Origin of the sequence: Puia sp. P3, from assembly GCF_050632245.1 — a bacterium.
In the GTDB taxonomy this organism is placed as follows: domain Bacteria; phylum Bacteroidota; class Bacteroidia; order Chitinophagales; family Chitinophagaceae; genus Puia.
On record NZ_CP192583.1, the window covers coordinates 7,169,051 to 7,280,686 of the forward strand.

A 111,636-nucleotide genomic window follows, 5' to 3' on the forward strand; every position below is an offset into this window, starting at 1 on the left:
CACCAGTTGACCCCGCCCCGGCCAGCGGTCCGCCTCGTAAACCGTCGCCCGGCCAGCAACCCCACACGTGAACCACTCTCTGGTCCCGGCGTGAACCATTAATTCACCAGCAACTTGTGAAACTCCGCGGAATCCCCGTTGAACACATCAAAATCCACCCGCGTCAGGATACCGTTGACCCGCCCCGCCTCGCTGTGCTGCCAGAACGCCCACTCGCGGTAGATGCCGGGCCGCTCCTTCTGCAGGTAGTGCGCTATCCACAACGGATAGCCGTCAAAATCGTCTTTAAGGTATGACTTATAGAAATCGACGCTCGTATAAATGATCGGCGTCACGTGATAGTGGTCTTCGATCGTCTGCAGCCACTCCTTCGCGCGGTCCCGCAGCTTCTGCGCCGGCACGCCATAGGTCTGCTCGATATCCAGCACCGGAGGCATATCTCCCGGCATCAGGTCGACGGAATTGATGAAGTTCTCGGCCTGCGCCTTACCGCTCTTGGTGGAGAGAAAAAATGATAGGCGCCCCGGGCCAGACCCGCATTCCTCGCTTTCTTCCAGTTGCGCTGGAAATACGCGTCCTCGTTCGACAGGCCCTCCGTCGCCTTGATGAAGGCGAAACTCATCTGCACGTCCCCGACCTTCATGTCCTTTACCGAACCCCAGTCAATAATATCCTGATATTTTGAAACATCGATGCCATGAATGGTGTAATTGGTGGGTATATCTATTCCGAATTCCTGATATCGTACAAAATGAGCCGTCCTTTCCTGCCACCAGTCATAGGCGACAAAACCGAACATCACCAGTACCGCAGCTGTTATTGTTATAAGTACGATCTTCCAGGCCGTATATTTCCTCGAACGATTAGCCATCACTTGCAAACATAATTTACTATTTTTATATTTTATAGCTTCGATGCCCGATTTTAACTGGAACGATACGATTAATTTATTGTCCAAGCTCACACGAAAACGTCTGCTCAACGGGATGAAAGTTTTGTCCAGCTATTATTGGAGCAAGTGGACCAAAAAAGCCGTGCAGTGGGGTTATCCGATCTCGATCTCTTTCGAACCAACTACTTCCTGCAATCTGCGATGTCCCGAATGTCCCAGCGGGCTCAGGGCATTTACCCGGCCGACGGGCATGCTGCAGAATAGTTTTTCCAACAGACGATCGACCAGCTTTCCGAACACCTGCTCTACCTGATCTTTTATTTTCAGGGCGAGCCCTATCTGAACCCTTCGTTCCTCGACATGGTCGCCTATGCATCTTCCAAAGGGATCTACACAGCCACCTCGACGAATGCCCACTATCTCAACGATCGCAATGCGCGGCGGACGGTGGAGAGCGGCCTCGACCGGCTCATCATCTCGATCGACGGCACCACCCAGGACGTCTACGAACAATATAGGGTAGGGGGCAGGCTGGAAAAAGTGCTCGAGGGCGCGCGTAATATCGTCAGGTGGAAGAAAGAGCTGAAGAGCAAGACCCCGTTTGTTTTCTTTCAGTTTCTGGTCGTAAAGCCCAACGAGCACCAGCTGGAAGACATCCGGCGGCTGGCAAAGGAAATTGGCGTCGACGAGGTCCGCTTCAAAACAGCACAGGTCTATGACTATGAAAAAGATCCCAACGGCCTGATCCCTGCGAATACAAGATATAGCCGGTATAAAAAAGGCGGCAACGGCGAATACGTATCCAAAAATACCCTCGAAAATCATTGCTGGCGACTCTGGCACGCCACCGTCATCACCTGGGACGGGCTGGTCGTACCCTGCTGCTTCGACAAGGACGCACAGCATCCCCTGGGAGACCTGAAAGGAAAGTCCTTCAAAGAAATATGGCGCAACGAAGAATACGTGACATTCCGCCGGCAGGTGCTTCATAGCCGGAAGAATATCGACATCTGCGCCAATTGCAGCGAAGGCGCCGCCGTTTGGAAAGACTGATCACTGATCAACACAACACATATGCCACTATCTCCGTCCGCACTCAGCAGGCTGGAATTTCAACACCAGACCATTCACGATCTCATCGGCGACCTGCCGGAGGAAGCCCTTCGCCGCACCCCCATTCCCAATAAATGGAGCGCCTTCGAAAATATCGCGCACCTGGTCGCCTATCAGCCCGTATTCATCTATCGCCTCGGAATGATGCAGGAACAGCCTTCTCCCAGGTTCGACCGCTACGTCGCGGATCAGGACCCGATGTTCGCGCCCACGGTGAAAAAACCGCTCGGTCAGCTGCTGTCCCAAATGGATATGCAACGGTCACAGATCATCGCCATTCTGCGATCGATGGACGACGCGACCCTCGCCAGAACCGGCGTACACCCGAAGTACGGCGAGTTCAGCATACGGGAATGGGCGGAATTTTTCCTGCTTCACGAGTCGCACCACCTATATACCATTTTTATGCTCGTTCAGGAAACACGTAAGACACTGTAGCATAATTCCATAACTTTACGAAAAGGTCCGTGAACCATGGCACTTGAAAACGAAATAAATCAGCGGAAGTTCTATAGCGAATATCAAAAGGCGAGGATCAACATCATCTATACGTCCAACTGGCTTTTGAAAAGGTGAATGCCCTTTTCAACGAGTCCGACATAACGCCGCAGCAGTTCAATATCCTGCGTATACTGCGCGGCGAAAGCAAGGCCCTGTCCACGATGCAGATCAGACAGCGCATGCTCGACAAGATGAGCGACACCAGCCGTATCGTCGACCGTCTGGTAAAAAAAGGCCTGGTAAAGAAAACGCCGAATGCCGAAGACCGCCGGCTCGTCGACGTGGTGATCACCACCAAAGGCCGCAAGCTGCTCGAGAAGATAGACCCCTTCGAACAGGATATCGACAAGTATATGAACAATCTCTCCGAGGAAGAGACAAGAACGCTCAACTTACTCCTGGACAAGCTGCGCAATATCGTTCCCGTCCTTCTCGTGTTTCTGGCCGGTCTCCTCCCGGCGCCGGGCATCGCCCAGACCGTGACCCAGGACAGCGCCGCGCAGGATACCATTAAAGCCCCGATCCCACTGATCCCGAAGGCCGCCATCCCGCTGATCCCATCTGTGTCAAAACCCAAATATGAATTGCGTGCGGCCTGGATCGCGTCGGTCGAGAACATCGACTGGCCTTCCAAAAAAGGCCTGCCCGCCGACAGCCAGAAAGCCGAGTTTATCCGCCAGCTGGATATGCACAAACGGAATGGCCTGAACGCCGTCGTCGTACAGATACGACCAGCCGCCGACGCTTTCTATCCGTCGACCTACGAGCCGTGGAGCGAATGGCTGACCGGAGTCCAGGGAAAGGCTCCCTCACCATGGTATGACCCCCTGCAGTTCATGATCGAGGAGACCCACCGCCGCGGCATGGAATTCCATGCCTGGTGCAATCCCTACCGCGCCGTGAAAACCATCGGCCGGTCGTCCATCGCCCCTGACCACGTCACCCGCCGTCATCCGGACTGGTTCGTGCGCTTCGAAAATACCCTCTATTTCGACCCGGGCAACAAGGAAGTACAGCAGTATGTCGTCACGGTAATACGGGATATCGTTCGCCGTTATGACATCGACGCCCTCCACTTCGACGACTATTTCTATCCCTACGATATACGGGAAGGCAACCCCAAATGGGATTTCCCCGACAAGGCCAGCTACGCCAAATACGGCAACGGCATGACGATCGGCGACTGGCGCCGCAGCAGCGTGGACTCCGTCATCGTTCATCTCAGCCGGGCCATCAAGGAGGAAAAGCCCTACTGCAAATTCGGCGTCAGCCCCTTCGGCGTCTGGCGCAATAAAAACAAGGATCCCGAAGGCAGCGATACGTACGCCGGACAAACGAACTACGACAACCTCTACGCCGACATCCTCCTCTGGCTTCGCAACGGCTGGATCGACTATGTCGCCCCGCAGTTGTACTGGGAGTTCAGCTTTGCACACGCGCCCTACGGCGTCCTCGTGGAATGGTGGAGCCGCCATACCTATGGCCGCCATTGCTATATCGGCCTGGGCATCTTCAAAGCCGGTACCAACAACGCCTGGAGGAATCCCAATGAGCTGCCGCACCAGATACAGGCCCAGCGCAGCTACGGAGCCAATATACAGGGAGCGATCTATTTCAGCAGCACCTCCTTTGTCAGCAACCCCAATGGCTGGTGCGACAGCCTGAAGAATACTTATTATAATTATCCCGCGCTCATCGAGCCCATGCCCTGGATCGACTCGACCCGGCCCCATGAGCCCTCGTTCCGGACGGAATACAACCAGAAAGACCTATCGGGCACCGCCTGGCTGACAAGGGGCGATCCCCAGGACAGACTGAGAGGCTACGCCATCTACCGCACCGACTCTGCCAATGCCAGTACGGATTCCCTGCCCGCCTTCGAATTCATCCCATACGATTCGGTGGCGGGGTTTACTATCCGAAGCGCGTCTTCGGAAGGGAAAGGGAAGGTCTGGTACTACTATGTCACGGCGGTAAGCCGCAATAACGTGGAAAGCAGGGCCGTTCCGTTGCTTTTTCTAATTTTACGGCTTCAAACACAAACTAAAATCTTTTAAATATGCCAGGATTTGAATTATTCGGCCCGGAAGAACGCAAAGAGGTCAATGACGTGCTCGAGACCGGCATCATGATGCGCTATGGTTTTGACGGTCCGCGTAAGGGCGTGTGGAAGGCTAAAGAACTCGAAGCGGCCATCTCGGAAAAGATCGGCTGCAAATATACCCAGCTCGTATCCAGCGGTACCGCTGCACTGACGACCGCGCTGGCCTCCCTTGGCATCGGCGCGGGTGACGAAGTCATCATGCCGACCTTTACGTTCGTTGCCAGTTTTGAGGTCATCCTCAGCGTGGGCGCGGTACCGGTGCTGGTCGACGTTGACGAAACGCTTACGCTGGACCCTCAGGCCGTCCGCCGTGCCATCACTCCGCGTACGAAATGTATCATGCCCGTCCATATGTGCGGCGCCATGTCCGATATCGACGCGCTGATGGCGATCTGTAAAGAGCATAACCTCATTTTGCTGGAAGACGCCTGCCAAAGTTTTGGCGGCAAATACAAGGGCAGATACCTGGGGACGATCGGCCATGCCGGAGCCTTCTCCTTTGATTTTGTAAAGACCATCACACTGGCAGAAGGCGGCGCTGTAGTCACCAACAGCGAAGATATCTATACCAGATGCGACGGCTATTCCGACCACGGCCACGACCATAAAGGCGTAGACCGCGGCGCCGACCTCCATCCCTTTATAGGCTATAATTTCCGCATCTCCGAACTGCACGCGGCAGTGGGGCTGGCGCAGATCCGCAAGCTCGACAAGTTCCTCGCGATACAGCAGAAGAATCACAGCCAGCTGAAGGCGATCCTGTCAGCCGCACCCGAAGTCAGTTTCCGTACGATCCCCGATCCCTCGGGAGATACCCATACCTTCCTCAGCTGGTTCCTGCCGACAGAAGAGATGGCCCGCGGCGTCGTTGCCGAGCTGAAGCAGCAGGGCGTTCTCGCCGGCAATTTCTACTGGTTCGACAACAACTGGCACTATTTCCGCAAATGGGACCATCTTCGGCAGGTGGCGACGCTCAATAACCTCAACGACGCGCAGAGAAAGGCCACTGGCCTCGCTCGACCCCGGCGGCTATCCCGCCAGCGACAAGGTGATGAGCAGGTGTATCTCGACGGCGATAAGTCTGTTGTGGACAGAAGAGCAGACAAAGGAAAAAGCGGAGAAGATCGTGGCAGCCATAAAGAAGGTGGCCTCGGCGCAGAAGTCGATGGCGTAGGTGACGGAACCCATCCGGCGCGGGCCACCCGCGGGGTCGTGGCCGGCCCCTACTTCCCCTCCAGCCGGTTCACATAGTCCAGCGATCCCAGCCGGAACCGAACGGGGACATGGGTGGTCTTTTCAAGGAACAGCTCCTGCTTGCAAAAGAACCCCAGATGGTTGACATAATAGGTTCCTCCGCCGTTGATCCTCAGCGGTGGAGGCGCAACAGGTTCTGCCGGAAGCCCCGCGAGCGGCGTCAAAAGCAGCAAATTCCCCTTTGCCCTGCTGTCTGTCATCCATATCCATCCCGCCCAGGGCGCGCCCGGCGACAGGCCCGGCGCCCGGTGTAGCTCCAGTTTCGGCGGTACCTTTTTATCCACAGCGACACTCTTCCGGGTCTGGGCAAAGACCCCCAGCGTAGCCATTGAAAGACATACAACAAGAAAAGTTTTTTTCGTTGCACGTATCGTCCCTCCTTTTTATGTAAATTTACGGCCTGATTTTTGTGGTTCGCGCGCTTTTTCTTTAATTTAACAGAGAAATCGCAGAGCAAAACCCCTGATAAACATGTCGTTAAGTCAATCATTACAGCAAAAATTACTCCAAAAGCTCTCTCCTCAGCAGATTCAGCTGATGAAACTGCTTCAGGTGCCTACGGCTAACCTTGAGGAAAGGATCAAGGAGGAGTTGGAGGAAAACCCCGCGCTCGAAGAAACAGCGGACCACGATGATGGACTTGAAGAAATGAAGGACGAGTTCGAGTCGGGCGAAGAATATGAAGAAGCCGACGGCAGTGAGGACGAATACGAGAACATCGATATCAGTGAGTACGTCAATGAACACGACGACGACGTCGCCGACTACAAACTTCGCGATGACAACTACCCCGATGCCGACGAAGACAGGGTCATGCCTCATAAAGTGGAGACGTCCTTCCACGAGCTCCTCCTCGATCAACTGGGCATGCTCGTTGTAGACGACAGAACCCGCCGCATAGCCGAACAGATCGTGGGAAGCATCGACGACGATGGCTATCTGCGCCGCGAGACGGCATCCATCGCCGACGACCTTGCCTTCCGGCAAAATATCGAGACCACCGAAGAAGAGATAGAAGGATTGATAAAAAGATCCAGCAGTTCGATCCGCCCGGTGTCGCAGCCCGCGACCTGCAGGAATGTCTGCTGATCCAGCTGTACCGCAAGAAGAACAGCAGCAATAGTGTAGATACGGCCATCGAGGTCCTCACCCACTATTTTGACGAGTTCACGAAGAAACACTACGACAAGATACAGCGGGGACTCAACCTGAGCGACGAGCAGCTGAAAGAGGTCATCAACCAGATAATCAAACTGAACCCCAAGCCCGGCGGCGACGTCACCGAAAGCAACAGGGCAGAAAGCTATGTCATCCCCGACTTCTTTATCGCCAACAACGCCGGCAAGCTGGAACTCTCGCTCAACTCGAAGAACGCTCCCGACCTGCGCATCAGCGAAGGCTATAGGGAAATGCTGAGGGAGTATGACCGCGGCAGCAAAAAGACAAACGCCAGAAAGAAGCCGTGCTCTTCATCAAGCAGAAGATCGACGCGGCCAAATGGTTTATCGACGCCATCAAGCAGCGGCAGCAGACCCTCTACAACACCATGCATACCATCATGGACTATCAGCACGACTTCTTCCTCACCGGGGACGAGACGACGCTGCGACCCATGATCCTGAAAGACATTGCGGAGCGCACCGGCCTCGACATCTCTACAGTCAGCCGCGTCGCCAACAGCAAGTTCGTACAAACCGAATTTGGCACCTACAGATTGAAATTCTTCTTCAGTGAATCGCTCAGTACGGACAGCGGCGAAGAAGTATCGACCCGGGAAGTAAAGAAGATCCTCAGCGACCTTATCGAAGGCGAGAGCAAGAAAAAACCCCTCAGCGATGAAAAGCTGACGGAACTGCTCCAGGAAAAAGGCTACAACATCGCCCGGAGGACCGTGGCTAAATATCGCGAACAGCTAAATATACCGGTAGCAAGACTCAGAAAGGAACTATGACACACTCAAATACAGCAGTGGCAAGCCGAAACTTAGGGAGCAGTTCCCCCGTGCTGCGCTTCTTCGCGCACCTGTTCTCCTATATTTTTCATCCCCTGTTCGTCAGCACCTATGTAATGGGTTTTCTCATTTTCTTCCACCCCTTCGCTTTCGCCGGATTTGAGCACAAGACAAAAGTGCTGCGTTTCCTTCATATCTTCCTCTTCAACGCGCTCTTCCCGCTCTTCTCCGTTTTCCTGCTCTGGCGGCTGAACTTCGTGCCGTCCATGCAGCTGCGCGGCGTAAAGGACCGGATCATTCCCTACCTCATCACCATGATCTTTTACTGGTGGAGCTGGAACGTTTTCAAAAACCTGCGCGACACCCCACCCGCCGCCGTCCAGCTTCCTCCTCGGCGCTTTCCTCGCCATCTGTGGCGGCTGGCTCGCCAACATCTATTTCAAGATCAGCATGCACGCGATCGCCATGGGCGGCGCGCTGATGTTCTTCTTCCTTTTCTCTTTCAGCGACGCCTATGCTTCGGGCCTCTATCCTTCCGTCGCCCTCCTCGCAACGGGCCTTGTCTGCACCTCCCGCCTGGCGCTCGGCTCCCACTCCAATTTTGAGATCTGGAGCGGCCTGTTCGTAGGGTTGCTGGCGCAGTATATTGCGTGGCAGTTCTAACGGCTCCGCGCGGTCCCCGGCACCGCCATACAGGCCTGCGGGCATATGAACAGGTTAGCCAAATGTATTATAAAAAAGAAAAGCCCAACCATAGGGTACGAACCTATATTGAGCTTTTTCACCTTCAAACCATCTAGAAGTGTGCGTCCATGCTAGTTATTAAGTATCTTCGATCGGGCTATGTATTTTTTCGTTGGATGATAGATGAAAAGACACGAACCTTCTTTTATCAAATCGATAATATTTTCAGACTCGTCCGCCGGGACGGCAGGACAGCCATAGCTTCTTCCGCAAAACTTGTTCATCTGAAGAAAATCGGGACCCACATATTCCGAACCATGCACCACGATATTGCGGCCACCCGCCTTATCGTTGAAGCCCCGCTCCATACCCCTCATTTTTAAAGAGAGGCCGTTGTTTCCGAAATAAGTCCCCTGGGTCACATAGAAACCAAGACTGGTCTTGTGAGAGGAAGGATTATTCGAAAAAGAGCTGGCATATTCCATTCCCGAATTGTGGCCATGCGCCACATAGGTATTCACCAATACTTTCCTCTGCTCAAGGTCCACGACATACAACCGCTTGTTACGGGATGACTGACTCAGGTCACAGATCGAAAGGATATTCGTCTTGCTCAGCCAGTGATGTTCGAGCAGATAGTTATAACCTTTCAGAGCATATTCAAAAGCCTTTTTGGTCAGGCCCACCTCTTTCAGATCGAGCTGATCATAGAGGGTTGTGACTTCTTCCGCAAAGGCCGCAGCTCTGCTTGCCCTGCTTGTTTTTGTGGTCACGGGATTACCGGCTTTCAGCACATTCACCGGTAAAACAAATGCGACCAGGACACACAATAATCCACGAGTTAAGATACGACGCATGTTTCAAAGGTTTTTATCAGATACCTCCACGACCAGCGGCCGAAGAACCCTTCCGTTCATAATAGCCCCTTTGGGGCCTCATGAGGTCGGTAGCTGCGTGCCGCCGGCCGCCTGTTATAAACGGAAGGGAAACCAAAATATTATCTATTTTCTGATTGTGCAAGAATCTTTTAGGAAAAACCTTAGACCTTAACTTCTTTCCACTTACCCCTCCTAAATAGGACAAAACTTACCAGGGTAATGCAGGTTTCTGTGATCAGGATCGCCATAAACACCCCCGACGGCCCCAGATCCAGCCCAAGGGCCAGAAACCAGAGCCGGGGGATCTGAAAAGCCCAAAAACCGAATATGTTTATAATAGTAGGCGTAAGGGTGTCCCCGGCGCCGTTGAAGGCATTGGTCAGGACCATTCCCACCCCATAGAAGACATAGCCCAGGCTGATGATCCGCAGCGCCTGTACGGCGACGGCCTCCACGGCCGGGTCACGGTTGATAAATCCCACAATGGGACTGGCTCCGAAAAGGAACAGCAGGGACACGAACAGCATAAAGACCGCATTATATTTCGCGGCCGTCCGCACGGACTGCTCGGCGCGCTCAGGCTGCCGGGCGCCCAGGTTCTGCCCGACAAGCGTAGCCGCCGCATTGCTCATCCCCAGGCCGGCAGCAGGAAGAACAGCAGGATCCGGATCGAGACCTGATAACCCGCGATCGCCGTATCCTTGAACCTCGCGACCAGCCATGCCATCACGATCCAGCTCGCGGAGTTGATAAAGAACTGGAAGAAACCCGACCAGGCGATCTTTACCAGTCCGAGTATGACCGTACCATCGGGACGGAAATGCTTCCAGAGGATCCGGAGCGTTCCGCTGCCCCTCGCCAGATGATACAGCTGAAAACAGACGCCGACTCCCCTGCCGATAGTCGTGGCGATCGCCGCCCCTTTCAGCCCGTAGAAATGGATCATCAGCGGACACAACAGGATATTACACCCGTTGGCGATCCAGAGGGACCACATGGCCATCGAGGCGTTGCCCGCGCCCCGGAAGATACCGTTGATCAGGAACAGCAGCATGATGACGATGCTCCCGCCAAAAACTATCCTCGTATAGGAGACGCCCGACTCTACCGTTGCCGGCGAAGCGCCCATCAGCCGCAGGATATCCGCGGCAAAGTATGCCCCCACTGTACTTACCACTATAGTCATGACCAGCGCCAGATTGATTGACTGGGCCGCAGCGCGCGAAGCCCCTTCGGGATTCTTCTCGCCGATGCGCCGCGCGACCATCGCTGTCGCCGCCATAGCCAGACCCATCGCCGCGGAGTACACGAGGGTCAGTACCGACTCGGTAAGGCCGACCGTGGCCACGGCTCTCTCGCCGATGCGGCCCACAAAGAATATGTCTACGATGGCAAATACGGATTCCATGCACATCTCGAGTATCATAGGTACGGACAACAGGATGACCGCGCGACGGATGCTGCCCGTGGTATAGTCCTGATGTTCTCCGGACAGCGCCTGCCGGATGAGTGAAATAGCTGCGGAAAAACTGCTTCGCTTTTGGTTGGATTGTGGCAAAGACATAAAACCAGTTTAATTGACTGAACAAAGAATTGCGATAACGGAAATGACCCGGTCGTAGCGACCGTTTAATTGGGAGAGTAGATTTGCTCGTCGGCGACCTGCCAACAGCAGGTCTGATCTAGAATTTCATATGCGGAGACTTGTACAGATGCTAAAAATAGGAAGATTTTTTTATTTTCCCCTAAATTGCCTGAGCTAAAATTTATGAGCACCGCCGAAACCGAACAATATCATCAGTTTCAAGCCGTCTTCCGTACCTGGTACAGCCCTCTTTGTAACTACGCCGTCACGTTCACCAAAGACCCGGACATCAGCGAGGACATCGTGCAGGACCTGTTCGTCAAGATCTGGGAACAGCGTCGAGGTCTGCTCACGGAAACCTCTATCCGATATTACCTTTTTACCGCCGTTCGGAATAATTGCATCACCTGGCTGCGCCGGGAGAAACAGCAGGCTACTATACCGTTCGCAGACGATCAGGCAAATGACCTGACGGAAGATGCGGGATATGCTGGGGACGCGGTGGAACCAAACTCAGGAAATACAGACGGCCTGCGCGGCACAGGCGGCGCAAGGGACGAAATGGTCATTTTGCAGGAAGGCATCGGTCTGCTGCCGCCGAAATGCCGGGAAGTCTTCCTTCTCAGCCGCTTTAGCCAGCTGAGTTACAAGGAGATAGCCGAGTCGCTGGGCATCTCTCCCAAGACTGTCGAGAACCAGCTGGGCAAGGCTTTGCGGATGTTGAGAGCATATTTGAAGGCGAACGGAGTGGGCCCGGCCTTCTTCCTTTCCCTGATTTTCCCCTGAAGCATAGGGGTAAACCAATTTTTGGCGTATTAAAGATATAACCGTTAAACATGTCAGAAGCGGACTACATACAACTCGTGCTGAAACACCTTGACTCGCAGGCCAGCCCCGCCGAACGGGACGCCCTGCAAATCTGGCTGGAAGCCGACCCGCAGAACCGTCTGGAATACCAGGCGCTGGAAAAGATATGGAGCGACAGCGGACGGACGCTGACCGGCCGCACTTTCGACGTCGAAGCGGCACTGGACAAAGTGCGCCTCCGTCTGACATTCCGGCTCCGCCGGGACCACTGGCTCCCGCCGAAACAGGAAATCCGGCGACAATGGCTCCCGCGGCGGCCCGTATCTTTCCGTGGAAAAGGGCACTGGCCGCAGCCTCCGTCCTCCTGATCGCCGGCTCCGCAGGCTGGTGGTACCTGAACCATACCGGGGCCTCCGGGATCTCCGTCCATGCCGAAACGGCCAATCAGTCCATAACCTTGCCCGACGGCTCCCTTATACACCTCAGAAAAGGCTCGACGCTTTCTTACAACACGGACGACAGAACAGCGGAACTCTCCGGCGAAGCTTATTTTGAACCCAAACCCGACGCAGCCAAACCGTTTCGCCTCCGCACTGAGCGGGCGCTATACCAGGATATCGGAACCTCATTCCTCGTCAACGACCAGCAGAAATCCGACGAGCTGACCGTCATCACCGGCAAGGTAAGATTCTCGGAGAAGACCAATCCGTCCAATAGCCTGATCCTCATAGCCGGCCAGAAGGCCCTGCTGTCAGGCAGCAGCTTTACGACCGTAATGCCGGCCAGCGACCCCAATGTCACTGGCCTGGAAGACCGACGTCCTGGATTTTAAGAACCAGCCTCTCAGCGACGTCGCCGCGGATATCGCCGACTACTACCAGACTGCCATAGTCATCGACCCGGCACTCGCCGAAAAAGCGATGACAACCCGCGTCACCGCCCGTTTTGAACACCAGCCCCTGAAAGAAGTATTGGAGGAGGTACGGTTGATGACAGGGCTTTCTACACGGAAAGAAAAGGATACATTTGTCTTTTACATTCCATGACGCATCTGGTTCGATACTTCCTTTTACTGGGTTTGAATTGTCTGATCATCGCCGAAGGGTATGCGCAAAAAAAGAGCATCCTCTACAGGCCTTTTCATTCCAGTCTGCAAAAAGGGACCATCAGCCAGTTTCTCGACGAGATCAACCGGAAGAGCGGTATAACAGTAGAGTTCGCCTCCATTTCCTTTGAAGAAGACAGGATCATTACCCTCCGCGACGAACCCGTCACGCTGGGCGCCCTGCTCCAGCAAATACTCGAAGGCGAAAAGGTAAAGGCGATCGAGAAGAACGACAAAGTGCTCCTGGTCCCGTCCGCCGCGCCCCTCTCCGGCGAGGCCCTGCTGCCGCAGTATTTTTCTTCGGCATCGTCCGCGAAGAAGGCAGCCTCGAACCGCTGGCGGACGCAACCATCCGCGAACCGTCTTCCCGCAAAGTGACGCTCTCTAACGTACACGGCTATTTCAGCCTTTCACTCCCCGAGGGACACCATGTCCTTGAGATCTCCTATGCCGGCTACCGCACGGAAGTACTCACGCTGGACATCCACTGGGACCAGCGGAAGGACTTTTCGCTTATCGGACGGGAAGACATACCCGAAGTCGTCGTATCCGGCAACCCGCTGCGGGGCGAGCAGCGGATCCTGCCGACCCAGTACGAGGCATATAATAATTTCCTCGGGGAGAACGACGCCCTCCGTTCGCTATACCTGCTGCCCGGCGTCGTCAACGTCACGGATGCCTACAGCGGCCTCCTCGTCCGCGGCGGCGAGCAGGACGGAAATCTCTTTCTCCTCGACGGCAACCCCGTTTTCAATCCCACCCATATGCTGGGCGCGCTCTCGATCGTCAACAAGACGTCCATGCGCAGCATGCAGCTGTTCAAGAGCGATTTCCCTTCCAAATACGGCGGCCGCCTGTCTTCGGTCATCGACGTAACGACAAAGGACGGCAATATGAAGAAATGGGGTGGGGAAGCCAACGTCAATTTTCTCGCGGGCTCATTTACCGTAGAAGGCCCCCTGAAAAAAGACCGTACGGCGATGATGCTTTCCTTCCGGCACAGCATGTTCAACGCGCTCCTGAACATATTCCGCAAAGACTTCTACAACGATTTTTACGACGTCCACCTCCGGGTGACCCATCTGCTGGACAGGAACAACAAGATCATGGCCAACGTCTATGCGGGCGAAGACCGGCTGGACCTGCAGGTCAACGACAACAACCTCAACAACCGCCAGCGCTGGGGCAACAAGATCGCTTCCGTCGGCTGGACCCACCTGCTGGGCAGCAATTCATTTGTCAATACTTCGCTGAACGTCAGCAACTATTATAACCTCGCAGGATATATCTATACGATCTATGACGACTCGACGGGAGTGCCGATCATGAGGCGGAACTTCAGCACCTATTCGTCGATCGCGCAATACAACGCCAAGACCCAGTTCGAAGTAAGGGCTTCCAACGCGATACGGCTGAACTTTGGCGGCGAGGCGGCCTTTACGCGGATCAAGCCCTTCGAAAGCAAGCTGGACTCTTCCATCTCGATCGACCCCGGGGCCTTTCAGTCCTATAATCCGCTGCCATTCCGGGAGTTCACCCTCTATGGCGAAGGCGAATTCAGCATCGGCAGGCGCCTGCTCCTCCGGCCAGGGCTGCACTTCTCCGGCTACGGATTCCGCAACTTCCACTTTAACTCCTATCAGCCACGGCTATTCACTGCATTTAAATTGAAGGAAGGACAGCAGCTCTATTTCTCCTATAACCGGATGATCCAGTACCTGCACCTGCTGACCAACCCTTCGCTGGGTATCAATAGCGACACACTGGGTTCCTTCCACCGGTCACCTGAGCCCCGAAGACAGCTATACCCTCGACCTGGGCTATGCGCTGAAATCCATGAGGAAGTTCTCCTTCACCGCGGGCGCCTACTGGAAGAAGATGAACAATGTTACCAACTACGCCGAAGGGAAGAGCTTTTTCATCAATACGGACTCTTCGTGGGAGCAGAACGTGGAAACGGGCAAGGGCTGGAGCTATGGGCTCGAACTGATGGCGGAAAAATCCACTAAGCGCGTGAACCTGCACGTCGCCTATACACTGTCATGGAACTGGCGGCAGTTCGACCTGATCAACCAGGGCAAGAAATTTCCCTTTAAATACGACCGCCGTCACAACCTCAATATTGCCGTTACCTATAAGGCCGACAAGACAAAAGATATCTCTCTTCTGTGGATGATCGCCTCGGGGGACGTGTTCACGCTGCCGGAAAGGATCTACCCCGACTACGACAACGCGCAGCAGACCTACAGCCCGGACGACGCCCTCCGCGAGTACCGGTTCATCTACCATTTCTCCGGGGTCAACGACTACCGAACCAATCCGTATCATCGTCTCGACCTGGCCGGCACCTGGCATCCCGTCCGAAAGGGCAGACTCGGGCTTGTGCTGTCCGCCGGAGTCTACAACGTTTATGGGGCGCCGGGCCAGTACAGCTATGGGCTGGAAGGAACGCTTCACGAAAAATCTCTGGTCATCGTTATGAAGAATAAATTATTTAATATTACCCCGTATGTCTCGACTACGGTTGACTTTTAGGTGTGGCCGCGCGGCGGGGTTCGACCGGGCCGGCGGCCTCGCGGGTGCGGGGCTGTTGCTTGCCGTGATCCTCTTCTTCACGGCTTGCCGGAAGAGTCCCTATCCCGGCGACCCGGTCAACAACCAGCTGGTGATCCTGACTGAGATATCGGCCGGCGACTCGCTGAAGGTTCCTGTCAGCAAGAGTATTCAGGTGGGCAGCGGCGGCATCATCAGTTTTGAAAAGGTCAGCTCCGCCCATGTCCAGATCTTCCGGGCAGACGGCCGGTCGTGGCTGCTCAAACTGAACACGTCACCGGACTTCGCCAACGACCCTGCATCCATCTATACCGCCCCCCAGCGTCCCCATTCCGGCACCACCTACAGCCTGCAGGTACAGGACCCGCTGTCCGGTACCGTCACCGCACAGACCACCATCCCACCACTGGTCCACCTGACGGGTTTCGACACCAGCAGCGATATGCACGCCGGGACTCCGGTCCTGAACTGCAAATTTACCCTGCTAGACACCCCCGGGGTCGACCATTACTATATTTTCGAAGCCGTAAAACAGCTGGTGAGGATGGGGCATTCATTCGTCTGGAAGGGGATGCGCTACGACTACGCTAAAACCGACGCCCAAAAACTATATCAAACAGTAAAGGACTCGCCCGGGGTTGTGCTCCGGCTGGACACCATTCCCCGGAACACCTTTTTGAGGCTCAATCTCTTCACCGACGACCCCAACGTTGCCAACAGTCAGGTCACCAGCCTCGACAGCCCGTTCCGGCGGATCTTCCTGCCGTCGCGGGTGTTCGGTGCAAGCTATACCACCAGTTTCTCCGTCGATAAAAAGTTCTTTCAGGACCCCACGAATTCCTCCCCCGGGATCGTCCTGGTCATGGTCAAATCCGTCAGCCCCGAGCTGTATAACTACCTGTTCTACTACGAAAAATACAAGCTGGATATAGGATCCGTCCCGACCGGTCAGCTCTACTCCCCGCCCGGCAATATTGTCAATGGCCTTGGCATCTTCGGCAGCAGCAGCAAAAGGCAGTGGTTTTATTATTTTGACCAGCTGAAATAAAACCGCTGACCCAGACGATCCTCCGCCGGCGGGGGCCGAAGTTTCGGCCGCTGACCCCACACGGACCCGCGTCCCCCCAAAAATATTTTTGTCATCCGCCGTAGGGGTAGATACCTGATCGGTGTTTTATCTTTTTAGGCCAGCTAACCTTAAAAACACCCCAACTCAGCGAATGAGTGCAATAGTAAAGGAGATGCCCTCAAGGCATCTCCCTTTTTCAACCCCTACGCCTAAACCGGCGTTTCCGGCCACCGCGCCCAGCATGGCGTCCGATATTGCCGCGCTGAAGCCACCGGCCCTCCGACGCGGCTCCACCCCGCGCCTCAAGCCCGGTGCGACGACAACGCCGGTAAGCGCGGTCATTATCACCCGCAACGAAAGCAGGAACATCCGGCGCACGCTTTCCCGCCTGTACTGGTGTGACGAGATCGTCATACTCGACAGCCACAGCACGGACGAGACGGTCGAGATCTGCCGGGAATTTGGCTGCCGCATCTTTTTCAGGGCTTTTGACGGCTATGGCGCCCAGAAAAGACACGCCGTAGCCCTCGCCAAGAACGACTGGATCCTCTGCGTCGATGCCGACGAGGTCCTGTCCGAGGAGCTGGTGGGGGAGATCATCCAGGAAATGAGGTACGGCCCCCGCTGCGACGCCTACAAACTGCCCATGAACCTAGTATTCCCTGGGCCGGGAATTTCGCTTCGGAAAGGAGAGCCAGCGCCATTTCCTAAGGCTTTTCAACCGGAATATCGGCAATTTCAACGCCGACGCGCTCCATGAAAAGATCGAAGTCGCCGGGAGTATCGGTAAAATGAACCACCGGATCCTGCACTACAGCTATCATAGCCTCCAGCAGTATCTGGAAAAGAGCAACCGGTATACGACGATGGGCGCCGAAGGCGCGGCGAAAAAGGGAAGAAAAAGTCGCTGCTTACCATAATGGTCTGCCTGCCCTTCCATTTTACCCGTTATTTCTTCCTGGAAAGGAATATTCTCAACGGCGCCCAGGGCTTTTATTGGTCGGTGCTGTGTACCATTTCGCATTTTGTAAAATATGTAAAGACCAGGGAAATCCATCTGCAACAATGAGCAAACTACGCATCCTGATGTATCATGGAGTGTCGGCGGACGGCAAACGGGATGGACTCACCGTCGATACGGACCAGCTGGAACAGCATTTCCACTACCTCTGGTCCAACGGCTATACGCCCCTGCTGTTCAGCGAACTCATCGCCTGCCACGCACAAAAAAAGGCCTCCCCGACAAGGCGGTGCTGATCACCTTTGACGACGGATTCCTCAATAATTACGAGCATGCCTACCCACTGGCACTAAAATATCGGCTAAAGCTGAATTTCTTCCTGGTCCCCTCCTTCATCAGACGGGGCTCCTATCGAGAAGAACCCTGTCTCTCAGCGGCAGACCTCCGCAAGATGGACCCTGCCGTTGCAGAGTACGGCCTGCATTCTATGGACCACGAAGGATATGACGTATTACAACCCGCGGAAATAGCAGCGGATATCGATAACTGTATGACCGCCCTCGAAGAGATGGGCGTTCCTTTCCAGCCCGTTCTCGCATACCCCTACGGCGCCTGGCCACGGAAAGTTCTCCAGGAGTCCCGGTTCTTCGAGATCCTTGAGGAACAGGGCATCAGACTCGCTTTCCGCATCGGCAACCGCATCAACCGGTTCCCGCTGTCCAACCGGTTCCTGCTGCAGCGGATAGACGTGAGAGGGGACGAGCCCTTCAATAGTTTTCGTCTGGCGCTGGCCTACGGCAAGAAATCGACCTCCTGGCTTTCGCCGCTGCTGCGCGCCCTTCCGTAGCGAAGGCGCGGCGCCGAAACGCCCCGCTCCCCCGGACGCCCCGCTCCCCCGGACGCCCGCGGCCCCGGCCGGTTTGCATCCCCAAAATATAGTAGTACTTTTGAGGTAAATATTTCCTCTTAAAGGCAATTATGAAGCGGAGCAACTCGCGGAGCGCGTCACGGATTATATGGAAGATTCTGAAGATCACTGGTATAACCGCCGGAAGTCTCGTCCTTTTGCTCTTTTTGCTGCCCTATATCTTCCCCCGCTTCGTCTCCAACAAGATCCGCCAGTGGGCGCGTCACAGCGTCAAAACGGAACTTCACTTCTCTGCCGCCCGCCTATCTTTCTTCCGCCACTTCCCGGCCCTGACCCTCACGCTCTATAACGTTCGCCTCGGCGGCTCGGCTCCCTTCGAAAAGGAACAGCTGATCAAAGCCAACGAGATCTCGCTCGGGGTCGACCTCCGCAGCGTCTTCTCAGAAGTGACGATCGACAAGATCTACCTGACCGACGCCGCCATCAATATCCGCGTAGACTCCACCGGGCGGCCCAACTATAATATATATGCGTCGAAGCCGAAAAATAAACCCGTCAGCGAGGCCGACTCCGGCAGCGCATCGCTCAAAATTCAGGAGATCATCTTCGAAAGGAGCAGTCTTGTATACGACGACCAGTCCCTCGCCCTCCTGATCAGGGCCCGCGGCCTCGACTATACCGGCAACGGCGACCTTTCCAAAGACGTGTTCGACCTGCACACGCATATGCAGATCGACTCGATGGACCTCGCCTATGAGAAAGTCGCCTACTTCGCCAACAAAAAGATCAACGCAGACCTCATCACCAAGATCAACACCAGCTCGCTGGCCTTCCTTTTCGAAAGAAACGAACTGCTGATCAATCAGCTGCCTGTCACCGTCACCGGCCAGTTCTCCTTCCTCAGGGAGGGCTACGACATGAACTTCGCGCTGAAGAGTACGAACTCCAACCTTCACGACATCTTTACGGCCCTGCCTCCCGACATGGTGACCTGGCTGAGCAAGACCGAACTCGAAGGCACCGGGGATATCGACGCCTCCCTCAACGGTAAATATATCGCGTCGACCAATACCATGCCCGACCTCAACCTGAATATGAAGGTCCGCAACGGGTATGTCTCTTACGACAGGGCTCCCATAGCGATAAGCAATCTCTACGTCAATTTCGGGACCCGTATCCCGGGCCTCAACCCGGATAGCCTGAGGCTGACCGTCGACTCCATCTTCTTCAACGTCGGGAAGGACTTCTTCACCGCCACCCTGCGTGTCAACGGCCTGAAGTCGCCGGTCGTGGATATTCGCGCCCGCTCGGAAATGGACCTCGAAAAATGGCACCGCGCAATGGGGCTCCAGTCACTGGATCTCAAGGGGCGCTACCGGCTGGACCTGTCGGCTAAAGGTCAGTACGCTACGCGGGTGGTCAGAACGGAGACCCTTCGGAAAGTCAAACTCGATACGGTGATCTCGAGCGTTCCCGTGTTCTCGTTGACGTCCTCCCTGCGCAACGGTTACCTGAAATACGCTTCCCGGCCGGAGGCCATCACCAATATCAGTTTTGACCTCGACGCCTTCTGCCCGAGCTCCGACTATCACGATGCCTTCGTAAACCTGCAGAACCTCAACGCCAATGTGCTGAGCAGCTCGATAAAAGGCTTCTTCCGTCTGGGCAACGCCCGCGATTTCCCCGTCGAAGCCAGCCTGGAAACGGTGTTTCACCTCCCGGATATCAAAAAGTAGTGCCGCTCGACAGCCTGGACCTGGCCGGCGATCTGTCAGTACATATAAAGACGAAGGGCAATTTCCTGCCCTCCAAACAAAAATTCCCCGTTACGGAGGCCGACCTCAGACTGGACAACGGCAGCATACAAACGAAATATTACCCCCATCCCCTGGAGAAGATCCAGGTCGCGGCCCGCATCACCAGCCGCAACGGTTCGATGAAGGACCTGGGCATAGCCCTGACACCCGTTTCTTTCATGTTTGAAGGACAGCCTTTTACCATGAAGGCGGACCTGCAGAACTTCTCCAACCTGCGCTATAGCATCGTCTCCCGCGGGACCCTCGATCTGGGCAGGATCGTAAAGGTATTCGCCCTGACCGACTATACGATCAGCGGCCTGGTGGATACCCGTCTCTCGCTGCGCGGTCTGCAAAGCGACGCAACCCAGGGTCACTACGACCGGCTTTTTAACGAGGGGAGTCTGAAAGTAAAGGACCTGCAGGTCAGCTCTGAACTTTTCCCGCTGCCTTTCATGATACATACGGGCTTATTCCGGTTCAATCAGGATAAGATGTGGTTTGATGCTTTCGACGCCAGCTATGGCAGGAGCCGGTTTGCGCTGAACGGCTGGCTCTCGGACGTCATCGGCTATATGTCGGATAAAAAGCAGCCGCTGAAAGGAAGTTTCGACCTCACCAGTGACTATATTCTCGCAGACCAGCTGATGGCTTTTGCCGGGACGTCGACTCCCGCGAAACCCGCGGCCACCGGGGGAGCCGTGACCAGCGGGCCCACCGCCGGACCTACCACGACCTCCACCAAAACTCCGGCCCAAAAGGCGTCATCATCGTCCCTTCCGATCTCGACATCGCCTTCCACGCAAGAGTCAAAAGGATCGAATACAACGGCCTCAACATCGATAGCTTCGCGGGCGGCGTCAGCATCGATACGGGCGTCGTTCGCCTCGACACCACCAGCTTTAGGCTCGCCGGCGCGCCGGTCCAGATGAACGCGTCCTATGCGAGTATCACTCCCCGGAGCGCGCGCTTCGACTATCATATCCAGGCGAAGGACTTCGACGTCCAGCGCGCTTATAAAGAGGTGAAGATCTTCCACGACCTCGCGAGCTCCGCGTCAAAGGCTCAGGGCATCATCTCCCTCGACTATAATCTCGGAGGCAGGCTCGACGGGAATATGTTCCCCTTGTACCCCTCTCTGAAAGGAGGTGGCACCATCTCGGTCAGTAAGGTAAAAGTAAAAGGCCTTCGGCTATTCAGCGAGGTGAGCAAGGAGACCAATAAGGACGTCTCCGACCCCGACCTGTCCAAAGTCGATATCAAGTCCACGATCAACAACAATATCATTACGATCGAGCGCACCCGCATGAAGGTGTCGGGCTTCCGTCTGCGTATCGAGGGGCAGTCCAGCTTTAGCGGCCAGCTCAACCTCCATTTCAGGGTCGGCCTGCCTCCCTTCGGTATCATCGGCATTCCGGTTACCGTCATCGGGACACAGGATAAGCCCGTCATAAAAGTTCGGCGGGCCCGCGGCTCGGACGCGCTGGAAGAGGACAAGGACGACGACGAGGGGAAGGACGCTCAGCCGACGGCACCCGGCCAAACGGCGGACTCCAGCAGGAACGCGAAACCCGCGGGCGGCAACCCGTGAACCGAAGGGGGGCCGCGATCAACCCGTGAACCCCGTGAACCGGAGGGGGGGCCCCGATCAACCCGTGAACCCCGTGAACCGGAGGGGGGCCCCGATCAACCCGTGAACCCCGTGAACCGGAGGGGGGCCGCGATCAACCCGTGAACCCCGTGAACCACGGAATCCCCTAATAATACCTCCCGATCACCGGGTCATCCACGATCAGCTTCTTCAGCGCGGCGGCATCCACCGGCCCTTCCTTCGCATACACCACTTTCCCGCCGGGCTCGACCAGCAGCGTATAAGGCAGCGCCCCCTGCCATTTCGGGTCGATCGCCTCGATCAGCTTGTACTTGTCGTCGATATTGAAGATATAATTGATATTCGAGGCTTGTGATTTTTGAAGGAACTGCAGGGCCTTTGCCCGCTTGGCAGGCTCGTCGGCACTGATGCTGATAAATTCAAAATCCCTTCTGCGGTACATCCGGTTGATGTCGACCAGGTCGGGGAACTCGGCGACACAGGGGCCGCACCAGGTAGCCCAAACGTTGATCAGCCGCAACTTGTCCGAGCCGTTTTTGACCAGGTCCCTGATCCCATCGGCCGTAATGGTGTCCATCTTCACCGGCTCCTTCGCCCATTCCTGTTTCGCCTTTTCGATCCAGTCGCTTTTCTCCGCCCATTTGATCGAACACCCGAAGACCTTGGTGGTCTTTACAGGAGGCTCCTTGCCGGCCAGCAGCGCCTCGATGGCATTGCGCGTATCCAGCGTCGAAGGCGTCTTGCCCGGTTTTTCCACGTCGTCGACCCTGCCGGAATAACGCAGCTTCCGATCTTTGTCGAAAATGAAAACGTGCGGCGTGGCAATAGGGCCATACTTCTTCGCCACCTCCTCGGTCTTGCCGTCATAGAGATACGGGAAGTTGTAGTGCTTCTCCGCGGCCCGGCGCTTCATCTCTTCGAAACTGTCGCCCATGTCGGTATACCCCAGCTCGTCCAGCCGGATCGACGTGGGATCATTGGGCATGATGGCCACGACGGCCACGCCCTTGCTCCGATAGTCCGAGGTCAGCCGGATCAGCCGGTCCTCATAGGCCTGCGCCGTAGGGCAAGTGGTTACAGGTAAAAACGATCACCAGGACGCGGGCGTTCTTTGAAGGAAGAAAGAGTGTATTCTTTCCCGTCTGTGGCGGGAAGAGTAAAACCCGGCGCGGCAGACCCGATCGGCAGGGTCGGATGGTCTTCTCCCGCGCGGGCAATGAGCGAAGCGATCACCAGTAAGAGAAAGGCGCAATACTTCATATGGCGGCGTATTTATCGAAAGTTACAAATTTTAACGGCGTCATTTCCCGCCGAATCGCTAAATTGAAGGTCCTGATGTAGCGGTGTTGAGGTGGACGAACACACAAGGGCAACATGAAGTAGTAATGATGTAGTCCGCAAACCGAAGCTAACTGTCAGGAAGACGTAAATTACGCGCGTAACGAATTGTTCCATATGGGTCGCCCCGGCGGGCCCGCTAAAAAAACACACTCACATGCACACAAGAAGGTCTTTTCTAAAAACCACAGCAGTCTACTCCGCCGGCATCCTTGCCGCACCCTCGGTGCTCGCCGCCGGCAGGCCGGCAAAGCCAACTATCGGCCTCCAGCTCTATACCGTCCGGGACGCGATGGCCAAAGACCCAAAGGGCACTCTGGCGAAGGTCGCCGAAATAGGCTTTAACTCCCCGGAAGGCGCCACCTACACCGGCACGGAAACTTTCTACGGAATGGACCCAAAGACCTTCGGCGCAGTCCTCAAAAGCAATAGCCTCGTCATGCGCAGCTGCCACTACCGCCTCGGCGAAGACGGCTCGGGCCTGACCGACCCCAACAAGGGAACCGTACTCCACGACTGGGACAAGGCCGTTGCCGACGCACACGCCCTTTGGCATCCAGTACATGGTCTGCGCCTGGCTCTCCCCAAAAGAACGCCTCGGCCTCGACCACTATAAGAAAATGGCCGCAGACTTCAACACCGCCGGCGAGAAATGCAAAAAGGCAGGTATCCAGTTCTGCTACCACAACCACGATTTCGAATTTGACAAACAGGATGATAAATATCCCTACGACGTCCTGCTGGATAACACCGACCACAACCTGGTAAAAATGGAGATGGACCTCTACTGGGTGACCAAGGCCGGCCAGGACCCGATCAAACTGTTCAACCAGCACCCCGGCCGCTTCCCGCTGTGGCACCTGAAGGATATGGACAACACCCCGGCCCACGCCTTTACCGAGGTAGGCAACGGAACCATCGACTTCAAAAAGATCTTCGCCAACAGGGAAAAATCCGGCATGAAGTATTTCTTCGTCGAACAGGACAAATGCCCGGGCTCCCCCTTCGACAGCATCACGAAGAGTATCACGTATATTAAGAAAAATCTGGTGTAGACATCGGCGGAACAGCCGCGGTCCCATTCGTGGCTGAGCCTTTCGCGTGCAGCTCCAGCAGGAAATCAAAGAGGTTGGTCTCGGTCGCTATCTTCAGCTTTTTACGCAGACGGTAGCGACTGATCTCCACCCCCGCGTGGAGATATTCTCCAGCTGTGCGATCTCCTTGCTCGAAAGGTTCATCCGCAAGTACGCGCAGAGCTTCATTTCGTGCGCGCTCAGTGACGGGTAAGCACTCTTCAGGATCCGTAGGAAATCGCTGTGCACCTTGTCGAAATGCACGGCGAACTGCTCCCAGTCCTTGTCCATCTTGTTCTCCTCCTCGAGGATGCGCAGCATTTTTTTGAACTCATCCGTCGTCGAGCCTTCGCCATTGCCATTCCCCGCCTTCTTCAGCCGCACCAGCTCATCCCGGATATTGCTCAGTAACTCGCCCTTCTGCACCAGATGCATTGCCGCGGACGCCAGCTCGGTATTCTTGTGCTCGATCTCCGACTCGAGATTCTCGTTCTTTAACTTGACGATCTCCTTCTCGGATTTCTCCAGCTCCAGCTGGTGAAGATACTGCAGCCGTTTCTGCTCTTCCTCGTGCCGCCGCTGCTGCCGGCGGAAGATCCGGCGCTGCCAGCGATAGAGCAGATAGACCAGCGCCGCGAACAATAATACGTACAGCCCATAGGCCCATCCCGTCTGATACCAGGGCGGCAGTATGCTGAAACTATAGCTGCACACCGCCGACTCATTCCCCAGATTGCTCTTCGACCTGACCTGGAAGACATAGTTGCCCGCGGGGAGGTTGGTGTATTCTTTCTCCGTCTTCTTCTGTCCAGGCCGACCAGTCTTTGTCAAATCCCTTCAGGCAATAGCTGTAGGTGATGCTGTTCTGCGCGGAGTATAAAGGCGAGGTATATTCGAACTGAATTCCGCTGAACCTGCTGGGAACGCTGCGCACCGCCCAGGACGGCTGCTCCAGCGTGTCACTCACGTCGCCGTAATAACCGGCAAACAGCAGGCTGTCATTCTTGCCGAGGGCATGGACGCTCCTCATCTGAACCTGCAGCTGGTAGCGGTTCTTCTTGTATTCTTCGTAGTTGATATGGTAAAACCCTTTCTCCGCCCCGACAAAGACATTCGATTTATTATAGGGATAGATATGCTCATAGTCCGCCACCATCTTCCCGCTGAGTTCGGGGAAATAGATGGTCTCCGGCCTGGCGCCCGAAAAATCCAGAACCCCCAGTCCGTCGTCTTCGATAAACCAGATATTGCCAGCCCCGTCTTCCTTCATGTGCCGGATATTCCTTTCCCCGAAAAGACTCTTAAAATAGGGAGAAAGCTCAAATCCGTCCGTCTTCGGATTGTACTCATAGACCCCCTTCTCGGTTGTAACGACGATATGGTTCTTGATCCGGAAAAGATGGTTCCTCAGATTGGAGGGAAGGCCGTTGCGGTCGTTATAGTATCGGATCTTCGGATGCGCGGTGTCGTTCATGTCGATCCGGTAGACGCCCCGGTAGGGGTGCGCTACCCAGACGGTATTGTTATTGTCGATGGCCATGAACTGCGACCAGTGCCGAATAGCCCGGCAGCGTCTTCTCGAGCGTGAAACGGCCGTCCGCATACCGGATCAGGTCGAGCCCCACCGCACTTCCTCCGATGACCAGCGACGAAGGCAGGACATTTGAAAAAGGCAGAAAGGTCCAGTGCGAGGAATGCTCGTTTATCGGTATCAGCTGGTCATTCCTGATCTGATAGGCCCCGTCGTGGTGACCCAGCAGCAGGTCCCCGTTGATCTCCGACAGCTCGAAGGTCGAGCCCTTGGTATTCGGGACGGACCTGAACTCCCCCCGCAGCATGCTGAGGTCGCCGACATCCTCCACCGGCAGGCTATAAAGCCCGTTGGAGGTCCCCACGAACAACTCCTTATTATATATTATAGAGGTATAGCCGTAGCCCTCGTTCATCTTCTCCGGGTAGATATGCTTTATGGAATTGTTATAGGCGATAAGATCGATCCCGTTGTCCAGCCCCATCCAGAGATTCTTGCTCTTGTCCACGAACAGCATCAGGATATTGTTATTCTGCAGCCCCTCCTTCCGGGAAAGGTTCTGGATGACCTCTCCTTTTTGTTGACGATATAGGTACCCTCGAGATTGGTCCCGATCGCCAGCCAGTCCTTGTTGACGGGTATCGCGGTGAGGACCCGCTGGTTCAAAAAGGGTTGGGTCCGGCAAAATGGAAAGGACTGACCGTATTCCCGGTCAAAACATAAAAGCCCGTATTCACCGTCCCCAGGAAACTGCTGTCCTTGCCGATGGAGAACAGACAGGTCGCCAGGTAATTAGCCGGCAGCGTTCCCGAGCTGATAAAGGGCGCTCCAGAGACCATTTCGGAATTCCAGCAGGCCGTTCTTTCCGTCCTGCGCCACCAGCTGGCTATTGCTTTCTCCCAGGAACAGCCATTCCGAGGCCGCGGGATAGACGGTGATCGTCTTATTACTGAGCTGGAAGATCTTCTCCCGGCAGAGAAAGAAGACGTCTCCGCCATAGGGCACGACGAACCAGATGTCTGAAAAGGCATAGTCTTTCTCGGCGAGCAGGCTCTTGAGGGAGGTAAAGACCAGTTTGCCCGTCCTGTCCGGGGAAAAATAGCCAAAATCGTCCTGGGCCCCGACATAAATGCGGTTGTCCTTCCCGATCGCCACAGACCTGACCACCGTCCGGGAAGGAACGGGATAACACCTCCAGTAATTCCCGTCAAAACTCAGGAGCCCCTCATAGTTGGCGAAATACATGACTCCGTTACAGTCCTGGGCAACTCCTCGGTTCTGGGTGCCCGCATTGTATACGTCACGCGGATAGTTGATGATATCGGGGATCCCAATGGTATTCTGAGCGGCGCATTTCGCGGTCAGGATCACCCCCAAAAAGGTCCATATAAGCGGTCTGTTTAAAAACATGTGGCGGTCACAATCGGATTCACTTAAAGATAGATTATTTTTGAACTTCAGTTTGGAGAAAGAAGTAGCTCAATTATGCCTTAGTGGTATTTGATGTAGCGTTGTTGAGGCGAAAATCCCCATCTTAAAGCGACTCTGGCCGGCGTGATGTAGTGTTGATGTAGTCAAAAACTGGCGATTTGAGCAACCGGCCTATAAATTTGTCGTGGTAAATGCAAACCAAATGATACTCAAAAAAACTAACGTTTTGCTACTGCTTTTCACGCTCCTTAGTTTCTCTTTTTCCCTGTCCGCCCAAAACCTCGGCATCTTCGAGGGACACGGGGACGTAGGCACCAATGTAAAGCCCGGATCGGCCACTTTTATTCCCGGGACCGGCCAGTACGTCATCACCGGAGCCGGCTATAATGTCTGGGCCGATCACGACGAGTTTCAGTACGTCTGGAAAAAGATGAAGGGAGATTTTATCCTCTACACCCGGGCGGAGTTCCCGGGCACCTGGGTCAACTACCACAGAAAAGTGGGTTGGATGATCCGCAAGAGCCTCGACGGCAATTCGGCCCATGTCAATGCCGTTGAACACGGAGACGGCCTGACCTCCCTGCAGTTCCGCCGCACAGCAGGAGCTCAGACCGAGGAGCACAAGCTCAAAATGACCAAAGCCAATATCCTCCAGCTCGAGCGGAAAGGGAATCAATATATTATGCGTGCGGCCATTTATGGTGACACCTTTATCACCGACACCATCGCCGGCGTCGACCTGGGCGACAGAAGTTTATGTAGGCCTGTTCGTCGGGTCGCACAACTCCGACGTCCTCGAGACAGGGGTATTCAGCAATGTCTCCATCACCGTCCCCTTCAAAGGTGAGGCCGACCAGCGGACCCCAATGACCCTCGGCAGCAACCTCGAACTGCTGGAGGTCGCCTCCGGACAGCGCGAGACCATTTACAAGGTCCCCTATTCCATACAGGCCCCCAACTGGACGCCCGACGGCAAAAGCCTGATCTATAACGATTCCAAAGGCACCATCTTCCGGATGGACCTCGCCAGCCGCACGCCTTCGCCGGTCAATACGGGCAGCGTCACCAGCAATAACAACGACCACGTCATTTCCTTCGACGGCAAGATGCTTGGCCTGAGCAATTTTGTCCGCGACCTGGGGGGCTCGATCATCTATACCGTCCCCATCGGCGGCGGAACACCCAAACAGATCACGCCAAAAGGACCTTCCTATCTGCACGGCTGGTCGCCCGACGGGAAGGACCTCGTCTTCTGTGGCGAACGCAACGGCGAATTCGACGTCTACAAAGTTCCGGCCACGGGCGGAAAAGAGATCCGGCTCACCACGACACAGGGGCTGGATGACGGTCCCGAGTATTCGCCCGACGGACAGTATATCTATTTCAATTCCGTTCGTTCCGGTCTGATGCAGATCTGGCGGATGAAACCCGACGGCAGCGGACAGGAGCAGGTGACCAGCGACGACTACAACAACTGGTTCGCCCATATCTCCCCCGACGGGAAATGGTTTGTCTACCTGTCCTTCCTGAAAGAAGAGACCCCGGCCGGCATCCACCCGCCCTATAAGCACGTCTATATCCGGCTGCTGCCGATCGACGGCAAGGGCACGCCAAAAGTGCTGGCCTATGTATATGGCGGACAGGGATCGATAAATACTCCGTCCTGGTCACCCGATGGGAAGAGGATCGCGTTCATCAGCAACAGCGACATGAGCGCTAACCAGTAACTAACGAACTGCATATGAAAAGAAAAGAATTTCTCAGGGCGACAGCCCTTGCTACCGCGGGCATGGCACTCACGCCGGGTCTGGTCCGTGCATATAAGAACTACCGGAAAGTAAAGAACATCGGTATACAACTATATACCGTCAGGGCCGAAATGCTCGCGGACCCAAAAGCAACGCTCGTGCAACTGGCACAGATCGGGTTTAAGAACCTCGAGTCGGCCCGCAGCGAGAAAGGCAATTATTATGGCCTCAGCCCAAAAGAGATCCGGACGATCTGCAGCGACAACGGCATGCGCCTCCTCAGCGGCCATATCCACGTCGACAAGGACTGGCAGCGGTCGATAGAACAGGCCGTCGAATCGGGTCAGGAATACATCATCTCCGCCGTCCTGCCTTCGCCGGGACAGACGGTCGAACACTATCAGGCGTCAGCCGAGGCCTTCAACAAGCTCGGCGAAGAGTGCAAAAAGGCCGGCCTTCATTTCGGCTATCACAACCACGACTCGGAGTTTGAGACCGTCAGCGGGCAGATCCTTTATGACGTATTGCTCAGGCACACCGATCCCAAACTCGTCACGATGGAGATGGACCTGGGCTGGGTAGTGGCAGCCGGCCATGATCCGCTGGACTATTTCAGGCAGCACCCGGGACGTTTCCCGCTGTGGCACCTCAAGGATATGGACAAGACCCGCAGGAAAAGCACGGAATTCGGAAAAGGAGAGGTCAATATCAGGGGATTGCTGGAGCACGCCGGGCAGGCCGGCATGAAGCATTTTTCCTCGAACAGGAAGAGTATGCCCATTCGGCTTTTGAAAGCATCCGCACTGACTATGAATACTTAACAAAGCTCGATTATTAAGATCTTTGCTGCTTATAATCGTAAGCCATGAAGAAATCCGCAGCATATTGCTTAGTAGCCTGCCTGATCATTTTTACCGGCGTTCAGGCACAGGTCCGTCAGGTAAAATTATCCCGTTTTACCCTGCAGTCTTCCGCCGTCATAACGACCAGCGGCGACAGTCTTTCGTCCGTGCACTATCACCCGGCCAACTACTGGTTTCCGGTGACGGTACCGTCCACTGTCCTCACCGGGCTCGTGGCCAACAAGGTCTATCCCGATCCCTATATCGGGATGAACAATATGCTCATCCCGGATGCCTCTGATACCTTCAACCAGAAATATCATCTGGAACAGTACAGCTATCTGCCCGGAGAACCCAACCCCTGGAAAAAGCCGTACTGGTACCGGACTACATTCAACGTTCCCGGCGCCGATAAAGGACGGCATTTTGAACTGATCTTTAAGGGGATCAACTATCGCGCGGAAGTCTGGCTCAACGGCCGCCTCATCGCGGACTCCGCAAAGATGGTGGGGATGTTCGAGGAATTCGACCTCGACGTCAGCGGCGCCGTCCATCCGGGGGAAGAAAACGCACTGGCGGTAAAGATCTATCCGCTCGACACGCCTGGCGAGCCGGCGACGCCCCAGCTGGAGGCGCTCGACGAGTTCTATGACAATGGAGGTCCTACCGGCGATATCGGAAAGAACGTGACTATGCTCAGCTCGGTCGGCTGGGACTGGATACCCGAGGTCCGCGACAGAAATATAGGTATCTGGCAGCCGGTGTATCTCCGAACCACAGGTCTGGTGACCATCAGCCATCCGAGGATCATCACCGAACTGCCGGCCCTGCCAGACACCAGCCTGGCCAGACTCACTCTCGACCTTGGGCTCGCTAATCATGGCGGTACGCCCAGCCGGGGCAGCCTGGATATAACGATCAGCCCGGAAAATTTCACAGGGCCGGCTCCTGTACATATTACAAAGGCCGTCGCCGCGGGCACGAACCTGCACCTGACGGCTATAGAGATGCCGGCGCTGACCATCCGCCGGCCCCATCTCTGGTGGCCAAACGGATATGGGCAACCGAATCTCTACCGTATCCGCCTCCAGTACCGCGACGCAGCAGGCATCTCCGAAGACACCTCCTTTGTATTCGGTATCCGCACGGTCGCCTCGGCCGCGGTCGACGTCAACGGCTGGGTCCGCCGCGACTTCTATGTCAACGGTCACCGGGTACATCTGATAGGAGGCGCCTGGGTGCCCGATATGATGCTCAACCGCGACCACCAGCGCTATGACTACGAGCTGCGCCTCTGCCGCAACGCCAACGTCAATATGGTCCGCATCTGGGGCGGAGGCCTCGGGGAGACCGACGACTTCTACGAGCTGGCCGACCGCTACGGCATGCTGGTCTGGCAGGACTTCTGGATCACGGGTGATACCAACGGCGGCTTCAAAGGTTCGGCGGACTGGCCCCTGCAGTCATCGGTATTTGTCAGCAACGTCGTCAGCACGATCTACCGCATCCGCAATCACCCGAGCCTGCTGGTGTGGACCGGCGGCAACGAAGGACACGCGCGTGAAGAGCTGTACAATGCCATGCGCGACAATGTCGCCACCCTCGACGGTACTCGCCCTTTTATTCCCTGTTCGTCCGGGTTTTCCAAAGCGCCAAAGGAATGGAAGGCCAGCTGGCCCGACAATCGTCCCGCGGGCGTATACAGCGGCGGTCCTTATTCCTGGCAGGACGATGCACAATACTACCGGCTGGTCGACGCCGGCAGAGACTGGCTTTTCAAGGACGAGACGGGGATACCCTCGCAGCCACCCTATAATACGCTGTCGAAGATCATCCCCAATCTGGTGCCGGACAAGAGTCTGCCCTATCCGCTGAACAATACATGGGGCTATCACGACGCCTGCACGGGCAACGGAAAATACGACACCTATTATAAGGCGATGCTCGACCGCTATGGGGCGCCCACCAGCATCCGCGATTTTTCCGACAAGATGCAGCTGCTCAACGCCGGTGGCTACCGCGGCATCTTCGAAGCGGCCGGGCACAAACTGAATGCCACGGGCGGCGTCATGCTCTGGAAACTGAACGCCGCATTCCCCAGCGTCGTCTGGCAGGTCTTCGACTGGTATCTCGAGCCCAACGCGGGATACTATTTTATGCAGCGCGCCTGCGAGCCGGTGCATATCCAGCTGAACCTCGACGACTCTGCTGTCGCAGTCGTCAACCGCACCTATATAAAACGGACCGGCCTGCACTATGACGTGGAGGTCGTGGGGATGACGGGCAAGACGCTGTTCGCGAAGCACGGAGATGTCAGTACAGATACCACAGACGTAAGGGAAGCTGGTGTCGGTAAAAGAGATCCTGCAAAAGACAGAGGGCGTCTCCTTTGTCCTGCTCCAACTGAAAGACGCGCAGGGCAAAACTATCTCGCGGAACGTCTACTGGATGTCGCCCGGCCATGATTTCCTTGCCCTGCGACAAATGCCGTCCAGCCGGGCACAGGCCAAAGTGGTCGCTTCGGCAAAAAAAGACGGCTATACCAGCTGGACGCTGCAGCTGTCCAACAATACCTCACAGCTGGCATTCTTTCTGAACCCCCAGTGTCGTAAAAGACGGGGAGGAAGTCCTGCCGAGCTATTGGTCCGATAATTATTTTTCGATTCCGGCCGGGCAGTCAGTAACGGTCAAGGTTAGCTGCCCGACTTCGCTTACCGGCGACAAGCCGCAACTGAGACTGGAAGGCTGGAATATTCCGGCTTCGACGCAGCCTCTGTAGAGCTCTGCCCCGATCCGTACAACCTATCCATTAGCCATACCCCGGTGCCTCCGGACAATTTCAACGGCCGAAAAAACCCATTTCGCCCGTAACGGGAAATCTATTGCCAAAAACGATCAACATATGAATACGAGAGCCTTATTAACCCTTTTATTCCTCACCCTCGGCTGCGGTCTTGCACGGAGCCAGAACTCCGTGGGGATCTTCGAAAACAGCGTCGACATCGGCAGCCCGAAAACGGCCGGCTCCGCCAGCTATGACGCGGGGACCCAGACCTATACGATAAAGGGCGGAGGCTCCAATATCTGGTTCAACAGGGACGAATTCCATTTCCTGTACAGCAGGCAGAAAGGGGATTTTATCCTGACCGCGGACTTCGCCTTCACCGGCGATACCTCCGGCGCAGTGGGTCACCGAAAGATAGGCTGGATGATCCGCGAGTCCGTCGACGAAGGGGCGGCCAGCGCCAACGCCTGCAAACATATCGACGGGCTGGTAGTTCTGCAGTGGCGGCCCTATCACGGCATGTACATGCGCGACCCCGAAGAAGAACGGTTCTACCCCAAGAGGGGAGGACAGACGATCCAGCTGTCCCGTATCGGAAAGACCATTACGATGAAGATCGCGCACCCCGGCGAGCCGCTGCGGCTGGTGGGTTCGTATGAGACGGAAACGCTCGGCGGAGACGTACTTGCCGGTCTCTATATCTGCGCACACGACTCCAATACGCTCGCCACCGCAAGGGTTTGGAACGTCCGTATCGACAAACCCGTCCTGCATCCCTCGAGTTCCAATCCCCACGCGACACAGCCGCAGGTCCGCTCGACACTCGGCAGCCGCCTCGAGATCATCGACCTCGCCGACGATAGCCGCAGGGTGATCCACGAGTCGAAAGGCAGGTTTGAAGCGCCCAACTGGATGCCCGACGGGAAGAAGCTGCTCTTCAACGAAGGCGGTTCGCTCTACACCATTTCCACCGAAGGCGGCACTCCGGAGAAGCTGAATACAGGCGAGGCCGACAGGATCAACAACGACCATATGATCTCCTTCGACGGAAAGATGCTCGGCATCAGTAATTCCCGCCAGGGACTACCCGGCAGGGGCTCTACGGTCTATACGCTTCCGCTTGCCGGCGGAGAGCCGCATCAGGTCACAGAGGGTACCCCGTCCTATCTGCATGGCTGGGCTCCAGGCGGAAAGGAACTGGCCATCGTCGCCAAACGCAACGGTTCGGCGGTTTACAATCTGTATAAAGTATCCCTGAAAGACAATAAGGAGACAGCGCTCACGACAAACACGGCCAACCACGTCGACGGCCCGGAATATTCTCCCGACGGAAAATACATCTACTACAACGCCAATGTCAGCGGCACCATGCAGATCTGGCGGATGCATCCCGACGGCTCGGGCAAAGAGCAGCTGACTTTCGACGAGTTTCACAACTGGTTTCCGCATATTTCCCCCGACGGGAAATGGATCTGCTATATCTCCTTTCCTATGGACATCAATCCTGACGAACACCCTTCCTATGAAGACGTAACACTGCGGGTAATGCCGCTCACTGCGCCGGGTGCGCCACGCGTCATCGCCTACCTCTACGGCGGGCAGGGCACGCTGAACGCGCCTTCATGGTCACCAGACAGCAAACGCCTTGCTTTCGTCAGCAACTCGGAGCAGGCGCAATGAAATTTATCTATTTATTAAAAATTAAATCACGACTGCTTATGCCAAAGAAAACAAAAGGGCTTTTAAAGGTAGCATGCATGGTTGTTGCACTCGTCCTGCTCACCAGCATCACGTATGCCCAGAAGGCGGTTACAGGCAAGGTTCTCAACAAGACAGACAACCAGCCCGTTCCCGGAGCGACCATACAGGTCAGGGGCACTAAGGTTCTCGCTCAGTCCGGTGCCGACGGAACTTTCTCGATCAACCTCCCCGGCGCCAGCGCCACGCTCGTGATCACGGCGGTAGGATTTCAGGCCTTCGAGGTGCCTGTGACTGCCGGGTCTCCGGTGGGGGACATCTCGCTGACCACGGCGCCCAACACGCTGAATGACGTGGTCGTAACGGGTTATACGTCCCAGCGGAAAAAGGATATCACGGGTTCCGTTTCTGTGGTCAATGTGGCCGATATGAAATCGGTCCCATCGGAAGCACGGAATCCCTGTTGCAGGGCCAGGCTTCGGGCGTGAATATCGCTGCCAGCGGCCAGCCGGGTGGTTACAGCAATGTTCATATCCGCGGGATCACTTCTTTCGGAAATACAGACCCGCTCGTGATCATCGACGGGACGCCGGGGTATCTGCACGACATCAACCCGAATGACATCGCGTCGGTCCAGGTGCTGAAGGATGCCGGCTCTGCGTCAATTTATGGCGTACGCGGCTCGAATGGCGTCATCATCGTGACCACCAAAAGAGGCCGTTCCGGAAAAGTTACGGTCAACTACGACGGATTTATCGGCACGCAGCGCCCCCTCTCCAAAGGATGGGGCATCGCCAACCCGACCCAGCATGCGCAGGCGCTCTGGCAGGGCTTCTTCAACGACAGCGCAAAGCCTTCCAACAAACAGTTCGGCAGCGGAGCGAGCCCCGTAATCCCCGACTACCTGATCCCCACCGGCGCTATGACCGGTGCGCCAGGCACCGATCCGTCGACGTATCAGCTATATACGAATCAGATCACGAAAGCGGCTAAGAACGGCAACGACTGGTATCACGACATTTTCAAGCCAGTCACCGTCCAGTCGCACAATATCTCCGCAAGCGGCGGCTCGGACAGGTCGCAGTATTTTTATTCTTTCAATTATACCGACCAACCGGGTACGCTGATCTATACGACTCTGAAAAGGTACTCTGCCCGTATCAATTCGACGTTCAGCTTTGCAGACAACAAGGTCCGCATCGGAGAGAATGCATTTATCGTTTATAAGTCCAACCCCGGATATCAAAACCTGCCGGGTGTCAACAGCGCAAATGCCATCAGCGCTTCCTATGCGATACCGAGTATCGTCCCCGTTCATGACATTATGGGTAACTATGCCGGTGGCCTGGGCGGCGGTCTGGGTAATTCGTCCAACCCGGTAGCGATACAGGAGCGGCAGCGGAATAATACAAACAACGACTACAACCTGTCCGGCAACGTGTTTGCAGAAGTCGATTTCCTCAAACATTTTACGACTCATACCCAGGTTGGCGGAATGATCGACAACTACAACTACAGTTTCTTCCTCTTTACCCCCTACGAAAATGCGGAGAACAATACCAACGCCAACAGCTATCAGCAGACCAGCGGCTGGAATACGAGCCTGACCTGGACGAATACGCTGAAATATAGCAACACCTTCGCCGACAAGCACAATCTTACGGTACTGGTGGGGACGGAATTCATCAAGAACCAGGGCAGCGCGATCCAGGCTTCGAGAGGCAGCTATTATATTACCGATTCCGCCAGCCTGACCGTCAATCCCAATACCGTGACGCTGAATTCGGGTAACGCCAGCTCGCAGTCGAACCTGAACCCGACCGTAATGCTGAACGGCGTAAGCCAGCTGACCCCTTACCAGTCTGATATCTATTCCCTGTTCGGCCGCCTCGACTATAATTTCGACGACCGCTACCTGATCAGCGGAACGGTCAGGCGGGACGGCTCATCGGTGTTCTACACCGGCCAGCGATACGGCGTATTCCCCTCCGTAACGGGGGCATGGCGTATCTCAAAGGAGAAATTCATGCAGAACGTCACCTGGCTCAACGAGCTGAAGATCCGCGGCGGCTGGGGTAAGATGGGTTCGATCAGCAATATCACTCCAACCAACCCTTACACCCTGTACGGTCTCGTACCCAACCAGTCCACCTACGATATCGGCGGCAGCAGCACGTCCTCAACCGCCGGCATCGCCCTGACACAATACGGGAATACCGCCACTACCTGGGAAAAAGACGAACTTACCAACGTCGGCGTCGACGCTACTTTTCTGAACAATAAGTTCGACCTGTCCGTGGAATGGTATAACAAGCTGATCAGCGGTCTGCTCAATGCACCGCCCGCGATCGGTATCTATGGTACTCAAACGGCGCTTTCGGCCGGACCCGCGCTGCCCTTCGTCAACGTCGGTAATATTACCAATCACGGCATTGACATCAGCCTTACCTACCATGGATCGGCTATCAGCAACCAGTTGAAATTCGACCTCACGGGTACCTTCACCTCTTATGTCAACGAAGTGAAATCTCTTCCCCGGGCATCAAGTATGTTTCTGTGTTCAACGGAAGCACTGAGCAGGTGAGGCTGCAGCCAGGACATCCGGTAGGGGCGTTCTTCGGCTATCAGGTAGTCGGCCTGTTCCAGGACTGGAAGGACGCAAAGGCCTCCAACCAGACGGACGCGGCCCCCGGGCGGCTCAAGTTCGCGGACGTCAACCACGACGGAAAGATCACGCCGGACGACCGTACTTTCTTTGGCAACCCCAACCCGAAATTCGTCGCCGGTCTGAACATCTCGGTCAGCTATAAGAATTTCGACTTCTTTACGCTGCTGTATACGTCGGTTGGCAACAAGATCTATAATGGAGTGAAGGCAACGACCGATTTCCCGCAGGTATTCAATAACGCCATCAGTACCCGTATCGCCACGCAGTCGGCGCGGCTGGTCAATGGCAGCGGATCGCCTACCTACTGGCAGGACCCCACGGCCCATGTCGCCAACCCGGGAACGGGTGTACCGATACTCGAGTCCAATTCCAATACGACCAATACGTTGTTCAACAGCTATCCCATGGAGAGCGGCAGCTTCCTGCGGGCCCGTACGATGACGCTGGGGTATACCTTCGACAACCCGACGCTGAGAGCGCTGCACTTCGACCGGATCCACCTGTATGTACAGGCGCTGAATGTGTTTACCATCACCGGTTATAGCGGACAGGACCCCGAAGTGCTCGGCAGCAACACCCGATTCGGTTTTGACGGCGGCGCATACCCGAATAACCAGAAACAATACAACGTAGGCGTAAACATCACAATCCATTAAGGTACTGCAAAAGCGAATCATATGAAATCAACATATCTGAAATTGTACTTTGGCCTTTTGCTGGCCGCCTGCACGTTACTGGTGGTCTCTTCCTGTAACAGCAAGCTGAATGTCCAGCCCCAGGGTTCACTGCTTCCGACCAATCTCACCAATCTGTCGGGGGTGAACGGCCTGCTTATCGGGGCGTATGCCATTCTCGACGGCGAGAACTTCCCCGGCGCCGGCAACGCTTACGGCAGCGCCGGTTCCAACTGGCAGTACGGCAGCGTCTGCGCCGACGATTCCTATAAAGGCTCTACTCCCGGCGACCAGCCCGACCTGGTGCTGCTGGAGACCTGGAATGTAGGCCAGGCGGCGACGAGCTATCTCAATGAGAAATGGACGATCCTCTATCTGGGTATCCAGCGGGCGAACGAGGTCCTGCGCGTCATGCGCAAGGCCACGGGCATCTCTCCGGCGGATACCGCGGCGATCAGCGCCGAGGCAAGATTCCTGCGGGGATATTACCATATGGACGGACGCCGCATCTTTCATTTCTTTCCGTATGCGGACGAGAACGTTTCCTTCGCCAACGGCAACGGCAACCTGCCCAATAACGCGGATATCTGGCCGCAGATCACCGGCGATCTGCTGTATGCCGTCAACAATCTGCCGCCTACCCAGCCCGAGGCGGGGAGGGTCAATAAATGGGCCGCGATGTCCTTCCTCGCCAAGGACTATATGATCCAGCACAAATATGACAGCGCGAAATTCTATTTCGACCAGATCATCGCCAACGGAGTAACAGCCTCCGGCGCGAAATACGACCTGGTCAATTTCGAAAGCAACTTCAACGCGCCGCAGAAGAATGGCCCTGAGAGCGTATTCGCCTGCCAGAACTCCGTCAATGACGGGTCGGCCTCGTCCAACGACGGCGGCAACGGCAATATGGGCGACGTTCTGAACTTCCCCTATGGCAGCGGTCCCGTGGGGTGCTGCGGCTTTAACAATCCCTCGTGGAATCTCGCCAACGCCTTTAAGACCGACGCCAACGGCCTGCCCCTGCTGGACGGCAGCTCGAACAACGGCAAGGTGGTCAGCGATTCGACCAATATCTATACCGGCACCCTCGACCCGCGCATCGACCTCACCATGTCGCGTCCCGGTATTCCCTATCTGGACTGGGGTATCGGTTCCGCCAGCTGGATCAGGGACCCCAACACCAACGGCGTCTTCGACGCAAGGAAGAATGTATACGCCAAATCGCAGCAGGGTAAATATTCTTCTACCGAGACCGTCTTCTGGGGCGCCACGCAGGTAACGGCGCTCAACACGAACCTCATGCGCTTTGCAGACGTGTTGCTGATGGCCGCGGAATGCGAGGTGGAGATCGGGAGCCTCGACAAGGCGGAAGACTATGTCAACAGGGTTCGCACCAGGGCCGCCAATCCTGCCGGTTGGGTATACCGGAACTCGGCCTATGACGCGGGCTCGGGAACCTATGCGACCACCGGTGCGGCCGTTCCTGCCGACAACTATCTGATAAAAGCCTATGCGGCCGGCGCTTTTACTTCAAAAGGACAGGCCTATGCGCGTTCTGCCGTGCAGTTCGAAAGAAGACTCGAACTGGCGATGGAAGGACACCGGTTCTTCGACCTTCAGCGCTGGGATAATGGCACAGGTTCGATGGCGGCCATCCTCAATGCCTATGAGTCGGTTGAAACGACGCGCCATTCGTTCTATTTCAACAACCCGGCCCATTTCACCGCCGGTACCAACGAATACTTCGCTATCCCCCAGGCCCAGCTCGACCTGCAGAATGCCTACGGATCGAAGGTGCTGGTTCAGAATAAAGGATACAACTAATGAAACGCCTGGTCATTTGCTGGATGACCGGCCTGCTGTTGCTGGCTGCATGCAGGGGACGCCCGACGCTGTTTCGGCGCGTCCCCTCTTCCCGGTCAGGGATCGTATTCAACAACAGGATCGTCGAGAACGACTCGGTCAATCCGCTCAGCCTGATCAACCTCTACAACGGGGGGAGTCGGGATCGGGGACTTCAACCGCGACGGTCGCCCGGATCTCTATTTCACGGGCAGCCTCGTATCGAACCAGCTATACCTGAATGAAGGTGATTTTCATTTTCGCGACGTGACTCAGGCCGCCGGCGTGACGGGTGGAGGGCGCTGGAGCCGCGGCGTCGCTGTCGTAGACATCAACAACGACGGCTGGCCCGATATATATGTCTGTACCACGATCGCGTCTGATCCGGCCCGACGCCAAAACCTGCTGTACATCAACCAGGGTACCGATAAGGCGGGTATCCCGCATTTTCGCGAGATGGCTTCAGCGTATGGATTGGCCGATACCTCGTATTCCACCATGGCGGCGTTCTTCGACTATGACAACGACGGAGACCTCGACGTCTTCATCGCCGTCAATACCATTCCGCCTGGCGTCAATCCCGGACAGTTCAGACCGATCGTAAAGGACGGGACCTTCCCGAGCACCTGCAGGCTTTATCGGAATGACTACGATCGGGTGTTGCATCACCCCGTCTATAAGGACGTATCGCGTGAGGCGGGAATTCTCCAGGAGGGGTATAGCCATGGCGTCACCATCGCCGACCTCAACCGGGACGGTTGGGAGGATATCTATGTGTCCAACGATTTTATTTCGGAGAACGTTCTGTATATCAACAACCATGACGGCACGTTCACCAACCGGAGTTCGGAATACTTCAAACATACCGCGGCCAATGCGATGGGTCAGGATATCGTCGATATCAACAACGACGGACTTGCGGATGTTGTCGAACTGGATATGAACCCGCAGGACAACTACCGGAAGAAGATGATGCTGGGTTCGGCCAACTACCGTATCTATCAGAACAGCGATCTTTACGGATATCAGTATCAGTATGTGAGGAATGTGCTGCAGCTGAACCGCGGGCCGCGGCCGGTGACCGTCCACGGGATGGGGGGCGGCACGCGTGTTGGCGGCGGTTCACGCGGGGGGCACGGTTCACGGGAGGTCGATGGTTCACCGGAGGTCGGTTCACGGGAGGTCGGTTCACGGGAGGTCGGTGGTTCACGGGAGGTCGGTTCGCGTGATTCGGGCGGTTCACGTGATTCGGTCGGTTCACCGGTATTCTCCGACATCGGCTTTTATTCCGGTATCGCGGAAACCGATTGGAGCTGGACACCAGCCGTCGCCGACTTCGACAACGACGGGTACCGCGATATCGTCATTACCAACGGCTATCCGAAGGACGTGACCGACCACGATTTCACTACCTTCCTGAACCAGTCCTCGGGACTTCTTTCCAAAAACGATATCCTACGCCGGATACCCGAGGTCAAGCTCCACAAATACGCCTACCGCAACATGGATGGCCTGCGCTTCGCCGACGTCTCTGAAGACTGGGGCCTGATGACCACGGCCTTCTCCAACGGCACTGTCTATGCCGACCTCGACGGTGACGGCGACCTCGACCTGGTCATGAACAATATCAACGACGAGGCGATGATCTTCCGGAACTTCTCGCGCGAGAAAGACAGCGCCGACCACTTCCTGCAGATTCGGCTGACCGGCGACAGCCTCAACCGGGATGCGCTCGGCGCCTGGATACAGCTGCGCTACGACCATGGCAAGCAGCAGGTGCTGGAGACGACGCCGTATCGCGGCTATCTCTCGACGATGCAGAATATAGGGCACTTTGGGCTGGGGCATGTCCGCGTGGTCGACACCGTACTGGTGAGATGGCCCGGAGGGAAGACGCAGTTGTTGCTGAACGTATCCGCCGACCAGCTGCTAAAGCTCGATATCCGTGACGCCACGACCACGGCACTCCCGGCCGCCAGGCGGTCGCCCTCCCTCTTCCGCGACGTCACCGACTCCCTCGGCGTCCACTACAAACAGGAAGAATACGACTTCATCGACTTTAACGTCCAAAAACTCCTTCCGCACAAGCTCTCCGAATACGGCCCCGGCCTCGCGGCGGGCGATATCGATGGCAACGGGCTCGACGACTTCATCACCGGAGGGTCGGCTTATCACAGCGCGCAGATCTTCTTACAACAGGCTGACGGCGGGTTTGTACAGAAGGCGCTGATTTCCGGTGACGCCGAAAAGCAAAAAAGATCCGACGACCTCGGTCTCCTCCTCTTCGACGCCGACGGGGACGGCGACCCCGATCTCTATATCGCCGCCGGCGGGTACGAATCCGCAAAGGGCAGCGCAACTTATACAGATCGGTTATACATCAACGATGGTAAAGGCGGTTTCCGCTGCGACAGCACGGCCCTGCCCGCCAATTTCAAGAGCAAGCTCTGCGTGCGCGCCGCGGACTTCGACCACGACGGTGACCTGGACCTTTTTGTTTCCGGCCGTGTCGCTCCGGGGTCCTGGCCCCAGCCGGTATCCAGTTTCATCTATCGCAATGACTCGCGCAATGGCCGGATAAAGTTTACCGACGTCACCGCCCAGGTGGCGCCGGCGCTGCTCAATATCGGAATGGTCTGCGACGCACTGTGGACCGACTTCGACGGCGACGGTTGGCCCGATCTGATGCTGGCAGGGGAGTGGATGCCCATCACGCTTCTAAAGAATCAGCACGGCCGGTTCTCGTCACTACCCGTCGCGCCGGATCATAGGGGCTGGTGGAACAGCATCGCGGCCGGAGACTTCGACAACGACGGCGACATCGACTATATCGTCGGCAACCTGGGCCTCAATTCCTTTTTCAGGGCGTCTGCAAAAGAGCCCGTCCGGGCCTACGCCAAAGACTTCGACAACAACGGGATCTACGACCTCGTTACCTCGCTGTATCTGCCGGACAGCACGGGGACAAGAAGGGAATTTCCCGCGGATGGCCGCGACGACCTGCTCAGGCAGATGAACTCCCTGCGAAAAAATTCCCCGACTACCGGTCGTTCGCGCTCGCCACCATGGACAAGGTGCTGACACCCGACCAGCGCCAGGGAGCCCTGATACTGGAAAGCAACGACTTTCGCAGCTGCATGCTCCGCAACGACGGACAAGGCCGGTTTATGCTGATCCCGCTGCCGCCCGAGGCGCAGTGGTCCGCACTCAACGGAATGGCCGTCGGCGACTATAACGGCGACGGCAACCTCGATATCCTGATCAACGGGAACGACTACGGCGGCGAACCCTCCAACGGCCGCTACGACGCGATGGACGGCCTCTTGCTCGCCGGCGACGGCAAAGGCGGTTTCGTGCCGCGCTCCCTGCTGGAGAGCGGCGTCTATATACCCGGCAACGGCAAAGGACTCGTGAGACTTCGTGGCCATGGCGGCAGTTCACTGCTCGCAGCCGGTCAGAATCGCGGTCCGCTAAAAATTTTTGCACTTCGTCACTCCTTCAATTCCATACCATTCCAGCCTTCCGACGTCAGCGCGCAGATCCACTATCGCGACGGACGCTCGCGAAAAGAGGAACTTTATTACGGCGCTTCCTTCCTCTCACAGTCTGCACGTTTTGTAGACTGGACTCCCGATATTCAGTACATGGATATCACAAATGTCGCGGGCGGTACAAGGCGGATATTAAAATAAAGTTGTATTATTGATCGATGGAGCTGGATCAGGCACTACTACTCGGGTCGTTCAGAGCCGGTGACAAAGCGGCTTTCGAACAGGTGTTCAGGACGCACTACAGGTCCCTTCACCTGCAGGCCTATCTGTTGCTGAAAAGCGAGGAAGAAGCCGAAGACCAGGTGCAGCAACTGTTTTTGGACATGTGGAACAAGCAGGCGTACAGCAAGGTGCAGACTTCCATCAAGGCCTATCTGCACGCGGCGCTGCGCAACCAGTGCCTGAACTATTTGAACAGAATGAGCGTCCACAGGAGACTCCGGGAAGAATACACGGGCCTGAGCAGCGGCGAGCCGCAGCAGGAGGCTGCATCCATGGAAGACGAAGACGCACAGTCCGGCCTGATCTCCATTCTCAAAGAGATGCCCATGCAACGCCTGAGGGCATTTAACCTCGTCCACCTTCAGGATAAGAAATATCAGGACGCAGCCAAAGAAATGGGGATCAGCGTCAATTCACTAAAAACCCACGTCAAGCTCGCAATCCGGTTCCTAAGGATGCGATTAGGCTAGCTCCCATTCACCCACTTCAACAAAAAAGTTATCTTATATAGATAGCGATGCAACTTACAAACGAACAAATACAGATACTTCTGGTCGAAAAGCTGGCTGGCACCATCGAAGAAGGTGATGATCTTCTCCTCGAACGCCTGATCGCCGAAGACCCGGCCGTCCGGCAGCAATGGCTGGACATGCAGCAGCAGCTTGCGCAACTCGGCGGGACTCCGCAGGGAGTCGACGAAGAAGAAGCCTGGCACAAGGTAGAGGCTGAGATGCGACGTCCCGCCCGTACCTTACCGATATTTGCGAAGATCACAGCCGCGGCCGCGATAGTCCTGCTGGTGGTTGGAGCAGTGTTTCTGGTTAGAAAAAAGCCCGCCAACCCTCTCGCCGGCGAATTCGAATGGAAGGGCAAGCCGGTGATCACACTGTTTACAGCCAACGGACAAAATGTAAATATCGAGGCTGCACAGACCATCCGGCTTGGCGATATCTCCGCCCGGGCCGATCGGAAAGAGATGGTGTTTCCTGTAGCAACCACCGGAACGACGCAATGGAGTACGCTTGCCGTTCCCTCAACGATGGACTACAAACTCTCTCTCCCCGACGGCACCGAGGTATGGCTCAACGCACAGACAAGGATCCATTTCCCCTCCAGTTTTCAAGGGCCCCGGCGGGAAGTGTACGTACAGGGCGAAGCCTTCTTCAGGGTGAACAAAGACCAGCAGCATCCTTTCATCGTTCACGCGAATCAGACCGAAGTGCAGGTGCTTGGCACCTCATTTAATATCAATACATATGCTACCGGTTGCAGCGTCACCTCTCTTGTGGAAGGCGCTGTTGTCAGCAGGGACGGCCACGGCAGCGAAGTCGCGCTGCGGCCGGGAACCCAGGCGGTCTATTCGTCGGACCACCGTTTTTCCACCCAGTCCTTCGACGAGACCGAAGTGTTGTCATGGATGAAAGGCATCTATTATTTTCACAACACTCCTCTGAAGGACATCTCGAAAGTCATCTCGCGCTGGTATAATGCGGACGTATCTTTTAATAACGCTAACCTGCAGAGCAAAACTTTTAGCGGTCAGCTCGACAAGGCAAAAACACTACAGGTATTTCTCGATAACCTTAATCTTTCTGAGGAAATGCACGCTGCGCTCAGCGACGGAAAAGTAATTTTCCAATAATAAAGATTTTTCTTTCACCCTTAATCGCCATACGGCTGTCTAAAGATTAGCTGACGATTTTTATTGCTAAACACACCCAACTATGCGATTGCTAACCAAAACCATGACCGCTGGTCTGGCTGCGCTCATGCTTGCTCTCTCTCCTATGGTGACCACCGCCCAGCCACCATCCAAAGGCGCGGACATGTGGGTCACTACACCAGACACCAATTTTTCAGTTGCGGAACTTTTTAAGGCGATTCAAAAGCAGACCGGCTATACGATGTTCTATAGCAACACGATGCTGAATGATACCCAAAAAATGACGTTCGGTTCCTCGCGGGTCCGGCTGAACGACCTGCTGAAAGAAGTACTGACTCCACAGAACATAGACTGGGTCTACAAGGACCAGCTGATCATTCTGCGAAAAAAATTCCGCTCCCGCGCCGCGCACGGCGGCCGTCGCAGCTGAACCATCCAACGGACAGGAAGAAGACCCGCCTGCTACCATCACGGGGAAGGTGACCAACGCTGAAGGAGCCCCTGTCGTCGGCGCTTCGGTCCAGCTGAAGGGCACAAAACTCGGAACGTCTACTAACGCGGAAGGCGTATTTACCCTGCAGACCGAAACAACAAAAGGAGTCCTCATCATTTCCTCGGTCGGCTACAGACCAAGGGAAATTCCCCTCAACGGAAATACGAACCTTACTATCGTTCTCCGCCAGGAGCCGCCACAGCTGAATGACGTAGTGGTCGTCGGTTATGGCACCCGGAAGAAATCCGACCTGACCGGCGCCGTAGTTTCCGTCTCTGCCCAAAACCTGAAAGACCGCGGCGTTGCCAATTTCGGAGAAGCTATCGCCGGACAGCTTGCCGGTGTGCAGGTCCAGGAGACCAATGGTTCGCCGGGCGGAGAAGGCCTTACAGTACGGGTACGCGGCACGGGTTCCATCACCCAGTCCAATGATCCCCTGTATGTAGTCGACGGCTACCCGATGGAAGGCGGCGCATTCCGCCTGATCAACCCAGCCGATATCGAAGCCGTTCAGGTGCTGAAGGACGCGTCCTCAACTGCCATATACGGTTCGCGCGGCGCCAACGGCGTCGTGATCATCACTACCAAAAGAGGAAAGAACGGCGCACCTGTCCTCAGCGTGAACGCCTACACCGGCTATCAGGAGAGAACGAAGACGATCCCGGTAATGAACCGCGACCAGTACGTGCAGTACTTCATCGACGGCCGTAACCAGGCCTGGCTCGACCAGCCCGTCATCGCGGCAGACCCCAACAGGGACCCACACTCGATCAACGACCCCAACAGCCGTCGCGCACTATATCCCAGCGCCAGCTCTACCTATATGATCCCGGACGGGACCGGCGGTTATAAATACAATTTCTTCGATCCCAGGTCCGTTGCCACGATGCCCGACAACAACTGGCAGAACATGCTGTTCCGCCGGGCGCCGATAACGCAGTACGAGATCGCGGTCACCGGCGGCAACGACAAGACGACATATAATTTCTCGGGCAGCTATATCAAGCAGCAGGGTATCGTCATCTTCACCGACTACCAGCGCTTCAATTTCCATAGCAACATCGAATCGCAGGTGAGCAAGCACATAAAGCTCGGACTCAACATGAACGCCTACAGCACCAACGGCCGCGAACAGGCCAATGGCAAGGACGCTCCGATCCTGTACTCGCTGACCAGCCCCCCGATCTTCGACCTCCGCAATCCGGACGGCACCTGGGGATCGATGGTGCGCAACCCGGAAACCCTCGCCGGCGACGTCGCCAATCCCATTGGTATCGCGACGCAGGTTGAACGGTATCGCCAGCGCTACGGCTGGCTGGGAACGATCTTCGGCGAAGCAGACATCATCGCCGGGCTCAAATACCGGATCAATATCAACGGCAGCATCCAGAACAACCACTATACCAACTTCGAGCCCTCCACCGTGGATCTGGACGCCTCGGCCGCACCAAGACCCGCCAAGTCGGTGGACGAGACCAATACCGACTACGACTGGGTCATCGAACAGACGCTTACCTATAATAAAAAGATCACCGACAAACACGATATCACCCTGTTGGGTGGTTTCAGCAGCCAGAAACACAACCACGACTATATGTATGGCGAGGCCCGCGGCTTCTCCAACGACAATATTCATACGCTGAATGCGGGGACAATGTATCAGCTGACGAGCACGAAGGACGCGTATTCGATGATCTCCTATTTCGGGCGGTTTAATTATACCTATAATAACCGCTACCTGCTGACAGGCACGGTGCGTACGGATGGCTCCTCGCGGTTCGGCGCCAACAGGAAATGGGGTTTATTCCCGTCTGTATCGGCAGCGTGGAAGATCTCCGATGAATCCTTCATGTCCGGCATATCCAATACGATCAGCGACCTGAAGATCAGGGGCAGCTATGGTATTGCCGGTAACAACCGCATCGGTAACTACTCGGCGATAGGCCTACTCTCTACCGGATTTTATCCTACAGGTGACAACCTGCAGAATATCGTCAACCCCAATACCATCTCCAATGCCAACCTGGGCTGGGAAAAGGTCCTGCAGGCAGACGCAGGTATCGACCTCGGTCTTTTCGGCAACCGCATCCGTCTGGAGGCCGACTTCTACAACAGCCGCTCCATCGACCTGCTGCTGAATGTACCCGTACCCACGCTCACGGGCTATTCCAGCCAGATACAGAATATTGGGAAGGTGCAGAATCAGGGCTTCGAGTTTGCGCTCTCCACCCGCAACCTCGTCGGGAGGTTTAAATGGAACTCTGATTTCAATATCGCCTTTAACAGGAACAAGGTGCTGGCGGTCGGCCCTGGCGGACAGCCGATCTATGGCAGCGCCCCCAATGCCGGCAATTCCTTTATTACCAAACCGGGTTACCCCATCGCGAGCTTCTTCGGCTATGTATTTCAGGGGGTATTCAAGAGTCAGTCCGAACTGGACAAATATCCTCATCTTGCACAGGACAAGGTCGGGGACGGCCACTACCTGGATGTCAACGGCGACGGCAAGCTGGACCAGAATGATAAAACGATCATCGGCAACAACCAGCCCAAATTCGAAGGCGGTTTCGGTAACAATTTCAACTACAACCGGTGGACGCTGTCAGCCCAGCTGACCTTCTCTTACGGCGCAAAACTGTTTAGCTTTTTCAAACGCATGGCTGACATCTACCACGGCGACCGCAACAGTATGACCGACCAGCTCGGCCGCTGGCGCTCCGTAGACCAGCCCGGCGACGGCATTCACTTCCGGGCTACGCGCAACCCGACAGGCTTTCAGCGCGACCCCTCTTCTGCGTGGGTTACGAACGGGTCCTACCTGCGCCTGAGAAACGTGACGCTGGCATATGACCTGGCCCCGCTGAAGTTCAACAATGTCAAGATCTCCGGCGCCCGCGTCTACCTGACCGGCACCAATCTGCTGACCTGGACAAAATATCCCGGCTTCGACCCCGAGACCACCAGCGAAGACATCCAGCTGGCCAAAGGAGGTGACTACCTGGGATATCCCGCTGCCCGCAGTCTGATCCTTGGCTTAAATCTTTCTTTCTAATCTAACGAAAACGATATAAACATGAAATTCCTACCGATCGCTATATGCTGCATCCTGGTGATGGGTTCCTGTAAGAAGAGCTTTATCGATCTGAACGACCCCTCCAATCTCAACTCCGACGGTTTTTACAAGACGGAGACCGATATGAACCAGGCCGTGCTTTCTGCCTACGGCAACCTCCGCTCCAGCTATAACAGTACGTTTATCAAGGTGGGAGAGACCCGCAGCGACAACACCACTTTTTCATGGCTCAGCGGGAGTCCCGCCAATGAGAACGGCGTCGATATTTTTGCATGGCCCCTGCTGCCGGAGAACAGTTATTCTACCGACTGCTGGAACAACTGCTACAACGTGATCCTGCGCTGCAATATCGTCATCGGACGTATTGACAAGGTGACATTCAAAAGTGACGCGACCAAAAAACAGTATATCGGCGAAGCGAAATTCCTGCGCGGCCTGATGTATTTCTGGATGGCCCGCGTATTTGGCGGGTTTTCTTCCGACGGCAAGCTGCTGGGCGTGCCCCACGTTGACAAGGAGATCACTCCGGCCGAGGCTTACAAGATTCTGCGGCCCACGCTGCAGGATAACTATGACATGATCGTCGCCGACCTCACGGATGCCGAAGCCAGTCTTCCTGCTTCTTATGGCGCGGGCGATAAGGGCCGGGCTACAAAATGGGGCGCCAAGGGTCTGCTCTGTAAGGTCTATATGACGATGGCCGGCTATCCGCTGAACAAGGGCAACGCCTACTACACACTCGCGATCCAGAAGGCGACAGACGTGATCAACAACTCCGGTGCGGCGTTGGTACCCAGCTATAAGGACCTGTTTGACGTCGCCAAGAAGAACAGTACGGAATCTCTCTTCGAGGTACAGTATAAAAAAGGAAGTCCTAATGGCGCTACGGGTAGCCCGTGGAATAATGACTTCGCACCCCGTTTTTCCAACAAGGAAGTAGTGCTGGTAGGCGACAAGGGCGGCACCAACGCGCCTACCGGAGACATGTCCGCGGCCTATGAAAATGCGGACCCCCGGAAATACGTATCGATGCGGGATTTCTGGATCAACGCCAAGACCGGGCAGGTGCAGAATGACCGGTATGTCTGCAAATACTATGACGTGTCTACCAGCGGCAGCGACAACGGCAACAACTGGATCGAGCTGCGTCTGGCCGATATCTACCTGTTGTATGCGGAAGCTCTGGTCCGCACCGGCGGCGACAAGACCGTCGCGTTAACATATGTTAACAAGATCAGGCAGCGGGCGCGTAATACACCCGGTGATCCCGCGATCACAAAGCCGGCCGATCTGCTAAAAGATTATAGCATCGCTGATTTTGCCGACGACAATGCTCTGCTGCTCGCTATCGAGAGAGAGCGCCGCGTCGAACTTGCCTTTGAAAACCACCGCTGGTTCGACCTCGTAAGGACCGGCCGGGCACAGGCGGTAATGGTGGCGGAACAGGCCAATGACGGCTTCCCGCCGTTTGCGTGGAGCGACAATGTGCTGGCTTATCCCATTCCGCTGACCGTTATGCAGTCCAACCCCGGACAAATCACCCAAAATAAAGGATATACACAATTGTAATTTGCTAAAAAGTTATCTTTATCTTCCTAAATATCGCGTATGAAATCTCTGATGTATCTCGGTCTCTCGGCGGTGCTTTTGAGTCATGGTACCGTCCATGCACAGTCTAAGTCTTCGAAAGAATGGCAGTCATTATTTGATGGAAAGGACCTGAAGGGTTGGCGACAGGCTACGAAAGATTCGGTGCCGGTTGCTGCGTGGAGCGCCTCCAACGGGGAACTCACCTTCGATCCCTCCAAAGGTCATGGTAGTGATATCATAACCGAAAAAACCTTCAAGGACTTCGAGCTTTCGGTGGACTTCAAAATTTCCGAAGCGGGCAACAGCGGGATCAAATATTTCCTGCTCCCCAATACGAATCTGGGTTGCGAATTCCAGGTCATCGACGACTCGAAGCATCCCGACGCCAAACTGGGAAGGAATGGCGATCGTACTACCGGTTCGCTGTACGATATCATGCCCGCCACGGCCGACAAACCGAGCAAACCCGCCGGCGAATGGAACAACGCCCGCATCGTCGTACGCGGCGACAAGGTCGAACACTGGCTCAACGGCAAGAAGATCCTCGAATTCGACAGGAGCAGCGAAGCTTTCAAACAGGCGATCGCCCTCAGCAAATTCAAGACCACAAAGGGATTTGCGATGACCAGCCCGACACCCATCCTGCTGCAGGCGCACGGCGACCTCGTCCACTACAGGGATATAAAAATTAAAGAACTATAAACCATGAAGAGAAGAAATTTCTTAAAGAATATGGCGGGCGGCGCGGCGGCCGTCGGTCTGGGCGGAGCTGCCAGCAGCTTTGTCACAGGAGCAAATGATTTCACCGCGTCCAGCTATCGCAGGATCATCGGGGCCAATGATACCATCCGCATGGCCATTATCGGTTCCAACGGAAGGGGGCCGGGATGGCCGCCGTCTTTGCGCGGCAGCCCCTCACCGAGATCGTCTACGTTTGCGACGTAGAAGAAAAGGCGCGTCAGAAAGGGATCAATTCGGTAGTCCGGGCCGGCAAACCGGCGCCGAAGGGCGAGAACGATTTCCGCAAGATGCTTACCGACAAGGACGTCGACGCCGTTTATATCGCTACCCCCGACCACTGGCACGCTCCCGCAACCATCCTCGCCTGTGCCGCCGGCAAACACGCCTATTGCGAAAAACCGCTTTCGCACAATCCCCGCGAGGGCGAGCTGGCGATAGCCGCGGCAGAGAAGTACAAACGCGTCGTTCAGCTGGGTACCCAGCGCCGCTCGTGGAAGTTATTGACCGAAGGCATCGAACAGCTGCACGCAGGCGCTATCGGAAAGATCTATATGGTCAAGACCTGGTATACCAATAACCGCAAGTCCATCGGCGTGGGCAAACAGGCTCCCGTGATGGCGGGACTGGACTATGATCTCTGGCAGGGACCCGCTCCCCGCAAACCCTATCAGGACAATCTCATCCACTACAACTGGCACTGGTTCTGGCACTGGGGTACGGGTGAAGCACTGAACAACGGCACGCACGAGATAGACGTTGCGCGCTGGGGCCTGGGGATCGACTACCCGCTCTCCGTCAACTCCACCGGCGGCCGCTATTTCTTCAAGGACGACTGGCAGACTCCCGATACACAGCTGATCACCTACCAGTGCCCCGAAGCTACGGTCAGCTGGGAAGGCAGAAGCTGCAGTTCGTTCAAGGTCCAGGGGATTGACCGCGGGGTGCTGTTCTATGGCACCAACGGCATCATGCTCACGGGTCACGACGGATACACCATCTTCGACGAGAAGGGCAATACGCTGAAGGAGATCAAATCGAATGCGGTTATTGATGGCCGTAATTCTTCCAGCCCCAACGAAGGACTGGACGCGATACATGTCGACAACTTCCTGAACGCGGTCCGCAAGGGCACGCCGCTGAATGCGCCCGTGACTACCGGCTTCAAAAGCACCCTGTGGGTACAGCTCGGCAATATCGCCCAGCGCGTAGGACATACCCTGAATATCGATCAGCAGAACGGACATGTCCTTCACGACGAAGCAGCGATGCGACTGTGGGGACGTGAGTACGAAAAAGGATGGGAGCCCAAAGTATAATTCAACTATGAAGATAAATCTCTCTGTAGTCATATCATTAGCGTTGATCCTGCCCTTTTGGAGTTCGGGGCAGGAACGTAGCAAAGCCCGGGTAAGGTTAATCACCCTGGACCCGGGCCATTTTCATGCTGCACTGGTCCAGAAGTCCATGTATCCGGTCATCGACCCGGAAGTGCAGGTCTATGCCCCCGGCGGCCCCGAACTGCAGGCGCATCTGGCGCTGGTCCGCCAGTACAATGAGCGGGCCGACCGGCCGACGCACTGGAAGGAAACCGTTTACGCAGGGGCCGACTATCTGCAGAAGATGATCGCAGAGAGAAAAGGCAATGTCGTTGTCATGGCAGGCAACAACCACCTGAAGACGGAGTATATCGACCGCTCTGTGCGGGCGGGCTTCAACGCCCTTAGTGACAAACCGATGGCGATCGACACCGCCGGTTTCCGGCTGCTGGCGAAGGCCTTTGACGAGGCAGCGGCCCACCACGTGCTGCTCTATGATATCATGACCGAACGGTCCGAGATCACCAATATTTTGCAGAAAGAGCTGATGCACGCGCCGGCAGTTTTTGGGGCGCTGCGTCCCGGCAGCGCTGCCGATCCTTCCGTCGTGATGGAGAGTGTCCACTTCTACTACAAAAATGTTTCTGGCAAGACGCTCACCCGTCCCGACTGGTTCTTCGATCCGGCTCAACAGGGCGAGGCGCTGGCCGACGTAGGCACCCACCTGCTGGACCTGGTGCAGTGGATCTGTTATCCTTCAGCGGCGATCGACTATAAAAAGGACGTGTCCGTCCTTTCAGCCAGCACCTGGCCGACACCGGTAGGCCTTTCACAATTTTCAACTCTCACCGGCAAACCGGCATTCCCTGCCTTCCTCAAACCATTCCTGAAAGGCGACACCCTACTTCAGGCCCACGGCAACGGAGAAGTTACCTACCGGCTAAAAGGAGTCTTTGCCCACGTGACGGCCCGCTGGGAATACCAGGCCCCTCCCGGCAGCGGTGATACCCATCATGCGATATTCAAGGGCACGAAGGCGACCCTCGAGATCCGCCAGGGCGCGGAGGAGCACTACCAGCCGACGCTTTACATTTTGCCCGTTTCGGTCTCCGATGACTATTCTTCTGCGGTCAGGCAGTTTGTCGCACAGCTGGCTGCGCGCTATCCCGGCGTCACCCTAAGTGAAGTTTCAGGAGGATGGCGCGTCGAGATCCCTGCTTCTTACAAGGTTGGTCATGAGGCTCACTTCGCCCAGGTCATGCAACGCTATCTCGGTTTTCTCGCGGCTGGCCGCATACCAGAGTGGGAGATAAAGGGGATGCTGGCGAAGTACTATACTTCAACGAAAGCGCTGGAAATCGCGAAGCCGCGGTAGGGCAGCGACAAGGACTGAAAAAGGCATTTTACAAACTCCTGATCCGCGGAGGTTTCATCTTTCTGGCAGGTCTCGTCATGACAGTTTGGGGTTACCTGTTTACATAGGTCGCCCATTACTGATCCAGGGGAAACGACAGCGCGGTAGGCAGACCGTCGAGGCTCACCCTATTCTTCTCCTTCCGGTAAGCTTCAAGCCCATCAGCCCCTTTCTTTTCGGCCCATTTGTCGGCATGATCCCGTTCACCGGTATATTCATACAGCGGAACCGAGAAGCCGCAGGAGGTCTGCACCTTGTGAATCTCGGCAACTATGATCTGTCGGGTAGCCAGCGGCAGCGCGAACAAGGCGGACAACTCTCCCCACTCAGCATCATGCGGAAGAACCGTCCGGCCAATACCATAAAGACGAAGGATATTCGGCGGGCCGTCAAACGCGCAGAACATAAATGTGACCCTCCCATTTTCCAGGAGGTGCGCCGAAGTCTCATTCCCGCTGCCGGTGATGTCCAAATACGCAACCCGCGATGGCGACATCACCCTGAAGGTATCCATCCCTTTCGGCGAAAGATTGACATGGCCCTCGCCGCTCAGCGGCGCCGAAGCCACAAAGAACATTTTCTGATGTTCAATGAACGCCTGGTGAGCAGGCTGTATGGAGTCGGAGAATTTGCCCATACGGTAAATTTACGAAAGGATACGGTCAACAACCCCGAGGCTAAAAATTGTTAAAAAAGTATAGGTTTTGCAGCGATAATTGGAAAATAGCAACGCCTCCGCCAATTAAATTTGAATGTAAGCTAAAACCTGCTACGATGAACGCCAAAACTAACCGCAGACAATTTCTCCGCCTGACGGCCCTGTCCACCGCAAGCCTCGGGGTTCCGGCTATTTTTACAAATGCCGCAGCCGCCGCAGGGTCCGGAGCAAACCCACTAGCCGGTGCGGCCGCAACACCCGCTGTGGCCCCCGCCACCCCCTTCATCCCCAACCGCGCCGCCAGCTGGTGGGCCTCCCTCGAAAACCTCCAATGGCCCCAGAAGTACGTCATCGACAACATCCGCCGCCGCGCCGACGGCTTCGCCAAAGCCAACATCGATACCGCAATCAATTTCGGATTCCATACCCGCTTCGACTTCTCCAACTATTTCTCCGTGCTCCACGGTTACTATGCCACCGTCTGCGAAGAGCTCCACCAGCGCGGCATCCGATGGATCGACCACTATTCCTGCAACCACGTCATCCGGCCGAGGACCGAAGCCGACTTTGCAATGGTCAACAAATATGAACGCCACTCTGTATTACTAATCCCCGATGCGGCAGCAACAAAATTCGCTCAATACGAAGGCCATCTCTTTCAGGACCTCTGCGAAGTAGACCTCCGCGACGCCACCCGCGGCTACGCCAAACAATACCAGTTCGAAGCTTTCTGTCACAATAACCCCGCCTTCCTCGACATGCACCGGAAATACCTGCTGCAGCTGATGAAGGACGTTCCCTTCGACGGGATTGAGGTCGACGATATGTGCAGCTACCCCGGCAATACCACCTGCGGCTGCAAATACTGTCGCGACCGGTTTAGAAAAGACTACGGCCACGAGATCCCCAAATTTACGGATGCAAATTTCTTTGGCAACACCGCCATCAACGATATGCTGGAATGGGGTAACTACGAAAACCCCGTCTACCGGGACTGGCTGCGCATGAAGTCGGATTCGGTCAGGGATCACGTTAAACTGATCAAGGAGACCATCGGCAGCAAACCCCTGATGACGTGCTGCTCCGACACGGGCCCCATCGTCCTGAACGCCGTCGCGCTCGACCTCGAGAAAATGGCGCCCCACCTCGACCTCTTTATGCTCGAGAACGTAGGTACGAATATCAAAAATATCGACTGGGTCAGCATGGACGCCGAAGCCCTGAACCAGAAAGATATCGCGGCAAAAAGAGGAAGCGCCCCCGCTCTCGCGCTCAGCTATGCGCTGTCGGAAAAAGGCGCCTATCTCGGCTGGGGCCTCGCCCGATACTGGGGCGCCTCCAACTGGAGCAGCACCCTCAATGGCAGACTCGAAGAAGACCCCGCCCATGCCATCGAACAGGAGGACGCCATCCGCCGGCCCAACAACTGGGAAAAACAATACAGCGACCTGCCGTACTGGCAAGGCCGCGACCTGGTCGAGATAAGAGTCGCCAACAACCGCCTCTGCCGCGAGAACGGCTGGCGCGACGCCGACGGCCATGAACACTGGGACCGCTCAAAAGCGTGGAGCATTCAGCTGGTGCATCATAATGTCGGATACCGGTTTGTCCGCGCCGAAGAGCTGACAGACGCCGCCGCCCTGCTAAAGGAAAATACCCCTCTCGTACTCGATGGAATGGGCTGCGTGTCCGACCGGCAATTTTCTGCTATCACGACGTATCTCGCCAAAGGAGGAACGGCCTGGATGGCCCTGCCATTCGGAACGCACGACGAAAAGGGGTTCACCCGCAAAACCCCGCTATCAAATGATTTGAAAGGACACTTCAAAGGTCTCACGATAATCGATTCCGCGGTCGAGCTCCACACCGCTCGCAACGATGATCGCCAAAGGCAAATTCCACCCGGTGCTAAAACAGACAAAAGGAGACACCCGGTGGGCAGCACGCGTACGGATATACGAAGGAAAGGGGACCGTCATCCATTTTATGAACGCGGGCCTCGAAGCCCAGCCCGATTCGATCAACGACCTCTCCGGAATACCGCTGATGAAGGATATCGTCTCACTGGTAAAGGACAATCAGCTGGAATACGAAGTCGACACTGCGCGTCTGAAACTCTCTTCTTTACAACTGATGAGCCCCGAACTCGGCGGCGAGAAAAGGCCGGCCGCCCTGGTCAACCGGACCCTCAAAGTCGATCTCACGGGCGTCGCGATATACGGAATTGCCGGGCCTCTTCCATAGCCCGTTCGCACACCAGCTGCAGCCGCCCAAATGCGGCCATAATATCGGTATCGCCATCCGGGAACTCCAGCTGATCCAGCAACCCGGACAGTCGCCCGCTCAGACCCATGATCGACACCGTCGTCTTCATATTATGCGCCACCCTGCTCGCCGCTGCAAGATCATTTGCTGCCAGCGCGGCCCGCATCTGCCCAAGCTCGTCAGGCATATTCTGCAGGAACTGATCCGCCATTTCGGTCTCATATTCATGGTCTCCGCCGCTGAGGTCCCGCAGGTAGGCCAGATCGATAGTGTCGAAGCTAAATACAGGTTGGGCGTCTCCCTTCGGGCCGGACTCTCTGGAGTACACGGTACTCCTGTCGATCCCTGACGCGTCCAGGAGCTTTCCGATCATCGCGAATAGCTCATCCGCGTCGATAGGCTTCGACAGGTATTCATTCATTCCGCTTTCCAGACATTTCTCCCGCTCACCCCTCATCGCATGGGCCGTCATCGCTATGATGGGCACCGACGACCGCAAATCCTCCCTGATCATCCGGCTCGCCGCATACCCGTCCATTACCGGCATCTGGATATCCATCAGTACGAGCTGGTATTTTTTCTCGCGCAGACGGTCGACGGCTTTCTGCCCGTCGTCTACTATATCATAACTGAATCCCGCGCCGCGGAGCAGGTGCTCCATCAGCCGCTGGTTCATCCGGTTGTCGTCGGCCACGAGGACGGAGACCCCTTCCATGCGGGGCTGCGCCGCAATGACGTTTTCCGGCACATCCGCCAGAACCGGCACCGCGCTCACTATCTGGTATGGGACATAAAACCGGAAGGTCGCACCCTTCCCCGGCTCACTCTCCACTTCGATCTTCCCGTGCTGTATTTCGATGAGTTCTTTTACAATAGTCAGTCCAAGCCCGGTACCACCGTACTTCCTCGTCGTCGAGCTCTCCGCCTGGGAGAAGCGCTCGAAGATCGAAGCCAGCTGATCCTGCCTGATCCCAATACCAGTGTCCGTCACCGCCACCCACAACCGAACATTCCCCTGATCGGGACCGTCAGAACTCACGCTGACCGTTATACCGCCAGTGTCTGTAAACTTGGCGGCGTTGCTGATAAGATTCACCACTATCTGTGTTAGCCGGGTCGCATCCCCGAGCAATACCTCCGGGACACCCGCATCCACGTCTACACTGATGCCGAGACCCTTCTCCTTCACCCGGTGATGGAACAGCGTCGTCACCGAGTGGAACAGTTCCCGGACGGCAAAGGGCCGGCTATCCACCCTGATCATACCCGCCTCGATCTTTGAAAGATCCAAGATGTCATTGATGATCGTGAGCAAATTTTCTCCGGAATCCCTGATGGCCGATATGAACTCCGCCGACTCTTCGTCCTGCGGCTTCTTCGACAGCAGCCGGGCAAAGCCGATAATGGAATTCAGCGGCGTCCGGATCTCGTGACTCATATTGGCCAGGAAATTCTCCTTTATCTTTACCGCCTCCTGCAGTTGGCGTTCGGAAATATCGAGTCTCCGGATCAGCTCGTTCTGTTTGCGGATGCGGTTGAGGATAAACCAGAAAAGCGCGCTGCCGGTCAGCAGGACCAGACCGATCAGAATATTGCCGCTGGTGTGGGCGATACGGCCGTTTTTTGGACCATCGCATTGAGCCCGGCGAGACGTTGCTGACGCCGGGAAAAGAGCCGGCGGATGATGGTGTTGATCTCGTTGGCGGTGCCCCTGATTCGGGGGTTCGCGATGACCGTCATGTCCGGCTTTTTGCCTGTGTGGAAGAAGCTGTCCACCATGAGATTCTTCTTCTCCAGTTTTTCCCTCGTCAGGACCGCAAGCCTGTCGATGTCCGCTACCGATTGCCGGTCGGTATGGATCAGGCGAAGGGTGTCGAGATTGGCTTCCGCGTCGGCGATCTGGGCATCGATGCCTTCCGCGAACGTGCTGTCTCCCGTAGCCACGGCCGCGCGTATCTTGCTTTCCACCGAAAGGATATCGCGTTCCATTTCCCTCAGGTCATTACCCTGTCTTCAGCTCCCGAAGCAAAAGACTATTCCCTTCGATCAGCTGATGAATACTCCGGGAAGAGTTGTACTGGATAAATACCAGCAGCAGCATCCCGGCAATAAAAACGGCCAGCGTGAAGTAAATAAACCGGTTATTGGTCATAGCGGACTTGTAAGTTCACCTATTTATCGTTCGATCCGGTCCCGCCCCGCAGGTAGTGCCGGATGAAAAGGACCAGCAGCATGATCGCCGCCACCAGGCCAGCCCAGCGTCAGCGTGCACCCATACAGGAGCTCCCGTATCGATGCTCTGGAACAGCTGGAAAGCAAGAACGCTGATCAACAGCGTGTCCCCGAAGAAGACACACATATATACGATTTTCATGAGGCAAAGCTCCCATTTGCACAGCGCCCGGAGCCGGCCGTTCGCCGAACAGGCAAAAATCGTCGCTGGAAAAGGAAACAGAACCGGCTGCCAGGCTACAGGATATTCATCCTGCTGTTCAGGGCTTTCCGGTAGGCATCCGCCACCGGCACCGGCTTGTCGCTGACGATCAGCACCCCGTCCTGGATCGTATCGATCTTGCTTATGGCCACCAGAAAGCTCCGGTGTACCCGCTGAAACCGGCTTGCCGGCAATCGTTCTTCGACGGCCTTGAGCGTCGTATGTATCGCATAGAACTTCTGCGGCGTATATAGTTTTACATAGTCTCCCATAGCTTCCGCAAATAAGATATCATCCACCTTCAGCCGCCGGATGATCGTGCTGTCCCGGATAAATATGAACTCCTCTTCCGTCCAGCTCACCTCTTCCTGTTTGCTGTCGATGATCTCCCTTGCCTTGGCCGTCGCCTGTATGAACCGCGCAGGCGTCACAGGCTTGACAATATAGTCGGCCACATTCAGGTCAAAAGCTTCACTCGCATATTCCTTTTTGGAGGTCGTAAAAATGATCACCGGCCTCAACTGACCCAATTGCTGCACCAGCTGCAGCCCCGACATTCCCGGCATCTCGATGTCCAGCAGCAGAAGGTCGACGGCCTGTTCCTGCAGGAGGCCATAGGCTTCTTCGGCAGCGGCGCATTCGCCGACGACAGTAATATCCTTTTGCTGCGAGCAGAGTTTGCGGAGCACCGACCGCGCGATAGTATTGTCGTCGACGATGAGAACGTTCATGCCCTAAATGTAGAATAAAAATGCCATTCCGGCTATTCAAAATGCCGGCCCTCAACGACTGCTTTTGCCCGTTCACCGAGTGCCGGAAAGTCCCGGGATGACGGCGCGCTAATTTCGGTGAACAAAATCAAAATGTATGGAACAAGTATTCATTCTCAGCCTTCGAGTTCGCCACATCGCCGATGACAACGACAACGCCTTCCGGGATCAAAACTAATTATCATGCGACACCTGTTACTCCTCACCACCTGCCTCCTGCTGGGAGTCGTCATCCACGCGCAGACCGCGACGCAGCCAATCGAAGGGGCGCTCTCCTCCCCGAAGCGCTTCGCGTCGCAACGGCCAACTACCAGCAAATAAAGGCGGCGCAACACGCGGTTCAGGCATCGGCCCTCGATCTGAAAGCCGCCCGTCGGGACGGACTTCCGAATCTTACACTGGGCGTCGAGTCAGCATATGGAACCCTTGATGGGATGAATGGGCTCTCCCGGGCGAGCCCGGGATCACCGCCCTTACCAACGGACCGGCATTCCCCTCACAGAACCTCAACGCCGCCTTTGGCGCGCTCTATCTCACCAATATTAATTTCAACCTCTATTCCTTCGGCCTTCAGCGGGCCCACGTCGCCGCCGCACAGGGTCAGTACGACCAGGACCGGCAGGCGCTCGAACAACAGGTCTTTCAGCAACAGGTTCGGACCGCAGGCGCCTGGTTCTCACTGCTGGCTGCCACAAGGGTCCGCATCGCCATGGAAGCCAACCTGACAAGAACCCGCGAACTCGGGGAAGTGATACAGGCCCGAACGCTGAATGGCCTCAATGCCGGCGTCGACAGCAGTATCGCCAATGCAGAAATATCCCGGGCCGTGCTTTCGCTGGTCGACGCACAGAACTACGAACAACAGCAGGCCAGTCAACTCTCGATACAAATGGGGATCAACCCGCGGTCCTTCGTCCTGGATACTGCCACGGCGCAGCAACCACCGCGGGACTTGTTGGGCACCATGTCGACAGACCTCTCGGCAAATCCTGATCTCCGGTTTCTGGCCAGCCGCATCACGACGAGCGATCGCCTTTCCGCCTATATAACAAAGACGGGTCTTCCACGCCTGACGCTATTCGGCGTAGGGCAGGAGAGGGGCTCTGGCTTTGGTCCCGGATATGCTTCCAACCCCGGCGACTATTCTACTTCCTTTTTTAAGGGGTTGACACCCGTACGCGCCAACTACCTCGTGGGCGTGGGTATCACATGGGATCTCACCGATCTGGGCCGCAGCCGCTCACGCGCCGCCGCCCAGCGTCAACGCTCCGAATCCTACAGAAGCGACTACCTGCTCGAACAGAATGCCCTGCTGAACCAACTCGCGCTTTCCGGACAGCAGATCGCCAACGCTGTTACAAAATACCGGGAAACGCCCGTGCAGTTGAAGGCGGCGACGGACGCTTATTTACAGAAGAAGGCCCTCTATGAGAACGGCCTTGCCAATATCGTCGATGTCACACAAACACTCTACCTGCTGAACAGGGCCGAGATCGACCGGGACATCGCCTGCATCGGCGTCTGGCAGGCCCTGCTCTTCAAGGCAGGCACGCAGGGAGACATCAACACATTCATACACCAACTCTAATACAACAGCCATGAACCTCATATCTGCAGCACTGCGCAAACCGATCTCCGTGATCGTCCTGGTTGCCGCCCTCGTCCTCTTCGGGATCATGGCCGTCCTCGGGATCAATATCGACATCTTTCCCTCGATCGACGTCCCAACCATCTATGTTTCCCAGCCCTATGGCGGACTATCGCCGCAGCAGATGGAAGGCTTTGTCGCCACCAACTACCAGAATCTCTATCTGTATGTCAGCGGCATAAAATCTATCGAGACGAGGAATACACAGGGGCTCAGCCTGCTAAAACTTAGTTTTTATCCGGGGACGAGCATGCCTCAGGCGGAGGCCGAGGTCACATCGCTTACCAACCGGGCTTTTGCATCGATGCCTCCAGGCACACAACCGCCTTTCGTCATCCGTTTCGACGCTTCGACACTTCCGGTGGGCGAGCTCACGCTGAGCAGTCCTAAACGATCCAACAACGAATTGCAGGACCTCGCCAATGTCTGGGTGCGTCCAAATTTCTCCCGCATACCCGGTCTCTCCTCGCCGCCACCCATCGGGGGCAATATCCGAACCATCGTCGTCAATGCCAACCCCGATCTGATGCGGAGCCACAATATCAGCCCCGAACAGATAGTTGCCGCTATGGAGGACAACAATCATATCTCGCCCGCCGGCGCGGTGAACATCGGCAGCAAGACCTATATCACGCCCGCCAATACCGTCCTGCCCGCGATCTCCGATTTCGGCAATATACCCGTCACCTACCAGAACGGCGCTACTATCTATGTGCGCGACGTGGCCACCGTCGTGGACGGAGCCGATATTACCACGGGCTTCGCTTATATCGACGGGAAACGGTCCATCTATATCCCCATCATCAAAAATGCCAACGCCTCCACCTGGTCGGTAGTAAAATCTCTGAAGGCCGCGATCCCGCAGATGCAAAGCCTTCTGCCTCCGGACGTCGAGCTGAAATACGTTTTCGACCAGTCCGTCTATGTCATCGACGCTGTCAAAAGCCTGATCCTCGAAGGGGTGATCGGCGCGGTTCTCACCTCGCTGATGGTATTGGTCTTCCTCCGCGATCCACGCAGCGCCCTCATCGTGGTCCTGAATATTCCGATCTCGATCATTACGAGCACCTTCCTGCTGAAGCTCTGCGGCCAGACGATCAATATCATGACGCTCGGAGGTCTTGCCCTCGCCATCGGAGTACTGGTCGACGAAGCGACCGTAACGATCGAGAATATCCACCGGCACCAGGAAATGGGCAAGTCCAGGGCGCGCGCTATCGCAGACGCCTGTCACGAGATCGCACTGCCAAAGCTGCTGATCCTTCTCAGTACGCTCGCCGTCTTCGCCCCGGCCTTTTTTATGACCGGCGTTCCAAAAGATATGTTCCTGCCCCTGTCCATGGCCGTTGGATTCGCCATGATCCCCGCCTTCCTCCTTTCGCAAACTTTCGTTCCCGTTCTTGCCAACTGGATGCTCCGGGATAGAACGCATACACCCGAACCTGTCGTTCCCGCCAAAGAAAAGGGATTTGATAGATTCAAAGCGGGTTTTCTACGCCTGCTCGAAAAGCAAATGCATCATGGCAAGCGGCTGATCGTGGCATATTTTCTTTTACGATCGGTCTCGTCATTGCCATCGCCACCCATATCGGGAAAGATATTCTCCCCGCGACGGGCGACGCACAGTTTCAGCTGCGCCTCCGTGCGCCGGAAGGCAGCCGGCTCGAGGTTACCGAGGCGACGCTCCTGAAAGCGCAGCAGGTGCTATACGATATCGCAGGAGGCAAACAAAACGTGTCGATCGTCTCGGCCTTTGCCGGCCAGCAGCCACCGTCTTATCCAACGCTGCCGATCATATTGTTCACCAGCGGTCCCAACGAGATCCTGATGGACGTGAACATGGCCGCGGGTTATAAGGAGAAGATCGACGACCTGCAGGAGCGGTATCGCCAGGCCCTTCACAAGGCCATGCCGGAAGTTACGATCTCCTATGAGCCCATCGACCTCACCGATAAGATCATGAGCCAGGGCGCTTCGACTCCCATCGAGGTGGCAGTTATGGGACCAGACCTCGCCGCCAGTCAGCAATACGCGGAGAAACTCGAAACCCGGCTGCGGAAAATTCCCTTCCTGCGCGATATCTACATCAAACAACAGCTGAACAACCCCGCCATACGGATCGATATCGACCGGGAAAAAGTAAGGCAGTTCGGCCTGACCATGACGAATGTATCGAACTCGCTGACCGAAGCCACTTCGTCCAGTCGCTACGTCAACAAAATGCTCTGGCTCAACGAGGCCAACGCCAACTCCTACGAAGTGCAGGTGGAAATCCCGCAAACCGCTATCGGCAGCGTCCAGGACCTCGCGGCTATCCCGGTCCGCCCCGGCGGCAGCCAGCCCGTACTGGGTGAGGTCGCTGGTCTCACCGAAGATCATATGGTTGGGGAATACGACCGTCAGGGCGCGACCCGCTTCCTTTCTATCGGCGCGAATATCTATGGCAAAGACCTGGGTTCCGCTGCCGCCGCCGTTCAAAAAGCGATAAAAGAAGCCGGCACCCCGCCCCGCGGGATCAGCGTAGAGTCGAGAGGCCTGAGCAATCTGCTTACGCAGACGCTCGGCAGCCTGCAGACCGGTCTTATCATCACCGTCGTAGTATTGCTGCTCATCCTTGCGGCCAACTATGAGTCTTTTCCGCTGTCCGCCACCGTTCTTACAGCCGTTCCCGCGGTGCTTGCCGGATCGTTGCTCATGCTTCTCGCCACCGGTTCAACCCTGAATCTGGAATCCTATATGGGGATCATCATGTCGGTGGGCGTATCCGTTGCCAATGCGATCCTGCTGGTGACCAACGCCGAAGAGATCAGAAAGGCCGGCGCCGATTCCGTAAAGGCGGCCGTCGAAGCGGCGGGTCTCCGCCTGCGTCCGATCCTTATGACGAGTATCTCCATGACGGTCGGCATGATACCCATGGCTACCGGTCTTGGCGACGGCGCCCAGAGCGCGCCGCTGGGCAGGGCGGTCATCGGCGGCCTGCTCTTCTCCACTGTCGCGTCACTGTTAGTTCTACCTGTCATCTTCTCCCGTGTCCGCCGCAAAAGCTCTGTCGATCCGGTTTCGCTCGATCCCGACGACGCCAGCAGCATCCATTACGAACCAATAAAACCAATTATATGAGCTATAAGAAATTTCTGCTGTTCATCGCTCCGATGATCGCACTACTCGCGGCCTGTAACAGTAAGCTTCCGGCCCCGGCCCCGGCGGCCGCCGCGGCCACAGGCTCTGCAACCACGGCTTCTTCTGTAACCAGTGCTGCCTCTGAATCCAGCTTCTTCTGCGACCAGCGCTTCTTCCGTGACCGGCGCTGCTACCTCTGCGACCGGCGGCGCCGCTGCGGCCGACACGACCTACCTTGTCGCGACCCTCAGCCTGACAAAGGGCCGGCTCACGTCGACGATGACCCTGCCGGGCCAGCTCCTCCCGTTTCAAACGGTAGATCTGTATGCCAAGGTCAACGGCTTTGTAAAAGCGATGTATGCCGATGTGGGCAGCCAGGTAAAAAAGGCCAGCTGCTGGCCGTCCTCGAGGCGCCGGAGCTGCAGGCCCAGACCGAGGAATCGGCTTCCCTGTTGCACACGCAGGAAGCCGCGCTGAGCGCCTCGCAGGCTACCTACGATCGTCTTTATAAGACCAGCAGAATTCCCGGTACCGTTTCTCCCAACGAACTCGAGCTGGCGAGGGCAAAGGCCAGCAGCGACAGCGCGAGTCTGGCAGCCGCCCGCTCACACTATCTCGCCGCCGACTGGCAGTCCTATCTGCAGGTGCGGGCGCCTTTCGATGGCGTCATCAGCAGCCGGAACATCTACCCGGGCGCTTATGCTGGTCCCGCGGGCAAAGGGTCGTCCATCCCGCTGATGACGCTTCAGCAACAGCGGCGTCTTCGCCTGGTCGTGGACGTTCCCGAAGCGGCCACCGCCTATTTCCGCGACAAAGACACCATCCATTTTTCTGTCCAGACACTGCCGGGCCGCGTCTTCACCGCCACGGTGACCAGGATGGCCGGCGCGCTCGACCTGCAATCCCGTACCGAACAGCTGCAGATGGACGTGGTCAATGACAGCGGCCTCCTCCTGCCGGGTATGTTTGCGCAGGTAAGCCTCGACCTGACCAACAACGACCAGCAATTCATCGTCCCGGTGGCCGCGGTGACAGGCAATAGCGACCACATATTCGTCATCCGGGTGCGGGACGGAGCCACACAGTGGGTCACCGTCCAGAAGGGCAGGGAGGCCAACGGCAAGGTCGAGATATACGGCGACCTGCAGGCCGGCGACCGGCTGGTCGCGGCCGCCACGGATGAATTGAAAGAAGGTACAATTGTAAGAACCAACTAAAACAATATTTATGAAACGCTTTTCCAATTTCGGACCGGTCATTATCATCGTCTCTATCTTCTCCATCGTCGCGATCCTGTTCGCCGCCTGCACCAGCCAGCAACGCAACGATCGGATGCTGCAGGCCCGCCTCGACAGCCTGGACCAACGCCTTCGCCACTCCTATACCCCCGGCTTTGGCGAACTGATGCTAAATATTCAGATCCATCATTCCAAACTCTGGTTTGCCGGCACAAACGACAACTGGGAGCTGGCCGCCTACGACGAAAGCCTTATTCGAAGCGCCTTCCGCAAGATCCATGCCTATCATCCCGATGATCCCAACACGGCGGCGCTGCCGATGATCGACGGCCCCATGGACAGCGTCACTGCCGCCATCAGCCTTAAGAGTCCCCCGGCGTTCCGGCGGAGTTTCGTTCTGCTGACTTCTACCTGCAATAATTGTCACGCGGTGACCAAACATCCGTTCAACATCATTACAATCCCACGGGTTGAACCCATCGGGAATCAGGTGTTTTCACTTAAACAAACGAATTAATCGTGGAGTCCCCATCCCCGCACAAACCGGCTTACACAATCATTTTATACCCTTTACCATGCACATTTACAATCTTAACAGAAGGATCAGCGCTTAGTCTCTTCCGGAGTTTGGATATCAAAACGTCCACATTGCGGGTGATCACAACAACACCGTCGTCCTCCCAGAGTTCTTTCATCAGCAGGTCCCTTCCGACTACCTCGTTCTGGTTTGACACAAGTATGCTTAATGCTTTCCCTTCTTTATCGGAAAGTTCGATGGTTTCGTTATTAAGGCTAAGAACTCCTTTTGATTCGAAGAATACAAAATTCCCCAGCTTTTTATGATCGGTGATAGCCGGAAGGGATTCGGTTTCACCTAATTGCGATTCGTCGACCTTTTCCTCTATAGGTTCCCGCGACTCTGGAACTCTGCTCCGTTTGCGAGCGAAATAGAGCGCTGCAAAAACTACCGGGATAAATGCAGGCAGAAGCCAGCCGTAGTTGAATGATTTTTTTGCGGGAAAGGAGATCTCAATTACGTAGCAACCTTTTTTCAGTTCGCGCCCCCGGCAGGGTTTCAAATCCCCCTGGCTGTATTTACTTCATAGGCATAAATGGTCTGGTTTTGATTGCAGTCATTTACGCTAACCGTATAATCCTCCGGCCTGTCCGTTTTTGCCAGTTGCTGATGCACTATGCTCATTAACGTATCGGGAGTGAATTCAAAACTGTTCTCAAAGGCAATCCGGTAGGTGTTTTCATTGACAGTTATAACCGGCAATACCCGGGACGTCGAATCGTTGGAATGAAGCAATACCTCATGCCCGATAGTACGAAGCACAATTTCCAGGTGCTTATCAGGGCGCTCATTGCCATTTTTTATAAAGGCCATGGCAACGATGATCACGGATACTGAAAGCGCCGCGAAAAGGGAATATTGCTTCATATGGATAAAGTTAAGCGTGGACCACTAATGTAAATCATGATTTACATTGTTTTACAAACGATTTACGCATCCTTTACATCTTTTTACCGCTAATAATCTTCCTGGTAGTTGACGCCGGGTATCTTTACTTTATTGCTTCACCAATATATTTTTTACCATGAAAATTTATATTCTTGCTTTTTTACTCCTTTTCGGGGTTTTCTCATTTTCTCTTCTCCGGGATGACCAGATCGTTTTTAGGTCTACAGATGGCGGACAGACCTGGCAGGACATCGGCAAAGGACTGCCCGAAAACTTGCGGGGAGATAGTATCCAGGGAAGAGACCTCTTTTCAAATGACAAAGGGCTGTTTTTGAAGGTTAGAAACGAACTCTATCACAGTACACCAAATGCCACGGTTCCTTTTTGGACCAAAGAGATTCTCCCCAACGAATATATCAGTATCGCACCCCGTGGGCCCAGGATATCTGCCTACGATTGGAGTGTAAAATTAGAAAAAACAAACGGGACGAGTGTCTGGTCACCGATATTCGAAAATTTTCAGGATCCACGAATACGCGGCGTTTTTGAGACTGCCGGAGGTGCAATTTTCATCGGCAACGACAGAGGCCTTTTCAAAACTGCTAACGATGGAAAAACCTGGGAGCATGTCCAGGCCGGAGGCTTGGTAGGACATTTGGCGGAGTCGAACGGCGTACTGGTGGCGGCCACTATGAAAGGGATAATAAGGTCGACCGACAACGGTGAAAACTGGGCGTTGGTGGACAGTGAGGGCATTGTGGCATACGATGTAAAACAGATCAAAGGCGGATTCGCTGCTATTACCTCCAGTTCGGCGTCGAATACCAGGAGGCTAAGGACATCCTACGACGGCGGTAAGACCTGGCAGCCCATCGATGCCGGCCTTGAGGACGACGTATGGCGGACCTGGAATGATCGCCCTGCCGTGCAGGCCTACATGACCATAATTATGCATGTTGGTGAGAATTTCTATTGTTCTCATCCTGACGGCATTTTCCGATCATCAGACAAGGGAAGAACGTGGAAATTATTACTTCCTTCTGTGCAAAAAAAGGCCTTCAGATTATTTGTTTCGGGCAATGTGATCTATGCCATACGCAGCAAGGGTGGATGCTGAAAACTCCAGGTCCCGGATTTCGACGCCTTTTTTTAATATATCATTATGACTAAACACAGAAGTGCGTTTACCCTGATTTTTTTGTCTCTATTCTTTTGTCTCCAAACAAATATCCTGCTTGGACAAAAGAATACCACCTATTCTAAAGAAGTACATATGGTTGGGCAGATAGTGCGGAAAAACGGCCGGTTACAATAAATACACTATTCCAGGCGCGCTCAATAAGTAAATTATTGAACGGATAACTCCGCGGCACCAGGAGTATTTATTATCAAAAAGGGGAATGAAAAATATTTCAACCATGATGGTTCGGATGAAGGCTTTGTTGCTTCATACTACGACAGCATGGAAAATGGGAATGGCGTAGTAGTAATGGCAAATACCGACGATGGAAGCCTGTTGCGCGAAATAGCCAATTCCCTGGCTTCTGTTTATAACTGGAAAGATTTTTATACTCCGAAAATTAAAGAGGTTGTTACCGTGACATCGATGATAATGGGTATAAAATGCAAGCCGTGAAAATGGAATAGCTAGCCACCGCCCGTGTCTTGCGAGTCCATCGTTATATAAAACAAAAACCTGGCAGTAATGCCAGGTTTTAAAGTTTGCTCCCCCTGCTGGACTTGAACCAGCGACCCTCTGATTAACAGTCAGATGCTCTAACCAACTGAGCTAAGGAGGATTATATCCCAAAATGGGTTGCAAAGATATGGGAAAATCCGTTTTAAAAGACCGGGAAATCAAAAAAATCCAGGGAAATTTTCGGACATCTGGGAGGTAACGTGAACCGCTCCCGGAGTCAGCGGCGGACGTGGGAGAACCCCGCGGACAGCGCTTTGGCGGTGAAAGGCGAGCCGCCGGGCCCTAAAACCACTTACTAAAAAACCCACCCCCTTCTTCCACTCCAAAATAGACGCCATCGGGCCGGACCTCGACCGGATAGGTCTTCAGCCGATAACCCTCCCCATTTACATCCCTTCCATCTTTCATATTGAACTTCAGGTGGTGTACCGGGCAAACGACCTGACACCCCCCGAAACATACGCGTCCAGCATCGGCGCGCCGGCATGGGGGCAGACATGCGCAAGGCCGAACCACTCGTCATTAGCACGCGCAATGCAAAGTTTTTTCCCCTCGACCTCGACCTCGGCGATGTCGCCGGGTGTCCACTGCAGATCCGTAGCCGCATCTGCGACCTTATGCCATTTGTACTTTTTGGAGCCCATTAAAAAAGGTATTCTGTTTTGTAAGGATAACGTACTTTATAGAGTTCTCTTACTTTTTCGAGGATGGTCCTGCGTAGTTCGTCGATATTACGGCGCTCAGTGGCGGAGACGAAGACGCAGTTGCCGTTGGTCTCGCGCTCCCAGCGCTCGCGGAGCTCGCTCATGATCTCCTGCCTCACCGGCTCTTCCAGCCAGGGGTCGAAGACCTGGGCCTCGTAGCGGTCGATCTTATTGAAAATAACCAGAATCGGCTTCTCGAACGCGTTTAGCTCCTGCAGGGTCTTGTTGACTACCCCCAGCTGCTCCTCATAGCGGGAATGCGAAACGTCGACCACATGCATCAGGATATCGGCCTCCCGCACCTCATCGAGGGTGCTCTTAAAACTTTCCACCAGGTGGTGGGGCAGCTTGCGGATGAATCCGACCGTGTCACTCAGCAGGAATGGCGTATTCTCGAACACGACCTTACGCGTCGTGGTGTCGAGGGTCGCGAAAAGTTTGTTCTCGGCAAAAACATCGCTTTTGCTCAGGAGGTTCATGATGGTCGACTTGCCAACGTTGGTATAGCCTACCAGCGCCACGCGGATGAACTCACCCCGGTCCTTGCGCTGGGTAAAGGCCTGCTTGTCAATTTCCAGCAGACGACGACGCAAAAGTGAGATCTTGTCCTTGACGATACGACGGTCCGTTTCGATTTCCGTTTCCCCCGGACCTCTGGTACCGATACCGCCCCCCAGACGCTCAAGGTGCTTCCACATACCGCGAAGACGGGGTAAAAGGTATTGATACTGAGCCAATTCTACCTGCAACTTGGCCTGCGCGGTCTTAGCCCGGCTGGCGAAGATATCCAGGATCAGGTCGGACCGGTCGATGGTCTTCGTATCGAGAATTTTTTCAATATTGGAGATCTGGGACCCCGAGAGCTCGTCGTCGAAGATGACGACCTGGACGTCCTTTAGCGTGATATATGTCTTGATCTCTTCCAGCTTGCCCTTTCCCACAAAGGTTTTGCTGTCCGGGTGCGCCAGCTTTTGGGTAAACCGTTTTAAGGTAATGGCTCCCGCAGTCTCGGCCAGAAAGGCCAGCTCGTCGAGGTATTCCTGTAGCTGTTCCTCCGTTTGGGTCTTATCTACCAGTCCAACCAATACCGCCCGCTCCGCCTTTTGTATACTATTTTTCTTATCTATCAATTTACAGCTATTAGGACAGCAAAGATAAGTCTTTGGCGGGGCCGCAATCCCAAAAAATCCGCCAGGCATTTACCCGGCGGACCACATATATAAAAATAATTTATTACAACCCGCTTAGCGTAATACCCATGGAGAAGGGGAAGACCGACGGACCTGCGCTGGTCTTGATCAGGCTCGTGGCCGAGAATTGACCAAAAAGGCCGATCACACCCTTGCTGATACGGGCCGTACCCGCCAGCCGCGGCGTATTAAAGAATTGCTTGGAGCTCTCCTTTTCGATATAGCTGGCGATCGTCTGGCCTACGCTGTTCTGTCTGTCCTTCGCCTTGGTATAGGCGCTGAGCATCAGGCCAATTTTGACACCGACCGCAAATTTCCAGGAGTTGTCCATATGCTCGGGATCCAGCGCAAACCGCAACTCGACCGGAGCCTCCAGATAGGTGGTAACCAGCTTGTATTTCTTCCAGTGGTCACTTCCGTCCTCAGATGGAAAGCCCAGCGTTCCGGCGCCAACGGCAGCCACCAATACTTCCTGATTGTGGAAAAAGATATTGCTGGACCCGATGCCAAGACCCGCGCCAATGCTAAGCCTGGGGTCGGTCTTGAACGGGAAGTCGAACATAAAATAGAAATTGGCGCTCCTGTTAAAACCCTGAATATGGACACTATCCGGAGCACCCGCCCAGTTGTCATAACCCAGCTGAAACATAAAATGATCCGCCGACCTTTTGCTCAGATTCCAAACCTTCTGCGGTTTGGGGGCAGGATTCTGGGCGGCGGCAGTCAGAAGTGTTTTATTAATGGCAGTGGAATCTTTTGAAGGAGCAGGTTCGTTCTTAGGGTGTTTGGAATGCTTTTTTTGAGCGAAAGCAGCAGTAGTGGCCAAAAAAACCAAAGCGGTAATGAAATACTTCTTCATAATTCACAAATGTATTCTCCTTCCGGTTAATAAAAGGTTAAAGAAACCCCTATTTTAAACAGCCCGCAAGATATTACTTTTTGTAATTCAACGAGAAAAATGCCACACCGATAAAGCCAAACCAAGCTAATAATTGGACAATCGGGCGGAATCACCCACCCCGAAATCTCGCGTACTTGCCAGCCTTAACAGCTGCATATGAAAATGAACCTTCCTAAGGGAATCCTTTTCCTCCTTCTCCTTACCATATACCAGGTGCTGCCCGCACAGACGACCCCCGTCAAAGGATCCGTCAAAAACGAAAAAGGCGAGGCACTCCCCGGCGCCACCATCACCGTAAAAGGCAAACCGACCAGCACGGCAACCGACCAGAACGGCGACTTCACGATCCAGGCTTTGCCGGGAGCCACGATCTCCATCTCTGCGGTGGGATATGCACCCTACGAACAAAAACTCAACGGACGTGCCCAGTTGAACATCGTCCTGCAACTAAAAGCAGCCGAGTTAAATGACGTCGTCGTCGTGGGATACGGCACGCAAAAGAAAGCCGACCTGACAGGAGCAGTTGTCGCGGTGACGGGCTCCGAATTGAACAAAAGGATCGCTACCGATCCCACCCAGCTGCTCCAGGGCAAACTCCCCGGCCTCTCCGTGACCCGGGGCACCGGCGAAGCGGGCAACGAAGCACTCACTCTCAGAGTAAGAGGCCTCGGTACCAACAGCAGCGCCGGCAGCAGCCCCTCGTCATCGTCGACGGCCTGCCCGGCAGCCTCTCGGCGCTGGACCCGCAGAACATCGAATCGGTAACACTCCTGAAGGACGCCGCCTCTGCCGCGATCTACGGAACACGCGCCGCCAACGGCGTGATCCTGGTCACAACGAAATCCGGCAGTTCGGGAAGGCTCCAGCTCAGCTACGACTACAATGTCGGCATCACCCGTCCGACGGCACTGCCCGACAACCTCATCTACAATTCCGCTCAGTATATGACCCTCTGGGACACGGCGGCTACTCACTCGGGTTATCCCAATAAGTTCAGCCAGGTGCAGATAGACCTTTACAGCAACCCCGGCCGGGATAAACACCTGTACCCGGACTACAACTGGCTGAAGGCACTGATGCGGACCGTCGTCGTCCAGAACCATCACCTCGGCTTTACGGGAGGAAAAAATGGCACAACCTATAATATTGGACTCGGATATGTCGACCAGCCCGATATCATGCTCGGCTTTTCGTATAAGAAATACAATGTCCAGCTGAACCTGAATTCGAAGGTCAACGACGTCGTCACCGTTGGGGCGAATATGACTCTTAACTACAGCAAACGTCTCTATGCATCGCGGGGAAGTCAGGATATGTTCCTTTCAGACCTGTCGCAGTCTCCCATGTACGGTCCAATTCTTCCGGATGGCAGCGGACGCTACGTCAATTCGGTGTTCCCCAGCGTGCAGACGCCCAACAAGAACCCTATCGCCATCGCGCAGAACGCGCTGGTCAACGACAACGACTATTATATGCAGAGCAGCTTCTACGTCAGCGTCCGTCCGCTGAAAGGACTGGAATGGCGGACGAGCGGCGGCTTCAACTTCGAGTTCGAGAAGATCTATGATTTCAAACCGGTGATCAACCAGTACAACTGGTTCGCAGGACCCAACGACCCGCCCGAACGCACGCTGGACGTCAACGGACAGGGCCTTGTGGTCACGGATAATAATACGATCTATCCTGTCGGTTACAGCCAGCTAACGTATACCCGCAGCCTGGGCGAACACAATTTCAAACTGCTTGGCGGTACGCAGGCCGAGTACAACAAGGTCCAGCAGATGGTCGGTACCCGCAATACTCCCTTCTCCAATAATATCACCCGCGAACTGAACGCCGGACCCGCAGGATCGCAGATAGCGACCGGGACAACGGCCGAATGGGCGCTCCGGTCATACTATGGCCGCTTCAACTATGACTATAAAGAGAGATATCTGCTCGAGGCCAATGCACGCTACGATGCGTCATCCAGATTCCCGCCTTCCAACCGATGGGGCCTCTTCCCTTCGGTATCCGCCGGCTGGGTACTGACAAAGGAAAGTTTTCTGGACAATGTTTCATGGCTGACCAATCTCAAACTTCGGGGTTCATGGGGCAAGCTGGGTAATCAAAATATCTCCAACTATCCCTATCAGGACCTGTATACGAGCGCCAACGCCTACAACACAGGCACCTTCTATGCCTATTCTTTCTCGGGCAACAGCCTGACTTCCGGGGTCGCTCGGAACAACCTCTCCGATCCGGATATAAAATGGGAAACGACGCGTATCATCGACTTTGGGACGGACATAACCCTCTTCAATAAACTAAATCTTACCGTCGACTGGTATAACAAACTGACCTATGACATCCTCTACAAGCCACAGATACCCGCCTATATCGGCCTTGGCTCTCCTACCATCAACAATGGCAAAATGAAAAACACCGGGGTGGAAGTGGCTGCACAATATGCGGACCACGCCGGCGAATTCAGCTATTCCGTGGGAGGCAACATACAGATCAACCGGAATACGCTTGTGAAATTCGGCGCTCCTCAGATAACCGCCAATAACACGATCAATATCGAGGGCTATCCGTTTGGCAGCTACTATATGTATCAGTTCACCGGGATCTTCCAGTCCACCGACGAGGTCAATAAATCTCCCTACCAGGTGTATAGTCCCCAGCCGGGATACATAAAGTTTAAGGACGTCGATGGCAACGATACCATCAATGCCAATGACCGGGTCATCGTGCCGGGGGTGTTCCCGAAGTTCGAGTATTCGTTTAATACCAGCGCTTCATGGAAGAATTTCGACATCGTCGTCTTTTTATATGGTTCTTACGGCCAGAAACAATATGCCAGCGGATGGGGTGTACAGCCTTTCAATCAGGGCTCGCCGCCAACCAAAGACTGGCTGAACGCCTGGACGCCGCAGAATCACAGTACGACAATGCCTTTGATCTATATCACCGGACAGGGTAACGCCAGCAGCAATATCGGAACGGCCTCCACCTATTATCTGAAAGACGCTTCCTTTCTGAGGATAAAGAATGTTCAGCTCGGGTATACGTTGCCAAAATCCGTTGTAAAACATCTGGCCATGAACAGTCTGCGAATCTATTTTGCCGGGGATAATCTCGTCACGTTCACAAAATTCAAGGGACTCGATCCCGAGCGGGCGCTCGGGAATGGCAATGTGCGCTTTGTTGTACATCCCCAGAACCGGGTCTTTTCATTTGGCGTAAAAGCCGTATTCTAAAACCTTACGATCATGAGATATCAAAACATCATAAAGGTCCTCCCTTTCCTGATTCTCGCAGGATGCAGCAAAGGCTTCCTCAATAAGAATCCCACCGACCAGCTGTCTTCGGCTAATTTCTGGAAGACACAGGCCGACGCCGATCAGGGCCTGGCGGCAGTATACAGCTATCTGATACAGGGCTACAACTACACCAGCTCAACCAACACCGGTCAGGGCTGGGGATCGGGTACCCCGTACTGGGAGACGCTGACCGACAACGCCTATAGCGGGGCCTTTGGTACGGTCGCCACCGGCGCCATCGAGCCTTCGACGGGCCTCATTCAGTCGGACGCTTATAACACGCCGTATAAGGCGATACAGGTCTGCAATGTCTTTTTGGCCAGTGTCGTGAACATTCCGATGGACGCGGCGACGATGAATAGGTATATTGGAGAGGTCCGCTTTATCCGGGGCTACTATTACTTCCTGCTCACCCAGCTGTACGGCGACGTCGTTCTGTCATTGCGGCCGCTGGGCAAGGACTCAGCCAGCTACCGGCTGCCAAGAACACCAAAAGCAGTTGTGATCGATTCCGTATTGAGCGACCTTAAATTCGCAGCGGCCAACCTGCCCAATACGGCCTATTCGGGGCATGTCGTGAGGGGTACCGCCCTGGGATATATCGCCAAAGTATATCTGACGCTGCAGGACTGGCAGGACGCCGCGGCAACGGCGAATACGATCATGACGGAGAACAAATTCAGCCTCTATACCGGCGGCTACCGCGGTCTATTCCTGAAACCCGGTCAGAACAGCAATCCCGAGATCATGTTCTCCGGCCGCTATCAGGTGCCGAATGCGTATAGCCCCGCCGACTATCTGTATACCTATAGCTCGAGCTTTCAGCCGCTGGGCTATCTCGTGAATGACTACGAATGTACGGACGGACTGCCGATCAGTTCCTCTCCCCTATATAGTTCAGGTTCTCCGTATAATAACAGGGACCCCCGTCTGCTGGCAACGATACTGACGCCGAATGTCCTGTATAAGGGAGGCATTCCCTTTGTACCGGCTGCCATCGGTGCGTCGGCGGGCTTCCTCAACAAGAAAGGAGTCGATTCCACCCGCGCTACCGTTATCGGCACACAGAGCGACCAGGACTGGGTATACCTGCGATATGCCGAGGTATTGCTCATGTACGCCGAGGCACAGAACGAGCAGGCCGGCCCCGACGCCAGCGTCTATAGCGCGGTCAACGCCGTACGCGGCCGCCCCGGAGTCGGTATGCCGCCCCTCCCTGCTGGTTTGAGTCAGGATTCGATGCGTACCCGCATCCGGCACGAACGGCGGATCGAACTCGCCCTCGAAGGCCAGCGCTATTTCGACCTGAAAAGGTGGAAGCTCGACAGGGTCGTCATGCCCACAGTAAAAGACCCCAGCGGCGCCCTCCGCACCTTCCCGCTGCGCGACACGCTGTGGCCCGTACCCCAGTCCGAGATCGACCTGAGCAAGACCTATAACAACGCAGCATTCCGGCAGACTCCAGGATACAATTGAGAATATGAGCAATGAGTAGTACTTTCACACTCGAATTAAGCTCAAATCAATTCGTATCATGGCATCGGCGCACAAAGAGAAACTGGCAGGCTGGGGGAATTATCCTGTAATAGAATCGCTTACGTTGAATCCACGCAGTGAGGAAGAGGCGAAGAACGAAGTGGGAGTGGGAGTGGGAGTGGACTCTATCGTGCCCAGGGGACTGGGTAGAAGCTATGGTGACCAGGCCGTCAACGACGGCAGATATGTGGCCATCTGCACAAAGCTTAACCATTTTTTAAAATTTGACCAGGAAGAAGGTATACTGGAATGTGAGGCAGGGGTCAACCTGGAAGAGATCATACAGGTGGTTGGTCCCAGGGGTTGGTTCCCGATGATCTGCCCGGGGACTAAATTCGTCACCATCGGAGGCGCGATCGCCAACGACATCCACGGGAAGGCGCACCATATCGACGGCTCCTTCGTCAATTGCGTGATCTCTTTTACCATTCTTCTTGCCGACGGCTCCATCGTCGAGGCGTCCCGCACGGAGAATAGCGACCTGTTCTGGGCCAATTTCGGCGGCCTGGGCCTGCTTGGCATCATACTCACGGCGAAGCTCAGGTTAAGAAAGATCCAGACGACCTATTTCCGGCAGAAAGCGGTGGCGATCAAAAACCTCGACCACATGCTGGAGGCGCTGGAGAAATACGACCACGAATTCAATTATTCCGTCGCGTGGATCAACGTCATGAAGAGGGGCAAACAACTGGGCAGCGGCGTCCTTTCGCTGGGCAACCCCGCAAATCTGGAAGACCTGCCGGCCAGGCTGAGGGCCAACCCGCTCCAGCTGCACTCGAACAGAAAACTGACGGTCCCCTTCTTCTTCCCCTCGTTTGCACTCAACAGCCTGTCTGTTCGGGTGTTGAACCGCGTTATAGCTTTTGTGCAGAATTCTCCGAAGAATTTTGTCCACTACGAAAAGTTCTTCTTCCCACTGGACGCCATCAACGACTGGAACAAAGGCTATGGCAAGAGAGGATTTATTCAGTACCAGTTCGTGATCCCCGAGACGGACGGAAAGCGCATACTTACCGAGATACTCGAGATGATCGCCGACAGCGGCTGCACGCCCTTCCTGAATGTCTTTAAGAGAATGGGCGACGGGCAGGGTATCCTGTCTTTCCCGTTCAAGGGCTACACGCTGGCGATCGACTTCCCCGTATCGAAGAAGCTGCTCGAGTTTACACCAAAGCTCGACGCAAAGGTCCTGGCCGCCGGTGGCAGACTTTATCTTGGCAAGGACGCGCTGCTGGAAGAAGGTATGTTCAAGGCGATGTATCCCCAATATAAAGAGTGGATTGCTATCAAGCAGAAATATGACCCGGCAAATAAATTCAGCTCGAACCTGTCCCGCCGGCTGGGGCTTCATTCCTGAGTCATCGGCGGGGACCCTGCCCGCGCCCTTCGGCCAGCGGGGGTTCCACCTACCGGGCCTCCAGCTTTAGTTTGAACTTCTTCCTCACCCGGCTGAGGGTCTCCAGTGTCATCCCCAGATAAGAAGCAATGTATTTCAATGGTATACGGTTGGCCAGCGAGGGATGCATCAGTAAAAAATGGCGGTATTTGTTCTCTGCCTTTGTCAGGCGGGCGATAAAGGCCCTTTTCTCCGCGTCTGCATAGTAGTGCTGGAGCATCTTTCGCGCTATCAGATTGAATTCCGGAAATTCCAGGTACAGCAGATCGAGGTCTTCATAGCTGAGGGCAAGCAGTTCGCTGTTCTCGAGCGCCTGGATATTCTCGATCGAAGGGGAGGGCTTGTCCAGGCTGAAAATCGAGGTCACCAGCTCGTTCTCGATCACGATCCAGGTGGTGATATCTTTCTGGCCTTCCCGTCTGAAACCGCGGACCGCCCCTTTTACTAAAAAATAGATATGATTACAATGGACTCCTTCCTTGAGGATCAGCTTTCTCTTTCTCGCCGAGACCGAAATCACTCGTTCGCGCAAAAACGTTTCTGCTTCCTGACTCAAAGGGTGTACATACCCGAGGACGTGCAATAGGGGGTAATGTCAACAACGGTCGATGACGGTTTACCTGATCCCGATGGTTCAGGTTTATTCATGGTTTAGGGGGCTTAGGTTACAGTGTAAAGTAAACATAAAAAACGACCCCAACAATTAATTACCTGGGATAGCTATAGTTATGCCTGCTTACCGTGGTTTTCCTGGCGGTCTTCTTTGCCGGAGCCTTCTTCACGGCTTTCTTTGGCTTTGGCGCCGGGCTCTTCTTTTTGGGTGCTTTCTTAGGCGGTGCTTTTTTTACCGGTGCGTTCCTGGCCGCCGCCTTCCCGCCTGGTTCCTTCCCGCCTGCCGCCTTCCCGTCCGGCGCCTTCGCCGCCGGACTCTTCTTCGCCGGTGTCTTCTTCGCGGGCCTTGCTCCGCCGGCGCCCCCCTCTTTCCCTCTCATTGCGATCACCCCCGCCAGCCCTACTCTGGCAAAAAATGCACAGACGCCGTTCATCAAACAGTCCTCGCACAGCGGCTTTGGTCTGCAGATCTCCCGCCCGAGGAAGGACATCGCCATCCCCGCGTCCCACTCGTCCCGCGGCAATGCCTTCATCATCTGCTCCTCTATCTTCTTAGGGTCCTCCTCATTCGTGATCCCCAGCCTTGGGGCCACCCGGATCACGTGGATATCCACGATTATCCCTTCCGGCGGCTTTCCCGCACCCCGCAGGATGACGCTGGCCGACTTCCGGCCGATACCGGGCAGCTTGACCAGCTCCTCCATACTTAGCGGTATCTTATCGTTGGATCCCAGCTGCCGGGCGATATCGGTCAGCCATTTTGCCTTATGGGCAAAGTTCCGGATGCCTTTAAAATATGGCCAAAGTCCTTCAGGGGAGGCCTGTGCGAGGCTCTCCAGATCGGGGAAGGTCGCAAACAGTTGGGGAGCTAGCTTATTGACCGCTTCGTCGGTGCTTTGCGCGGAGAGGACTACCATCACAAGTAGTTGATATACATTTTCGTAGTCAAGGGGGTGTTTCTTGTTTTTATACTTTTCCAGCAGCGGGCGGATGGCCTCTGCCCAGTTGATTCGGGTGGGCATAATTCAGTCTTTTAGGTATACTAAAGGTAGATAAAAACGCACTACCCGCTTTTTTCACCCCCTATTGCATAATCAAAATTCAGATATTATTTTTACCGTCCACGCAGGATCCAATCTCCGTAAAAAGCCCCACGTACCCAATCTTCCTTTCGAATTTCCTCCGCTAAATCTGATTAGCAGGGCCTACGGCCACAGCTAGTTCTATCTTCTTGAAAAGCCGGGTTTTAGATTAATTCCTAAAATGTACCCCGCATGAAAACTCTTGAAGGTTCACCCATCAGGCATGCCCTGATACTACTGTTCATCGCCGCATCTTCGCGCGCGTCTGCCCACACCAATTACACCGGCCACACGGCCAACTACACCGGCCACAGCCGCTCAGCCGCTCACGCCCACATGGTTCGGGCAGCCATCGAGCGCAACAAAGCCCTCCATACGGCCATCGGTATCTACGAGGAAATGCACCTCGAATCCGCCGGCCTCAATGAAGAAGCCTTCGAATACGCCTATATCGGCTACGACCGGCTTCGCAGAAGACACCGCCTGCAGAAGACGACCATCCTGTCGATCTGCGACTTCAGCCAGGCGTCCAGCGAGGAAAGATTGTACGTCATCGACGTATTCAATAAGAAACTGCTCTACCGCACCTATGTAGCCCACGGCATGAACTCCGGCAGGGCCTACGCCTGTTCCTTCTCCAACCGACGTAATTCCTATAAGAGCAGCCTCGGATTTTATGTCACCCGTCAGGCCTACTTCGGGGATAACGGCCTCTCCCTGCGGATCCAGGGCATGGACCGGGGTTTCAACGACATGGCGAGCCGGAGGAATATCGTCATCCATGGCGCGCCCTATGTCAGCACCCGTATCCTGAAAAAATATGGAGTGATGGGTACCACCTTCGGCTGCCCGGCGATACCCGACGAAATGAGTTCGAAGATCATTCCCGTCATCAAGCAGGGGACCTGTTTCTTTATCTATTATCCGTCGCAGCGGTATCTCGAGCGGTCGAGTGTGCTTAACTAGGCCAGGTGGCGGTCAGCCTCGGCGGAGGATTTGTAACATTTGTTACAGGCGCTTGTAACAACGGTTACCGTAACATTCGGATGCGATGTGCAATTTTGTGGTGTTATCAATATTATCCCAAACAAAACATAACATCATGAAAGCTTCTGCATCCCTCCGCTTGTTTTTTGCCTTTTTGAGCTGCATGCTTTGGGCCGGCATCTATCTCACGGGTTTTGCCACCGTCAGCTGGCTGCTCTATCTGCCCGCGGCTGTATCGCTGTTCGCGGCCGTTACGGGAATTTGCCCCAGCCTGATGCTGATCGACAAAATGGTTTCGGGCAAACAAAAGCAAGCCTCCGGAAAATAGACGAGCCCAAAAATACGCGATATCAAGCCCCGACACCACTGTCGGGGCTTTTTTGACAGTATAGAATAATATGGATAACTTGTATTTGTATGATAGCCCAACCCCTGGATTTCAGCAGTAAATTTTCGGAATTTTTTGAGCCGGCGCTGCTCGCGGAGCTCGTAGAAAAGTCGATGGTCATGGAAGTAAAGAGCGGAGACGTCATGCTCAATATCGGACAGACGATCAGGGCCGTTCCACTACTTGCCAGCGGCGCGATCAAGGTAAGCCGCATCAATGACGAAGGCCAGGAGTTATTGCTGTACTACGTCAAAGAAGGTGAAAGCTGCGCGATGACCTTCAACTGCTGTATGCTTGCACAGACAAGCGTCATCAAGGGAACCGCCGAAGAAGACAGCGTGCTGGTCTGTATCCCCGTGAATCTGATGGAACATTGGATGGTGAAATATCCGTCATGGAAGAAGTATGTGATGACGACCATGCTGTGCCGATTTACCGAGATGGTCAAATCCATCGACGAGGTGGCATTCAAGAAAATGGACGAAAGGCTGATCAACTACCTGAAGGAAAAATCGAAGATCAGCGGCTCATCGGTGCTTAACCTTACCCACCAGCAGATCGGCGACGAGCTCGGCACCAACCGGGTGGTGATTTCGAGGCTGCTGAAAAAATTAGAGAACGATAAGAAACTCATCATCTACAACAAGCAGATCAAGCTGCTCAAAGATTTGTAACATTTGTTACACTGGCTTGTAACCTGTGTTACCAGTTTGCCGGATCGCCGACCTGATATTTGTGCTGTTACATTCACTTATACCAAATCATTTAAATTAAAATGTTATGAGCCTAAGATTGAACAGCACAGCACCCGATTTCACCGCAGAAACGACCAAAGGCACCGTCCATTTCCATGACTGGATCGGTGACGGCTGGGTGGTGCTTTTTTCGCATCCAAAGGATTTCACGCCTGTTTGCACCACTGAATTGGGTTATATGGCCAGTATCCAGTCTGAGTTCGACAAGCGCAACTGTAAGATCATCGGGCTGAGCGTCGACCCTGTAGAGAGCCATGTACGCTGGGAGAAAGACATCGAGGAAACACAGGGCGCCGCCGTCAACTATCCCATGATCGGCGACCCTACTCTGGCCGTCGCAAAACTGTACGATATGCTTCCCGCCGACGAGCTTCCGACCTGTGAGGGTCGTACTCCGGCTTCCAATCAAACCGTCCGCTCCGTTTTTGTGATCGGACCCGACAAGAAGATCAAACTGCAGCTCGCCTATCCCATGACCACCGGACGCAACTTCAACGAGATCCTGCGCGTGCTGGACTCCCTTCAGCTGACGGCGGCCCAGAAAGTGGCGACGCCCGCCAACTGGAACAAAGGCGACGACGTGATCATTGTATCGGCCGTATCGGATGAGGAGGCGAAAGAAAAATACCCCCAGGGCTGGAAGACCCTCAAGCCGTACCTGCGCGTCGTTTCGCTGCAATAAACTTTTTTTGGAAAATGTCCGGAAAGGCTGGCCCCAATCGTCTTAGCATTCAAAAAGCAATTTTATGAATGAACTGAAAGACAAAGTAGCAGTTATCTATGGGGCAGGCGGCGCGATCGGCGGCGCCGTCGCACGTGCTTTCGCGCGTGAAGGGGCCAGACTTTTTCTTACCGGGCGCCGCCTGGCGCCTGTGGCAGCGGTTGCCAGTGATATCGTGTCTGCCGGAGGCGACGCAGAGGCGGCAGAAGTCGATGCCCTGGACGAGCAGGCGATAGACAAGCACCTGCAGTCTGTAGTGGCTAAGGCAGGCCGCATCGATATTTCGTTCAATGCGATGGGGAACTCGCCAACCCGTTATCTCGGTGCATCCCTGGTCGATATGGATCTTAAACAATTCTCCATGCCGATCGCGAGCTATACCACGTCCTACTTTCTGACGGCGCGTCTGGCGGCAAGACGCATGCTCCTGAACAAATCCGGTGTGATCATGACCGTTACCGCGCCTCCCGCGAGAATAGGCGTGCCCAACGGAGGGTATGGCGCGTCGCAGGCCGCCAAGGAAGCGCTTACCCGATACATGTCGAAAGAACTCGCGCCCTCGGGTATCCGAGTGGTCGGCCTGCAGGCGCACGGCATGCCGGAGACAGAGACAATAAAGGAGATCTTTGAAAGCAGAGCCGCGACGGGCATGACCTGGGAACAGTTCACGGGCTATCTCGCCGGCATGAACCATCCCAAACGCTTCCTGACACTCGAAGAGGTGGCTAATGCGGCGGCGTTTGTCGCTTCCGGCAAAGCAAGCAGTGTGATGGGATCGACCGTTAATTTGACGATGGGAGCACTCGACGACTAAAGTTGACGGCGTCGTCTCAAAACATGTCTCAAATAAAAAAGCACCCACAAAGTATGTCTTGTAAGTGCTTGAAATTCAGTGGACCCACCTGGGCTCGAACCAGGGGACCCTCTGATTATGAGTCAGATGCTCTAACCGGCTGAGCTATAGGTCCTGCCAAGATAAAATCCGGCTTCCGGCGATTGGAGTGCAAATGTAAAAAATTCGTGCCAAGGCAGAAAATATAAATGGACGCGGGAAAAAAATAACGGCGGCGGACGGTGCTGCACAGTTGTCCGCCGCAAAGCCCGCGAGAAAACCTGAAATGTCTTATAACTTCAATGCAGCTTTCCTTCGCGGTCAACTGTCCAAATCTATAAGTCGGTATTTTCTCTTACATTTACCGATAAATTGGTGAGATCATACGCTTTGCCATGACCGTCGATCGAATTCAATACCTCCAGTCACAGATCGCCCGACACGACGATCAGCACGCTTATAAAGAGTTGTACAAATCACTGTATCATTTCTTATATCCCTTCGCCAGAACTATCGTCAAGGAAAAGGAAACCGCCGAAGAAGTCGTCTCCGATGTATTTATTAAGGTGTGGGAGAAAAGGAAGCAACTCGAAAAGATCGAAAACCTCAAGGTCTATCTCTACGTCAGCACACGCAATATCGCCATCAACTACCTCGACCGTCAGCGGCGAAACGCCACTTTCTGTATCGACGACTATCAGGCCGAATTTACCAGCGTGTATTTCGACCCCGAACAGATGCTCATCACCGCCGACATGCTGGGCCTTATACAGAAAGCCATCGACCAGCTGCCCTCCAAATGCCGCCTCATCTTCAAGCTGGCCAAGGAAGACGGTCTCAAGTACAGGGAGATCGCCGAGATCCTCAATATCTCCGTCAAAACTGTTGAAAACCAACTTGCTATAGCCCTCCACAAGATCGGTAACACCGTCAGTTTCGACATCAAAAAAGCCAGCCTTCACCTACCAGCGGCCCCGCCGCACCACATTCGTAGGACACCGCGACCCGCAGGCGAAACCTCGCCACGCGCATTCGTAAGACCCGCGCGTGAAACCCACGTCCGCAAATATTCTTAAAAAAAGTTAACACCGCCTGGGGATTCTCCTCATTTTCCTGTCCTCTTCCTATTCTCACCAGAAGGAGCCAGAAAGGGCCCCATCGAGGAGCGAGCAAAACCAATGGGACAAGAACAACAAGAGCATACCTGGGACCTTATCGCCAAAAAGATCAGCGGCGAAGCAACGACCGATGAGCTGAAAGAACTCGAGGAGCTCCTCAGAGCCCACCCCGAGCTATTCTATCCGCTCACGACGATCGCCGATTTCTGGAAATCCACCAATCCCGGGAACCGCCGCCAGGCCGAAGAAGCCTCGCAGGCCTTCGACCGGCACCTCGAACGTATGAAAACACAGGGCGTCGGCCTGGAGCCCAGGGCGACCGGAACAACCACGGAAACCAGACTGACGGGTGCAACCGCGGCAATAGGGTCAACCGCCGAGACAACCACGACCGACCAGCCAGTCTGGGAGCCCGACGAAAGGCCCAAAAGCCGGTCGCGCCGCCTCCTGTTGATCACACCTCTGCTACTCCTGACGCTGATAACTGTCCTGCTCGTTTATCGTTCATCACACTCCCAGCCCCCGGCGCCGACACACGCCGGAGAAGGAGAAAAAGAATTCAGCGAGGTCGTTACGCACAACGGCTCCCGCACCAACTTACTGCTGCCCGACGGTACAAGGGTCTGGCTCAACGCCGGCAGCCGCCTCACCTATGAAAAAACGTATGGTGCACAGTCCCGCGAAGTCAGCCTCACCGGCGAAGCCCTCTTCGACGTGGCTCATAACGCCACCAGGCCATTTATCATACACGCCGCACACGTTGATATCAGGGTACTAGGCACTCGCTTCAACCTGAAATCCTACCCCTCCGACCGGACGACCGAGACGACCCTGCTGAAAGGAAGCATCGAAGTCTCGATCAAGGACCGCCCCAATGAAAAGATCATCCTTAAGCCCAATGAAAAGCTGGTCGTCGCCAACGACGACAGCACCCTCCACCGGCGAGATCCGGCAGTATACCAACCCCAGAGGACCGAGTCACTCGTCAATATCCGCAAGCCAGGCTATGATTCGATCACCGGTATCAACGTCGAGACCTCGTGGATCGAGGACCGGCTGATCTTCCAGGATGAGGCATTTGGCAACCTGTCAAAAGATATGGAACGTTGGTATGGCGTGAATATACACTTTACAAGACCAGAACTGGAAGACCTGCATTTTACCGGGAATTTTCAGAAGGAGACGATTCGGGAGGCGCTGGCAGCCCTTCAACTAACTGCACCCTTCACCTATACCATTCACGAAAACCAAATAACCATTTATGAGAAATAAATAAAATGTAAGAAAAATTCAAGGTATATAGGAAAAAAATGCGGGAAATGTTGGCGCATTCCCCGCAAGGCTATTTCGAAACATGGCGATGCATTGGCAGTATCTATCCAGGTTTCACATTTTTAATAACCCAAAGTTGAAAGTATGAAAAAAATTCTAACGATTGAGGGCTGCAGTCCTCATGCCGTAAAAAAGCTCTTTTGCTTATGAAACTAACCTCCTTGTTGATACTTGTGGCCACATTGCAGGTGTCAGCCCGTGTAAACGGTCAGGATAAGGTCTCACTCAAACTAAACCAGGTAGAAATTTCAAAAGCGCTCCATTCGATTGAAAAACAGGGCACTTACCGGTTTCTGTACAACAGCCGGCTAAATGCAGTGAACCAGAAAATAACCATCGATGTTGCCAACTCCGATATCAAGGACGTGCTCGGCAAGATCTTCGTCGGCACGGACCTTACCTTTAAGATGCTGGCCAATAACCTGATTGTTGTTGTCTCTTCCACCCTCAGCTTCCAGGACATCAAGGTCACCGGACATGTTACCGGCGACAATGGACAGCCCCTTTCCGGCGTCTCTGTGACGCTCAAGGGCAGCAGCCGCGGGACGACGACCGACAACAACGGCAGCTACGAGCTGACTGTACCAGAAAATGGAACACTTGTCATCTCCTATATAGGATTTACGAGCAAGGAAGTTCCCGTGAACAGCCAGTCCATCCTCGACGTCAAGCTCGCGGCTTCGAATACCGTTCTCGACCAGGTCGTGGTAGTAGGTTATGGCGTACAGCGCAAACTGGACGTTACGGGATCGGTGGCGCAGATAAAAGGCTCCGAAATCTCTAAACAGGCGTCGGTCAACCCCTGAGCGGGATTCAGGGTAAGGTCGCAGGCGTGCAGATCGTAAATACGGGCCAACTCGGGGTTTCTCCGTCAATCCATATCAGGGGCGTCGGCACCTATTCTTCCAAATCGGACCCCTTTATATAGTAGACGGCGTCTGGGTCAACGATATCAACTTTTTGAACTCGGCCGATATCGACAATATCAGTATCCTCAAGGATGCCAGCAGCGAAGCTATTTATGGTGTACGGGGCGCGAACGGCGTCGTGCTGATCACGACCAAAAAAGGCAAAGGCAGGACCTCCGTCAGCTATAATGGAAGCGTAGGATGGCAGGTCGCCAACCATATTCCCAAAATGGCCGACGCACACGAATACTCCATTCTTTTTAACGAGCTGACCCGCGCGACTGGAGGGTCGAATTTTCTGGACTCCACCCAGTTCGGTACAGGCACCAACTGGTTCAACAACTCACTCCGTAACGCCATTATCACCAATCATCAGATCTCGGTCAACGGAGGCAGCGAAAAGTCCACCTACAACCTTTCGCTGGGTTATCTCGACCAGCAGGGTATTCTCAAGACAAATAAATACCAGCGCTATACCGCCAATTTCTCGAACGACATCCAGATCTCCAGTCACGTAAAGACAGGCTACAATATCATCGGCACGTACAGCAAGTCGAACGACGTTCCCGTCGGTATCTGGCGCGACCTCTATACGGCTCCCCCGTCGTTCCCGTCCATTTCGCCGACGGCAGCTATGGTGACCCCGGCTATTACGGCCTCGGCCAGTCCGTCAACAATCCGCAGGTAGCGCTGGACTACAATAATTCCAGGACGCAGAACTACCATTTGAACGCCAACGGCTACATCGAGATCCGCTTCCTCGACCACTTCACCTTGCGCGGCAGCATAGGCGGACTCTACGAGCAGAACCAAAACAGGAATTTTACACCCGTATACAAGGCCACGTCGACGCAATCGAGCACACATAACACGCTTTCGACGATCGATTATTCGACCCGCAATTGGATCACCGAGAACACGCTGACCTACAGCAATACATTCGGCGATCACAGAATAACTGCGCTCGCCGGGATGACGGCCTATCGCAACTACTATGACGAGGTCCACTCGATCGCCCAGGACAGTTCGATCTCGTCTGATCCGAATACCCGGTATCTTGGCCTCGGCAACGGCAGCGTAGGCAGCGTATATGACAATACGCGCAGCAGCGACGGAATTCAGCTCTATCCCATTCTCGAACGCGTCTTCTCTTATTTTGGTCGCGTGACCTATTCGTACAAGGATCGCTACACCATCACCGGTACCCTTCGTTCGGACGCCAGCACCAAGTTCACCACCGCTTACGGCCGGGCAACCCTTCCCTCCGTTGGCGCAGCCTGGATCATTACCAACGAGAAATTTATGGATGGCCAGCACATATTCAACTCGCTCAAGCTGAAAGGCAGCTGGGGTCAGGTCGGCAACAGTGGGGTGCCTGCCTACGTTGCAACCCAGACTACTTTTACCGGTAACGGAGTGATCTGGAATAACTCCGGGACGATTAGCCCCGGCCAGAGTATCTCGACCGCAGTTCCACCCGCTCTCAACTGGGAAAAAGGAGAGGGAACAGATATCGGACTTGAGGCCACGATCCTTCATAGTCACCTCGACATCGAAGCCGATGTTTATAATAAGAACACGCTCAACTTCGTGTTTCCCCTGATCTTTGTCGGATCCAACGGCTACACCAACAGTCAGCTGCCCGTAAATATCGGCAGGCTCCGGAATCAGGGTTTCGAGCTGTCTCTGACCTGGCACGACAAGCCCAATAAAGACTTTAGCTACAGTGTCAGCGGCAATATCTCCTACAACCAGAACAAATTCACGAAGAATACCACTGGGTGGAAACCAAAAACTATACAACGGCGGCGGCGTTTCGACAGGGGGTCAGCTCGGCACCATAACGACTGTCGGCCAGCCGGTCGGGGAGTTCTATGGCTATAAGGTCATCGGCATTTTCCAGACCGCCGACGAAGTCACCAACTATAAAGACAAGAATGGAGATCAATACCAGCCCAGCGCGCAGCCCGGCGATTTCAAATATGCCAAAACATCCAACAATGGCGTAGGCGCCATCGGAGGCAATGACAGGGTCTACCTGGGAATCCCAATCCAAAGTTCTTTTATGGAATCAATACGAACTGGGCGTACAGGGAGTTCGACCTTTCCCTCGACTTCACCGGTGTGGCAGGCGTAGACCTTTACAATGCCAACAAAGGCCTTCGCTACGGCAATGAAAATTTTACTCAGGACTTTTATGATCATCGCTGGCATGGACAGGGCACTTCCAATTCTTATCCCTCGGTAAACATCGGCGGTGGACAGAACTACTATGCCAATTCCTGGTATGTCGAGAGCGGCAGCTATTTCCGCATCCGGAATATCCAGCTGGGCTATACAATGCCCGGCGACTATGCAAGCAAGCTCGGTATCCAGAAAGTGAGGATATACGTCAATGCACAAAATCCGGCAATATTTACGAAGTACAAAGGCTTCAGCCCCGAAGTCGGCGGAAGCATTCTGAATGGCGGCGGGCTGCCCGGCACCATCGGCATCGACAACGACGTATACCCAATATCTGCGATCTACAATCTCGGGGTAAACGTTACATTCTAAATTTTAAACGCTTTACACTATGTCACGCAAAATATATCAAGGCATATTAACGACCATGACCGGCGCAATGATCCTGGCCTCCTGTTCAAAGAACTTTACCAGCCAGAACGACGCCCTTCTGGGACAACCTCCGGGTACCGCGTTCTTTAAGACGGCGGCCGACGCCACCAAAGCGGTAAACGCCATCTATGGAAACCTCCGCACATGGAATAATACGGCATTCGCCGCCATATGCATCGAAAATATGGGCTCCGATGACGCAGTAAAAGGAAGCACCTCCAACGATGCTACCTTTATCAACCAATACGACAATTTCACCGTCGATCCCTCGGAGGGACAACTCGACGGCTTCTGGACCGGCCAGTACCAAAACATCAATTTTGCCAACCAGGTGCTCGACAATGTCCCCAATATCAGCATGGACGGAAACCTGAAGGCCCGCTATCTTGCGGAAGCAAAATTCCTCAGGGCCTATTCATATTTCCGACTGGTCAGGGCCTTCGGAAAAATACCCCTGGTATTGCATGTTGCCTCCGGTAAGGACCTAAATCCCCCACAAAGCACGGCGGCACAGGTCTGGGCCGCCATCGAATCGGACCTCAACGACGCGGCATCAGGCCTCCCGAACTCCTACGGGCCCTCCGACATCGGCCGGGCCACGAAAGGCGCCGCGCTTGCTCTGCATGCGAAAGTCGCGATGTACCAGAAAAAATGGCAGGACGTGCTCAACTATACCAATCAGGTCATCAACTCCGGCGTCTACACCCTGTTCCCCAACTTCTATCAGGAGTTCCGCTATGCCAACGAGAACAGTACCGAATCAGTCTTCGAGATACAGTGTGACTACGTACCCGGCAACGACGATATCAACAGCAGTCAGTATTCACAGGTCCAGGGCAACCGGGATGCCAGCCCGTCTGCCGGCTGGGGTTTCAATGTCCCTACGCAGAATCTGGCAGACGAATTTGAAGCCGGAGACCCGCGAAGAGGCGCAACCATCATGTTTGCCGGCACAACGACTCCCAGTGGCGACGCCGTTCCCCTACCCGCAGCTGGCGCACCGTCGATGTATAACATGAAATCCTACGTGCCCTTCGCCACCGCCGTACTGAGTCCCAACCAGGGATGCGGCCAGAATGTTCGGGTTCTTCGTTATTCCGACGTTCTGCTGATGAACGCAGAAGCCAACAACGAGCTGGGCAACAACGCCCCTGCCCTGGCCTCGCTGGAAAAGGTCAGAGCCCGCGCCCGCGCTACCAGCGCCAATCCTGCTACAACCCTGCCCGCCGTCACTACGACCGACCAGGGCTCGCTCCGAACCCGCCATCTATCATGAGAGAAGGGTAGAGCTCGCCATGGAGAACGACCGCTATTTCGACGTCATCCGCCAGGGCAGAGCCGCAACGGTGTTTGGCTCACTCGGCTGGAAAGCGAATAAGAATGAAGTATGGCCCATCCCGCAGGCCGAGATCGACAACAGCGGCGGCGTATTGGTTCAAAACCCCGGATATTGATTTACAACTCAAAAAAATATTGTATGTACCGTATACAACGAACGATATTCCCCGCCCTCGCCATCGCCTCGCTGGCCCTGGTACTGGGCTCCTGCCAGAAAAAATTCGATCCTAAAAGTTATGCCCCGGCGGAGACCTTCGGCGGTTACTCGGCTTCCAATGAAGTCGGCGCGTCCAGCCTTGTAGCCCATTTCTCCTTCGAAGGCGCGCTTGTCGACAGCGTCAGCAAGACTTCGGCTACCGGCACCGGTACCAGTTATGGCACCGGCGTCAAGGGTCAGGGACTTTCCATCGGACTGAACAACTACGCTACGTTTATCCCCACGGACGCGATCAAACAGTTGCAAAGCATGACCATCGCTTACTGGGTCAATACTCCCATAAATTCCGCGGGTATTCAGGAGCCTGTTTGTTTCGTCAACAGCACCCAGTTCTGGAGCAACCTCGACATGTTCTTCGACGGCCAGACAGACGCATCATCGGTATTCAAGATGCACCTCTACAATACCGCGCAGAAGGACGCCTGGCTGACAGCCTGGAGCATCGCCAATCCCTGGGGCACATGGATGCATATTGCCCTCACCTATGACGCGACGGCGAACAAATTCACCTTCTACGTCAACGGAACGCAGATCGGGACGATATCACAGGCCGGATTTGGAAACCTCGGCTTTGTCAATTTCCCGCTATCCTCTTCGGAACGATCCAGTTTCAGACCACTCCGAGCATGACCAGCGGGGCCAGCTCCCAGTCCTGGGCCAGCTTCCTGCTCGGTACGATGGACGAGGTTAGGATCTATAACAAGGCGCTCAGCGGCGGCGACGTCAAAGCACTGTTCCAATTAGAGAATCTGGGTAAATAATACAACTTTCAACAGGGGTCGCACGTCAGAATGCGGCCCTCTCTTTTATGAAAAACGGTTTTACAATCCTGCTCCTTACAACGCTTGCCCTGGCCGCATGCAAAAAGAGCGGCACCGCACCGGCTCCTCCTCCGCCTGCTCCTGCCTCATTTAGTTTCATGAGCCTTACCGTCAACGGCCGCTACAACGGACTCAACTATTTCAATATAGGGGCGACAACTACGGTCCGGCTGTCTTTCTCTGCGCCCGTCGATCACGCCTCGGTGGGCAACGCCGTCACGCTCAAAACAAACGCCGGCGTTTCAGCCTCTTTTACCACCTCCTATGCCAACCAGGACAGCGTCCTGATCTTACAGCCCTCAACCCCACTGCAACCCATCACAAAATATATTCTGTCAGTAACGACCTCGCTGCAGTCGCAGGCGAAAGGAATGCTGCAATCCGACATCACGGTCAATCTGACGACGGCCATCGACTCATCCGACAAATTTCCACGCATCTCCGACAGCGCACTTCTCGACCTCGTGCAGTCCGGTACACTGAAATATTTCTGGGATTTTGGCCACCCCACCAGCGGCATGGCCCGCGAACGCAACACCTCGGGCGACGTCGTGACTACCGGCGGCACGGGTTTTGGCATCATGGCCATGATCGCAGGCATCAGGCGAAATTTCATTTCACGGTCACAAGGCCTTAGCCGTGTCGCCCAGGTTGTGACCTTCCTCACGACTAAGACGACCCGCTATCACGGCGCCTTCGCCCATTGGATCAATGGAGCAACAGGCGCTACCGTCCCATTCAGCACCCAGGACGACGGCGGCGATATCGTGGAGACCTCCTACCTGATGCAGGGCCTGCTCACCGCCAGGCAATACTTTAACAGTGGCTCCGACAATGCCGAAACTCAACTGCGCAGCGATATCAACACTCTCTGGAACGCGGTAGACTACGGCTGGTATCGCCAGAATGGAAAGAACATTCTCTATTGGAACTGGAGCCCTGACTTTAACTGGGCGGTAAACGTGCCGGTCAAAGGCTGGAACGAAGCCCTGATCACTTATGTATTGGCCGCATCGGCTGCCACAAATCCCATCCCGAAAAGCACCTACGACAGCGGCTGGGCTGGCAACGGCAGTATGCGCAACGGCGGCACGTATTATAATACAGTGCTTCCGCTTGGCCCCGCGGCAGGCGGACCGATGTTCTTCTCACATTATTCCTTCCTTGGTCTGGACCCCAACGGACTTTCGGACGCCTACGCCAACTACTGGACCCAAAATAATGCACATACGCTCATCAACTATAACTACTGCGTTCAAAACCCCCAGGGATACAATGGATACAGCGATCAGTGCTGGGGACTGACAGCCAGCGATGACAATATAAGCGGCTATGGCGCCCATTCACCGACCAGCGATCCAGGCGTCATCTCTCCGACCGCCGCCATCAGCAGTCTGCCTTACACGCCCACGCAGTCGATGAATGCGCTGAGATTCTTCTATTACAAGCTGGGCGACAAGATTTGGGGCCAGTATGGTTTCATGGATGCCTTTAACCTTACCAATATCTGGTTCTCGGGCTCATGGCTCGCTATCGACCAGGGGCCGCAGATCGTGATGATCGAGAACTACCGCAGCGGCCTGCTATGGAATCTGTTCATGAGCTGCCCTGAGATACAGACAGGCCTGCAAAAACTCGGCTTTTCAAGCCCTCATTTCTAAATAAGATATTCATGCGATACCGCACACTGTTTACGTTGAGTCTTTTATTTTTCGCTTTTTCGTTGCAGGCCCAGCGCCCGGCCCGCGCTGCAGAAGGCCCGGGGGCCGCCCAAAGAACCTCAGCGATTCTGCCCTCGTCGACCTTACAGAACACCAGACCTTTAGGTATTTCTGGGACTTTGCCCACCCCGTCAGCCATATGGCCCGTGAACGCAGCAACAAGTCCTTTGACTACGGCGACGAAGTCGTGACCACCGGCGGCACCGGCTTTGGCGTGATGTCCGTCATCGCCGCCACCGATCGCAAATGGATCGGCCGCGATACCGCGGCGAAGTTCCTGCTGCATATGGTCAACTTCCTGCTGAAGGCGAACTCCTACCACGGCGCTTTCCCGCACTGGATGGACGGAGCGACCGGAAAGACGATCCCCTTCGGCCGCAAGGACGACGGCGCCGACCTCGTAGAGACATCCTATCTCTTCCAGGGCCTGCTCTGCGCCCGGCAGTATTTCGACGGGAAAAATGAAGTGGAATCCGAAGCTGCGCAACCGGATCGAATGGATGTGGAACGATATCGAATGGAACTGGTTTACGCGCGAGGGACGCGAAGTCCTATACTGGCACTGGAGCCCCAACAACGGCTGGGCCATGAACTTTCCCGTTCGCGGATTCAACGAATGCCTGATCCTGTATGTCCTCGCCGCTTCCGGGGAACGCTACCCGGTGACAGCCTCCGTCTATCACCGCGGCTGGGCGCAGAGCGACTTCTTCAAGAACGGCAAAAGCTTTTACGGCATCACGCTGCCCCTCGGCTTCGACTATGGCGGCCCGCTGTTCTTCTCCCAGTATTCTTTCCTCGGCCTCGACCCCCGCGGACTAAAAGACGAGTACGCCGATTACTGGCAGCAAAACCAGAACCACACCCTGATCAACCACGCCTACTGCCTCGACAACCCGAAAAAATTCAAAGGGTATGGCCCCAACTGCTGGGGACTAACTGCCAGCGACACCTACAATGGCTATAACGCCCATTCTCCCACCAACGACTGGGGGACGATCTCGCCGACGGCCGCACTGGCCGCGTTCCCCTATACGCCCGAGTATTCCATGAAGGCGCTCCGTCATTTTTATGACGACCTTGGCGACAAGATCTGGGGACGATACGGTTTCACCGACGCCTTCAACGAAACACAGAACTGGTGGGCCGGCTCATATCTGGCGATCGACCAGGGTCCCATCGTGGCGATGATCGAGAACTACAGGAGCGGTCTCCTCTGGCGCCTGTTCATGAGCTGCCCCGAGGTCCATAAAGGGTTACAAAAACTGGGTTTTCAAAGCCCGTGGATCAAATAGATAACGACCATGATCAGACAATTCGTAATATCTATAGTTTTATTTTTTCCCTTTACGCTCGCATTCGGACAATCGGCTATCCAGCCCGTCGGCGTCGTTAAGGGCCTCTCCGACTCCATCCTGCTCGACGTAGTCCAGCGTCAGACCTTCCGGTTCTTCTGGAACGGCGCCCACCCCGTCAGCGGTCTGGCCCGGGAGCGGGACAATACCGTCAAAGCAGAATACTACTGGGACTATATCAACGAAGCTGACGGCGAACCCAATTTCTCGAAACATGAATTTGGTCCCGAAGCCTGCGCCATTGGCGGGACGGGCTTTGGCATCCTTTCGACTATCGTGGCGGTCAACAGAAAATGGATCGGCAGGGATACCGCTCTCCGGCGCCTCGTCAAAATAGCCGACTTCCTGACAAAGGCCGACTGCTACCACGGCATCTATCCCCACTTCATGAACGGTACGACGGGAAAGACCATTCCCTTCGGCAGACTGGACGACGGGGCGGATATCGTCGAGACCTCTTACCTTCTCATGGGGCTGCTCTGCGCCCGGGAATACTTCAACCACGATACCCCGCTCGAAAAATATTTCCGCAACCGCGTCACCGCGATGTGGGATGTAGCCAACTGGAACTGGCATGGGAAAGGGGGCAACCAATTGTTATACTGGCACTGGAGCCCCGACAACGATTTCGACATGAACTTCCCGGTCTATGGCTGGGACGAAGCCCTCATCACCTATATCATGTCCGCGGCTTCTCCGACCCACCCGATCTCAAAGGAGCTCTACGAGAACTCCTGGGTGAAGAGCGCCTCCTGGAAGAACGGAAAAAGCTACTACGGGATCACCCTCCCGCTCGGGAACTTCGAATGGGGCGGTCCCCTCTTCTTCGAGCAGTATACCTTTATGGGCATCGATCCCAACGGCCTGAAAGACGACCACGGTATAGACTATGCCGAGCAAACAAGGAACCACACCCTGATCAACCGGGCCTACTGCATCGACAACCCGAAAAAGTTCAGGGGGTACGGAGCCAACTGCTGGGGACTGACCGCGGGAGACAGTTATAAGGGCTATGTCGCGCACTGCCCGCAGGACGACAGGGGTGTTATCCAGCCAACCGCAGCGATATCTTCCTTTCCCTATACACCCGAATACAGCATGCAGGCGCTGAAACATTTTTATTACGACCTTGGTGAAAAAATATGGGGGCCCTATGGCTTTGCCGACGGTTTCAGCGAGACGAAAGACTGGTATGCAAAGACCCATCTGGCCATCGACCAGGGGCCCATCGTGGTGATGATCGAGAACTACCGAAGCGGCCTTATCTGGAACTTATTTATGAAGATACCCGACGTTCAGACCGGGCTCAAACGCCTGGGCTTCGAATCGCCGCATATGAAATAGGACTACCTTAAAATAAAACTATATGGCAAATTTTCAGTTAACCCAGCAACAGGTAGCCGACTACCATCGGGACGGCTATATCATCGTCAGAAATTTCCTGACAGAGGGGAGATTGACAAGCTATACAAGATCGCCGTCGGCGACGACTCGATCAGCAAACACGCCTTCGATCTCAACGACCAGACGGGAAAAAGACAAAACTCACGCTATGGTACAATCCCGGCAACGACGCCTATGGCCTGCTCACCCGCGGCAAGAGAATGGTGGACTCTGCCGACCGGCTGATGGACGGAGGCTCGCCGGTATGTCATTTTCACAGCAAGCTCATGCAGAAGGAGCCGAAGGTCGGCGGCGCATGGGAATGGCACCAGGACTATGGATACTGGTATAAGAACGAATTCCTCTTCCCCGACGCAATGATCTCGGTAATGGTGGCGATCACGGAGGCTACGAAGGCCAACGGCTGTCTGCAGGTGATAAAGGGCTCGCACAAAATGGGAAGGGTAGAGCATGGTTTTTCCGGCGAGCAGGTGGGCGCTTCCCAGCACTATGTCGACCTCGCGCTGAAAACGATGCCGCTGGTATATGTGGAGCTGGCGCCCGGCGACGCACTTTTCTTCCACAGCAATCTGTTGCACCGCAGCGAGGCCAATCTCTCGGACAGGCCCCGCTGGTCGCTGATCTCCTGCTATAACCGGCAGGACAATACCGGCTACAACGAACCCAACGGATCGCACAAAGTTCCGGTGAAGATCGTACCCGACGAAGCCCTGATGGAATGGGAGACCAGCGGAGTAATGGATTCGGCAGGCTTCCTGGAGAAAGATAAAGACGAGGCACTAAAATAATTGCTATGAACAAATTACTGGTCACGGCGCTGGCTCTGTTTACGCTGCTGAGAGCACAAGGACAACCGACTACGTATTGCAACCCCATCAACATCGACTACGGCTATACTCCTATCCCCGATTTCAGCGAAGCAGGCCGGCACCGCGCAACGGCCGACCCGGTCATCGTCCTCTACAAGGGCGACTATTATCTGTTCTCCACCAACCAGTGGGGCTACTGGTGGTCGCACGATCTGTCGGACTGGAAATTCATCTCGCGCAAATTCCTCCGGCCCTGGAATAAGGGCTACGACGAGCTCTGCGCTCCGGCGGTGGGAATAGTCGGCGACACGATGCTGGTTTTCGGATCGACCTACACCCGGCAGTTCACCCTGTGGATGAGCACGGACCCGAAGTCCAATCAATGGAAGCCGCTCGTCGACTCATTTGAGATCGGTGGCTGGGATCCGGCTTTCTTTACCGACGACGACGGCCGGTTCTATATGTACAACGGCAGCAGCAACTCCTTCCCTCTGTACAGCATCGAGCTGGACAGGAAGACCTTTAAGCCTATCGGCACACGGCAGGAGACCTATAAGCTACAGGACTGTAGATACGGCTGGCAGCGCTTTGGCGAATACTACGACAATACCTTTCTGGACCCGTTCATAGAAGGTTCCTGGATGACGAAACACAACGGGAAATACTATCTGCAGTATGGCGCGCCAGGCACCGAGTTCAGCGGTTATGCGGACGGCGTGGTGGTGGGCGGCAAACCCCTCGGCAATGAATGGACGCCGCAGTCCGATCCCCTCTCCTTCAAGCCCGGCGGCTTTGCCAGGGGCGCGGGACACGGCGCTACTTTCCAGGATCGCAATAACAACTACTGGCACGTGAGCACGATGACAATTGCGGTGAAGAATAACTTTGAACGGCGCATCGGTATCTGGCCGGCGGGGTTCGACAAGGACGATATGATGTATTGCAATACTTCGTATGGCGACTATCCCCACTACCTGCCTTCGGACTCCAGCTCTGTAATTAATTCCCCTACCGGCAACGGCGGATTCTGCGGCTGGATGCTCCTCAACTACAACAAGCCAGTGACGGTATCCTCCACACTTGGCGACTACAACGCGAACCTGGCGGTAGACGAGGACATCAAGACTTACTGGAGCGCCGCTACGGGCAACGCCGGTGAGTGGATCCAGACCGATCTGGGCAAGTCATGCACGGTCCACGCCATCCAGATCAACTATGCCGATCAGGACGCGACCTTCCTCGGGAAACAAACGGATATCTATCACCAGTATATGCTCTATGCGTCCGATGACGGTAAGAAATGGAAGCTACTCGCAGACAAAAGCAAGAACCGTACAGACGTGCCTCACGATTATATTGAATTGCCTCACCCGGTGACCACGCGGTATATCAAAATGGAGAATATCCATATGCCGTCGGGGAAATTCGCGATCAGCGGTCTGCGCGTCTTCGGCAACGGCGGCGGCGAAAAGCCCGGCGAAGTAAAAGACTTTATGGTGCTTCGCACGGAAAAGGACAAACGCAGCGCCTGGATAAAATGGAGGACCGTTGATAACGCCTATGGGTACAATATCTATTTTGGTACTGCCCCCGATAAATTGTATAATAGCGTCCTTGTCTACTCCGCCAACGACTATTGGTTCAAGGTAATGGACAGGGAGAAACCCTATTATTTCTCGATAGAAGCCATCAATGAGAACGGAATTTCTTCACCCGCAAAAGTTATCAAGGTTGACTAACCGCCAAAATACAATTAACATGAGAGCACTTCAGACTTTGGCTATACTTCTTCTGTCGACAGGGATCGCGACAGCACAGACGTCGGCCGAAAAGATGAACGGGTTCATCACCACGCTGATGAGCAAAATGACCCTTGACGAGAAGATCGGGCAGCTGAATCTCCCGGAGCCGGAGACATCACTACGGGCCAGGCCGGCAACTCCAACATCGCAAAGAAGATAGAAGAAGGAAAGGTTGGAGGGCTTTTCAATATAAAATCCGTCGCAAAGATCAAAGAAGTACAGCGTATTGCCGTAGAGAAAAGCCGGCTCAAAATACCCCTGATCTTCGGCATGGACGTCATACACGGCTATGAAACGGTATTTCCCATCCCCCTTGGCCTCAGCTGCAGCTGGGACATGGAAGCAGTTGAAAAAAGCGCCCGTGTGGCGGCCATCGAGGCCAGCGCCGACGGCATCTGCTGGACCTTTTCGCCGATGGTAGACATCGCCCGTGACCCCCGCTGGGGACGTATTGCGGAAGGCAGCGGCGAAGACGCCTATCTCGGCTCACAGATCGCAAAAGCCATGGTGAAAGGTTATCAGGAAGACTACTCCAAAAATACCGATATCATGGCCTGCGTCAAGCACTTCGCGCTATACGGCGCCGCCGAGGCGGGTCGCGACTACAATACCACGGACATGAGCTATGTTCGCATGTTCAACGAATACCTCCCTCCCTATAAGGCGGCGGTCGATGCCGGCGTAGGCAGTATCATGGCCTCGTTCAACGACGTCAACGGCATCCCCGCCACGGCCAACAGATTCCTCCAGAACGACGTACTAAGAAAAAATGGGGCTTCAAAGGTTTTGACGTCACCGACTATACCGGCATCAACGAGCTCGTGCCCCACGGCATGGGCGACGTAAAGACCGTCGCGGCACTCGCCCTAAAGGCCGGCATCGATATGGATATGGTCAGCGAAGCATTCCTGAATACGCTAAAGGGCTCGCTGCAGCAGGGAAAAGTAACCCAGGCGGAGATCGACCAGGCCTGCCGCCGCGTTCTCGAGGCTAAATACAAGCTTGGCCTTTTCAGCAACCCTTATAAATACCTGGATGAAAAGCGCGCCGCTACAGAAATATTCACGCCGGAGCACCGCGCTACGGCCCGCAAGATAGCCGCCGACTGTTTTGTCCTGCTCAAAAACCAGAACGGCGTCCTCCCCTGAAAAAAGGCGGCACTATTGCGCTGATCGGCCCCCTGGCGGATAACAGGGAGAACATGCCCGGCACATGGAGCGTCGCCGCCGATTTCTCAAAGTCCGTAAGCCTGTTGCAGGGACTTAAGGACGTCGCCGGAGAAGGCACGAAGATCATCTACAGCAGGGGCTCCAACCTCGACGCCGACAGTGCGTTCGAAGAGCGGGCCGGGATGTTTGGCAAATCACTCAACAGGGACCACCGCCCTGCGGAGGCTATCCGCGATGAAGCCGTCGCCGCAGCCCAACAGGCCGACGTTATCATTGCCGCACTGGGCGAGTCAGCCGAGATGACCGGTGAGTCCAGCAGCCGCAGCAATATTGAGATCCCCCAAACGCAGCAGGACCTGTTAAAAGCCCTGCTCAGGACCGGGAAGCCGGTCGTACTCGTCCTCTTTACCGGCAGGCCGCTTGCGATCAAATGGGAGAACGACCAGGTACCCGCGATCCTGAACGTCTGGTTCGGCGGCACCGAGGCGGGACACGCCATCGGCGACGTATTGTTCGGTGCGGTCAATCCCTCGGGCAAGCTCAGCACGACATGGCCCCAGAACGTCGGACAGGTTCCCATCTATTATAATCATATGAATACCGGCCGACCCCTCGAAAGCGCCTGGTTCCAGAAATTCAGGTCCAACTACCTCGACGTATCGAACGACCCCGTTTATCCCTTTGGCTACGGTCTCAGCTATACGCATTTCAGCTACGGCGACCTCAGCCTCAGCAGCACCTCGCTGAAGGGCAGCCAGACGCTGACTGCCACCATCGCAGTAACCAACGACGGCGCCATTGCCGGAAAGGAGACGGTACAGCTGTATATCCGCGATCTTGTAGGCAGCATCACCAGACCCGTAGAGGAACTGAAGGGTTTTAAAAAGATCAGCCTGAACGCAGGGGAGTCGCAGAAGGTCAGTTTCACGATCACACCCGAAGACCTTAAGTTCTATAACAACGATCTTAAATATGACTGGGAATCCGGCGACTTTGAGATCATGGCCGGCCCCAACTCGCGGGACGTAAAATCGGTAAAGATCAACTGGACAAAATGAGATATATCAGCTATCTGGCCGTATTGCTCGTCCTGAGCCTGCATGGCTCAGGACAAAAGAAGACTATCGCACAAAAGGTCGACTCGGTCCTGCGCCTTATGACGCTGGAAGAAAAAGTCGGCCAGATGAACCAGTACAATGGCGACTGGGAAGCGACCGGCCCCATCACAAAGGACGGGGACAAGCAGAACCAGATAAGAAGAGGCATGCTGGGCTCGATGCTCAACGTCACCGGTGTGGAGCATACCCGGGAGCTGCAGCAGATGGCCATGCAGTCGAGGCTGAAGATCCCCCTTCTTTTCGGACAGGATATCATCCACGGCTACCGGACGACCTTTCCTATTCCGCTGGCGGAAGCCGCCAGCTGGGATCTCGCGGCCATCGGACAGAGTGCGAGGGTCGCCGCCAAAGAGTGCGCGGCTGCGGGCGTGCACTGGACCTTCGCCCCCATGGTAGACATCGCGCGGGATCCGCGCTGGGGCAGGGTGATGGAGGGCGCGGGCGAAGACCCGTATCTGGGCTCGCTGATTGCTGCGGCAAGAGTAAAGGGCTTTCAGGGCGGGCACCTGGGTGACACCGACGCCGTCATGGCATGCGCCAAACATTTTGCAGCCTATGGCGCCGCCATCGGAGGACGCGACTACAACAGCGTCGATATGAGCCTCCGCAGTCTCTGGGAATACTATCTTCCTCCCTTCAAAGCCGCACTCGACGCCGGCGCTGCCACCTTTATGAACTCCTTCAACGACCTCAATGGGATTCCGGCTACAGCGAACGGCTATCTGTTGCGGGACATATTAAAAGGTAAATGGAAATTCCAGGGTTTCGTCGTCAGTGACTGGGGATCGGTGGGTGAAATGATCAACCATGGATACGTAAATGATAATTACGGGGCGGCGAAGGCCGCGTCTATTGCCGGCTGCGACATGGATATGGAAAGCCGCAGCTATATCAAAAATCTTGCGACGCTGGTGAAAGAAGGAAAGGTCCCGCTGGCCGTCGTCGACGAAGCCGTTCGCCGCATCCTCACCAAAAAATTCGAGATGGGTCTGTTCGACGACCCTTTCCGCTTCTGTAACGACGCGAGGGCCGCGAAAGAATGGAACAACGCGGAGAACCTCGCCAAAGCAAGGACCATGGCGGAGAAAAGCATCGTCCTGCTGAAGAACGAGCGGAACGTACTCCCAATATCCAAAACGACAAAAACTATCGCGCTGATCGGCCCGTTCATAAAGGGCATCCGGGACAATCTCGGTTTCTGGTCCTATGAATGGCCCGACGACTCCGGCCGGATCGTGTCTGCCTGGGCTGGGGTTCAGAAGAAGCTGGGCTCCGGGACACAGCTGTTGTATGCTCAGGGTTGTGGCGTCACGGACAGCAGCCGTGCTGGTTTTGACGAGGCAGTCGCCGCGGCGAAAAACGCCGACGTCGTCGTTATGCAGGTCGGCGAAGCGAGGGACATGTCCGGTGAGGCGAAGAGCCGCAGCTCCATCCGGCTGCCCGGCGTGCAGGAAGACCTGATAAAGGCCATACAGGCGACGGGTAAACCGCTGGTCGTGATGATCAACGCGGGCCGGCCGCTGATCTTCAACTGGACCGCGGACAATGTTCCCGCTATCCTCTACACCTGGTGGCTGGGGACGACCGCGGGTGACGCCATTGCGGACGTGTTGTTCGGCGACTATAACCCTTCCGCTCACCTGCCGATGAGCTTCCCCCGGTCGGAGGGGCAAATACCCGTATATTACAACCATTTTTCCACCGGCCGTCCCGCAAAGAACGACCACGACCTCTACTATGTCTCGGCCTATACGGACCTCCCCAACGATCCGAAATTCCCGTTTGGCTTTGGCCTCAGCTATGCGAGCTTTACATATGGGGATATTAAAATGAGTTCGGCCGTCCTCAAGCCCGGTCAGTCGGTAACGGCCACTATAACTATCACCAATAGTGGAAGAGTGGACGGTGAAGAGACCGTTCAGCTCTATATCCGCGACATGGTGGGCAGCGTGGTGAGGCCGGTTAAGGAGCTGAAGGGATTCAAAAAGGTCTCTCTGAAGGCAGGCGAATCAAGAGAGGTCAGCTTTACGATCGCCCCCAACGACCTGCGATTTTATAACGATAAATTGGAGTATGTTTTCGAGCCCGGGGACTTCAAACTCTTTATCGGCGGCAATTCCAGGGATGTTAAGGAGGCGGCCTTCATACTTAAAGCGGATTAATTACCTTTGGCTGCATGCAGGGTATCAAAAACATCATCTTCGATCTGGGAGGTGTCATCCTCAACCTGGACAACAAACGCACCGAAGACGCGTTCACTTCGCTTGGAGTAAAAGACTTTCGCAGCTATTTCGGCCACGGCCACGCCAGCGATTTCTTCCGGGAGTATGAGGTCGGCGGAATCAGCGACCGGCAGTTCATCGACTCGATCAGACAGCTGACCGGGATCTCCGTCTCCGACGAGGCCATCGTCGCGGGCTGGAATGCCCTCCTGCTGGACTTTCCCCCCGAACGCATACAAGCTGCTGAAACAGTTGAAGAAAAGCTACAGGCTCTTCCTTTTCAGCAATACCAACGCCCTGCATCTGGCTGCCCTGCAAAAGACGTATATCAACGCGTTTGGCGGCGGAAGTCTGGAAGACCATTTTGAAAAGACTTACTATTCCCATCTGCTGGGTATGCGAAAACCCGATAAGGAATCTTTTGAATATATCCTTCGGGAAAACCAGCTTGCCGCAGAGGAGACGATGTTCGTGGATGACGCTATCGTCAATGTGGAAGGCGCGGAGCAGGTGGGACTGAGGGGACTTTTTCTCCGGCCTGGCGTAAGTCTGCTCGATTTTCAGTGGTAACGGCGCGTGGCCGGGCTGACGGCGTTCGTTGCCTGTTATTTAACCTCCTCGAAGTCGATGTATTCGCCTGCCGGCGGCTGTTTCGGCTTCTGCTCCTGACGGGGCTGCTGCGGACCGGCGTTATAGCCGCCGCCAGCATTCTGGCCGTTTCCCTCCTGCATATTTCTGAACTGTTCCCTCACCTGCCGGGTAGTTTTTACCACGGGCAGCAGGAAGTTGAATATGAAACGGTACAGCAGGTACAGTACGATCGCCAAAAATAATATCTCTGATAAAGGCATCATAGTAAATATGTGCCGGGGATACGCTGTCAGGAAATTAGCGCATCCCCGGCAAAAGCGCTAATGTCTGTAGACCTTCGGCGAACCTGCTTCGACGCGGTTCACCTCTGTCGCGGGCTTCGCTATTGCTGGCCCGCGGACGAGCCGCCGCGGGCGGCTCGGGTTAAATACCTAACAAAGGTATGGCATCTTAGTTTAAATCCCTGTTAAACCCCGCACGACGGGGGTGGCGCTATTTTTTAAAGACCCTGTCAATCACCCAGTTAAGTCCATCGCCAAGCTTCACGGCGATTCTGTCGGCGAGCCGCAGAAGCACGCCCTGCAGCCGTTCGTTCTGAAGAAAAGTATCCAGCAGCTGGATACCGGTCATCGCCTCTCCTTCGATCTTGCGGGGCAGCAGCGACCGAACGAACATCGAGCCCGAGTGCTGCTGCAGATAGGTGAAATTGACGTCTATCTGCTCTTCCAGCAGCCGCGCCTTGTTGCGGAGCCGGCGGATATCCTGGTCCAGCGCGTGCACGCTGCGCGCGCCTTTAGTCGATCGTTTCGTCATCGCTGTCCTCTTCTTTTGAGTTTTGTATAATGGTTTGAATAACAGGCTCTACAAACAGGGCTTTCCGGAATACGGCGAGCAGCACGAAAACCACCAGGATCAGCAGTGTCACCAGCCCAAAGCCTTTTACGTAGCTGTGGAAAAGCCCGGAGAACCAATAGGCGACCATCAGCCCGCCGAAAAGAAAGAACAAAAATCCCAAAAACAGCGACAGCAGGATCCATGCAAAATAACCCGCCGATTTTGCAAAAAGGCGAAGGCCCTGCAGCCTGTAGATCTCAAGACGGGTCTCCAGATATTCTTTCAGCAGCGTTTTGTTCTCAGCGATAAATGCACCTAAATTATCGGGCTGGCTCTGGTTCATGCTCGTTCTTTTCGATAAAAATAAATTATTTCAGAAGAATTATCCCTACATTTGCACAGGTAAATGAAGCAAAAGAAAAGGGAACGGAAGCGTTCCCTTCTTTAATTTTATAAACTGAGGGTTTCTCGGGTCATTCATGGTTAACGAAACAATTAAGGCTGTAGAAAGTTTGGTTCAGACGCTGCTGGCGAACGAGACCGGCTATTTTCTGGTAGACATTCGCATCAAGCCGACCAACAATTTAAAGGTTTTTATCGATGGCGATCAGGGCATTTCCATCGAAAAATGTGTACAATATAACCGGGCCCTGTACAAGAAACTGGAAGAATCCGGACTTTTCCCCACGGGTGATTTCTCGCTGGAAGTCTCCTCCCCCGGGCTGGACGAGCCGCTCAAACTGCTGCGCCAGTACAAGAAGAATATCGGACGTCAGGTAGAACTGGTCCTCCAGGACGGCACAAAAAAGGCCGGGCGGCTGCTCGAAGTCAGTGAGGATGGGATCATTGTGGAGGAAGTAAAAGGAAAGAACAAGAAAAAAGAGGTGATCAACCATACTTTTTTATTTGATAACATAAAAACAACAAAAATTCAAGTAGTTTTCTAAACCGGGCGGTCTCTGGTCGGAAGACCGGTATCCAACCAAGAAAAATAAGTGCTATGGCAAGTATCAATTTGATCGAAGCCTTCCAGGACTTCAAGGAAGCAGAGAATATCGACCGTCCTACAATGATGAAAGTGGTAGAGGATGTGTTCAAAACCTTGTTGCGCAAAAAATATGGAAGCGACGAAAATTTTGACGTAATTGTGAATGCGGAAAAGGGCGACCTTGAGATCATGCGCCGCCGGACCATCGTCGAGGATGGCGCCGTGATGGATCCCCTGGCTGAGATTGCCTACACCGACGCAGTCAAGATCGAACCCGACTACGAAGTCGGAGAAGAATTATACGAGGAAGTCGAGATCCTGGACTTTGGCCGCCGCGCGATCCTTGCCGCCAAGCAGACGCTTGCCAGCCGTATCGGCGACCTGAAAAAGAATGTTCTCGTCAAGAAATACAATGAGCGCATCGGCGAGATCGTCAGCGCTGAAGTATACCAGGTCTGGAAAAAGGAGATACTTTTGCTGGACGAAGAAGGCAGTGAGCTGATCCTCCCCAAATCTGAACAGATACCCCAGGACTATTTCAAGAAAGGCGAAAATATTCGCGCCGTAGTAAAAAGCTGGAGCTGAAGAACAACTCCCCGGTGATCATCCTGTCCCGGACGAGCCCGCTCTTCCTTGCGAAACTGCTGGAGATCGAAGTTCCCGAGATCTTTGACGGCCTGATCGTGATCAAGAAGATCGTTCGCGAACCGGGCGAGCGCGCCAAGGTTGCCGTGGAGTCCTATGACGACAGGATCGATCCTGTCGGAGCATGCGTAGGGATGAAAGGCAGCCGTATCCACGGTATCGTCCGCGAGCTGAAGAACGAGAATATCGACGTCATCAACTGGACCAATAATAGCCAGCTGCTCATCCAGCGCGCCCTGACACCCTCCAAAATAACCAATATGGAGCTGGACAGCGAAAAGATGCACGCAAATGTCTATTTAAAGCCGGACCAGGTTTCCTGGCCATTGGCCGCAAGGGGTGAACATCAAATTGGCGCAGGAATTGACTGGATATACCATCGACGTATTCCGCGACAACGAAGGCGAACCCGAAGAATTTGACATCGACCTTGAAGAATTCAGCGACGAGATCGAGACCTGGGTCATCGACGAGCTCAAACGCATCGGCTGCGATACAGCCCGTAGCGTGCTCGACCTCACGGCGGATGAACTGGAAAGAAGGACCGATCTGGAGAAACAGACCATCGACGACGTAAGAAGAGTGCTCAGGGAAGAGTTTGAAAAAGGATAACAGTAAATAGTTATATTTTTACAGAAATTTGTAAACTCAAAAAAGGAGATGAACTTAACTCTTTCCTTTTTAAAGAGTTAAGTACGCAATATGGCAGAAACAACAACAATACGCCTCATGGCTGCAGCCAAGGAATTCAACATCGGGAAAGATACCCTGGTGGATTTTTTGGTGAGCAAAGGATTCAGCCAGGACGATCTTAAACCGACGTCCAAGCTGACGGAGGACATGTACAGATCTCTCCAACAGGAATTCCAGTCGGACAAAGTCGCCAGGATGAAGAGCGATCAGATCGACCTGCCCAAAGGAAGCCTTGAGGCAAAGAAGAAGAAAGAAGAAGAGCCTCCGGTTGTCACCTCGCCATTCAAGCAGGCGCCTCCGGTAGTGAAGAAGGCAGTAAAGGAAGAGGCGCCGCCTCCTCCTCCCGTGGTAGAAACGCCGCCCGTAGTGGCAGCTCCCCCGTCGTGGAAGAACGGCAGGAAGAGCCCGAGGTCGTCAAGATCGAGGCGCCCGAACTGGAAGGCCCAAAAGTGATCAATAAGATCGACCTCTCTGCAATAGATTCCTCCACCCGTCCCAGAAAGGTGACGAAGAAGGCGGAGGAACCCGAGCCCGCCGAAGAGCCTGTAGCAGAACCCGAGCCTGTACAGCAGCAACAGCCGCAGCAGCCCGAGATCAAGGCTCCCGAAGCACCCGTGGCAAAGGCTCCTGCAAAGGAAGAGCCCGTGAAGGAAGAGCCTGTTGTCGCTCAGACGGCGCCGGTAGAAGAGAGGGAAGAGCCGGTCGCTCAGGAAGAACATACAGAAGAGACGCCATCGGAGGATCCGTCGGTTCCACCGGTCATAGAAAATATCCGCGCGGAAAAGCTGGAAGGCCCGAAGATCCTCGGTAAGATCGAACTTCCGGTCAACAACGATACGCGGCCCAAACAGCCGGCTGAAGAAAAGAGGAAGCGCAAGCGCATTCCCATCGAGAAAAGGGACAACAACCAGGGCCCGGGCGGCGGTGGAAGACCCGGTCAGGGCCAGCACGGCGGCGGTCAGCACGGTCACGGCGGACAGGGCGGTCACGGCGGCGGTCAGCAACACGGTGGCCAGCAACACGGCAACCAGCGTCCCCCAGGACAGGGTCGCATCCCGATTCAGCGGAACCCCGGAGGCGCCAATCGCGGAGCCGGCGGCGGTCATCAGGGTGGGGGACATGGCAACAGACGCCCCGATCCCCGTCACGCACCACGCGAAGCAAAAGAGATCGATAAAAAGGAAATTCAGGAAAAGATCCGGCAGACGCAGGCCAAGCTGGCCGGCGCCGGTGGCCGCGGAAAAAGCCTGAAAGCAAAATACCGTCGCGCAAAACGCGACGAAGCGGCCGAAATGGCCGCCGGTGACGATATGATGGACAGCCGCCTGCAGGTCACTGAGTTCATCAGTGTGAGCGAGCTCGCCAACCTCATGGACGTCAGCTATGCCGAAGTCATCGGCAAATGTATGAGCCTGGGCATGATGGTATCCATCAACCAGCGTCTGGAAGCAGACGTTATCGAGCTCGTAGCCGGAGAATTTGGTTATCAGGTCGACTTTATCGGTATCGACGACGCCGCGGAAATGGAGGAAGAAGAAGATATCGACGAACCCGAAGACCTGCTTGACCGTGCACCCGTTGTGACCATCATGGGTCACGTCGACCACGGTAAGACCTCGCTGCTCGACTATATCCGCAGCGCAAACGTGGTCGCAGGGGAAGCCGGCGGTATCACACAGCATATCGGCGCCTACCAGGTGACGACGGAGGCTGGAAAGAAGATAACCTTCCTCGATACCCCCGGTCACGAAGCGTTCACTGCCATGCGTGCCCGCGGTGCCAAGGCGGCCGACGTAGCGGTTATCGTGGTAGCTGCGGACGACGCCGTGATGCCCCAGACGAAGGAAGCGATCTCCCACGCACAGGCCGCAGGCCTGCCGATGGTCTTCGCCATCAACAAGATCGATAAGGACGGAGCCAACCCCGAAAAGATCAAGGAACAGCTGGCCGGCATGAACCTGCTGGTGGAAGACTGGGGTGGTAAATACCAGTCCCAGGAAATATCCGCAAAAAGGACTCAACGTCGAACTGCTCCTCGAAAAGATCCTGCTCGAAGCCGAACTCCTCAGCCTCAAGGCCAATCCGAACCGCGAAGCCTCGGGCAGCGTGATCGAAGCCTCTCTGGATAAAGGCCGCGGCTATGTCGCCACCGTCCTCGGTCCAGAACGGTACCTTCCGCGTCGGCGACCTGGTCGTATCGGGTCAGTATTTCGGCCGTGTAAAAGCGATGTTCAACGAAAGGAACAAACGCGTGGACGAAGCGCCGCCCTCGACGCCGGTCCTCCTGCTCGGTCTCAACGGAGCGCCGCAGGCGGGTGAGAAGTTCAGGGTCTACGAAGACGAGAGCGAAGCAAAGGAGGTGGCCAACAAGAGAGCCCAGATCCTTCGCGAACAGGGTATTCGCACGAAGAAACATATCACTCTGGATGAGATCGGTCGTCGTCTGGCCCTGGGTAACTTTAAAGAACTCAACCTGATCATAAAAGGTGACGTGGACGGTTCGGTGGAAGCCCTCAGCGACTCGCTGCAAAAACTGTCTACCGAAGAGATCGCGGTCCGCGTTGTCCACAAGGCGGTCGGCGCCATCACCGAAAGCGACGTCCTGCTGGCAACGGCATCCGACGCCGTCATCGTGGGCTTCAACGTCCGTCCGTCCTCCTGTGCTTCCCGCCCGGCCGAGAACGAAGGCGTGGAGATCAAGACCTACTCCATCATCTACAACGCGATCGAAGAGGTCAAGAGCGCCATGGAAGGCCTGCTGGAACCGAAGGTCGTGGAGAAGATCGTGGCCAACGTCGAAGTCCGCAACGTCTTCAAGTTCGACAAGGCAACCGTCGCCGGTTGTTATGTCCTCGACGGAAAGATCTTCCGCAATTCCAAGATACGCGTGGTACGCGACGGCATCGTGATCTACCCCGTAGGGGAAGGCGCCTCTGCCGAGCTCCAGTCGCTCAAACGGTTCAAGGACGACGTCAAGGAAGTCCCCTCCGGTATGGAATGCGGTCTCACCGTCAAGAACTTTAATGACGTCCGCGTCGGTGATATCGTAGAAGCCTACGAAGAAGAAGAAGTTAAACGTACACTGTAACTAATGTTTTGTTAAATACCCTCCCTTTGGAGGGTATTTGGCCTAACTTTATACCCGTATGCTAAAAAGAATTGCCTTTTTTGCTATTGCTGTTTTCGCACTATCCTCCGGCAGCATGGCCCAGCAGCAGAAAGTCGTAGCCGATAAGATCGCCGGTATTGTCGGTGATAAGATCATCCTTAAATCCGAACTGGCCATCGCCATCGCCGATATGCAGCGCAACAACAACGGCACAGAGGTGAAAGGCGTGGACGAATGTACTATCCTGGACAACATGCTCCTCCAGAAGGCGCTGGTGCTGCAGGCAGAAAAGGACTCCCTCCCCGTTAGCGACGAAGAAGTAGAGGCAGAAGTAGACCAGCGCATCCGCTATTTCATCCAGCTGTATGGCGGCAAGGACGCTTTTGAGCAGATAGCCCAGCGGACCGTTTACCAGGCGAAGCAGGATTTCATGGTCCCCATTCGCGAACAGCGTCTGGCCGACGCCATGCGCAGAAAGGTCGTGGAAGGCGTTACCATCACTCCCACAGAAGTAAAGGAATATTTCGACAAGATACCGGAGAAGAACCGCATCTTCTATGAATCCGAGCTTCGCCTCAACGAGCTCGGCATCTATCCGAAAGCCAGCCGCGACATCGAGAAACTCGCCATGGACGAGCTCAACGAATACAAGCAACAGGTGGAATCCGGCGCCAAGAAGTTCGACCTTCTCGCGAAACTCTACTCGGATGACCCCGGCAGCAAGGACAAGGGGGGCATGATCGAGCTCAACCGCAACGACGCAAAAATGTGGGACCCCGTATTCTTCTCAACAGCTTTCCGGCTCAAGGAAGGACAGGTCTCTCCCGTGATAAAAAGTAAGTTCGGATACCATATCATCCAGTTGGTCAGCCGCAATGGCGACGACGTCGTGGTCCGGCATATCCTGAAGATCCCCCAGATCACACAGACCGAGACCGACGAGACCACTGCACAACTGGATTCTATCCGCACGCAGCTGATCGCCGGTACGCTGAGTTTTGGCGAAGCGATCAACAGATATACACCCAGTGATGACCCGCGCCGGTCTTCTGCCGGACAGGTCATGGGTAAGAACGGCACGACCTTCCTGACGATCTCCGATCTCGACAAGGATATGGTCCTCCTCCTTAAAAATTCCGACCTCAAGCCCGGGCAGTATTCCAAACCGGCAGTCTTCACAGACCAGGGCGGAAAAAAGGCGTTCATATCGTTCAGCTGGTGTCCAAGACCGAACCGCACCGGGAAAATCTGCGCGACGACTACAACCGCATCGCCCAGCGCGCCCTCGACGAGAAGAAACAGGCGGCGCTCGAGAAATGGTTCGCTACCAAAATTCCTACTTTCTACATCATGATCGACGGCGAGTACCGCAGCTGTGCCAACCTTGGCAAATGGCAAACAGGTACCCCAACCGCCGGCAACTAAATCCCCTGGTTCACGACCATCCCGGCCCAACGGTTCACTTCCGCGTTGGTCCCACCGTTCACGAACGGGATAACACGCTGTCTCCCAGATAGTTCACGTCTCCTTTTGCGCATTCCCGCAACCGCCCCTGCGGCTGTCTGCAACTATTTTAGGTATAAACCCTTAAAGCCTTCGAAATAACATATTATTTCGAAGCGCATACATGCTTCTTTAGTAATTTGATAGCGCAATTTGATGCGGTGACGCACCATTCATGAATTTTGACCATC

At 55.0% G+C, this 111,636-nt stretch carries 122 protein-coding genes, 2 tRNA genes and 5 pseudogenes; 96 read left to right on the top strand and 33 right to left on the bottom strand.

Annotated elements, in window-relative coordinates:
* Positions 1 to 98 precede the first annotated feature (98 nt).
* Positions 99 to 871 (bottom strand): annotated as a pseudogene (locus tag ACQ86N_RS45350) (glycoside hydrolase family 25 protein).
* A gap of 115 nt (positions 872 to 986) precedes the next feature.
* Between ACQ86N_RS45350 and ACQ86N_RS45355 the strand changes: the two are divergent.
* The 5 genes from ACQ86N_RS45355 (at position 987) to ACQ86N_RS45375 (ending at position 5,861) form a co-directional block, all read left to right on the top strand.
* Positions 987 to 1,205 carry a hypothetical protein gene (locus ACQ86N_RS45355; protein ID WP_431212815.1) on the top strand — a complete coding sequence of 73 codons (219 nt, stop codon included), beginning with the start codon at positions 987 to 989 and terminating at the stop codon, positions 1,203 to 1,205.
* A gap of 26 nt (positions 1,206 to 1,231) precedes the next feature.
* On the top strand, positions 1,232 to 1,945 hold the full coding sequence (locus tag ACQ86N_RS45360; RefSeq protein ID WP_431217865.1) for a radical SAM/SPASM domain-containing protein: 714 nt from the start codon (positions 1,232 to 1,234) through the stop codon (positions 1,943 to 1,945).
* Between the two features lie 21 nt (positions 1,946 to 1,966).
* Positions 1,967 to 2,443, top strand: coding sequence for a DinB family protein (locus ACQ86N_RS45365; RefSeq protein WP_431212816.1), 477 nt, complete (start codon positions 1,967 to 1,969; stop codon positions 2,441 to 2,443).
* A gap of 134 nt (positions 2,444 to 2,577) precedes the next feature.
* Positions 2,578 to 4,563 (top strand): family 10 glycosylhydrolase, encoded by a 1,986-nt coding sequence (locus tag ACQ86N_RS45370; RefSeq protein ID WP_431212817.1) that lies wholly within the window; start codon positions 2,578 to 2,580, stop codon positions 4,561 to 4,563.
* 2 nt (positions 4,564 to 4,565) lie between these two features.
* On the top strand, positions 4,566 to 5,861 hold the full coding sequence (locus tag ACQ86N_RS45375) for a DegT/DnrJ/EryC1/StrS family aminotransferase (protein ID WP_431212818.1): 1,296 nt from the start codon (positions 4,566 to 4,568) through the stop codon (positions 5,859 to 5,861).
* Here the strand turns inward: ACQ86N_RS45375 and ACQ86N_RS45380 are convergent.
* A complete protein-coding gene (locus ACQ86N_RS45380; protein WP_431212819.1) occupies positions 5,834 to 6,193 on the bottom strand; it encodes a hypothetical protein in 360 nt (119 codons plus the stop codon). The two genes, ACQ86N_RS45375 and ACQ86N_RS45380, sit on opposite strands and share 28 nt — an antisense overlap.
* A gap of 208 nt (positions 6,194 to 6,401) precedes the next feature.
* Here ACQ86N_RS45380 and ACQ86N_RS45385 point away from each other — a divergent pair.
* Positions 6,402 to 7,207 (top strand): annotated as a pseudogene (locus ACQ86N_RS45385) (RNA polymerase factor sigma-54); the annotation flags it as partial.
* Between the two features lie 119 nt (positions 7,208 to 7,326).
* Positions 7,327 to 7,815: a hypothetical protein gene (locus tag ACQ86N_RS45390; protein ID WP_431212820.1), complete on the top strand. Its 489-nt coding sequence runs from the start codon at positions 7,327 to 7,329 to the stop codon at positions 7,813 to 7,815.
* A 32-nt stretch (positions 7,816 to 7,847) separates the two neighbouring features.
* Here the strand turns inward: ACQ86N_RS45390 and ACQ86N_RS45395 are convergent, their stop codons facing one another.
* The gene (locus ACQ86N_RS45395; protein ID WP_431212821.1) at positions 7,848 to 8,225 is read right to left on the bottom strand and encodes a hypothetical protein; all 378 of its coding nucleotides are present in this window, start codon (positions 8,223 to 8,225) and stop codon (positions 7,848 to 7,850) included.
* Between the two features lie 40 nt (positions 8,226 to 8,265).
* On the opposite strand from ACQ86N_RS45395, the gene ACQ86N_RS45400 reads away from it, so the two are divergent.
* Entirely contained in the window at positions 8,266 to 8,478 is a 213-nt protein-coding gene (locus ACQ86N_RS45400; RefSeq protein ID WP_431212822.1) for a hypothetical protein, read from the top strand.
* Positions 8,479 to 8,630: 152 nt separating this feature from the next.
* Here the strand turns inward: ACQ86N_RS45400 and ACQ86N_RS45405 are convergent, their stop codons facing one another.
* The 3 genes from ACQ86N_RS45405 to ACQ86N_RS45415 form a co-directional block, all read right to left on the bottom strand.
* Entirely contained in the window at positions 8,631 to 9,356 is a 726-nt protein-coding gene (locus tag ACQ86N_RS45405; protein ID WP_431212823.1) for a murein L,D-transpeptidase catalytic domain family protein, read from the bottom strand.
* A gap of 182 nt (positions 9,357 to 9,538) precedes the next feature.
* A complete protein-coding gene (locus ACQ86N_RS45410; protein ID WP_431212824.1) occupies positions 9,539 to 10,009 on the bottom strand; it encodes an MATE family efflux transporter in 471 nt (156 codons plus the stop codon).
* Entirely contained in the window at positions 10,006 to 10,941 is a 936-nt protein-coding gene (locus ACQ86N_RS45415; RefSeq protein ID WP_431212825.1) for an MATE family efflux transporter, read from the bottom strand. The genes ACQ86N_RS45410 and ACQ86N_RS45415 overlap by 4 nt, the downstream gene beginning before the upstream one ends.
* A 204-nt stretch (positions 10,942 to 11,145) precedes the next feature.
* Between ACQ86N_RS45415 and ACQ86N_RS45420 the strand changes: the two genes are divergently transcribed.
* From ACQ86N_RS45420 to ACQ86N_RS45495, 16 genes are all read left to right on the top strand, one after another.
* Complete coding sequence (locus tag ACQ86N_RS45420; RefSeq protein ID WP_431212826.1) at positions 11,146 to 11,748, top strand: RNA polymerase sigma-70 factor; 603 nt, start codon at positions 11,146 to 11,148, stop codon at positions 11,746 to 11,748.
* A 50-nt stretch (positions 11,749 to 11,798) separates the two neighbouring features.
* On the top strand, positions 11,799 to 12,137 hold the full coding sequence (locus ACQ86N_RS45425; protein ID WP_431212827.1) for a FecR/PupR family sigma factor regulator: 339 nt from the start codon (positions 11,799 to 11,801) through the stop codon (positions 12,135 to 12,137).
* Positions 12,071 to 12,601 carry a FecR family protein gene (locus tag ACQ86N_RS45430; RefSeq protein ID WP_431212828.1) on the top strand — a complete coding sequence of 177 codons (531 nt, stop codon included), beginning with the start codon at positions 12,071 to 12,073 and terminating at the stop codon, positions 12,599 to 12,601. The genes ACQ86N_RS45425 and ACQ86N_RS45430 overlap by 67 nt, the downstream gene beginning before the upstream one ends.
* A complete protein-coding gene (locus ACQ86N_RS45435; protein ID WP_431212829.1) occupies positions 12,564 to 12,815 on the top strand; it encodes a FecR domain-containing protein in 252 nt (83 codons plus the stop codon). Before ACQ86N_RS45430 ends, ACQ86N_RS45435 begins: the two co-directional genes overlap by 38 nt.
* The gene (locus tag ACQ86N_RS45440; RefSeq protein ID WP_431212830.1) at positions 12,812 to 13,252 is read left to right on the top strand and encodes a hypothetical protein; all 441 of its coding nucleotides are present in this window, start codon (positions 12,812 to 12,814) and stop codon (positions 13,250 to 13,252) included. Before ACQ86N_RS45435 ends, ACQ86N_RS45440 begins: the two co-directional genes overlap by 4 nt.
* Positions 13,225 to 14,883: a TonB-dependent receptor gene (locus ACQ86N_RS45445; protein ID WP_431217866.1), complete on the top strand. Its 1,659-nt coding sequence runs from the start codon at positions 13,225 to 13,227 to the stop codon at positions 14,881 to 14,883. The genes ACQ86N_RS45440 and ACQ86N_RS45445 overlap by 28 nt, the downstream gene beginning before the upstream one ends.
* Positions 14,825 to 15,409 (top strand): hypothetical protein, encoded by a 585-nt coding sequence (locus ACQ86N_RS45450; protein WP_431212831.1) that lies wholly within the window; start codon positions 14,825 to 14,827, stop codon positions 15,407 to 15,409. Before ACQ86N_RS45445 ends, ACQ86N_RS45450 begins: the two co-directional genes overlap by 59 nt.
* Positions 15,384 to 16,475 (top strand): DUF4249 domain-containing protein, encoded by a 1,092-nt coding sequence (locus ACQ86N_RS45455; RefSeq protein WP_431212832.1) that lies wholly within the window; start codon positions 15,384 to 15,386, stop codon positions 16,473 to 16,475. Before ACQ86N_RS45450 ends, ACQ86N_RS45455 begins: the two co-directional genes overlap by 26 nt.
* A gap of 172 nt (positions 16,476 to 16,647) precedes the next feature.
* Entirely contained in the window at positions 16,648 to 17,256 is a 609-nt protein-coding gene (locus ACQ86N_RS45460; RefSeq protein WP_431212833.1) for a glycosyltransferase family 2 protein, read from the top strand.
* A gap of 31 nt (positions 17,257 to 17,287) precedes the next feature.
* Positions 17,288 to 17,416: a hypothetical protein gene (locus ACQ86N_RS45465; protein WP_431212834.1), complete on the top strand. Its 129-nt coding sequence runs from the start codon at positions 17,288 to 17,290 to the stop codon at positions 17,414 to 17,416.
* The gene (locus ACQ86N_RS45470) at positions 17,416 to 17,565 is read left to right on the top strand and encodes a hypothetical protein (RefSeq protein WP_431212835.1); all 150 of its coding nucleotides are present in this window, start codon (positions 17,416 to 17,418) and stop codon (positions 17,563 to 17,565) included. Before ACQ86N_RS45465 ends, ACQ86N_RS45470 begins: the two co-directional genes overlap by 1 nt.
* Entirely contained in the window at positions 17,562 to 17,753 is a 192-nt protein-coding gene (locus tag ACQ86N_RS45475) for a hypothetical protein (RefSeq protein ID WP_431212836.1), read from the top strand. The genes ACQ86N_RS45470 and ACQ86N_RS45475 overlap by 4 nt, the downstream gene beginning before the upstream one ends.
* Positions 17,747 to 18,304: a polysaccharide deacetylase family protein gene (locus ACQ86N_RS45480; protein WP_431212837.1), complete on the top strand. Its 558-nt coding sequence runs from the start codon at positions 17,747 to 17,749 to the stop codon at positions 18,302 to 18,304. Before ACQ86N_RS45475 ends, ACQ86N_RS45480 begins: the two co-directional genes overlap by 7 nt.
* Positions 18,305 to 18,435: 131 nt before the next feature.
* Entirely contained in the window at positions 18,436 to 20,061 is a 1,626-nt protein-coding gene (locus tag ACQ86N_RS45485; RefSeq protein ID WP_431212838.1) for an AsmA family protein, read from the top strand.
* Positions 20,061 to 21,053 (top strand): hypothetical protein, encoded by a 993-nt coding sequence (locus tag ACQ86N_RS45490; protein WP_431212839.1) that lies wholly within the window; start codon positions 20,061 to 20,063, stop codon positions 21,051 to 21,053. The genes ACQ86N_RS45485 and ACQ86N_RS45490 overlap by 1 nt, the downstream gene beginning before the upstream one ends.
* Positions 21,050 to 21,712 (top strand): AsmA-like C-terminal region-containing protein, encoded by a 663-nt coding sequence (locus ACQ86N_RS45495; RefSeq protein ID WP_431212840.1) that lies wholly within the window; start codon positions 21,050 to 21,052, stop codon positions 21,710 to 21,712. The genes ACQ86N_RS45490 and ACQ86N_RS45495 overlap by 4 nt, the downstream gene beginning before the upstream one ends.
* A 166-nt stretch (positions 21,713 to 21,878) precedes the next feature.
* On the opposite strand, the gene ACQ86N_RS45500 is transcribed toward ACQ86N_RS45495, so the two are convergent.
* On the bottom strand, positions 21,879 to 22,772 hold the full coding sequence (locus ACQ86N_RS45500) for a redoxin family protein (RefSeq protein ID WP_431217867.1): 894 nt from the start codon (positions 22,770 to 22,772) through the stop codon (positions 21,879 to 21,881).
* A 35-nt stretch (positions 22,773 to 22,807) separates the two neighbouring features.
* A complete protein-coding gene (locus tag ACQ86N_RS45505) occupies positions 22,808 to 22,993 on the bottom strand; it encodes a hypothetical protein (protein ID WP_431212841.1) in 186 nt (61 codons plus the stop codon).
* A 235-nt stretch (positions 22,994 to 23,228) separates the two neighbouring features.
* Between ACQ86N_RS45505 and ACQ86N_RS45510 the strand changes: the two genes are divergently transcribed.
* Positions 23,229 to 23,687: a hypothetical protein gene (locus ACQ86N_RS45510; protein WP_431212842.1), complete on the top strand. Its 459-nt coding sequence runs from the start codon at positions 23,229 to 23,231 to the stop codon at positions 23,685 to 23,687.
* Positions 23,635 to 24,126 carry a sugar phosphate isomerase/epimerase family protein gene (locus ACQ86N_RS45515; protein WP_431212843.1) on the top strand — a complete coding sequence of 164 codons (492 nt, stop codon included), beginning with the start codon at positions 23,635 to 23,637 and terminating at the stop codon, positions 24,124 to 24,126. Before ACQ86N_RS45510 ends, ACQ86N_RS45515 begins: the two co-directional genes overlap by 53 nt.
* 93 nt (positions 24,127 to 24,219) lie before the next feature.
* Here the strand turns inward: ACQ86N_RS45515 and ACQ86N_RS45520 are convergent, their stop codons facing one another.
* From ACQ86N_RS45520 to ACQ86N_RS45535, 4 genes are all read right to left on the bottom strand, one after another.
* Complete coding sequence (locus ACQ86N_RS45520) at positions 24,220 to 24,975, bottom strand: triple tyrosine motif-containing protein (protein ID WP_431212844.1); 756 nt, start codon at positions 24,973 to 24,975, stop codon at positions 24,220 to 24,222.
* On the bottom strand, positions 24,866 to 25,747 hold the full coding sequence (locus ACQ86N_RS45525) for a hypothetical protein (protein ID WP_431212845.1): 882 nt from the start codon (positions 25,745 to 25,747) through the stop codon (positions 24,866 to 24,868). Before ACQ86N_RS45525 ends, ACQ86N_RS45520 begins: the two co-directional genes overlap by 110 nt.
* On the bottom strand, positions 25,668 to 26,360 hold the full coding sequence (locus ACQ86N_RS45530; RefSeq protein WP_431212846.1) for a hypothetical protein: 693 nt from the start codon (positions 26,358 to 26,360) through the stop codon (positions 25,668 to 25,670). The genes ACQ86N_RS45525 and ACQ86N_RS45530 overlap by 80 nt, the downstream gene beginning before the upstream one ends.
* Positions 26,361 to 26,467: 107 nt before the next feature.
* The gene (locus ACQ86N_RS45535; protein WP_431212847.1) at positions 26,468 to 27,052 is read right to left on the bottom strand and encodes a hypothetical protein; all 585 of its coding nucleotides are present in this window, start codon (positions 27,050 to 27,052) and stop codon (positions 26,468 to 26,470) included.
* Between the two features lie 752 nt (positions 27,053 to 27,804).
* On the opposite strand from ACQ86N_RS45535, the gene ACQ86N_RS45540 reads away from it, so the two are divergent.
* The 22 genes from ACQ86N_RS45540 to ACQ86N_RS45645 all read left to right on the top strand — a co-directional run bounded on the left by ACQ86N_RS45540 (position 27,805) and on the right by ACQ86N_RS45645 (position 53,390).
* Positions 27,805 to 28,833 (top strand): TolB family protein, encoded by a 1,029-nt coding sequence (locus ACQ86N_RS45540; RefSeq protein ID WP_431212848.1) that lies wholly within the window; start codon positions 27,805 to 27,807, stop codon positions 28,831 to 28,833.
* Between the two features lie 14 nt (positions 28,834 to 28,847).
* Positions 28,848 to 29,675, top strand: coding sequence for a sugar phosphate isomerase/epimerase family protein (locus ACQ86N_RS45545; protein WP_431212849.1), 828 nt, complete (start codon positions 28,848 to 28,850; stop codon positions 29,673 to 29,675).
* A 44-nt stretch (positions 29,676 to 29,719) separates the two neighbouring features.
* Positions 29,720 to 32,161 carry a glycoside hydrolase family 2 protein gene (locus tag ACQ86N_RS45550; RefSeq protein ID WP_431212850.1) on the top strand — a complete coding sequence of 814 codons (2,442 nt, stop codon included), beginning with the start codon at positions 29,720 to 29,722 and terminating at the stop codon, positions 32,159 to 32,161.
* The gene (locus tag ACQ86N_RS45555; protein ID WP_431212851.1) at positions 32,145 to 32,348 is read left to right on the top strand and encodes a hypothetical protein; all 204 of its coding nucleotides are present in this window, start codon (positions 32,145 to 32,147) and stop codon (positions 32,346 to 32,348) included. Before ACQ86N_RS45550 ends, ACQ86N_RS45555 begins: the two co-directional genes overlap by 17 nt.
* Before the next feature lie 10 nt (positions 32,349 to 32,358).
* On the top strand, positions 32,359 to 32,475 hold the full coding sequence (locus ACQ86N_RS45560) for a hypothetical protein (RefSeq protein WP_431217868.1): 117 nt from the start codon (positions 32,359 to 32,361) through the stop codon (positions 32,473 to 32,475).
* 123 nt (positions 32,476 to 32,598) lie between these two features.
* Positions 32,599 to 34,161: a TolB family protein gene (locus ACQ86N_RS45565; RefSeq protein ID WP_431212852.1), complete on the top strand. Its 1,563-nt coding sequence runs from the start codon at positions 32,599 to 32,601 to the stop codon at positions 34,159 to 34,161.
* A gap of 38 nt (positions 34,162 to 34,199) precedes the next feature.
* Positions 34,200 to 34,667 carry a carboxypeptidase-like regulatory domain-containing protein gene (locus tag ACQ86N_RS45570; RefSeq protein WP_431212853.1) on the top strand — a complete coding sequence of 156 codons (468 nt, stop codon included), beginning with the start codon at positions 34,200 to 34,202 and terminating at the stop codon, positions 34,665 to 34,667.
* Complete coding sequence (locus tag ACQ86N_RS45575) at positions 34,643 to 36,763, top strand: SusC/RagA family TonB-linked outer membrane protein (protein WP_431212854.1); 2,121 nt, start codon at positions 34,643 to 34,645, stop codon at positions 36,761 to 36,763. The genes ACQ86N_RS45570 and ACQ86N_RS45575 overlap by 25 nt, the downstream gene beginning before the upstream one ends.
* A complete protein-coding gene (locus ACQ86N_RS45580; RefSeq protein WP_431212855.1) occupies positions 36,736 to 37,503 on the top strand; it encodes a hypothetical protein in 768 nt (255 codons plus the stop codon). Before ACQ86N_RS45575 ends, ACQ86N_RS45580 begins: the two co-directional genes overlap by 28 nt.
* Positions 37,504 to 37,524: 21 nt before the next feature.
* Positions 37,525 to 39,348 carry a RagB/SusD family nutrient uptake outer membrane protein gene (locus ACQ86N_RS45585; protein WP_431212856.1) on the top strand — a complete coding sequence of 608 codons (1,824 nt, stop codon included), beginning with the start codon at positions 37,525 to 37,527 and terminating at the stop codon, positions 39,346 to 39,348.
* Positions 39,348 to 39,611, top strand: a complete 264-nt coding sequence (locus tag ACQ86N_RS45590; protein WP_431212857.1) for a hypothetical protein — start codon at positions 39,348 to 39,350, stop codon at positions 39,609 to 39,611. The genes ACQ86N_RS45585 and ACQ86N_RS45590 overlap by 1 nt, the downstream gene beginning before the upstream one ends.
* On the top strand, positions 39,532 to 42,447 hold the full coding sequence (locus ACQ86N_RS45595; RefSeq protein WP_431217869.1) for a VCBS repeat-containing protein: 2,916 nt from the start codon (positions 39,532 to 39,534) through the stop codon (positions 42,445 to 42,447). Before ACQ86N_RS45590 ends, ACQ86N_RS45595 begins: the two co-directional genes overlap by 80 nt.
* Positions 42,432 to 43,058, top strand: a complete 627-nt coding sequence (locus ACQ86N_RS45600) for an FG-GAP repeat protein (protein WP_431212858.1) — start codon at positions 42,432 to 42,434, stop codon at positions 43,056 to 43,058. Before ACQ86N_RS45595 ends, ACQ86N_RS45600 begins: the two co-directional genes overlap by 16 nt.
* A gap of 17 nt (positions 43,059 to 43,075) precedes the next feature.
* On the top strand, positions 43,076 to 43,609 hold the full coding sequence (locus ACQ86N_RS45605; protein ID WP_431212859.1) for an RNA polymerase sigma factor: 534 nt from the start codon (positions 43,076 to 43,078) through the stop codon (positions 43,607 to 43,609).
* Positions 43,610 to 43,656: 47 nt separating this feature from the next.
* On the top strand, positions 43,657 to 44,781 hold the full coding sequence (locus tag ACQ86N_RS45610; protein WP_431212860.1) for a FecR domain-containing protein: 1,125 nt from the start codon (positions 43,657 to 43,659) through the stop codon (positions 44,779 to 44,781).
* Positions 44,782 to 44,863: 82 nt separating this feature from the next.
* The gene (locus ACQ86N_RS45615; protein ID WP_431212861.1) at positions 44,864 to 45,232 is read left to right on the top strand and encodes a hypothetical protein; all 369 of its coding nucleotides are present in this window, start codon (positions 44,864 to 44,866) and stop codon (positions 45,230 to 45,232) included.
* 37 nt (positions 45,233 to 45,269) lie between these two features.
* A complete protein-coding gene (locus ACQ86N_RS45620) occupies positions 45,270 to 48,347 on the top strand; it encodes a SusC/RagA family TonB-linked outer membrane protein (RefSeq protein WP_431217870.1) in 3,078 nt (1,025 codons plus the stop codon).
* A 21-nt stretch (positions 48,348 to 48,368) separates the two neighbouring features.
* A complete protein-coding gene (locus tag ACQ86N_RS45625; protein ID WP_431212862.1) occupies positions 48,369 to 49,937 on the top strand; it encodes a RagB/SusD family nutrient uptake outer membrane protein in 1,569 nt (522 codons plus the stop codon).
* A 39-nt stretch (positions 49,938 to 49,976) separates the two neighbouring features.
* Entirely contained in the window at positions 49,977 to 50,660 is a 684-nt protein-coding gene (locus ACQ86N_RS45630) for a 3-keto-disaccharide hydrolase (protein ID WP_431212863.1), read from the top strand.
* Positions 50,661 to 50,663: 3 nt separating this feature from the next.
* Positions 50,664 to 50,903, top strand: a complete 240-nt coding sequence (locus tag ACQ86N_RS45635; protein WP_431212864.1) for a twin-arginine translocation signal domain-containing protein — start codon at positions 50,664 to 50,666, stop codon at positions 50,901 to 50,903.
* Complete coding sequence (locus tag ACQ86N_RS45640; protein WP_431212865.1) at positions 50,846 to 52,015, top strand: Gfo/Idh/MocA family protein; 1,170 nt, start codon at positions 50,846 to 50,848, stop codon at positions 52,013 to 52,015. Before ACQ86N_RS45635 ends, ACQ86N_RS45640 begins: the two co-directional genes overlap by 58 nt.
* 43 nt (positions 52,016 to 52,058) lie before the next feature.
* On the top strand, positions 52,059 to 53,390 hold the full coding sequence (locus ACQ86N_RS45645; RefSeq protein WP_431212866.1) for a putative oxidoreductase C-terminal domain-containing protein: 1,332 nt from the start codon (positions 52,059 to 52,061) through the stop codon (positions 53,388 to 53,390).
* Positions 53,391 to 53,505: 115 nt separating this feature from the next.
* Here ACQ86N_RS45645 and ACQ86N_RS45650 read toward each other — a convergent pair whose 3' ends face one another.
* Positions 53,506 to 54,066 carry a pyridoxamine 5'-phosphate oxidase family protein gene (locus tag ACQ86N_RS45650; RefSeq protein ID WP_431212867.1) on the bottom strand — a complete coding sequence of 187 codons (561 nt, stop codon included), beginning with the start codon at positions 54,064 to 54,066 and terminating at the stop codon, positions 53,506 to 53,508.
* Between the two features lie 137 nt (positions 54,067 to 54,203).
* Here ACQ86N_RS45650 and ACQ86N_RS45655 point away from each other — a divergent pair, with 137 nt between their 5' ends.
* Positions 54,204 to 56,405, top strand: a complete 2,202-nt coding sequence (locus ACQ86N_RS45655) for a hypothetical protein (protein ID WP_431212868.1) — start codon at positions 54,204 to 54,206, stop codon at positions 56,403 to 56,405.
* On the opposite strand, the gene ACQ86N_RS45660 is transcribed toward ACQ86N_RS45655, so the two are convergent.
* From ACQ86N_RS45660 to ACQ86N_RS45680, 5 genes are all read right to left on the bottom strand, one after another.
* A complete protein-coding gene (locus tag ACQ86N_RS45660) occupies positions 56,288 to 57,964 on the bottom strand; it encodes an ATP-binding protein (RefSeq protein WP_431217871.1) in 1,677 nt (558 codons plus the stop codon). The genes ACQ86N_RS45655 and ACQ86N_RS45660 overlap by 118 nt on opposite strands.
* The gene (locus ACQ86N_RS45665) at positions 57,937 to 58,341 is read right to left on the bottom strand and encodes a hypothetical protein (RefSeq protein WP_431212869.1); all 405 of its coding nucleotides are present in this window, start codon (positions 58,339 to 58,341) and stop codon (positions 57,937 to 57,939) included. The genes ACQ86N_RS45660 and ACQ86N_RS45665 overlap by 28 nt, the downstream gene beginning before the upstream one ends.
* Before the next feature lie 13 nt (positions 58,342 to 58,354).
* Positions 58,355 to 58,504, bottom strand: coding sequence for a hypothetical protein (locus ACQ86N_RS45670; RefSeq protein ID WP_431212870.1), 150 nt, complete (start codon positions 58,502 to 58,504; stop codon positions 58,355 to 58,357).
* A gap of 15 nt (positions 58,505 to 58,519) precedes the next feature.
* Positions 58,520 to 58,726, bottom strand: a complete 207-nt coding sequence (locus tag ACQ86N_RS45675) for a hypothetical protein (protein WP_431212871.1) — start codon at positions 58,724 to 58,726, stop codon at positions 58,520 to 58,522.
* Positions 58,727 to 58,821: 95 nt separating this feature from the next.
* Positions 58,822 to 59,517 carry a LytR/AlgR family response regulator transcription factor gene (locus ACQ86N_RS45680; RefSeq protein WP_431212872.1) on the bottom strand — a complete coding sequence of 232 codons (696 nt, stop codon included), beginning with the start codon at positions 59,515 to 59,517 and terminating at the stop codon, positions 58,822 to 58,824.
* 222 nt (positions 59,518 to 59,739) lie between these two features.
* On the opposite strand from ACQ86N_RS45680, the gene ACQ86N_RS45685 reads away from it, so the two are divergent.
* Both ACQ86N_RS45685 and ACQ86N_RS45690 read left to right on the top strand, forming a co-directional pair.
* Positions 59,740 to 59,877, top strand: coding sequence for a hypothetical protein (locus tag ACQ86N_RS45685; RefSeq protein WP_431218048.1), 138 nt, complete (start codon positions 59,740 to 59,742; stop codon positions 59,875 to 59,877).
* Positions 59,874 to 59,930 (top strand): annotated as a pseudogene (locus ACQ86N_RS45690) (hypothetical protein); the annotation flags it as partial. The gene ACQ86N_RS45685 and the pseudogene ACQ86N_RS45690, both read left to right, overlap by 4 nt.
* Before the next feature lie 122 nt (positions 59,931 to 60,052).
* Here ACQ86N_RS45690 and ACQ86N_RS45695 read toward each other — a convergent pair.
* Entirely contained in the window at positions 60,053 to 60,205 is a 153-nt protein-coding gene (locus ACQ86N_RS45695) for a hypothetical protein (RefSeq protein WP_431218049.1), read from the bottom strand.
* A gap of 60 nt (positions 60,206 to 60,265) precedes the next feature.
* Between ACQ86N_RS45695 and ACQ86N_RS45700 the strand changes: the two genes are divergently transcribed.
* From ACQ86N_RS45700 to ACQ86N_RS45720, 5 genes are read left to right on the top strand one after another with little or no spacing between them, the layout of a single operon-like run.
* Positions 60,266 to 61,144: a TolC family protein gene (locus ACQ86N_RS45700; protein ID WP_431212873.1), complete on the top strand. Its 879-nt coding sequence runs from the start codon at positions 60,266 to 60,268 to the stop codon at positions 61,142 to 61,144.
* A 10-nt stretch (positions 61,145 to 61,154) separates the two neighbouring features.
* Positions 61,155 to 62,894 carry an efflux RND transporter permease subunit gene (locus ACQ86N_RS45705; protein ID WP_431212874.1) on the top strand — a complete coding sequence of 580 codons (1,740 nt, stop codon included), beginning with the start codon at positions 61,155 to 61,157 and terminating at the stop codon, positions 62,892 to 62,894.
* Positions 62,804 to 64,324, top strand: coding sequence for an efflux RND transporter permease subunit (locus ACQ86N_RS45710; RefSeq protein ID WP_431217872.1), 1,521 nt, complete (start codon positions 62,804 to 62,806; stop codon positions 64,322 to 64,324). The genes ACQ86N_RS45705 and ACQ86N_RS45710 overlap by 91 nt, the downstream gene beginning before the upstream one ends.
* On the top strand, positions 64,321 to 65,541 hold the full coding sequence (locus tag ACQ86N_RS45715; RefSeq protein WP_431212875.1) for an efflux RND transporter periplasmic adaptor subunit: 1,221 nt from the start codon (positions 64,321 to 64,323) through the stop codon (positions 65,539 to 65,541). The genes ACQ86N_RS45710 and ACQ86N_RS45715 overlap by 4 nt, the downstream gene beginning before the upstream one ends.
* 10 nt (positions 65,542 to 65,551) lie before the next feature.
* On the top strand, positions 65,552 to 66,079 hold the full coding sequence (locus ACQ86N_RS45720; protein ID WP_431212876.1) for a hypothetical protein: 528 nt from the start codon (positions 65,552 to 65,554) through the stop codon (positions 66,077 to 66,079).
* 31 nt (positions 66,080 to 66,110) lie between these two features.
* Here the strand turns inward: ACQ86N_RS45720 and ACQ86N_RS45725 are convergent, their stop codons facing one another.
* Positions 66,111 to 66,641 carry a winged helix-turn-helix domain-containing protein gene (locus ACQ86N_RS45725; protein WP_431212877.1) on the bottom strand — a complete coding sequence of 177 codons (531 nt, stop codon included), beginning with the start codon at positions 66,639 to 66,641 and terminating at the stop codon, positions 66,111 to 66,113.
* Positions 66,638 to 67,006, bottom strand: a complete 369-nt coding sequence (locus ACQ86N_RS45730) for a hypothetical protein (RefSeq protein ID WP_431212878.1) — start codon at positions 67,004 to 67,006, stop codon at positions 66,638 to 66,640. Before ACQ86N_RS45730 ends, ACQ86N_RS45725 begins: the two co-directional genes overlap by 4 nt.
* Positions 67,007 to 67,163: 157 nt before the next feature.
* Here ACQ86N_RS45730 and ACQ86N_RS45735 point away from each other — a divergent pair.
* The 3 genes and pseudogenes from ACQ86N_RS45735 to ACQ86N_RS45745 all read left to right on the top strand — a co-directional run.
* Positions 67,164 to 67,274, top strand: a pseudogene (locus tag ACQ86N_RS45735) (hypothetical protein); the annotation flags it as partial.
* 408 nt (positions 67,275 to 67,682) lie between these two features.
* Positions 67,683 to 68,144 carry a WD40/YVTN/BNR-like repeat-containing protein gene (locus tag ACQ86N_RS45740; RefSeq protein WP_431218050.1) on the top strand — a complete coding sequence of 154 codons (462 nt, stop codon included), beginning with the start codon at positions 67,683 to 67,685 and terminating at the stop codon, positions 68,142 to 68,144.
* 345 nt (positions 68,145 to 68,489) lie between these two features.
* Entirely contained in the window at positions 68,490 to 68,663 is a 174-nt protein-coding gene (locus tag ACQ86N_RS45745; RefSeq protein WP_431212879.1) for a hypothetical protein, read from the top strand.
* A gap of 89 nt (positions 68,664 to 68,752) precedes the next feature.
* Here ACQ86N_RS45745 and ACQ86N_RS45750 read toward each other — a convergent pair.
* From ACQ86N_RS45750 to ACQ86N_RS45765, 4 genes are all read right to left on the bottom strand, one after another.
* Positions 68,753 to 68,826 (bottom strand) — tRNA-Asn (locus ACQ86N_RS45750).
* Positions 68,827 to 69,142: 316 nt separating this feature from the next.
* Entirely contained in the window at positions 69,143 to 69,370 is a 228-nt protein-coding gene (locus ACQ86N_RS45755; RefSeq protein WP_431212880.1) for a Rieske (2Fe-2S) protein, read from the bottom strand.
* Positions 69,370 to 70,560 carry a GTPase HflX gene (gene hflX / locus ACQ86N_RS45760; RefSeq protein WP_431212881.1) on the bottom strand — a complete coding sequence of 397 codons (1,191 nt, stop codon included), beginning with the start codon at positions 70,558 to 70,560 and terminating at the stop codon, positions 69,370 to 69,372. Before hflX ends, ACQ86N_RS45755 begins: the two co-directional genes overlap by 1 nt.
* Before the next feature lie 103 nt (positions 70,561 to 70,663).
* A complete protein-coding gene (locus tag ACQ86N_RS45765; protein ID WP_431212882.1) occupies positions 70,664 to 71,269 on the bottom strand; it encodes an outer membrane beta-barrel protein in 606 nt (201 codons plus the stop codon).
* A gap of 408 nt (positions 71,270 to 71,677) precedes the next feature.
* Between ACQ86N_RS45765 and ACQ86N_RS45770 the strand changes: the two genes are divergently transcribed.
* The 4 genes from ACQ86N_RS45770 to ACQ86N_RS45785 are packed head-to-tail and all read left to right on the top strand — an operon-like array spanning position 71,678 to position 77,719.
* On the top strand, positions 71,678 to 72,286 hold the full coding sequence (locus ACQ86N_RS45770) for a carboxypeptidase-like regulatory domain-containing protein (RefSeq protein ID WP_431212883.1): 609 nt from the start codon (positions 71,678 to 71,680) through the stop codon (positions 72,284 to 72,286).
* The gene (locus tag ACQ86N_RS45775; protein ID WP_431217873.1) at positions 72,226 to 74,763 is read left to right on the top strand and encodes a SusC/RagA family TonB-linked outer membrane protein; all 2,538 of its coding nucleotides are present in this window, start codon (positions 72,226 to 72,228) and stop codon (positions 74,761 to 74,763) included. Before ACQ86N_RS45770 ends, ACQ86N_RS45775 begins: the two co-directional genes overlap by 61 nt.
* Before the next feature lie 12 nt (positions 74,764 to 74,775).
* Entirely contained in the window at positions 74,776 to 76,302 is a 1,527-nt protein-coding gene (locus ACQ86N_RS45780) for a RagB/SusD family nutrient uptake outer membrane protein (RefSeq protein WP_431212884.1), read from the top strand.
* A gap of 58 nt (positions 76,303 to 76,360) precedes the next feature.
* Positions 76,361 to 77,719 (top strand): FAD-binding protein, encoded by a 1,359-nt coding sequence (locus ACQ86N_RS45785; RefSeq protein ID WP_431212885.1) that lies wholly within the window; start codon positions 76,361 to 76,363, stop codon positions 77,717 to 77,719.
* Between the two features lie 49 nt (positions 77,720 to 77,768).
* Here the strand turns inward: ACQ86N_RS45785 and ACQ86N_RS45790 are convergent, their stop codons facing one another.
* Together ACQ86N_RS45790 and ACQ86N_RS45795 are read right to left on the bottom strand one after the other, a co-directional pair.
* Complete coding sequence (locus ACQ86N_RS45790) at positions 77,769 to 78,290, bottom strand: Crp/Fnr family transcriptional regulator (RefSeq protein WP_431212886.1); 522 nt, start codon at positions 78,288 to 78,290, stop codon at positions 77,769 to 77,771.
* 175 nt (positions 78,291 to 78,465) lie between these two features.
* Positions 78,466 to 79,392, bottom strand: a complete 927-nt coding sequence (locus ACQ86N_RS45795; RefSeq protein ID WP_431212887.1) for an endonuclease III domain-containing protein — start codon at positions 79,390 to 79,392, stop codon at positions 78,466 to 78,468.
* A 252-nt stretch (positions 79,393 to 79,644) separates the two neighbouring features.
* On the opposite strand from ACQ86N_RS45795, the gene ACQ86N_RS45800 reads away from it, so the two are divergent.
* The 5 genes from ACQ86N_RS45800 to ACQ86N_RS45820 all read left to right on the top strand — a co-directional run bounded on the left by ACQ86N_RS45800 (position 79,645) and on the right by ACQ86N_RS45820 (position 83,117).
* Positions 79,645 to 80,418: a murein L,D-transpeptidase catalytic domain family protein gene (locus ACQ86N_RS45800; RefSeq protein WP_431212888.1), complete on the top strand. Its 774-nt coding sequence runs from the start codon at positions 79,645 to 79,647 to the stop codon at positions 80,416 to 80,418.
* A gap of 136 nt (positions 80,419 to 80,554) precedes the next feature.
* Positions 80,555 to 80,767, top strand: a complete 213-nt coding sequence (locus ACQ86N_RS45805; RefSeq protein ID WP_431212889.1) for a hypothetical protein — start codon at positions 80,555 to 80,557, stop codon at positions 80,765 to 80,767.
* Between the two features lie 89 nt (positions 80,768 to 80,856).
* Complete coding sequence (locus ACQ86N_RS45810; protein ID WP_431212890.1) at positions 80,857 to 81,501, top strand: Crp/Fnr family transcriptional regulator; 645 nt, start codon at positions 80,857 to 80,859, stop codon at positions 81,499 to 81,501.
* A 106-nt stretch (positions 81,502 to 81,607) separates the two neighbouring features.
* Positions 81,608 to 82,264 (top strand): peroxiredoxin, encoded by a 657-nt coding sequence (locus ACQ86N_RS45815; protein WP_431212891.1) that lies wholly within the window; start codon positions 81,608 to 81,610, stop codon positions 82,262 to 82,264.
* Positions 82,265 to 82,328: 64 nt separating this feature from the next.
* A complete protein-coding gene (locus tag ACQ86N_RS45820; protein ID WP_431212892.1) occupies positions 82,329 to 83,117 on the top strand; it encodes an SDR family NAD(P)-dependent oxidoreductase in 789 nt (262 codons plus the stop codon).
* Between the two features lie 79 nt (positions 83,118 to 83,196).
* On the opposite strand, the gene ACQ86N_RS45825 is transcribed toward ACQ86N_RS45820, so the two are convergent.
* Positions 83,197 to 83,271, bottom strand: a tRNA-Ile gene (locus ACQ86N_RS45825).
* 259 nt (positions 83,272 to 83,530) lie between these two features.
* On the opposite strand from ACQ86N_RS45825, the gene ACQ86N_RS45830 reads away from it, so the two are divergent.
* From ACQ86N_RS45830 to ACQ86N_RS45880, 11 genes are all read left to right on the top strand, one after another.
* Positions 83,531 to 84,211 (top strand): RNA polymerase sigma-70 factor, encoded by a 681-nt coding sequence (locus ACQ86N_RS45830; RefSeq protein WP_431212893.1) that lies wholly within the window; start codon positions 83,531 to 83,533, stop codon positions 84,209 to 84,211.
* Positions 84,212 to 84,313: 102 nt separating this feature from the next.
* Entirely contained in the window at positions 84,314 to 85,525 is a 1,212-nt protein-coding gene (locus tag ACQ86N_RS45835; RefSeq protein ID WP_431212894.1) for a FecR family protein, read from the top strand.
* Positions 85,526 to 85,731: 206 nt separating this feature from the next.
* Complete coding sequence (locus ACQ86N_RS45840; protein WP_431212895.1) at positions 85,732 to 86,391, top strand: carboxypeptidase-like regulatory domain-containing protein; 660 nt, start codon at positions 85,732 to 85,734, stop codon at positions 86,389 to 86,391.
* 154 nt (positions 86,392 to 86,545) lie between these two features.
* Positions 86,546 to 87,181 (top strand): hypothetical protein, encoded by a 636-nt coding sequence (locus ACQ86N_RS45845; RefSeq protein ID WP_431212896.1) that lies wholly within the window; start codon positions 86,546 to 86,548, stop codon positions 87,179 to 87,181.
* A gap of 38 nt (positions 87,182 to 87,219) precedes the next feature.
* Complete coding sequence (locus ACQ86N_RS45850) at positions 87,220 to 88,377, top strand: hypothetical protein (RefSeq protein WP_431212897.1); 1,158 nt, start codon at positions 87,220 to 87,222, stop codon at positions 88,375 to 88,377.
* 240 nt (positions 88,378 to 88,617) lie between these two features.
* Positions 88,618 to 89,049, top strand: coding sequence for a hypothetical protein (locus ACQ86N_RS45855; protein WP_431212898.1), 432 nt, complete (start codon positions 88,618 to 88,620; stop codon positions 89,047 to 89,049).
* A 55-nt stretch (positions 89,050 to 89,104) separates the two neighbouring features.
* Complete coding sequence (locus ACQ86N_RS45860; RefSeq protein ID WP_431212899.1) at positions 89,105 to 90,385, top strand: RagB/SusD family nutrient uptake outer membrane protein; 1,281 nt, start codon at positions 89,105 to 89,107, stop codon at positions 90,383 to 90,385.
* A 19-nt stretch (positions 90,386 to 90,404) separates the two neighbouring features.
* Entirely contained in the window at positions 90,405 to 90,563 is a 159-nt protein-coding gene (locus ACQ86N_RS45865) for a RagB/SusD family nutrient uptake outer membrane protein (protein WP_431212900.1), read from the top strand.
* A 23-nt stretch (positions 90,564 to 90,586) separates the two neighbouring features.
* Positions 90,587 to 91,294: a LamG-like jellyroll fold domain-containing protein gene (locus tag ACQ86N_RS45870; RefSeq protein WP_431212901.1), complete on the top strand. Its 708-nt coding sequence runs from the start codon at positions 90,587 to 90,589 to the stop codon at positions 91,292 to 91,294.
* Positions 91,291 to 91,425, top strand: a complete 135-nt coding sequence (locus tag ACQ86N_RS45875; RefSeq protein WP_431212902.1) for a hypothetical protein — start codon at positions 91,291 to 91,293, stop codon at positions 91,423 to 91,425. The genes ACQ86N_RS45870 and ACQ86N_RS45875 overlap by 4 nt, the downstream gene beginning before the upstream one ends.
* 47 nt (positions 91,426 to 91,472) lie before the next feature.
* Positions 91,473 to 93,146: a glucoamylase family protein gene (locus ACQ86N_RS45880; RefSeq protein WP_431212903.1), complete on the top strand. Its 1,674-nt coding sequence runs from the start codon at positions 91,473 to 91,475 to the stop codon at positions 93,144 to 93,146.
* On the opposite strand, the gene ACQ86N_RS45885 is transcribed toward ACQ86N_RS45880, so the two are convergent.
* Complete coding sequence (locus tag ACQ86N_RS45885) at positions 93,082 to 93,693, bottom strand: hypothetical protein (RefSeq protein ID WP_431212904.1); 612 nt, start codon at positions 93,691 to 93,693, stop codon at positions 93,082 to 93,084. The genes ACQ86N_RS45880 and ACQ86N_RS45885 overlap by 65 nt on opposite strands.
* Here ACQ86N_RS45885 and ACQ86N_RS45890 point away from each other — a divergent pair.
* The 4 genes from ACQ86N_RS45890 (at position 93,668) to ACQ86N_RS45905 (ending at position 98,510) form a co-directional block, all read left to right on the top strand.
* Positions 93,668 to 94,498, top strand: a complete 831-nt coding sequence (locus tag ACQ86N_RS45890; protein WP_431212905.1) for a glucoamylase family protein — start codon at positions 93,668 to 93,670, stop codon at positions 94,496 to 94,498. The two genes, ACQ86N_RS45885 and ACQ86N_RS45890, sit on opposite strands and share 26 nt — an antisense overlap.
* 9 nt (positions 94,499 to 94,507) lie before the next feature.
* Positions 94,508 to 95,902: a glucoamylase family protein gene (locus ACQ86N_RS45895; RefSeq protein ID WP_431212906.1), complete on the top strand. Its 1,395-nt coding sequence runs from the start codon at positions 94,508 to 94,510 to the stop codon at positions 95,900 to 95,902.
* A 260-nt stretch (positions 95,903 to 96,162) separates the two neighbouring features.
* A complete protein-coding gene (locus tag ACQ86N_RS45900) occupies positions 96,163 to 96,750 on the top strand; it encodes a phytanoyl-CoA dioxygenase family protein (RefSeq protein ID WP_431212907.1) in 588 nt (195 codons plus the stop codon).
* Positions 96,751 to 96,755: 5 nt separating this feature from the next.
* A complete protein-coding gene (locus ACQ86N_RS45905; RefSeq protein ID WP_431212908.1) occupies positions 96,756 to 98,510 on the top strand; it encodes a family 43 glycosylhydrolase in 1,755 nt (584 codons plus the stop codon).
* A 30-nt stretch (positions 98,511 to 98,540) separates the two neighbouring features.
* Here ACQ86N_RS45905 and ACQ86N_RS45910 read toward each other — a convergent pair whose 3' ends face one another.
* A complete protein-coding gene (locus tag ACQ86N_RS45910; RefSeq protein ID WP_431212909.1) occupies positions 98,541 to 98,858 on the bottom strand; it encodes a hypothetical protein in 318 nt (105 codons plus the stop codon).
* Between ACQ86N_RS45910 and ACQ86N_RS45915 the strand changes: the two are divergent.
* The 5 genes and pseudogenes from ACQ86N_RS45915 to ACQ86N_RS45935 all read left to right on the top strand — a co-directional run bounded on the left by ACQ86N_RS45915 (position 98,763) and on the right by ACQ86N_RS45935 (position 103,652).
* Positions 98,763 to 99,721, top strand: a pseudogene (locus ACQ86N_RS45915) (glycoside hydrolase family 3 N-terminal domain-containing protein). The gene ACQ86N_RS45910 and the pseudogene ACQ86N_RS45915 overlap by 96 nt on opposite strands.
* Before the next feature lie 53 nt (positions 99,722 to 99,774).
* Positions 99,775 to 100,800 carry a glycoside hydrolase family 3 C-terminal domain-containing protein gene (locus ACQ86N_RS45920; protein WP_431212910.1) on the top strand — a complete coding sequence of 342 codons (1,026 nt, stop codon included), beginning with the start codon at positions 99,775 to 99,777 and terminating at the stop codon, positions 100,798 to 100,800.
* Positions 100,797 to 103,022 (top strand): glycoside hydrolase family 3 N-terminal domain-containing protein, encoded by a 2,226-nt coding sequence (locus ACQ86N_RS45925; protein ID WP_431212911.1) that lies wholly within the window; start codon positions 100,797 to 100,799, stop codon positions 103,020 to 103,022. The genes ACQ86N_RS45920 and ACQ86N_RS45925 overlap by 4 nt, the downstream gene beginning before the upstream one ends.
* 14 nt (positions 103,023 to 103,036) lie before the next feature.
* Positions 103,037 to 103,450, top strand: coding sequence for a hypothetical protein (locus ACQ86N_RS45930; protein ID WP_431218051.1), 414 nt, complete (start codon positions 103,037 to 103,039; stop codon positions 103,448 to 103,450).
* Positions 103,335 to 103,652 carry an HAD-IA family hydrolase gene (locus ACQ86N_RS45935; protein WP_431212912.1) on the top strand — a complete coding sequence of 106 codons (318 nt, stop codon included), beginning with the start codon at positions 103,335 to 103,337 and terminating at the stop codon, positions 103,650 to 103,652. Before ACQ86N_RS45930 ends, ACQ86N_RS45935 begins: the two co-directional genes overlap by 116 nt.
* Before the next feature lie 35 nt (positions 103,653 to 103,687).
* Here ACQ86N_RS45935 and ACQ86N_RS45940 read toward each other — a convergent pair whose 3' ends face one another.
* The 3 genes from ACQ86N_RS45940 to ACQ86N_RS45950 all read right to left on the bottom strand — a co-directional run bounded on the left by ACQ86N_RS45940 (position 103,688) and on the right by ACQ86N_RS45950 (position 104,850).
* Positions 103,688 to 103,909, bottom strand: coding sequence for a hypothetical protein (locus ACQ86N_RS45940; protein ID WP_431212913.1), 222 nt, complete (start codon positions 103,907 to 103,909; stop codon positions 103,688 to 103,690).
* A gap of 256 nt (positions 103,910 to 104,165) precedes the next feature.
* The gene (locus ACQ86N_RS45945) at positions 104,166 to 104,486 is read right to left on the bottom strand and encodes a hypothetical protein (protein WP_431212914.1); all 321 of its coding nucleotides are present in this window, start codon (positions 104,484 to 104,486) and stop codon (positions 104,166 to 104,168) included.
* Positions 104,467 to 104,850 (bottom strand): hypothetical protein, encoded by a 384-nt coding sequence (locus tag ACQ86N_RS45950; RefSeq protein WP_431212915.1) that lies wholly within the window; start codon positions 104,848 to 104,850, stop codon positions 104,467 to 104,469. Before ACQ86N_RS45950 ends, ACQ86N_RS45945 begins: the two co-directional genes overlap by 20 nt.
* Positions 104,851 to 104,986: 136 nt before the next feature.
* Between ACQ86N_RS45950 and rimP the strand changes: the two genes are divergently transcribed.
* From rimP to ACQ86N_RS45990, 8 genes are all read left to right on the top strand, one after another.
* Positions 104,987 to 105,454 (top strand): ribosome maturation factor RimP, encoded by a 468-nt coding sequence (gene rimP, locus ACQ86N_RS45955; RefSeq protein ID WP_431212916.1) that lies wholly within the window; start codon positions 104,987 to 104,989, stop codon positions 105,452 to 105,454.
* A 53-nt stretch (positions 105,455 to 105,507) separates the two neighbouring features.
* Entirely contained in the window at positions 105,508 to 106,080 is a 573-nt protein-coding gene (locus tag ACQ86N_RS45960; protein ID WP_431212917.1) for a NusA N-terminal domain-containing protein, read from the top strand.
* Between the two features lie 14 nt (positions 106,081 to 106,094).
* Complete coding sequence (locus ACQ86N_RS45965) at positions 106,095 to 106,562, top strand: hypothetical protein (protein WP_431212918.1); 468 nt, start codon at positions 106,095 to 106,097, stop codon at positions 106,560 to 106,562.
* Positions 106,504 to 106,752 (top strand): hypothetical protein, encoded by a 249-nt coding sequence (locus ACQ86N_RS45970; RefSeq protein ID WP_431212919.1) that lies wholly within the window; start codon positions 106,504 to 106,506, stop codon positions 106,750 to 106,752. Before ACQ86N_RS45965 ends, ACQ86N_RS45970 begins: the two co-directional genes overlap by 59 nt.
* A 90-nt stretch (positions 106,753 to 106,842) precedes the next feature.
* Entirely contained in the window at positions 106,843 to 107,286 is a 444-nt protein-coding gene (locus ACQ86N_RS45975; RefSeq protein WP_431212920.1) for a hypothetical protein, read from the top strand.
* On the top strand, positions 107,217 to 108,962 hold the full coding sequence (locus ACQ86N_RS45980; protein ID WP_431212921.1) for a translation initiation factor IF-2 N-terminal domain-containing protein: 1,746 nt from the start codon (positions 107,217 to 107,219) through the stop codon (positions 108,960 to 108,962). The genes ACQ86N_RS45975 and ACQ86N_RS45980 overlap by 70 nt, the downstream gene beginning before the upstream one ends.
* Positions 108,963 to 108,973: 11 nt before the next feature.
* Positions 108,974 to 109,921, top strand: a complete 948-nt coding sequence (locus ACQ86N_RS45985) for a translation initiation factor IF-2 (protein WP_431212922.1) — start codon at positions 108,974 to 108,976, stop codon at positions 109,919 to 109,921.
* Positions 109,922 to 109,979: 58 nt separating this feature from the next.
* A complete protein-coding gene (locus ACQ86N_RS45990) occupies positions 109,980 to 111,296 on the top strand; it encodes a peptidylprolyl isomerase (protein WP_431212923.1) in 1,317 nt (438 codons plus the stop codon).
* The last annotated feature ends 340 nt before the right edge of the window (positions 111,297 to 111,636 follow it).

What these genes read in the sequence shown, in the direction of transcription:
- ACQ86N_RS45355 (WP_431212815.1), top strand. Translation starts at nt 987, where the DNA reads ATGAAAGTTTTGTCCAGCTATTATTGGAGCAAGTGGACCAAAAAAGCC.
- ACQ86N_RS45365 (WP_431212816.1), top strand. Translation starts at nt 1,967, where the DNA reads ATGCCACTATCTCCGTCCGCACTCAGCAGGCTGGAATTTCAACACCAG.
- ACQ86N_RS45375 (WP_431212818.1), top strand. Translation starts at nt 4,566, where the DNA reads ATGCCAGGATTTGAATTATTCGGCCCGGAAGAACGCAAAGAGGTCAAT.
- ACQ86N_RS45380 (WP_431212819.1), bottom strand. Translation starts at nt 6,193, where the DNA reads ATGGCTACGCTGGGGGTCTTTGCCCAGACCCGGAAGAGTGTCGCTGTG.
- ACQ86N_RS45395 (WP_431212821.1), bottom strand. Translation starts at nt 8,225, where the DNA reads ATGGCGAGGAAAGCGCCGAGGAGGAAGCTGGACGGCGGCGGGTGGGGT.
- ACQ86N_RS45400 (WP_431212822.1), top strand. Translation starts at nt 8,266, where the DNA reads ATGCACGCGATCGCCATGGGCGGCGCGCTGATGTTCTTCTTCCTTTTC.
- ACQ86N_RS45405 (WP_431212823.1), bottom strand. Translation starts at nt 9,356, where the DNA reads ATGCGTCGTATCTTAACTCGTGGATTATTGTGTGTCCTGGTCGCATTT.
- ACQ86N_RS45410 (WP_431212824.1), bottom strand. Translation starts at nt 10,009, where the DNA reads ATGAGCAATGCGGCGGCTACGCTTGTCGGGCAGAACCTGGGCGCCCGG.
- ACQ86N_RS45415 (WP_431212825.1), bottom strand. Translation starts at nt 10,941, where the DNA reads ATGTCTTTGCCACAATCCAACCAAAAGCGAAGCAGTTTTTCCGCAGCT.
- ACQ86N_RS45420 (WP_431212826.1), top strand. Translation starts at nt 11,146, where the DNA reads ATGAGCACCGCCGAAACCGAACAATATCATCAGTTTCAAGCCGTCTTC.
- ACQ86N_RS45425 (WP_431212827.1), top strand. Translation starts at nt 11,799, where the DNA reads ATGTCAGAAGCGGACTACATACAACTCGTGCTGAAACACCTTGACTCG.
- ACQ86N_RS45430 (WP_431212828.1), top strand. Translation starts at nt 12,071, where the DNA reads ATGGCTCCCGCGGCGGCCCGTATCTTTCCGTGGAAAAGGGCACTGGCC.
- ACQ86N_RS45435 (WP_431212829.1), top strand. Translation starts at nt 12,564, where the DNA reads ATGTCACTGGCCTGGAAGACCGACGTCCTGGATTTTAAGAACCAGCCT.
- ACQ86N_RS45440 (WP_431212830.1), top strand. Translation starts at nt 12,812, where the DNA reads ATGACGCATCTGGTTCGATACTTCCTTTTACTGGGTTTGAATTGTCTG.
- ACQ86N_RS45455 (WP_431212832.1), top strand. Translation starts at nt 15,384, where the DNA reads ATGTCTCGACTACGGTTGACTTTTAGGTGTGGCCGCGCGGCGGGGTTC.
- ACQ86N_RS45460 (WP_431212833.1), top strand. Translation starts at nt 16,648, where the DNA reads ATGAGTGCAATAGTAAAGGAGATGCCCTCAAGGCATCTCCCTTTTTCA.
- ACQ86N_RS45465 (WP_431212834.1), top strand. Translation starts at nt 17,288, where the DNA reads ATGAACCACCGGATCCTGCACTACAGCTATCATAGCCTCCAGCAGTAT.
- ACQ86N_RS45470 (WP_431212835.1), top strand. Translation starts at nt 17,416, where the DNA reads ATGGTCTGCCTGCCCTTCCATTTTACCCGTTATTTCTTCCTGGAAAGG.
- ACQ86N_RS45475 (WP_431212836.1), top strand. Translation starts at nt 17,562, where the DNA reads ATGAGCAAACTACGCATCCTGATGTATCATGGAGTGTCGGCGGACGGC.
- ACQ86N_RS45485 (WP_431212838.1), top strand. Translation starts at nt 18,436, where the DNA reads ATGAAGCGGAGCAACTCGCGGAGCGCGTCACGGATTATATGGAAGATT.
- ACQ86N_RS45495 (WP_431212840.1), top strand. Translation starts at nt 21,050, where the DNA reads ATGAACGCGTCCTATGCGAGTATCACTCCCCGGAGCGCGCGCTTCGAC.
- ACQ86N_RS45505 (WP_431212841.1), bottom strand. Translation starts at nt 22,993, where the DNA reads ATGAAGTATTGCGCCTTTCTCTTACTGGTGATCGCTTCGCTCATTGCC.
- ACQ86N_RS45510 (WP_431212842.1), top strand. Translation starts at nt 23,229, where the DNA reads ATGCACACAAGAAGGTCTTTTCTAAAAACCACAGCAGTCTACTCCGCC.
- ACQ86N_RS45515 (WP_431212843.1), top strand. Translation starts at nt 23,635, where the DNA reads ATGGTCTGCGCCTGGCTCTCCCCAAAAGAACGCCTCGGCCTCGACCAC.
- ACQ86N_RS45525 (WP_431212845.1), bottom strand. Translation starts at nt 25,747, where the DNA reads ATGCGGACGGCCGTTTCACGCTCGAGAAGACGCTGCCGGGCTATTCGG.
- ACQ86N_RS45540 (WP_431212848.1), top strand. Translation starts at nt 27,805, where the DNA reads ATGGTGACACCTTTATCACCGACACCATCGCCGGCGTCGACCTGGGCG.
- ACQ86N_RS45545 (WP_431212849.1), top strand. Translation starts at nt 28,848, where the DNA reads ATGAAAAGAAAAGAATTTCTCAGGGCGACAGCCCTTGCTACCGCGGGC.
- ACQ86N_RS45550 (WP_431212850.1), top strand. Translation starts at nt 29,720, where the DNA reads ATGAAGAAATCCGCAGCATATTGCTTAGTAGCCTGCCTGATCATTTTT.
- ACQ86N_RS45555 (WP_431212851.1), top strand. Translation starts at nt 32,145, where the DNA reads ATGTCGCCCGGCCATGATTTCCTTGCCCTGCGACAAATGCCGTCCAGC.
- ACQ86N_RS45565 (WP_431212852.1), top strand. Translation starts at nt 32,599, where the DNA reads ATGAATACGAGAGCCTTATTAACCCTTTTATTCCTCACCCTCGGCTGC.
- ACQ86N_RS45570 (WP_431212853.1), top strand. Translation starts at nt 34,200, where the DNA reads ATGCCAAAGAAAACAAAAGGGCTTTTAAAGGTAGCATGCATGGTTGTT.
- ACQ86N_RS45585 (WP_431212856.1), top strand. Translation starts at nt 37,525, where the DNA reads ATGAAATCAACATATCTGAAATTGTACTTTGGCCTTTTGCTGGCCGCC.
- ACQ86N_RS45590 (WP_431212857.1), top strand. Translation starts at nt 39,348, where the DNA reads ATGAAACGCCTGGTCATTTGCTGGATGACCGGCCTGCTGTTGCTGGCT.
- ACQ86N_RS45600 (WP_431212858.1), top strand. Translation starts at nt 42,432, where the DNA reads ATGGACAAGGTGCTGACACCCGACCAGCGCCAGGGAGCCCTGATACTG.
- ACQ86N_RS45605 (WP_431212859.1), top strand. Translation starts at nt 43,076, where the DNA reads ATGGAGCTGGATCAGGCACTACTACTCGGGTCGTTCAGAGCCGGTGAC.
- ACQ86N_RS45610 (WP_431212860.1), top strand. Translation starts at nt 43,657, where the DNA reads ATGCAACTTACAAACGAACAAATACAGATACTTCTGGTCGAAAAGCTG.
- ACQ86N_RS45615 (WP_431212861.1), top strand. Translation starts at nt 44,864, where the DNA reads ATGCGATTGCTAACCAAAACCATGACCGCTGGTCTGGCTGCGCTCATG.
- ACQ86N_RS45625 (WP_431212862.1), top strand. Translation starts at nt 48,369, where the DNA reads ATGAAATTCCTACCGATCGCTATATGCTGCATCCTGGTGATGGGTTCC.
- ACQ86N_RS45630 (WP_431212863.1), top strand. Translation starts at nt 49,977, where the DNA reads ATGAAATCTCTGATGTATCTCGGTCTCTCGGCGGTGCTTTTGAGTCAT.
- ACQ86N_RS45635 (WP_431212864.1), top strand. Translation starts at nt 50,664, where the DNA reads ATGAAGAGAAGAAATTTCTTAAAGAATATGGCGGGCGGCGCGGCGGCC.
- ACQ86N_RS45640 (WP_431212865.1), top strand. Translation starts at nt 50,846, where the DNA reads ATGGCCGCCGTCTTTGCGCGGCAGCCCCTCACCGAGATCGTCTACGTT.
- ACQ86N_RS45650 (WP_431212867.1), bottom strand. Translation starts at nt 54,066, where the DNA reads ATGGGCAAATTCTCCGACTCCATACAGCCTGCTCACCAGGCGTTCATT.
- ACQ86N_RS45655 (WP_431212868.1), top strand. Translation starts at nt 54,204, where the DNA reads ATGAACGCCAAAACTAACCGCAGACAATTTCTCCGCCTGACGGCCCTG.
- ACQ86N_RS45665 (WP_431212869.1), bottom strand. Translation starts at nt 58,341, where the DNA reads ATGGAACGCGATATCCTTTCGGTGGAAAGCAAGATACGCGCGGCCGTG.
- ACQ86N_RS45670 (WP_431212870.1), bottom strand. Translation starts at nt 58,504, where the DNA reads ATGACCAATAACCGGTTTATTTACTTCACGCTGGCCGTTTTTATTGCC.
- ACQ86N_RS45675 (WP_431212871.1), bottom strand. Translation starts at nt 58,726, where the DNA reads ATGAAAATCGTATATATGTGTGTCTTCTTCGGGGACACGCTGTTGATC.
- ACQ86N_RS45680 (WP_431212872.1), bottom strand. Translation starts at nt 59,517, where the DNA reads ATGAACGTTCTCATCGTCGACGACAATACTATCGCGCGGTCGGTGCTC.
- ACQ86N_RS45685 (WP_431218048.1), top strand. Translation starts at nt 59,740, where the DNA reads ATGCGACACCTGTTACTCCTCACCACCTGCCTCCTGCTGGGAGTCGTC.
- ACQ86N_RS45700 (WP_431212873.1), top strand. Translation starts at nt 60,266, where the DNA reads ATGGAAGCCAACCTGACAAGAACCCGCGAACTCGGGGAAGTGATACAG.
- ACQ86N_RS45705 (WP_431212874.1), top strand. Translation starts at nt 61,155, where the DNA reads ATGAACCTCATATCTGCAGCACTGCGCAAACCGATCTCCGTGATCGTC.
- ACQ86N_RS45715 (WP_431212875.1), top strand. Translation starts at nt 64,321, where the DNA reads ATGAGCTATAAGAAATTTCTGCTGTTCATCGCTCCGATGATCGCACTA.
- ACQ86N_RS45720 (WP_431212876.1), top strand. Translation starts at nt 65,552, where the DNA reads ATGAAACGCTTTTCCAATTTCGGACCGGTCATTATCATCGTCTCTATC.
- ACQ86N_RS45730 (WP_431212878.1), bottom strand. Translation starts at nt 67,006, where the DNA reads ATGAAGCAATATTCCCTTTTCGCGGCGCTTTCAGTATCCGTGATCATC.
- ACQ86N_RS45745 (WP_431212879.1), top strand. Translation starts at nt 68,490, where the DNA reads ATGGAAAATGGGAATGGCGTAGTAGTAATGGCAAATACCGACGATGGA.
- ACQ86N_RS45755 (WP_431212880.1), bottom strand. Translation starts at nt 69,370, where the DNA reads ATGGGCTCCAAAAAGTACAAATGGCATAAGGTCGCAGATGCGGCTACG.
- ACQ86N_RS45765 (WP_431212882.1), bottom strand. Translation starts at nt 71,269, where the DNA reads ATGTTTCAGCTGGGTTATGACAACTGGGCGGGTGCTCCGGATAGTGTC.
- ACQ86N_RS45770 (WP_431212883.1), top strand. Translation starts at nt 71,678, where the DNA reads ATGAAAATGAACCTTCCTAAGGGAATCCTTTTCCTCCTTCTCCTTACC.
- ACQ86N_RS45780 (WP_431212884.1), top strand. Translation starts at nt 74,776, where the DNA reads ATGAGATATCAAAACATCATAAAGGTCCTCCCTTTCCTGATTCTCGCA.
- ACQ86N_RS45785 (WP_431212885.1), top strand. Translation starts at nt 76,361, where the DNA reads ATGGCATCGGCGCACAAAGAGAAACTGGCAGGCTGGGGGAATTATCCT.
- ACQ86N_RS45795 (WP_431212887.1), bottom strand. Translation starts at nt 79,392, where the DNA reads ATGCCCACCCGAATCAACTGGGCAGAGGCCATCCGCCCGCTGCTGGAA.
- ACQ86N_RS45800 (WP_431212888.1), top strand. Translation starts at nt 79,645, where the DNA reads ATGAAAACTCTTGAAGGTTCACCCATCAGGCATGCCCTGATACTACTG.
- ACQ86N_RS45805 (WP_431212889.1), top strand. Translation starts at nt 80,555, where the DNA reads ATGAAAGCTTCTGCATCCCTCCGCTTGTTTTTTGCCTTTTTGAGCTGC.
- ACQ86N_RS45810 (WP_431212890.1), top strand. Translation starts at nt 80,857, where the DNA reads ATGATAGCCCAACCCCTGGATTTCAGCAGTAAATTTTCGGAATTTTTT.
- ACQ86N_RS45815 (WP_431212891.1), top strand. Translation starts at nt 81,608, where the DNA reads ATGAGCCTAAGATTGAACAGCACAGCACCCGATTTCACCGCAGAAACG.
- ACQ86N_RS45820 (WP_431212892.1), top strand. Translation starts at nt 82,329, where the DNA reads ATGAATGAACTGAAAGACAAAGTAGCAGTTATCTATGGGGCAGGCGGC.
- ACQ86N_RS45830 (WP_431212893.1), top strand. Translation starts at nt 83,531, where the DNA reads ATGACCGTCGATCGAATTCAATACCTCCAGTCACAGATCGCCCGACAC.
- ACQ86N_RS45835 (WP_431212894.1), top strand. Translation starts at nt 84,314, where the DNA reads ATGGGACAAGAACAACAAGAGCATACCTGGGACCTTATCGCCAAAAAG.
- ACQ86N_RS45840 (WP_431212895.1), top strand. Translation starts at nt 85,732, where the DNA reads ATGAAACTAACCTCCTTGTTGATACTTGTGGCCACATTGCAGGTGTCA.
- ACQ86N_RS45860 (WP_431212899.1), top strand. Translation starts at nt 89,105, where the DNA reads ATGACCGGCGCAATGATCCTGGCCTCCTGTTCAAAGAACTTTACCAGC.
- ACQ86N_RS45865 (WP_431212900.1), top strand. Translation starts at nt 90,405, where the DNA reads ATGGAGAACGACCGCTATTTCGACGTCATCCGCCAGGGCAGAGCCGCA.
- ACQ86N_RS45870 (WP_431212901.1), top strand. Translation starts at nt 90,587, where the DNA reads ATGTACCGTATACAACGAACGATATTCCCCGCCCTCGCCATCGCCTCG.
- ACQ86N_RS45875 (WP_431212902.1), top strand. Translation starts at nt 91,291, where the DNA reads ATGACCAGCGGGGCCAGCTCCCAGTCCTGGGCCAGCTTCCTGCTCGGT.
- ACQ86N_RS45880 (WP_431212903.1), top strand. Translation starts at nt 91,473, where the DNA reads ATGAAAAACGGTTTTACAATCCTGCTCCTTACAACGCTTGCCCTGGCC.
- ACQ86N_RS45890 (WP_431212905.1), top strand. Translation starts at nt 93,668, where the DNA reads ATGAAGTGGAATCCGAAGCTGCGCAACCGGATCGAATGGATGTGGAAC.
- ACQ86N_RS45895 (WP_431212906.1), top strand. Translation starts at nt 94,508, where the DNA reads ATGATCAGACAATTCGTAATATCTATAGTTTTATTTTTTCCCTTTACG.
- ACQ86N_RS45900 (WP_431212907.1), top strand. Translation starts at nt 96,163, where the DNA reads ATGGTGGACTCTGCCGACCGGCTGATGGACGGAGGCTCGCCGGTATGT.
- ACQ86N_RS45905 (WP_431212908.1), top strand. Translation starts at nt 96,756, where the DNA reads ATGAACAAATTACTGGTCACGGCGCTGGCTCTGTTTACGCTGCTGAGA.
- ACQ86N_RS45920 (WP_431212910.1), top strand. Translation starts at nt 99,775, where the DNA reads ATGCCCGGCACATGGAGCGTCGCCGCCGATTTCTCAAAGTCCGTAAGC.
- ACQ86N_RS45925 (WP_431212911.1), top strand. Translation starts at nt 100,797, where the DNA reads ATGAGATATATCAGCTATCTGGCCGTATTGCTCGTCCTGAGCCTGCAT.
- ACQ86N_RS45930 (WP_431218051.1), top strand. Translation starts at nt 103,037, where the DNA reads ATGCAGGGTATCAAAAACATCATCTTCGATCTGGGAGGTGTCATCCTC.
- ACQ86N_RS45945 (WP_431212914.1), bottom strand. Translation starts at nt 104,486, where the DNA reads ATGACGAAACGATCGACTAAAGGCGCGCGCAGCGTGCACGCGCTGGAC.
- ACQ86N_RS45950 (WP_431212915.1), bottom strand. Translation starts at nt 104,850, where the DNA reads ATGAACCAGAGCCAGCCCGATAATTTAGGTGCATTTATCGCTGAGAAC.
- rimP (WP_431212916.1), top strand. Translation starts at nt 104,987, where the DNA reads ATGGTTAACGAAACAATTAAGGCTGTAGAAAGTTTGGTTCAGACGCTG.
- ACQ86N_RS45960 (WP_431212917.1), top strand. Translation starts at nt 105,508, where the DNA reads ATGGCAAGTATCAATTTGATCGAAGCCTTCCAGGACTTCAAGGAAGCA.
- ACQ86N_RS45975 (WP_431212920.1), top strand. Translation starts at nt 106,843, where the DNA reads ATGGCAGAAACAACAACAATACGCCTCATGGCTGCAGCCAAGGAATTC.
- ACQ86N_RS45985 (WP_431212922.1), top strand. Translation starts at nt 108,974, where the DNA reads ATGTCGCCACCGTCCTCGGTCCAGAACGGTACCTTCCGCGTCGGCGAC.
- ACQ86N_RS45990 (WP_431212923.1), top strand. Translation starts at nt 109,980, where the DNA reads ATGCTAAAAAGAATTGCCTTTTTTGCTATTGCTGTTTTCGCACTATCC.